We start from the raw sequence: 115,343 nt of genomic DNA on the forward strand, positions 1-115,343 counted from the left end.
CAGGTACGCAGGGAATACCGCATAATGTCGGCATTTGAAATGGACGCTCGGGAAGAGGGAGTACAACAAGGTATACAACAAGGTATCCGGCAAGGCTTTGCAGACGGTTCGTACCGAAAAGCCTTAGAGGATGCAGGCAATTTAAAACAGCTTGGTGTTTCAATTGATATTATCGCTAAAGCGACCGGTCTCAGTAAAGAAGAGGTGGAAGCGATTAATTAATTGGTAATTGTCGGCTTAGGATAGACACCTTATCTGCATACAGATAGGGTGTCTTCTCGTATTTGCAAGATAATCATCCTCATCGTGCTATTTACTTTTTTAGGTCTTTGTGATAAAATTCAAGCTTAAGTGCCTGCGGATAAACCCGCAAATGAGTTAAACCTTATTTACTTTTATGGAGCGTTTTATGAGTAAAAAAGACAAACCTAAAAAAATCTTGTATGCAGTCGATTATAAGCCTAAAAGAAAAAGTCCCTTTCTTTTGGAATTTGCCAACCATCTAAACCGGACAAAACCCGGATCCAAAAGGTCAATTACCTACGATGACCCCGAATACTATGTTATGGAAAACATCGTTACCGACGAAATGGCAAAGGTCGGTATGTTTTTAAAAATCAGAACGCCTCTAAGTGCTCAAGATATATCTCCCCTATGCGGAAAAACCGTAGAGGAAACCGAGCAGATTCTTTGGGATTTGGCCTATGTAGGCTGCTGTATTACCAATACCATTGACGGAGTAAATAAGTACTGGACCGAAATATGGGTTCCCGGCATTATGGAAATGATAAACAACAACAAGGAGCTTACCTCAAAGCATCCTGAAATAACCATAGCCTTCGATGCCTACGGAAAAAAGAAAGGAGAAATAGCTCCCGGTATCTTGCCCATGGGTGTTTCCCCGATGAGGGTTATTCCTATCGAAAGTGCAATCGAAAGCGATACCCATCATGCAAGTTACGAAGAAATTTCTCATTACCTAAACCAGCACACTCTTTTTAGCGTTTCAGATTGTTCTTGCCGAACGGTGCGTGAAAAGATGGGAGAAGGCTGCGGCCATCTAAAAGAAGATATGTGTATCCAGATGGGACACGCCGCCGAGTATTATATAAAGACCGGAAGGGCAAGGCAGATTACGCGTGAAGAAGCCTTTGAGATTATAAAAAGAGCTGAAGAAAACGGGCTCATGCACGATATTCCGAACCTTGACGGAGAGGGTAAAACTCATGCCATCTGTAACTGCTGCGGATGCGGCTGCCTTGCTATCCGAAATGCAATTATGTACAGAAACACGGATTTTTCACGCTCAAATTATATCTCCGTAATTGACGAAGAAAAATGTGTAGCCTGCGGCGAATGTGTAGAAAACTGCCCGACAAATGCCCTAAGGCTGGGACAAAAAATATGCTCTTCAAGGCCGATCCCCGAAGAAAAAACCGTAAAAACTCCCAGAGACCATCGATGGGGGCCTGAAGACTGGAATCCAGATTACCGTACAAACAGACAGGTTGTAGTAAAGACAGGAACCAGCCCCTGTAAGGCAAACTGCCCCGCCCACATAGGAGTTCAAGGTTATATCAAACTTGCAGCTCAGGGAAAATACAGGGAAGCCTTGGAGCTTATAAAACTTGAAAACCCCTTCCCGGCAGTCTGCGGTCATGTATGTCCCCGTTATTGCGAACAAGGTTGCTCAAGGCTGGGGCTTGATGAAGCCGTTGCCGTCGACGATATAAAAAAATTTATAGCAGAGCAGGATCTTAATTCCGAGCACCGCTATGTGCCTAAAAAGAAAAGAGATTATCACGATAAAAAAATCGCCATTATAGGAGGCGGCCCCGCAGGTCTTTCCTGTGCCTATTATCTTGCAATAGATAATTACGATGTAACCGTCTTTGAAAAAGAAAAATCCTTGGGCGGAATGTTAAAATTCGGTATTCCTTCATTTAGGCTCGAAAAAAATGTTCTTGATTCCGAAATAGATGTTTTAAAAGAATTGGGCGTAAACTTTAAAACCGGAGTCGAGGTAGGAAAAGATGTAAGCCTCGATGAACTTAGAGCTCAGGGTTTTAAGGCCTTTTACCTTGCAATCGGTGCTCAAAAAGGAAGGCTTTTGGGCATTGAAGGCGAAGATGCGGCCGGCGTAATTACCGGTGTGGACTTTTTAAGGGAAGAAAACTTAAATGAAACCAAAAGCCTTTCAGGCAAGGTAATCGTTATCGGGGGCGGAAATGTCGCCATTGATGTAGCCAGAATGGCAGTCCGTGCAGGCGGCGAAGAAGTTTCCATGTTCTGTCTTGAAAAAAGAGAAGAAATGCCGGCCCTTCCGGAAGAAATCCATGAAGCCGAAGAAGAAGGTATAAAAATTACAAACTCATGGGGGCCAAAACGCATTCTTGTTAAGGACGGAAAGGTGAGCGGTGTCGAATTTAAAAAATGCGTTTCCGTTTTTGACAAGGACGGAAAGTTCAGCCCAAGCTATGACGAAAACGATACTATAACTGTAGAATGCAGCTTTGTTATAACCTCTGTAGGTCAGGCAATCGATTTAGGTTCTATCTTAGAAGGTTCCGCTTGCGAAATAAACAGAAATCAAACCGTCAAGGCTGACCCCATCACCTACCAAAGTGCTCAAAAAGATATCTTTGTAGGAGGCGATGTATTGACAGGCCCTAAATTTGCCATAGATGCCATCGCCCAAGGAAAAGAAGGGGCTATCTCGATTCACCGCTTTGTACATCCGGGGCAAAGTTTGGTTATGGGAAGAACAAGGCGGGATTATAAACCCCTCGACCGTGAAAATTTGGAGCTTGCAGGCTTTGACAGGCTGCCCCGCCAAAGAGCGGAAGAACCTTCCGGCGAAGAAGGAAAAAAGACATTTAGGGATTTACGCAAAACATTAACCGAAGAACAGGTAAAGGCTGAAACCGAACGCTGCTTAAAATGCGGAGCCGTAAAGGTTGACGAATACATGTGCATAGGCTGCGGAATGTGTACGACCCGCTGCCGTTTCGGAGCTATCAGCTTAAAGCGTGTTTATGATGCTCACCCAAGCACCCTCGAAAAGCTTAAAGGTGTGGTTATAAGAAACATGGTAAAGAGGGAAGGCAAGATTTTGTTTAACAAGATTTTTAAGTCTTCTCCCAAGAATAAATAGAAAACCGGATTTAAGTTTATGCACGAATTAAGTTTGGTCATGGAAGTTGTACGCAGGGTTGATGCAATCGCTAAGTCCAATAATGTCAGCGAGGTCGACACAATAGTTTTACAGATCGGCGAAATTGCAACCGTTGTGCCTCATTTTGTTCAAGCCTGCTATCCTGCTGCCATAGACGGAACATGGATGGCAGATACAAAGCTTAAAATTGAAATGGTAAAGGCTTCAGTCCGATGCAATAATTGTAACAAAGTTTTTGACCCGATAGAATATCACGGCGTATGCCCGGCCTGTTCTTGTGATGAACATGAGATTCTTACAGGACGGGAATTTGTAATAAAAGAAATTGTGTGTTATTAAGTTTTTATTTTTCAAAAGGAAAATATGATGCAAGAGTTTAAGATTATCGAAATTAAAGAAGGTGTTTACGAAACGAATAATGCCCACGCAGAAAAGCTGCGTAAGAAGTTAAAAGAAGAAAAAAAGTTTCTTTTAAATTTGATGTCATCTCCGGGTTCGGGAAAGACGACCTTGCTGAAAGCAAGCATTGAGGCACTAAAAAAAGATTTTAGAATCGGTGTTATGGAAGCCGACCTTGATTCGGCCGTAGATGCCGAAACCATTTCACAAACAGGAGCAAAGGTAATTCAGCTCCATACGGGCGGAATGTGTCACTTGGATGCCGATATGACGGAACAAGGTTTGGAAGCTCTCGGGATTGCCGACCTTGATCTTATCTTCCTTGAAAATATAGGTAACCTGATTTGTCCCGCAGAATTCGATACGGGAGCCTTAAAGAATGTGATGATTTTAAGCGTTCCCGAAGGAGACGATAAGCCCTTAAAATATCCTCCGATGTTTCAAGTTTGCGATGTTCTTTTAATCACAAAAATGGATGCCTCAAGCTTTTTTAATTTTAGTCTTGAAAAATGTACCGAATACGTAAAAAAACTGAATCCCGATATAAAGATTTTTCCCGTTTCCGCATTAAAAGGGGACGGAATGGAAGCTTGGATTGAATGGCTGCGTTCTGCCGTAAAAGGGATTTAAGTTTATCATGTTTTTTGATAAGCGTTTTCTTTTGAAACTTTTTGACTTTATTGTACTTTATATCTATATATGGTATAAATAAATAGGAGAAATGAAAATGAAATATATTAAAACCATTATGCTTGTGTTGATTGCAGGTCTTGCTTTGACGGCATGTGCTCCAAAAGCCGATGTCTTTGTTCAGGCATCGGGAGATGTTGTGCTAACCTTGGATATTCAAACAGGGAAAACAATAGATGCCCTCATCGAAAATGCAGCTCAGTTTACCGAAGAAGAAAAGGCTAAAAGCCCTTCTATCTTTAATACCGAAGAAATAAAACAGCAGCTCGAATCTAAGGGAATCAAAGTTTTAAACATGACTACCAATTCGATAGCGGGTATAAATGCAAAAATAAAAATCATGAATAAGGACATGGATAGTGAAACCTCCTTTGTAAAAACCGATATGAAGGCAGGTCTTTTGTCCTTGAGTATAGGCCCCGACAATATAAAAGAATTTGTAAATTTGCTTTCCGAGGACGACAGGGAATATATGGAACTATTAATGGCCCCGGCTATAACGGGTGAGCCTATAGGAACTGCGGAATATGAAGAGCTTATTAAGGCTGCCTATGGAGACAAGCTGGCCTCTGATCTAAAAAAATCGAAGTTTCATGTTTCTATTACCTGTCCTAAAAAAATTAAAAGCATCAAGATTACTCCTTTCGGCCATTCTTCTAAAGATGGAAATAAGGGAACCGTGGATATTCCCCTTTCCGAATTGCTTTGTGTAAGAGACCCCATCTTCGTTGAGGTCAAATTCTAAGTCAAAGTTAAATTCTAACTTTTTGGAGGTGTTTATGTATTTCGATTATTATTATTTGGTTTTGGTTGTTCCGACTCTGCTGTTGTCATTGTATGCACAATTTAAGGTAAAGTCTGCCTTTTCAAAATACTCCCAAGTGCAGACCATGAGGAAGATATCGGGTAAGGAAGCTGCCGCCCTCCTGCTTAGATCAAATTCGATTTCTAATGTAAGTATCCAAAGGATTGGCGGAAGTTTAAGTGACCACTACGACCCATCTCATAAAGTTTTACGCCTTTCTGAACCAGTATACGATAAGACCTCGATAGCAGCCGTAGGAGTCGCTGCCCACGAAACCGGCCACGCCATTCAGGATAAGGAAAAATACGCACCCTTGGTCTTACGCAGCACTTTGGTGCCGGTTGCAAACATAGGTTCGACTGCAGGCCCTTATTTAGCTCTTGCAGGTATTATCTTTAGAATGAATTTGCTTCTCAACATAGGCATTATTCTTTTTGCCTGTGCTGTTTTATTCTATCTTATAACTCTTCCTGTTGAAATCGACGCTTCAAGGCGTGCCCTAAAAGTCTTGGAACACAATGCCGTTTTAAACCAAGAAGAACTTAAGGTTGCAAAAAAAGTTTTATCGGCTGCCGCCCTAACATACGTGGCCTCAGCCCTTACAGCTATGGCAAACTTATTGCGCTTAATTTTAATTTCGCGGGATAGAAGGTAAGCTTAATTCTTTTGAATAAGAGAAAAATAGATGGGTCCGGCTCCATCCGCCTTATCGGGAAGAAAGCGGAATCCGTATCTTGTCTTTTCGGGGAGAATGGGGCTAAGGCTATCGAGCTTATCTTCAAGCCTTACTTTTTCTTTATACTTTTTTATGAGCTTTTCAATTAAAAAATCGTTTTCTTCATCGGCGAGGGCACAGGTCGAATAAACTAAAAACCCCTTAGGTTTAAGGAGCAAAAAGGCCGCAGATAAAAGAGCCCACTGTCTTTGGCTTAAATTTTTTATGCGGGCTTCTGTCCACTGTTTAAGGTATTTTTCGTTTTGGAGCACATGCCTCTCGGAAGAGCAGGGAGCATCCAGTAAAATTCTATCATAAAGTTCTTGGCCGTAGCGGGGCATTCGGGAAGCATCATAGGAAGAAACCTTTATCCGTTTTCGAGTTTGTTTGCTTAAGTGCTCATCAAGAACCCTTATAAGCCTGTTCCGTCTGTCGGCAGAAAGTTCGTTTGCCTGTATTTCGGCATTCTCTTTAATCCTGCTTAAAAGGACTAAGGTTTTCCCTCCGGGGGCGGCACACATGTCGAGGCAGCTCCCTTCTTCAAGGACGGGCATGGCTCTTGCCGCCTGAATGCTTGCATAATCCAAATAGTAGTTTTGTATGAGGTTTTCGCTGTAGGCTTCAGGCTTCCTTTCTTCTAAAAGGGCAGCTCTTAAGCCCTGCCATCTTTCCCCAAAAATCGAAAGATAATAGCTTTCAAAGCCTTCAGCTCCGCTTAATTTTTGCTTTTTCATAGCCTCTCATTCTAAGAAGTTTTTCCGATAAATCAATCTATAAATCAACCTAGTTCAAACTCAGGATGCTTTGCGTAAAAGTCTTCAGGGATAATATCCATTAAGATTATGTCGTGCATTTTACGGTTACGGATTAGAGCTCCTCTCCTTGCGCCTACTTTTTTAAAGCCAACCTTTTCATAAGCCTTAACAGCTCTTTCATTATAAGAATATACGTTTAAGATTATGTTGTGTAAGTTTAGTTTTTGATAGGCATAGTTTATGAGAAGGCACATAGCCTCGGTACCGTATCCCTTTGACCAGTAGGCCTTGTTACCTATAAAGATACCGAGCTCAGCCGTTCTATTTATATGATTGATACTCATAAGCCCCATACTTCCTATAAGCTCATCGGTCGCTGAATCTACTATTGCGTAATTATGCTCTTTTGAAATCCTATCGATTATAATGCGCTCGGCTTCAAGGCTTATAATCGAAGAAGCAAAGTTAAGATATTCAGACACTTCCTGATCGTTTGCCCAGACAGCATATTTTTCCGCATCTTCAATCCTCATTGGGGCAAGATAACATTTTTTTCCGATAAGTTTTTTGATGTACATAACTTTCCTCGTGTTTTTTTATTGAGAAAAATTATATTTAAAAAAACGGGCATCGTCAAGAGCTTGTTTGATGCTTATTATTATGTTTACCGGTCTTACTTTGTCTTATTTTATTCCGGAATTTTTAAAATGTTTTCCTAATATTTTGGAGCCTATAAGAACTCCTGCAAAGCCCAAGACAAATGTCGCAATTAGGATGATGACTCCGAGGTATCCTGCGCTTGCTGCAATGCTTTGTTCCACCTGAGCTTCATTCATCTGCATTCTTTCAAAGCAGAATTTTTTATAATGCTCTACAAAGAAGAGGACCGGAATAACGCCTCCTGAAGCACTTCCCAAGCATATAAAGCCGCTTGCAATGGCTATCGTATACTTGTTCTTATACTTTGAGGTATTGGCTGCTATGTCGCCCAGCAAGGCTCCGATAAACATACCTATCAGCCATGGAAGATATCCCATTCCCAAAATCAAAACAATCATAATGAGCAAAAGCTGGCTGATCGTAAAGACACCGAATTTGGGAACCTTGATAGCCAAAAACAAATAAATTGTTCCGACGACAAGCCCGGTGATAGCAGGCGAAAAGGCATGTAAAAAGGGATTTATTGCCGCAGTAACAAACCCTATGACCATAAAAACCGCAATATAAACTACGGTCATTATTCCGATAAAAACAAAATCCTTTGTTTTAAATTTGTTTGACTTTTCCATAAAGTCCTCCATAATTTATAAATATGTGGAAAAAATACTTTCCAGTTTTTTATCGTTTTTTTCAAGCCTTGAATCTAAGGCTATTTTTTTATCCTTTAAAAGAATTAACCTGTTGCATATCTTAGAGATAAATTCAAAATCATGGGTTATTATAAGCACTGCAGAAGTTTCGGCTATCTCTTCGATAAGTTCTCCTACCCTGACCATATTTCCGTAATCCAAGCCGCTTGTCGGTTCATCGAGAATTGTAAGCGGGCAGCCTCGAACATAGGTGGCCGCTATTATAAGCCTTTGTTTTTGTCCCATCGAAAGAGAAAAGGGATGCTCATCTTTATAATCGTAAAGGTTGAGCTTCTTTAAGGCTTTTTCTATTTTTTCGTTTACGTTTTCAAGTTGTTTGTTTCCTATCAAGAGCTCTGAAAAAACATCGGCACCGAAAAGCTGATATTCAACATCTTGAAGAACAAAATTTGTGCGGCTCACTCTTTCCTTTTCGTTTAAAATTTTTTCTCCGAATTTAATGCTTCCGGAAGATTGGCGGTAAATACCCGATATGATTTTTGCGAGAGTTGTTTTTCCCGCTCCGTTTTTTCCGGTAAGAGCGGCAATGTCGTTTTTGTAAAGGTCTAAATTAACCGAGTTTAAAATTTCGGTTCCGTCTTTAAACGAAAACGAAATATCCGAAAGGCTGCATATTTTTTCGGCTTCCGTATCGGAGTTAAATTTATTAGGTTCATGGCCGATGGGTTCCGCTTCATTTTCATTTGTAAAAAGATGTAAACTTCTTAAACCTTTAGAATTTAACTCCGTATTTGTAAGGGCTAAAAATTCATCTCGGGTATATTCGTTTTGTATACTTCCTTCATTTATGTAGATAACTCTGTCAAAAAGATCTTTTAGATAATGAAGGCGGTGCTCCGCTATGATTATGGTAAAACCTCTTTGTTTTAAAATTTTTAAAATATCTGCCAAAATGAGGATAGAGTTAAAATCCAGATTGGACGAGGGTTCATCAAGGACTATAATCTTAGGTCTCAAGGTTAAAATCGAGGCAATAGCTATTTTTTGTTTTTGCCCGTTCGAGAGGCTCTCAAGTTTTTCGGTTAAAAGATTTTCGATATGTAAAATGGAACAAACTTCGGCAATCCTTTCTATAATTTCATCGCGGGAAATTCCGTAGTTTTCGCAAGGAAAGCTGAGTTCCGAAATTACGTCATCGGTAAAAAACTGACTCTTGGGAGACTGAAAAACCGAGCCTATATCTTTTGAAATTTTATCTATGCTGAAATTCGAAATATCTTTTTCATTGATAAAAACGGAACCTGAAAATTCTCCTTCGTAAAACCGAGGAATAAGGCCGTTGATGCATTTTGTCAGAGTAGATTTTCCGCAGCCGCTTATGCCGGTAACAAGTAAGAATTCTCCCTTTTTGATATTAAGAGAAGTCTTTTTTAAATTTGCTCTTCCGTCTTTTGAGGATTCATATATAAAAGAAACATCTTTTAATTCTACTGCCGTATTCATTTTATCGTCCTTTAAAAGAGCCTCATAAATACGGAATCGAAGTCGAATATGATTGCGGCACCGACAACAAAAATGGATGATAGGGCAAAGACATAATCGATTATTCCGAATTTGATTTTAAAAAGCTCTGCTGAAGTTTTTGGGGATTCAGCTCCTTTTACGAGGGCTGCAGCAGTCATGTCGTCTGCAAGCGAGGTTGCTCTAAAAAGAACCGGAACGAGGGCGTACTCCAGACTTTGAATCGGATGAAAAAAGATATTTTTTGTTCCTATTTCGATTCCTCTCATTTTCATGCTGTTTGTGATTATGGTCATCTCTTTTTTTATGGTAGGCAAAAAACGTACTGCAACCGTAAAGCCGAGCATTATTCCCTTGGGGAGCTTCATTTTGTTTAGAGAACTTACGAGGCTTTTTGTATCTACCTTGTTAAAAATTACCATTGCAGCCATAAGGAAGGGCAAAAATTTTTGTACACCCATGGCAATAAGCGAAACGGAGTTAATCAAAAACTGTATGGGAAGGCCGGACAGGGCTTTTATCCCAAAAGGAAGAGCGAGTGCTAAAAAGAATATGAAGATATATTTTACTGCCTTTTTATACATCTTAAAAAGGCATACAATGCCCAAAGACACCAAAAAAATAAAAATATTTGCAGAAATAGACGAAGAAACCGTAGTTATGAGTGAAAGCATAATGTTCAAAAACACTATTGTTCTCGGATCCAAGATAGTCCGTTTTTTTGAAGTGTAGACTCTTATTTGCTCTGCCAGAGCTGTAAACTCGTTTGATTTTTCGGTATAAAAGATTCCGCTTTTTATTTCCGAATTTAAGCATATCGTATTGTTAGACATGGGCGACATCTTAACCAAAAATTACAACTTTGTCAATATAGTTTTTCGTCGTCCTAGCCTTGACTATTTTTTTTATTTTCGATATAATGAACCCTAAATTTTATTATATCGCACCGATAGGAAAGGGTGCAGAAGGAGAATCGTTGGCTGAAGTAAAAGGTTTGCGGATAAATGATCAAATCCGCGTGAGAGAGGTTAGGTTAATCGGGGTTAATGGAGAACAAGCTGGTATTGTTCCCACTATTGAGGCTGTAAAAATGGCCGCAGAAGCCGGACTTGACCTTGTTGAAGTTGCGCCTACCGCGAAGCCTCCGGTTTGCAAAATAATAGATTACGGTAAATATCGATTTCAAATGGAGAAAAAGCTCCGTGACTCCAAGAAAAATCAAAAGCAGCAGATGATGAGAGAAATCAGAATGCGGCCTAAGATACACGACCATGATCTTGAGTTTAAATCCTCGCATATTAAAAAATTTCTTGACGGCGGCGATAAAGTAAAGGTAACCGTGCGTTTTTGGGGACGCGAACTTGCTCATACTGAGCTCGGTTATGAAGTTTTAAACAAGGTTTTGGAAAAACTGGGGGGTGAAGAAGCCTGTACCCTCGAGAAAAAACCTGCTATGGAAGGACGGACAATGTCTATGACATTGAGTCCAAAACAAAAAAAATAAGCTTATAATAAATTTTGGAGGTACTTATGCCTAAGATGAAGAGTAAAAGAGCTGCTAAAAAAAGATTTTCTCTTACTGCAAGCGGTAAGGTAAAATACAAGCAGATGAACAAGGGTCATATTATGACTAAAAAATCTCAAAAACGGGTTCGCCGTCTTAAGAAATCGGCCATTCTTTCAGAGGCTGACAGCATGAAGATGCGCAAGCAGCTATTACCCTACGGTTAATTTATTTGAAATAGAAGTCAGGAGTTTATAATGTCAAGATCAACAAGCAGTGATAGAAGAATTACAAGAAGAAAAGCTATATTAAAGCAAGCCAAGGGCTTTAGAGGCCGCCGCGGTACCAACTTTAAGGCTGCCCGCGATGCAGTTCGAAAGGCCTTGCTTCACAGCTATGTAGGACGGAAAGATAAAAAAAGCGATATGAGGCAGATATGGATTACCCGTATCAATGCAGCCGTTAGAGCTGAGGGTATTACCTATTCACGCTTTATAGCCGGAATGAACAAGGCCGGAATCCAATTAAACAGAAAGGCCCTTTCAAACATGGCTATCGAAGATCCTACCGCTTTTAAGGCTGTAGTGGAAGCTTCAAAAAAGGCCTTAGGAGTCTGATATGCTCAATCTCGATCAGGTAAGGCTCCTTGAAAACAAGGTAGAAAGGGCTGTACAGATGATAAAAAGCCTTCATACCGAAAAAGATGCTCTAAAAAAGGAAATTGAAGCTAGAGATAGACGAATTTCCGAGTTGGAGAAGCTTATAATAGTTTTTAAGGATGACCAATCTAAGATCGAGGAAGGAATAATCAACGCACTTAACCAATTAAGTGCGTTTGAAGATGCCTCTTATACAAAAAAACATGAAACGAGGCCTTCTGCCTCTGAATTGGAAACCGCAGCCCCTGTTTCAGCCGGATCTAAACCGGAGCCTTTTTCTACGCCTTCTACTAAAACCTCTTCACAACAAGCTCCCGCTGCAGATCCTGTTTCGGAAGAACCTGTTTCCGATAATCTTCAAAAAGACCTTGATGATGTACTGGGACAATCCTCCGATGCAAGTAAACAGATGGATATATTTTAGGTAAAATGAGCAAAGGACAATTAAATATCGACGTATTGGGAACTTCCTTTGCCATTCAAGCCAATGAAACCGATGAATATCTGAGCCGAATTTACAATCACTATCTAAATGTTTTAGACCAAGTGAAGCAAACTTCTAAGGTTTCCGACCCTTTAAAACTTGCCATTCTTACAGGTATTTTGGTTACCGATGAGCTATACAAGGAAGAATTTTCAGGGCAAAATTCACAAGAGCTTATCCAAAAGGCCTGTGACATGGAAAAATCCGCTATGAGGATGATCGAAAAAATCAATGAGGTAATATGAAAATCTGGGTAGATGCCGACTCGTGCCCTGTAAGAATAAGACAAATTACGGCTAAGGCCGGAGAACGTCTAAAGCTGCCTGTAATCTTTGCGGCAAACAGGGAAATACCGGTACCTAAGGGTGCAAGCATGGTTGTCACCGAAAACACGGAGCAGGCTGCCGACCTATACATAACCGAAAACTCGGTTGAGGGCGATTTGGCTATAACTAGGGATATTCCCTTGGCGAAACTTTTGGTAGATAAGGGGCTTTATGTGATAAATGACAGGGGGACGATTTTTACCCGCGACAACATAAATACCTATCTATCTGCAAGGAATTTTATGTATGAGCTGCAGGCCAACGGCCTCGCTCCCGAAAAAACAAACTCTTTCGGCAAAAAAGAGATTCAAAAATTTTCAAATCTTTTGGACAGCCTTTTAGCTAAGGCCTTAAAACAAAGGCCTCTTGGTTCAAGGTTTTAAGTCCTTATTGTACTTTTAGGGAGAAAATGATATTATAAGCAAATGAAAAATAAATTTATTTTGATGTTCATGCTTTGTCTTATTTTTATAAGCTGTAAACAAGATCCTGATCTTTATTTATATGATGACATGGATAACTTAAAAGACGAGCAAAAAACTCTTATTGAAGTATTAAAAAAGACGGAAAGCAAGGAAATGAGCTTTGCCGTTAAGGATAGAATAGCAAAAAATCTCAAGGTTAAAAAGAAAAATAAACTTTTGATTGTCTTTTTAAGTTCTCTTGTAGAAAACGATCCTGATGACACTTATAAAGGTTATTGGCTTTTAATGCTGGCAAATGAATATATGGAACAAAAAATGAATGAGCCGGCTGCCTATTTTTTTGAAAGGGTTATAAAACTTGATAAGGATATGGAAATTTCGGGTAAGTCGATTCAATATTTAAGTTTAAAAAATTTGATAAATATAACGAATGATCCTAAACGCCTTGTAGAGTACTATTCTCTTTTGCTTTCCAACTTTTATGACAGCATTGATCCTGCTTATTCCTATTTTATGCTTGCACAAAATTACGAAAAGCTAGGAGAATGGAATTTGGCCATTCAAAGCTATTCAAAATTTATAGGTCTCGGCCGTTTTGATTTGATTATCCCGGGCATCCCCGATAATTACGGTTATGCCCGAAAAATCGTAGACTACAGCTCTTCAACAAAGAGCTGGACAATGGAAAGCCTTGATGAGCTTTTGTCCGTTATTAAATCGGCAATTCAGAGGAAGGACTATGATACCTTGGAGCGTTACCGTTCAAAGGTAAACTTTTTTTCTATGGCGTGGAAACAGGAGCTTTCCGATATTTACGGTTCCCCGGATTTTTCTTTAAGAAATTTTATGTACGGAACTTATATAAAAATAGAACCTGAGATTGATCCTTCTTCTACACCGCATGAGGCCTATCTTAAAACTTCGGGCTGGAATCAGTATTCAAGAATATGGTACCTGTATTTTAGAAAGGTAAACTTTCCGGCAGATCCCGAAATTCACGGAAGATGGGAATGGGCAGGTATTTACTACGGAGAAAAAATTTAGTGAAGACTCGGATTTTTTTTATAGTCTTTGTTTTTTTAGGTTTTGATTTAATTCACGCAGCCTCTTTAAATTTTACAAAGGACGAATCCGTAAAACTTAGGCAGCTTAATAAATCGAATCTCTCTTATAACCGCCAAAAATCGCTTCACGGTACGGTTATTGTGTCTTCAAAATATCCTCTAATTGAAAAGTTTAGAAATCAATATCTGAATGAAAACGGTTTAAGGTATTTGGAAGCGATTATGAAAAGGTCGAGCCCTTACCGCAATTTTATTATTGAAGAATTGCGCAGAGAAAATCTCCCTCCCGAACTTTTGTTTTTACCGGTTATAGAGTCGGGGTTTTCGCCTAAGGCTGTGTCAAAATCGGGGGCTGTAGGTATTTGGCAATTTATGCGGAACAGTATAGGCGGCTATGATATTCATATAGATGAATGGATTGATGAAAGGCGGGATCCGTGGAAGACCAGCACTGCAGCAGTAAAAAAACTTAGATGGAATTATAATTATTATAATGACTGGTACTTGGCTCTTGCAGCTTATAATTGCGGGGTAGGGGCTTTGGATAAGGCTATAAAGAAGGCAGGAAGCCGAAACTATTGGTATCTGGCCGAAAAAAAATTCTTAAAGACGGAAACCTCTCTCTATGTTGCCAAATTCTTAGCTATTGCGGAAATTCTTATGAATAGCGAAAAATACGGTATTGATTGGGGAGATGCTCTTGATTATGAAGCCACAGAGATTATCCCGATAAAACGCTCTATTGATGTTATTTTGCTTGCAGAAAAAGTTAAGGCTGATACGGACCTTTTTTCGGCTCTTAATCCTTCTTTGAAATTTAATATTACTCCGCCCAATCTAAAATATAATTTGCGTATTCCCTTGGAATATAAAGAGGCTGTCCAAGATTTGCTTGAAAAAAACACCCTTCTTATAAAATATTACAGTTATAAGATAAGATCCGGCGATACTCTTTATGCCTTGTCAAAACACTATGGCGTAAGCATCAAGTCGATTATGAACTATAATCCCGGCATTAATGCTTCCGCTCTTAAGATAGGGCAGGTACTTAAAATACCGGCTTTAAAAACCGTAAATTCGTATAGGCGTAAAAATGACGATCAAAATGTAGAATTTAAGGATACATATGTAATTAAACAGGGCGACACCTTATGGTCCATAGCCTTAAAATATGATGTCCAAGTCGAAACCCTCGCCGAAAAAAACGGCATAGAGGTAAATTCGGTGCTTTCCTTAGGTCAAAAACTAAAGGTGCCGATAATAAACTGATAAGCGGAGATAAAGCAAATGAATAAATTTTTAAATAAAAACACGGTTTTAAAAAGTGCCAAAGGCTTAAGCGGCTTTTTTTTGTTTTTTTTCCTTTTTAGTTTAGCCCTAAATGCCTATGAGCCTGTCCTTCAATCCTCTTCCGTTCAAAATTGGGAAAAGGGCACAATCGAATCCTTAATAAAACTTGATATGAATAAAAGCGGTTTTTATCTTCCAAGTGATAGGGATGCGGCTTTTAACACAATAGAAAAATACATGCCTTCCCTTTTAAAGGATATTTATCTTTCCGTTATAGTTGACTCTTCCCACCGCTTGGGAAACTATCTTGCCGAAGAAAAAGTAAACTTAAACACCATAAATAAGATAATTGAAAAAGGGAATTATAAAAATCCTCATTTTTCAAATGATATGTCCAATGCCTTGATAAAAACAAGTACTGAACTGCATGAAATTGCAAAGCTGTTTATCAAGCACAATACGCCCTATGTTCCATCGATTCCTCCAAGCACGACTGTCAGCAAGGTGTATACGGGGATTTTAATAGATGCCAGAGGCTTGCTGCCTGTGCACGGAGAATATACAAAGGAAAAACTTCAGCCATGTATTTTTCCGAAAGTTTGGAACACCGATATGTCCACCATATATGAAAAGAACATGGTAGATCCTAAAATTGCAAAAAAAATGGGCATAGTTTTATATTCTTCAACTCTTAATGAAGAGCTGTATAGAGAATATGTAGGTACCGAGCCCTTGCGTATAATAGCGAGAGGCGTTTTCGGCCAAAATAGAACCGATCCGATTATTTCGATGGAGGATAGCAGCCGTATTTTGTCAAGGCCTGAAAACTTAAAACTTTTACAGGAAGGAAAAGTCGTTATCATCTGCGATGAGGATATGCTCCATGTTACAGAGCCCTTTACTCCGCCTGATGAAAACTATTACTTTGCTTATCATGATATTGAACTCTTACTTGAAAAGCATAAAGAAAAAGGGATTACGCTATCAAATCCGAAAAACATATTAAAGATAGTAATGTTTGATATACGGTTTGTGGCTGATATGCCCGATGTCCTTCCTGAAGAGATGGGAAAGATAGATCTAATTGCCGAAGCTCTTTTAAAATTGGGCCCTTATACAAAATTTTTAATTGAAGGTCACACGGCAGACCTTAACAAGCCTGAGGACGAAAAAATTCTTTCGGTTCAAAGGGCGGAAAGAATTGCAGACGAAATTTCAAAAAGGGGAATTGACCGCTCAAGGATAATGACAGCAGGCTATGGAAGCACAAGGCCCGTGGCCCCCAGTAATAATGAGACAAATATGGCAAAAAACCGCCGTGTCGAGATTACGGTAATCCGTGAATAAACGCTTATATTAAGTTAATTTTAAATGATGATACTTTTTTTAATATCGTTTGTTTAGAATGTGTTAAAAATACGGTTTAAATAAAATTTGGAGAATAAAATGACAAAAAAAATTAAGACAAAATCCTATGTTTTTAATTTACTAATTTTAACGGCTGCAATTTCTTTGCTTTTTTCTTGTTCCAGTCTTCCGACTGATGAAACTGTTCCTGCAAATCTTACCCCCATTGAGTTAAACCAAAGGGCGCAAGCAGAACTTGATAACGGTTCTTTAAGAAATGCCCTTGAATATTATAAAATAGTAATAAAACGATACGGCACTGACGCCTCTACCAGAACAGCCGCGGAATATGAGATAGCTCATATCTATATAAGTCAAAAAAAATGGCTTGAAGCCGACGATATGCTTAAAGCTATTATAGATAGATACGAGATGGCCGGAGGGGCGGGGCTTGCACCCAAGTATTTGGTTCTTGCACGAAAGGACTATAAAAGGACTCAAGAGTACATCCAAAAACATAATTTGAGAAAAACAAAGGCAAAATCTGAAGAACAAGTTTAATCGGGCTTATCCTATAGCCTTTTTTCTATCCATTCAAAGATATCGGCCTTAACTTCTTCCTTATTGGTCTCGTTTAAGATTTCATGGCGGGCTCCTTCATAGAGCTTTAAGTTAAGGTCGCTTATACCATTGGCCTTGTAAATATCATATAGCTTTTTTACGCTCTTACCTAGGTTTGAAACAGGATCCCTATCGCCTGAAGTAATGAGGATGGGCAGCTCATTTGGAATCTTTACCATTTCGGTACTCGTGTGTGTTTGTTTTAATCCTTTAATCAGGTCTTGGTAAAAACCTACAGTGCACACAAAGCCGCAAAATTCATCATCAATATATTTTTTTACCTCTTTTTCATCTCTTGAAAGCCAGTCAAAATTTGTTTTGGGGGAATCAACCGTCTTATTATAGGCTCCAAAACTCAGTTTATCCATAAATTTGGAGGTTTTTTTTCTTCCCGAAAAGAGCTTGTTTAAGCCGGCGGCAAGACCTGCGATTTTCAGCATAGGGTTTGGGCCTGCACTTCCTACTAAGATAGCAGCTTTTACGGTTTTTCCGTAGTTTTCTATATAGTTCTGAGTTATAAAAGACCCGAATGAATGGCCGAGTATTATAATCGGAATATCCTGATAAATTTTTTGAATTTCATCATTGATTTCTTTTTGATCTTCTACTACCCGTTTAAAGCCGTCTTTATCTGCAAGATAACCTTTAAGCATTATTTTTCCGCAAGTTTTACCGTGACCTCGGTGGTCCGATGCAAACACCGTAAACCCCTTTGTACAAGCATCTTCGGCAAAGTCTGCATATCTTAAAGCGTGCTCAGCCATTCCGTGGACTATATGAATTACAGCCTTAGGCTTTTTTTTAGGAAGCCATTGATGAACTGCAACAGCCGATCCGTCGCTCATTGTTTGATAAATTGTCTGCATAAATTCTCCCCCATAAAAATAGTATAATCCATAAAAATAAAATTTTCAATAATTTTTTTATAAATTTTATTTTTTGAATAAACGGTAAAATTTCATGTGTTTAAGATGCTGATTGATTTTTTTGCTTTAATATGGTATAAATCATCAGATAAATTTTTATTTATGGGGAAAGTATGGAGCGTATAAAAAATATCTTAAAGGCTATAAAAAATTCTGCAAGTTATAAAAATGAAAATTTTGTTTATTTTTTGGTATCGGTTATTTTGATAGGCGGAATTTTATTTGCTACCAGACAAAAAATTGTCAATTATCCTTATGATTCAATTGAGAATTTTAAGACAATGATAACTGTCATAGAAAAACCTGTAATTATTGAGGGCGAAGGTTCTGAAGGCTTTTTTACTTCAGGAAGAAAAGTTACTTTAAACCCTTATAAAATCGGAAAGTATGAAGTTTCCTATTCATTTTGGAATGAGGTCTATGAGTGGATTCTCAAAGAAAGCGAGCATGAATATCAGTTTCAATCTTTAGGCCAGCCGGGCATCTATATGGGACATTCGGCAAATCCTGAAGAAATGTATGAAATTCCGGAGCTAAAGAAAAAGGCAGAAGAAATGGGAAAGTCCTATAATACGGTAAAGGCCGGAGTTTATCCTGCAACAAAAATGTCGTGGAGTGATGCTATTATTTGGTGTAATGCTTTAAGCGAAAAAGAAGGTCTTGATCCTGTTTATTACTATGACGGAAAAGTTTTGCGTACTGCTTTGGATATTACAAAAAGCGAAAGCCCCGATGTCCGGATGGGAAATAACGGTTACCGCCTTCCGACTGAGGCTGAATGGGAATTCGCTGCCAGAGGCGGAGATATGGAGGCTGCTGATTGGAATTTCGGTTTTGCTGGAACCGATGACATTGAAAAAGCCGGAGAATATACTTGGTATAGAGATAACAGTTCTCTATTTAATATAGGTTCATCAGGGGAAATTATAGATATTCATCCCATAGGTCAAAAAAAGCCTAATAGGTTAGGGCTCTATGATATGTCAGGAAATTGCTGGGAATGGTGTTTTGACAGATATAATAGCAGGCTGCCCGGAGAATTTATAGATCCTATCAATAATATGGGAGCTCGTCCCCGTATTATAAAAAGCGGTTCTGCAAGAAATCCGCCTGCCTTTGCCCGAGTAAAATCCTGGGGCTATGCCACTCCCGTAAATCCGGGATATATTTTGGGTTTTAGATTAGCCCAAACAATTGTAAAAGATAATCAATAATTCCTCGCAATTATAGTTGACATGATTTTAATATATGAATAAAATATTCGGGTTATAATTTTAATTTGGAGAAAAAGTATGAGCTTAGATAAATCAAAGCATGAAAAATATGTTCAAATTCTAAGAGAAGAATTGGTTCCGGCCCTTGGATGCACGGAGCCTATTGCTATTGCCTACACAGCTGCCAATTTACGAAAAATCATGGGCGGTATTCCCGATGAGATTTTAATTGAAAGCAGCGGTAATATCATTAAAAATGCAAAGTCGGTTATTGTACCTAATACCGGCGGAATGAAGGGAATGGAAGCTTCTGCTCTGATAGGTCTTATCGGCGGAAATGCAGATAAGGGTTTGGAAGTATTGGCCGATGTTACCGAAGAGCATGTAAAGCTGGCTCATGAGTATTTAGCCAAGTCATGCACTAAGCTTAAACTAATGGATACGCCTGCAAGCCTTCACATAAGGATTACAGGCAAATTAAACGGAGATACCGGAGTTGCCGAGCTTATTCACCAGCATACAAATATCGTACTCTTAAAAAAGAATGATAAAATTATTTTTGAAAAGCCTTTTAGCCTGGAGTCTGCCGCAGGTGCTTTGACCGATAGAACTTGTTTAAACGTAAAAGATATTTTGGACTTTGCAGATACTGTTCCTGTTGATGAGGTTTCTCCAATCATTATGAGGCAGGTTGAATATAATATGAGAGTTTCAGAGGACGGTTTAAAAACTTCCTACGGTATTGAAACAGGAAAAAATATTTTAAAGTACAACCAGAAGAAGGGTGATGATTTTTCTGTTAAGGTTCAAGCGGAAGGTGAAGTCGCTGCAGCTTCCGACGCCCGTATGTGCGGCTGTTCTTATCCGGTTATTACCAATTCGGGAAGCGGAAATCAGGGCTTAGCAGTTTCGGTGCCCGTAGTTGTATATGCCCGCGAAAATAAGATAAGCGAAGAAAAATTAATCCGCTGTTTGATTGTAAGCAATCTTTTAGCCATTCACCAAAAAACCGGAATAAGCAGACTTTCTGCTTATTGCGGTGCGGTAACTGCCGGAGCTGCTTGTGCTGCCGCAATTACCTATATGAAGGGTGGTTCTTATGAACAGGTATGCGGAACAATAGTAAATACTCTGGGTACCGTATCGGGAATCCTTTGTGACGGAGCCAAGCAGTCCTGTGCCGCCAAAATAGCCTCTGCCTTGGACTCGGCTCTTTTTTCTCACGAGCTTGCTATGGACGGAAACTTCTTTGCAGGAGGTGACGGCATAGTCAAGGATGACATCGAAAAAACCATAGCCGGCATCGGTGTTGTTGCCGCCCAAGGTATGCACAAAACCGACGAAGTCGTGTTACAGGTTATGCTTAAAGACTAATTTTCATTTAGAACATAAAAAATTCTTTTACGGGTATTTCCCCTGTTGTCCGTAAGGGTCAGCTCATGTCTGCCCCTTACAGCCGCCCTTAAGGGCTGAATCTTCATTTGATGATAGGATTTTGTACTTCCTAAATATTCTCCGTCCAAATCCCAGTAGATGACGGCATCGGGATTTTTATGGGCGGCTTCTGCAACCAAGGCTCCAAAAGAGCCGTCAAGTTCTGTCGGAATATAAACCGAGGTTCCGTCTTCGGGAAATAGAATTTCAAACTCGCCTGTATTTGATGCCGTACTTTCGGGAAGCCATTGGGGAAGGCTCTTATACTCCGGATGGCCCTGTTTATAAAAATATTCTGCAGCAGCCGGAAGGACAAACCTGTTTTCTATTTTAGGTAATTCGTTTATGTCGTTTGCCTTAACTTGAAACTTGCCGTCGGGGCTTAAAGATACCTTTTTACAATAAGGACAGGTATTTTGGATATGACTGTTTATAGGTTTTAAAACAGCCTTTGCCGTTTTACAAAATTCTCCTGCGGGGTAGCCTGAGTCTGCACAAGTTTTTATAAATTCAAAATCCTTTAATTCTTTTTCGGGCCAGTCCGATTTTGGCAAGATATTAAAAATTTCAAAGAGGATTGGAGCGGCCAGTTTTGTGCTTGTAATTTCAGGCCTTCCTTCTCCCGAAGCATTCCCGCACCAAACGCCTACGGAATATTTAGGCGTAATGCCTATAGTCCAAGCATCCTTGTTCCCGTAACTTGTTCCGGTCTTCCATGCAATTTTTTGATTTTGTGCATAGAGCTGCCATATAGCTTCTTCTTCGGGCCTGTTCCCTTCGGTCAGCACATCCATTGTTATTCTGCAAGCTCCCGAAGAAAAAGGAAATTTTTCGTCAAGTTTGTTTTGAGCTCTCAGCATCATCTTTCGATAAGTGTTTGTAATTTCGTACAGGTTTATTTCTCCTCCTCCTAAAATCAGGGGAAGCCCGTACTCATCGGCTGAACGGTTAAATGTTGTAAAGCCCGACCTTTTTAAAATATCCAAAAAGGCGGGTATTGTAAATTCACGCAGGGCTCTTATAAACGGAATGTTTAAAGAATAGGAAAGAGCTTTGCGGGCAGGAATCGCTCCCGAATATGTGTAGTTACTGTTTTGAGGTGTGTAGCCTGCAATCTTTGTCGGAATATCTATGAGGAGTTGATCCGGTAAAATCATTCCCGCATCCAGCATTGCTGCAAACAAAAATGGTTTTAATAAGCTCCCCGAACTCCGCCTTGCATGAACCATATCGACATGTTCGTTTTTTGAATTCGGATTTTGAAGCCCCGTGTTTCCTATATAGGCTAAAGTTTCTCCCGTTTCGGTATCTAAAATTAAGACGGCTGTATTGTAAACACCGCTTAAGAAATTTCTTTTAAAATGATGATCGGCAATTTCAAAAACTATTTCCTGTAAAGAATAATCCAAGCTGCTTATATTTTTTTGATTGGGGCTTTTTGTTTTTAAAAACTCAAGGTAATGATAGGCCTTTTGCGGAATGGCCTTAGGTTTATCGGGAACGGGTTCCGCAATGGAAAGAGCATAGGTTTCCTTATCGATTTTTTTTTGTAAAAAAAGATTGTACAAGAGCCTGTCTCTCTTTTCTTTTAAGATTTCGGATTCTTTTCCCGGGCGTACCAAAGAGGGCTGATTGGGAAGGACTGCAAGGCAGGCGGCTTCCGCCCATGTTAAATCTTCAGGCCCCCTTCCGAAATACCGCCATGAGGCGGCTTCGAGGCCTACAACATTTCCGCCGTAGGGTGCATGGGAGGCGTAAATATTCAATATGTCTTTCTTGGAATAAGAAAGCTCCAAAAAAAGAGATAAAAAACTTTCTCTTAGTTTTTGCTTAAAACTTCTTGCCGGATTTTTTTCGGCAAGTCGGGAGGTCTGCATCGTAATTGTAGAGGCTCCCGAAACTATTTTTCCTTTTAAAATATTTTCAACTGCCGCCCTAAAAACCGAAAGAGGATCTATCCCAAAGTGAAAATAAAAATTTTTATCTTCATAGCTTAAAAGTGCTTCCCTATATTTTTCAGGCAGCTTTGAAGTTTGAGGAAATCTCCATTGCCCGTCACTCGCAGCAGATGCACCTAAAAGTTTTCCGTCGGAGCTGTAAAGAGTAAAAGAATAATCAACATTAAAGTCGGGCGTAAAAAAAAGTATTAAAGCTAAAACAATTAAGGAAGAAATAAAAGCCGGCATCGAGGCTCTTAAAATTTTTTTTATCGGCAATTTTTTCGGAAAATCCATTTTTAAGTCTCCGAGCGCCATTATAGCATAAGGTGAGGTTAAGGACAAGCATAACAGCGTTTTGATTATCTACCTGTAGACATAATTTTTTTTATCTTTATAATGTATGTTAAAGTATACAAGTTACGAATATACTTACAAAAATTTAGGAGGAATAAATTGAAACAATCCGATTTTGAAAAGCCGCCTGTTGCGGAAATAAAAGAAACACGTTTTGAAAAGTTTGGGAAAACAAGAATCGATAATTATTATTGGCTAAAAGATAAAACCGATAAAAAAGTTATCGATTACTTAAATGCCGAAAATGCTTATACGGATAAGATAATGGCTTCTTCGAAGGATTTGCAAAAATCTATTTATGATGAAATTGTAGGCCGCATAAAAGAAGATGATGAAACCTATCCTGTTTTTAAAAACGGCTATTATTATTATAACCGTGTCGAAAAGGGAAAGCAATACAGAACCTATTGCAGAAAAAAAGCCTCTCTTAATGCAGCCGAAGAAATCATCTTCGATGTAAACAAAATGGCGGAAGGGAAACAAGCTTTTATTTTCAGTGACTATGTTGTAAGCCCCGACAATAAAAAGGCTTGCTATTTTTATAACGAAACAGGCTCCTTTGCAGAATTTATTTTAAAGATACGCGATTTGGAAACCGGAAAAGATATAGGCTTCAGCTATGACGGAGCCGTTACCGCAGCTTGGGCATCCGACAGTAAAACTCTTTTTTACAGTGCAATCGACAGTACCTTGCGTTCAAGCAAGGTTTTTCGTCAAAAACTTGATGAAGAAAAGGGTTCTCTTGTCTACGAAGAAAAGGATGTAAAATATTCTTGCTATGTGCAGGGCACAAAGACAAAGGAATTTATTTTTATCTCAAGTTCAAGTTCTACCACCTCGGAAGAGCGTTTTATTTATGCCGATAAGCCTGAAGAAGAATTTAAAATCTTCCTTCCCCGCGTTAAGGATACCGAATACTCCGTTTATCCGCACAAGGAAAAGTTTTTTATCCGTTACAAGGACAAACAAAACTTAAACGGCAAAATCTATTCCGCTCCTCGTTCTTCCTATTCCGATAAATCTACATGGAAGGAAGAAAGAGCTCATGACGAAAATGTACGCATTGAGGATGTGTCCGTATTTGAATCCTACCTTGTATTGGAGCTTCGTAAAAACGGCCTCATCGAGATTGAAATTAAATCGTTTAAAAATGGCGAGGTGAAAAATATTTCTTTCCCCGAGCCGGTTTATACGGCTTATTTGGGTGCAAACCCTGAATACTCTTCCGATAAGGTACGCTATATTTACACATCATTAAACCGCCCGAGCAGCGTATACGATTACGATATACTTACGGGAAAATCGGTCTTGTTAAAACAGCAGGAAGTTCCCTCAGGCTTTAATCCCGATGATTACACTGTAGAAAGGCTTTGGGCGACAGCACAGGACGGAGTGAAGGTGCCTATGGCTGCCGTTTACAAAAAAGGTTTGGTAAAGGACGGGTCCGCACCTGCTCTTCTTTATTCTTATGGAAGCTACGGCTCCAGCTCCGATGTTTATTTTAGTGCAAGTGTTTACAGCCTCGTCGAGAGGGGCTTTGTTTATGTTGTTGCTCAAATCAGGGGCGGAAGCGATATGGGAGAAAAGTGGTATGAGGACGGGAAGCTCTTAAAAAAGAAAAATACATTTACCGATTTTATAGCCTGTGCCGAGCACCTGATTTCTCAAAAATACACTTCTTCCGATAAGCTCGCAATCATGGGAGGAAGTGCGGGCGGTCTTCTTATGGGTGCCGTTACAAATATGAGGCCGGATCTTTTCCATTCGGTCGTTGCAGTTGTTCCCTTTATAGATGTCGTTACCACCATGCTCGACGATTCATTACCCCTTACAACGGGCGAATATGAAGAGTGGGGAAACCCGAACGAAGAAGAATATTATAATTACATGCTTTCATATTCTCCCTACGATAATATCGAAGCAAAAAATTATCCGCACATTTTTGTAACGGGCGGCTTAAACGATTCGCAAGTTCTTTTCCATGAGCCTGCAAAATATACGGCAAAGCTGCGTGCAAAGAAAACCGGAGATAATATTCTAATCCTCCGTATGAATATGGATTCCGGACACGGCGGAGCCACAGGCCGCTATGACAAGATTAAGGATATAGCCTTTGAACAAGCCTTTATTCTTAACATGGTAGGAATCAACAAGTAACGATATTAGGGGGAGAAAACACCCCGTTCCCTTACGGGCTTTTCAAGTCAGAGCAGTTTTTTTTCTCCCCCTATACCCCCCTCTTTTGACCTCGAAGCTACGCTGGTTGTACCCGCGCTGTCAAAATGAGCGTCGAGTAACTTTTAATCAGTAAACTCAAACAAAACGCCGTATGTTTTTTTCGGATCGGTATAAACCGATGAACCCGTATCTTCACCGATTAAATCTTTTTCCGATAAAAAGGAACGCACCTTTTCTAATGATTTAACCTTTACTTCAAAACTTATAAACCTGTCATAATCGCTTTTGGTTATTTCGATATTCGGGGATGATTCTATTTCCCAAAAACCTTCTTTAGTTTCTTTGTGAGGAATAAGAAGCTTTCTCCACAAATCGAGGGCTTTGTTATAATCGCTGTATGCTATTTTTACCTTTTCTACATATCGAATTCCTAAGTTTCCTCCGGGTTCTTTTTCCGTTTTTTTGACAGGAATTTGATACTCGCAAAAAAAGACTGTTCCTCCTGTAGATAAATCATTACAGATTAAATTTTTCCAATATTGATTTGAATAAAGATTTGTTTCCTTAAATCCTTTTTCTCTTAGTCTGTCCTGTATATCCGAAACTTTCATTGCGGGTTCAAAGGCCATTCCTATTATTCCCGAAATATCTTCTTCTATTTTAAAGTCGATTGCTTCCAATACACAGTTTCCGAATTCTACGCCTCCGCTTGTAAATTTATCCATGCTGCGGTATGACCATGAGATAGGTAAATCAAATGTATATACGAGCATATTGTATAATTCTTTAGGTTCCTTACAGGTAAGCATAAAATGATCTATCTTTTTAACAAAGATTTCTTGACTTTCTTTTGGAGCACAGGCTGTTAATAATAAGCTTAAACATAAAATCATTAATTTGCTTTTCATCATTTTACCCCAAAGTTTTATAAAAGTTTTAGTTCCCTGTATACTTCATCATTTTTGGCCAAAAGAGTATAATCCCTTATTGTCATGCCGTCCTGTTCTCCGCCTGTAACTTTTTCGTCTAGGCGGGCTCCCTTTGAGATTACATAGTCAAGCATTTTTTTGTCGCCGCCTAAACCAACGGCGTGAACTATCGAAAAATTATAATCCGCTTTAATTAAAACATCTGCTCCTTTTTCGATTAAAAACCAAAATAAATCCTTATAGCCGAATTCGGCTGCTTCCATAACAGCCGTAAAGCCGTCCTTGTCTTGAGTATTAATATCAAAGCCGTTTTGTAAATAAGTTTTTATAAGCTCAATATCATTCTTTTTTGCAGCTTTTATAAATTCGGCTATATTCATACTAATCAAACGCCTTTATTCTTGTGCCGGGGATGACTGCTCTATAAGCATAATCGTACATAGCCTCAACAAAGATTGCCGGTATATAGTATTCTCCTCCGTATGTTACGGTTCCCGTAAACTCAAAGTTCTTTGTGCCGTAACCGTCCAAGGCAAAGTGAGTGTAAATATGAGTATCCTTTAAATCTTGGAAGTCATATAATTGCCTTGTGTTGCGCTTGTCCTCCGAATCCGTATCATCATCGCCTCCGAGCCTTGTGTTTGTAATTTCCCAGCCTGTCGGAATGGGGATTGAAAGGGTAAGGTTTTCAAGGGCTCCTTGAGTCTTATTGTCGACTCTTACCCTCATCTTAAACCTCTGTCCTTTTTTTAAGGCCTCGGGTGAAACTTCTTGATCATCCTCGTTTTGATATACAACCGAAAGTTTTAAGTTTTCTTCGATACGGGTTTCGCTTCCCGGGTTAAGTTTTCCTGCCGTGTTTATAGCAGCGAAGATAGGTGTATTTCCCGTATTCTTAATTTCCATCTTTTTTGCTGTTTCGGTATTTACAGGAATATTATGGAGTTTAGATGTATTGTTCAATTTGTTCTTGATTACATTTCCTTCGGTTACAATCTCATAGTTTGCACTCTTATTTTTGTCGAAGGCGTAGTGAGGGGCTAAGGCTAAAAGAATCCAAGCCGTTTCCTGTGTCGAAAGCCAATCATTGCTTGAAGAAATTTTAGCAAGCTTTGAAATAAGGTTTGTAGTCCTTGCAGTTTCGCCGACAGTGGTGTAAGCATTTAAGATTAAAGCCAAGTCCCTGATATTCGACGAATAGTTTCCGCCCGTGCTTCTATAAACTGTGGTCGGCTCATAGAGCTTTTCGAGCATTGCCTTGGCCGTACTGCTATGGCCTGCAAGACTGTAAGCATTTGCGAGGAAGGCCTTTGATACGGAGTTGAGGTTCTGCTCCATATTTTTTAAACGGTTCATAGCTCCTATTTCCGGTTTACCTGCAAGGGCAAGGGTGTATAGGCGGTAGGCCTGAGTTTCCATGCTGTCCGCATAGGTGCCTGCCCAATTTTTTGCCATGTCGATTTGGTGAGAAAGCCAGCTTTGATAGATGCTGTCATTTACTTCATAGCCGGCCTTTTTTGCTTCGACCATAAAGTGTCCTGCATAGTTTGTAGCCCACGAAGTTTCATATCCGCCGCCCGGCCAATAGCTGAATCCGCCGGACCTAAGCTGATAGTTTATATAGCGGTTTAGGACTGAGTTTACATTGCTCTTTGCCTTGTCGATTTCCGTTTGGTCCAAGGCCGTTATCGTGTTTAGGTATAATTGGGGGAAGGCCTTGGATGTTATCTGTTCGATACAGCCGTAAGGATAACCTAAAAGATAGGCCAGGCGGTTTTCAAGTCCTAGGGCCGGCATTTGAGAAATTTCTACGCTTAAACTCTTTGTTCCGTTTTCGCCTTTTAGCGGAACGGTTTTAGCAAATGTTTTTCCGGCTTCAATATTTATAAGCTCGACTGTAGAGTAGGGTATTCCTCTGGAAAGCACATCTATTTCGGTAAAGGCCTTTGCCGTTTTTGAAATGCCTGAGGCCGAGGCTTCCGCCGTGAATTTTGCGATGCCGCCCTTATCCGTTTTTACCTTAAAGAAAACGGAAGAGTCGGAATTTGCAGGGATACTTAAGTCTTTTGTTTCGCTTATATTTATAGCTCCCTCGCTTTTTAAAACCACCTTTGCTTTTTTTTCGGAAGAAGTTCCGTTAAAGACTGTTACGGGAACCTCTATTGTTTCTCCTATGCCCATTGTACGGGGAAGGGTAGGCATTACTATAAGATCGCTTTTTACCTTTACGGTTTCTTCTTTTATACCGTAGGCTCCGTCCTTTCCTGCAACTGCCATAATACGCAAGGCTCCGATATACTGAGGAAGATCGAATTCGATTGTTTTCTTTTCTTTTGCTTTGATTTCAAAGGGGCCGAAAAAGTAAACAATCGGTTTAAAGCGTTCTGCATTCTTTGAGGTCTTATTGTCTATAAAGCCTCCTCCTCCGACGGAGAGAATCGATTCTATATTGCCGCTGTAGGCCCCGATTACGTACTTATAAACATCCCAAGAGGTAATTTGCGAGGACTCTTTTTTATAAAAGCTGTCCCAAGGATTTCCTGTATGGAAGGCTGTAAGACCTAAGAGTCCTTCGTCTACAACGGCAACCGTAAAGGTCATAGGTCTTCCCTTTTCTTCGCTTACCGTAAACGAAACCTTGCTGTTGGGTTCATAGCTAGGTTCCGCTTGTATCACGGGGCTTAGTCTTGATAATTTGTTTTCAATCATTACAGGGGTTATTCCGTACATTCTTATAGGCAGACTGTTTTTTGTCTGGCTGTGCTCCTGTATTAAACTTACATGGGCGTAGATGTTCGGAGCCATCGAAGGATCAAGTTTTAATTTGTACGAGAAAATTTTTCCCTTGGATTTTATCCATTCCTGTTTTAGAACCTTGCCGTTTTTTTCGAGTGTGATTAGGGCTTTTGCACCCTCGTATCCGGGGAATGTAATTTCGGCAGTATCATCGGCATAGTATTTTGCTTTATCGGTTGTGAGCATGATGATTGAATCGCTTGACTCATCGCTTGTTTTTCGGCTGGCCCATCCTTCCCAGTCAAAATATACTACCTGAGCCGAGCTGTGCCCTCCGTTCGGATCTGAAACCGTAATCAAATACCTGCCCCAATCTCCATTTGAAACCTTCATTTTAAGCTCGGCCTTTCCGCCCTTTGCCGAAATATTCCAGTTTTTTATATGTTGAGTGTACCTTGAATTTGTATAGTTGGCACTTTCTTCATCTGCTTCCCACCACCAATACCATTCCAGCTTATAAAGGTTTACGCTTAAGTTTACGCCTTCTTTTACGGGATTTCCCTCAGGATCCAAAACCGCAAAATATAGGGTTTGGTCCTTATTGGTGTAAAGCATATCCCTATACTCATCATCGCTTTTAGGAATCTGCATTCCGACATAGCGTGAATAGGGCGAATAATCAAAGACCTTGTTTTCCGTAGAAAAGGCCCCTGAAGGCTCATATATTCTTGTTTCAAAAATTGCCTTTAGTTTTCCGGGGGCTTTTGCTTCGGATGAAAGATAAAGATTTATGTCGGCTTTTCCCGAATCATTTAGGGTACCTTCCCAAATTTTGTTTGAGTCTTGTTGTACGCTAAGTTCGGGATTTATAAAATTGTAGTTTTTATAATTTTCAAAAGGAGTCCGGTTTAAAACATAGCGGGCTGAAATTTCGGCCTTTAAGCCGGAAGCTTTTGCCCCATGGAGCCACTCACCTCCGAGCACTGCCTGATTGTAGCCTTCGGAAAAATATTTTGCCTTAGGATCAAGGTTTACGAAAAGACGGTTGGGTACAATGGATTCAACCTTTATGCTCTTAGACCAAGACTTTCCTCCTGCTGTAACTATTGCATACCAAGTACCGGTCTTGTCTTGAACATTGGTTTTTGTATCTATCCTATAAAAACCGTCCACCGAAGAAGTAAAAACCTTAGTATCCGTTTTTTTGCCTAATGGGTCTTCAAGATAGAATTTAACGGGGTAATCTTTTGGGAGGTTTTTTCCCAAATCTTGTAAGATAAATACAAGATGAATATCGTCTCCGGGGCGCCAAACTCCGCGTTCTCCGTAAATATAACCCTTAACTCCTTTTTTTGAAGATTCTCCTTCTACCTGAAAATGACTTGTAGAAAGCACTTCGGAATTAAGGGGGAGCCAGTTTACATCTCCGCTTTTTTCGGCTCTTATAAGGAAGGCATCGTTTTCATTTTTGAGCATTAAAAGCCCGTCGCCGTCGGTTTTGCCCGATTCAAATTCTTTTTGAGCAAAGTTAAATAAACTTATATTTACACCGCTCATAGGTTCGGCAGTCAATAGGTCGGCGGCACTGATGTAAAGTTTTCCTTCCCTGTCTTTTTTTGCCGATAAGCCTATGTTTGAAACCAAAATTCTTTTTATCGCCATACAGTAATTGCTGTATGACGGAAGGTAAAAGGCCGGATGATTCGGGTTTTCTCTGTTCGACCAAAATTTATAACGGTCTTCATCTTCTATATCGGAATTATTCCAATAATCGGTTTCGATGTTTTTAAAGTTTTCTATTTCGCTTATATCCTTGGGGAAGGGAAGGTGTGAAAACTCGTTGGATTTGGAAGATGACTCATACATGCTGTGCTTTTTTGTAAAACTTGCACGAAGTTCGAACATACCGCCGGGGAATTTCTTTATCAGCTTGCTGAGGTCGAGGGAGTGTTGAACCGTTTTATTTTTCATCGAGCTGTTCCATTCAAGGTCAAAGCTCTGCCTCCAGACGGGTTCTCCTACGCGGTTTAGCTCATAATCTCCGTCTATAGTATTTATCTGGAGAAATTGCGTCATGTTCTTATCGTAGATCTGAAAGGCTTCGAGCATAAGTCCGCTGATATTTTTTGTAGAAACAAGGACTGACATTTCCTTTGCAGGAATTATGTTTCCGGCCTTTGTAAAGCGTATTGAGGGTTTTTCCCAAGCAACCGTTATGGAAAAATCGGCTTGGGTTTCAAGTTTTTTTCCTCTTGAGTTTTTTATGCCGGGCAGTACCGATAAGCGTGTATTATCGGGGAAAAGCCCGTTTTGAGAAAAGATTTTAAGCTTATATCCGTCAATGCCGTATCTAAAAGGCATTTCGGGAGACGATTCAAGTTTTATAAAGCCCCTTAAATCTTGTGAAGAGTCCAGCATATCCGAAAAGTTTACCTGTATTTCGCTTCCCGTTTCTTGAGAAAAAGAAGTTACCTGAAAAACCGATAGGGCAGCTACGGTAAAGCTTGCAGAACTTGAGCCCTCTCCGCCGAGAGCTTCCAAATTCCATGATAGGTCCAATTCTTGAACTTGTTTTTTTCTGCTTATTTCTTTTATGCTTATTTTATATTGATTTGAGGCGGCTCCTTGGCTAACCTTTATGGCAGGGTTTGACTTTGAATTCCCCATCTTTAAATCGGCCGTAAGCATTTTTTCTATTGAGGTAAGAGTTTCAGGTATATCGGTTTCGCCGATACCCTCAAATCTAAAAATATTTTCTTTTTTTTCGTCGGGAATTAGTTCCCCCGATATAAGTTTAAACTCAGGATGAGCTATGCTGAATGTAAGGCTGATTCCCTTTTTCTTTTCTGTGTTTTCGAGGAGAAGTCCTACATCCAATTCCAGGTTAAGATCGGTTTTAAAGCTGTAGGCTGATGAGGGGGTAAAGGTAATTTGATTTTTACCCATTATCTTCCATTCTCCGGAAGGCTTAGGCGTTAAAACGCAGGCCTTTTCAAGGTTTTCGGGATGTTTTATTTCTTCCTTAAAAATTACATTGATAGGCTCAAGCCGCTTTAAGGCTCCGTAGCTTATGCTTTCAATATCATCCATTGCATTCTGCAAAGCTTGGTCATTTTTTTTACAACCGGCCATAAAAACCGATGCCGACAAAACAAGAACTAGAGCTGCTAAAAGCTGCTTTGATAATGAGTTTAAACTTTTCATAGAATAATAATAGCACAGAGTCTGAAAATTTTCAATTGAGGAAAACAGAAAAGGTATAATTGATTAGGGGAGGAAAACCCCTTTTACGGAGAAAGGTGTTTTCCTCCCCTATGACCCCTCCTTTCTCCAAAATTCCGCTTAGGGCTCTGCCCTAAGAACCCGCATTGTTAGCAAGGTTTAAGTCGGTTATTTAGTCAAGATAAAAACGGATGATTTAAGTAAATTCAAAAGTATGTTTGAGGAAGAAGTTACGGAATGTGTTATTCAGACTCTTAAAAAATTTCTTTGCGGTCTTTGTGTCTGCAGCGGTTAAATAAAAAAAATTACCATTTCCCAAATTTCTTTTTTCAAAATTTTACTATTTATTCAGCTTAGAACCCTATAATTATGTGAAGACAGGCAAGAATAATTTGCTGTTTTAAGGAGAAGTATAATATGAACGATGAACAAACTATTTTAAACCCAAAAACAGATTGGGTTTTTAAGTTGATGTTTTCCAAAGGCGAAGAAGGCAACAAGGCTCTTATAAGTTTCCTAAACGCCTTTTTGGAAGATTCTTACGGTAAAATCAACAAGGCAGAAATCATAAACACCGAACTTATTCGCGATAGACCTTCGGGAGAAACATACCGCCTCGATTTTTTGATTAAAACCGACAACGGCCTTATTATAGACCTTGAGATGCAGCAGTTTTGGAAAACAAACTATCATCGCAGAAGTCAAATGTACCTCATGCGCCTCGCTTCCCGCTTTTTAAAGACGGAGCCCAAAGAGGACGATTTTTTGTACGCAATAAGTCTTTCCGTTTTTGGCTGCGATGTTCCTAAAAATGCAGAGCTTGTAAGAATGCCTGAAAGCTCGATAATTCAATATCTTTATGTTGAATTAAACGAGCTAATAGTTTATACTATGAAAAAGAGATTGGAAGAGTATAGCTTAAAAGATTTTTGGATAAGATTTTTGGCCAACTATGAAGAAGACAAAAAAAGCGGAATGTTGGAAGAATTGTGTAAATTAGAGGAGGGTATAAAAATGGCAGAAGCAACACTCTTTAGGGTAACTGATGAAGAGAGGCGAATGGCAATAGAACTCTCTGACGAAAAATACCGGATGTATGTAGAAGATGAACGCAGTGCAGCAAGAAGAGAGGGCTCGCATCAAGCAAAAGTTGAAACGGCAAAAAACTTACTTGGGATAGGGTTATCTATAGAAAATATTGCAAAGACAACCGGTTTAAGCCGTGAAGAGATAGAAAAGTTATAATTGGTTAGGGGGAGAGGACAACTTGTTCAGACACAAGTCTAAAACTCTAAGATTAAAAATGTACATGGATGTACATTTTTAATCGCCCCCCTTGCCTTTCTCCTCTAAAAGTGCTATAAAATAAGGACCCAAGTCAGGTTATACGATTATGGAAAGCTTAAAAAAAGCACCTCACATAACTTTATATATTCTTTTCTTTTTTTTGTTCTATCTTTCGAGCGTTAAGCATATAGAAGTTTTGATAGTCTGGGTTTTTATAGTTATTTCAATGATTTTGATTTTTTCGCCTGAAAGGATTAAAAACCTTAAATCGATTCTGGGCGTTTTGCCCTTTGTGATAATGGTTCTGCTTCCCTTCGTAATCAGGGGCTTTTACAATGTTCCTATAGAACAAAGATATTTTTCTGCAAAGCTCATCCTGCGGCTAATGTGTGCGATGATGACGATTTCCTTTATTTCTTCAAAATATTCTTACCTTTACTTGGTCGAAGGCGTTATGAAGCTCGGCCTTCCCAATTTTTTAAATCAAATTATTTCCCTTACCTTTAGATACTTTTTTATGGTAAGAACGGATCTGGACAAGACTGCAAAGGCTATGAGTGCCCGCTGTTTTGACAATGCTCGCACCTTTGCAAAGGTTTCAACCTACGGCGAAATGATAGGTGGCTTTTTTTTGAAGGCGGCGGATCACGGCGACAAGGTTTATAATGCGATGAGAGCACGGGGCTTTACCTCCGAAACCAAATTTAAACCCGAAAAGATTGCCTCGCCCTTTTACATAGGCCTTCTTGTCTTCTTTGCTTTGCTTTTTATAGGCCTCACACTAATAGAAAGATTTATGGAGATTCCATGGCTGTTTTAATAGAAAATTTATCCTACACTTATCCCGATGGAAGGAATGCAATCAAGAATATAAATGCTCATTTTGAAAAAGGAAAGAAGACGGCCGTAGTCGGTCTAAACGGCTCCGGAAAGTCGACCCTCCTTTATCATCTTAACGGAACAATTTTGCCTCAAACGGGAAGGGTGAATATTTTGGGTGAAGAGGTTTCTAAAAAGACCTTAAATTCCGTAAGAAAAAAATCGGGCTTCCTCTTCGATTATCCCGACCATCAGCTTTTTTTGACAAGCGTTTATGAGGACATCGGCTTCGGACTAAAGAATTTGGGTATGGGTAGGGGAGAAATAGAAGCTGCCGTTGACCGTATCCTAAAAAAACTGAATATCGAGCACCTAAAAGATTATTCGCCCTATCAGCTCAGTTTGGGGCAAAAGAAGATATGTGCCATAGCCGGTGTTCTTGTTATGGAGCCTGAAATAATCGTATGCGATGAGCCTTTTTCGGGCCTTGACAGCAAGGTAAAGGCTGCCTTTAAAGCTATCTTGGACGATTTTTCCAAAGAAGGAAAGACGATTATTTTTTCGACCCATGATCAGGATTTTTGTTATGAGTGGGCCGATAATGTTTATGTGATGAACGAGGGAGAGTTGATTGCAGGAGGCGATGCCGTGAGCATTTTTAATAATGCGGAAGTGCTGCAAAGAGCGGGTATAGTTATGCCTAAACTTGCAAGGCTTTTCGGCCATAAAAACCCTGCTCCCCGTTCTGTTGAAGATGCCCTAAATTTATTGTAAATAAAAGGAGTCTTGATAAACAGTTCGGCAGAAATTCCGCCTCACTGTTTATCTTTGATTCAGGAGGAATTTATGCATATATCCGATGGAGGATTATCGACGGCGGTTTGTGCCGTAGGTTATGCGGCAAGTGCGGTAGGAATTGCCTTTGCCGTCAAAGGAACAAAAGAAGAGGATATCCCGAAAATAAGTCTTATGGCGGGAACTTTTTTTGCTATTTCATTGATTATGATTCCGATACCGCCGAGCTCGGTTCATCCGCTCATGTGCGGACTGATAGGAATTATTGTCGGGCGTAGGGCGCCCCTTGCATTTTTTCCCGCCCTGCTGCTGCAAGCCCTTTTATTTCAACACGGCGGGATTACAACCCTCGGAGCTAACACTCTGATGCTTTCTATTTCTTCAATATTATCGGCAATTATTTTTTATAATTGGAAAAGCGATAATGTGCTTTTAAAGGGAATGGTTGTAGGAGCCTTGTCTGTTATCTTTGTGGTTTTGGTTTTATCGGTTCTTCTTATGACGGGCGGAAGTTTTGCAAAAGAAACATTTATAGCTATTTTTGTTTCTCATTCCGTAGTTATGGCGGTCGAGGCTGTAATTACCGGTTTTGCCGTCAAGCTTATGATGAAGGCGAGGCCCGATTGGTTTAAACGGAATTTATAGGAAAATCAATTGTTTTTTAGAAGGTAAAATTATGAAAAAATATACTTTAATTTTATTGTTTTTATTTGTTGTAAGCTTTGCAGCTTTTTCTCATGCAATGTTTTTGGAACTCGTCGAACCTGGAGTTTTTCAGGTTGAGTACGACGGCGGAGGCTTTACCCCCGGAACAAAGGTAACTCTTTATTCCGACGGAGGCTTTGATGTAATTCAAGAAGGCGTTGTAGACGATAAGGGTTTTTACCGCTTTGATCCCTCTCTTAAAGTAATGTCGGCCGAAGCTTCGGATGGGGCAGGCCATGTCGCCTATTGGGAAGCAAGCGAAGAAGAAAGCTCGGATGAAGGCGGAACTGCCGCATCCGCTTCCGGCGATTCTTCCGCAAAATCTAAAAAAATCGGGAAAACCAAAAGACCTAGTAAGCTCCCCACAATTTTAACCGTTTTAAATACCTGTGCCATTATTTTTCTCTTTTTTGAATTTAGAACATTTAAAAAAAAGGTCTTAGATAAAAAAGCTTAAAACAAGTGTCTAAAATATCGCCGCTCATTTTAACTTGAACTTTGCTTATAATGAGCGGCAATAGACTATGTAACTAAAGAATAAAATGCCGCCGGCAAAAAGAAAGACGGGATAAAAAATGCCTATTGCAGCGATGCTGCTGCCGATAAGCATTCCTATCGGAGAAGATATTTGAATCAGCACGGTATTAAAGGCAAAAAATCTTCCTGAGAATTCGGGTTGCACTTTTTTTTGGTAAAGGCTTGTTACATGGACATTAAAAACTCCCATGCTGAAACCTGCCAGCAGGGCGGATAAGCTTATAATACCTCCGAGTAAGATTACATTAAATAAAAAGTTATTTTCTTTTAAAAACCAAAAGTAAAAACCTAAAATCAAAAAAGAAAAAGCCGGTAAAATCAAAGCAAAAAATTTTATATTTTTACCGGAAACTTTTCGAGAAGCAAGGCTGCCCAGTATATTTCCTATTCCTAAGCCGAAAAAAACAATTGTTGAAAGAAGAGCTAAAAAAGATTTTTCATCTTTTAAAAATTTATTTATTACAGAAAAAGCCGACTGCCAATTAAACATAAAAACCGTCTTAAACTGATAGGTCAGTATGTTCGAAAAAATAGGTGTACAAAAAAAGTTTAAGCATGAAGCCAATAATGCAAATCTTAAAAGTTCTTTTTCGCTTAAAACATAGCAGTACCCATCGAAGATTTTTTTTAACTTTGACTCCGTTTTCTTTTGCTCATCTTTCTTTTTAAAATCGTAACGGATAAAAATCTCGGATAGGGCCGATATAAAAAAAGTTAGGGCATTGATTAAAACACAGACCTCACAGCCTAAGAGCATCACAAGCCCTGCCGCAAAGATGACTGCCAGCATCGAAATTAAGCTCTTACTCATTTCCAAAACCGAATTAGCTTTTTTTAAATTTTCTCTATGTATTATTTCGGGTAAAATTGCTCTGCTCGAAGGTTTAAAGATGGACAGGCAAAAACCTTGTACAACACTTATAAAACAAAACAAAAATACCTTTAACTTAAAATCTAAATTTAAAAGAATTAAAAATAGAATAAAAATATTTAAAACAAATTGAGCTGAGTCGCTTAAATATAAAAGCTTTTTTTTGTTAAAGCTGTCTACGATTGAACCCGAAAAAAGAGAAAAAATAATTCTTGAAAATTTGGCAGCAGAATAGACAAGGGCAAAATTTATAGGATTATCTGTTTGAAGGGCGACCCAGATAGAAATAGCTACGCTTCCTATTTCATCGCCTATCAGCGATGTTATTGTGCCGAAATAAATTAAAAATAAATTACGCTTTTCCGTTCTTTTTTGAATTTGCATACAAGTATTTTAACCTTTGAGTACTCACTCTTCAACCCAATTTTCGAGTTTAAGAGTTTTTATCCTTTTAAATTCTTTTGTATTATTCGTTACCAAGGTTCCGTTATTATATAGAACTATTGATGCTATAAGTAAGTCATTAGGCCCGATAAGGGTTCCGCTTTTTTCCAACTTTGAACGGATATCTGCATAGGTGTATGCCGTTTGATCCGAAAAAGGCTCTACTTCAAATTCTTTAAAAAATACTTCAAGCCGTTTTAGATTTTCTTTCTTTTTGCTGCTCTTATATGCTCCCAATAAAAGCTCTGCCTTTACAATTGCAGGAAGCCTTATCTTAGAAGGCGGAATAGATAAAATTTTATTTTTGAGGGATTGATACTTTCCGTTTATAAAATAAATACAGATATTTGTGTCCAAATAATACATTATAGGAACTCCCTAGGGCTGTCATCTTCCCATTTCGGCTGTTCCGGTCTTTTAAAGGTTTTATCGTCTACCGATCCGAAAAGATTTATAAATTCTTTGGAGTAAGAAGGCTCAATTTGAGGAAGAATTTTTTCCAAAACCCAGCCTGAAATGGATTTGTTTGCATTTTTAGCGGCTTTTTCAATTTTTTCAAAATGACTTTCTTTTACATATAAAGATATTTGCGGCATCGCTCCATCCTCCTATAATGAGTATAAAGCTTTTTTATTTATCCGTCAAGTATACTTGCAAGTATACTTGTTATATAAAAATCAGGAATTCAAAATTCCGAGATACCGATTTCGCGGTATTTTAAAGCCGCCGAAGCGTTTTATGTTTTCGGAAGGGATTTGGGCATCTATTAAAATGCCCTTTTTGTTTTCAAAGAAGTCTTGGGCAAAGAGGGCGAAAGCTGTTTTGGAAGCTCCGCTTACCTTGCTGAACATGGATTCGCCTATGAAGACCTCGTTTATATAAAGGCCGTAAAAGCCTCCAGCCAATTCGCCGCCTCTCCATGCTTCTACAGAGTGGGCAAAGCCCAGCTTATGAAGAAGCCTATAAGCTTGAAGCATGTCATCGGTAATCCAAGTTCCTTTTTGCCCCTCTCGTTTGATTAGGGCACAGTTTTCTATAACTTCATCAAAGGCTTCATTTAGGCTTATCCTAAAATCCGTCTTTTTTATTTCTCTTTTTAAGCGGGACGGAATATGAAAAGAAGCCTTGTCGATTACAAACCGCAGAGAGGGAGAAAACCAGATTATCGGGTCTTCTTCGGAAAACCAAGGAAAAAAAGAATGTTTATAGGCCGAAAGAATCATCCCCGGCGAAAGGTTCCCTCCCGATATGACTTCATCATCTTGGGATTTTTGAATATAATCTTCCTCTCCCAAGGCCTTATTAAAATCAAAAAAATCTTCGCTCTCAAGCCAAGGAAAATCCTTTTGACTTCTTTTTAAGAGTATCTTTTTTTCCGTAGAACTTAAAAGCGATAATGAAGAAAAATCGGTCTGCATTTGTTTTTGCTAAAAGGCCGCACCTTTTTATTTTATGTTTAACACCAAATAGGGCTTTTTAAGTTTGTCTCCGATTCGGCATTTTACTGAGCTTCCCTTCTTTGTTTCCCCGAAAAGAATCATATCCGTTAAGGGAGTTACAAATTCGTCCTCGACAAGGCGGGCCGCATTGCGGGCTCCGAATTCTTCCGAATATCCTTTTTCGGCTAAAAGAGGAATAACATCTTCTTCAAGCTCAAGGGAAATTTCTTTTTCGGCAAGCTGGGAGCGTATTTTTTCTACTTCCTTTTTGATGATGAGGCTCATAACCTGCATCGTAAGGGGGCCGAATTTTATGATTGCATCAAGGCGGTTTCTGAATTCGGGCGTAAAGGTCTTTTCAACAGCCTCATCGACAGCCGATTCCGAAATACGCTCTCCTCCGAAACCGATTAAGGGCTTTCCTATATTGGAAGAGCCTGCATTGCTTGTCATAATAAGAATTATATTGTTAAAGGCTGCCTTTCTGCCCTGATTATCGGTAAGGGTAGCATAGTCCATAATCTGTAAGAGAATATTATAGATGTCGGCATGAGCCTTTTCTATCTCGTCCAATAGAAGAACCGCATTAGGGCTTTTTTGCACGGCAGAGGTTAAAAGTCCACCCTCTTCAAAACCTACATAACCGGGGGGAGAACCTATGAGGCGGCTTACCGTGTGCTTCTCCTGATATTCGCTCATATCGAAGCGGAGGAGGGGAATACCCAGCTCTTCTGCAAGGGTCTTAGCAAGCTCGGTTTTGCCTACGCCCGTGGGGCCGACAAACAAAAAGTTTGCAACCGGCTTATCCTTAGAGCGGAAACCGGCTCGGGAACGTTTTACTGCCTTGGTAACGCCCTCGATGGCGGTATCTTGCCCGAAGATTTTTTTTGAAAGAATTTCTTCAAAGTGCCGCAGTTTTTCCGTCTCGTTTACCGAAACCCTTTGTTCCGGAATCTTGGCCGTTTTTGCAACTATCTTATCTATGTCGGAAAGGCTTACCTCCGGCAAAGCTCTTTCTTCAAGGTCTTTTTCATCAGCTTCATTTTCGTTCTTTTCTTTATCGGCTCTTATCTTAATCAGGGCTCCGGCCTCGTCTATAAGGTCTATGGCCTTGTCGGGTAAAAACCTGTCCCTGATATGAATGGCCGAAAGATGGACTGCCGACTCCAAAACCTCATCGCTGTAGTGAACCTTATGAAAATTTTCGTAGCTTTCTCGAAGACCTTTTAGGATTTTAAGGGCTTCTTCTTCATTCGGCTCTTCAATATCTATTTTTTGAAAACGCCTTGCAAGGGCTGCATCCTTTGTAAAATACTTATTGTATTCTTCAAAGGTTGTAGCTCCGATACAGCGAATCTTTCCATTCGCCAAAATCGGTTTTAAAAGATCAGGTGCTTCAATTCCGCCTCCGCCTGAGTTTGCATTTACAATGGTGTGGATTTCATCTATAAAAAGAATAGCATTTTTTTCTTTTGAAATTTCGGATACAATCCGTTTAAGCCTTTCTTCAAAGTCGCCTCTAAATTTTGCTCCGGCCAGCAGATCCGATAGGCTTAAGCTGTAGATATTTGCGTTTTTTAAAAAACAGGGAACCTTATTTGCGGTAATTCTTTGTGCAAGCCCCTCGGTGATGGCCGTTTTTCCGACTCCGGCTCCTCCTACGTGAATGGGATTGTTTTTTTGTTTGCGGCATAAAATCTGAATAGTTCTTTCTATTTCTTCTTCCCTTCCGATGATGGGAGAAAGCCGGCCATTGCGGGCTTTTTCGGTTAAATTTACCGTAAACCTTTCAAGATAAGTTTTTTGTGCCTTATTTTTATCCGTGTTTTTTTCTTCGGCACTATGGCGGGCAGAATCTTTTTTTAAGCCTTGAGCTTCTCGAACATCTTCGGCTTCTTCATAGGCACTTTTATTTTTGCCGTCATCATAGAAGTCAGGGTTGCTGACCAGTTGGAGGAGCCTTAGGCGGTCTATTCCGCTTTGCTTCATAAAAAAAGAACAATGATTTTTTTCTTCATCCATAAGGCTTACTATTATGTCGTTAATCCCGATAACAGGCTTTTCGGCAGCATTGCAGTTTAAAATCGCTCTTTCAAAAACATTTTGCAGGCCTACTGTTTGAATCGGTTCTGTCTGATTGTTTTGTGTCCTTACCGGAATCTTATTTTCAAGGTAGGTGTTTAGGTTATCGTGGATGTAGCCCAGATCCGAACCTGAAAGGGTAAAAAGCTCCAAGGCCTTAGGATTGAACATAATAGCCCACAAGAGGTGTTCCGGAGTAACAAACTCGTGATTTCTTTTTTTAGCGTCTTCAACCGCATCTTGAAAAATGCGTCTTACCGTTATAGTTACCGTAAAATTCATACTTTTTCAACCTTGCATTGCAGCGGAAAATTATTATTTTTTGCCGCTGTTAATACTTGAAAGCATTTTGTTGTTGCTATGTCATATACATAGATACCGACGGAGGCTTGTCCGGTTTTATGAACCTTAAACATCAAAGTTTCGGCCTCTTCCTGTGACTTATTAAATATGGAAATAAGGACGGCCACAACAAAATCCATTGGGGTAAAGTCATCGTTAAGAAGAATGACCCTATAATTTTCCGGTTCTATAAATTTTTCAGATAAAATAGTCCCCTTTTGGGCTTGCTTTTTTAGTTCCATACATATAAAGTACTGTAAAAATCCGTATTTTACAAGCAAATTCTTATTTTTTTTAATAATATTCTTTGATAAAGGCAAGAATTTTGATGAAAAATTTGATATATTTGTAAAAAAAGGAAAAAGAAACTTGATATTTTGACGTAATGTGCTATACTATAATGCGATGAGCTCTAGTAATTCTGAAACAAAAAAAATAAAACCTATCAGTATCGGCAGAAAAAATGCGGTAATGGAAAGGATTTTTGAACTTATATATGAAAAATCATCATTTTTGCTTTTAGGGCATAAGCACGCCGATGAGGATTGTTTCTCCTCGGTTGTTGCTTTCGGCTTATTGTTGCGTAAATTCGGGAAAACCGTAAATATTTTTTTAGAAGATAATGTTCCCGATAATCTTTCTTTTTTTGCGGATATTTGCAGGTACAATTTTATCTCTTTGTTTGTTAATGATGTGACTGAGGTCATAAATCCCGATGTTGTCGTTATTTTGGATACCCCCAAGCCTGATATGATAGCCTCAAATGATGCTATTGAAGTTTTTTTAAAGGATAAAACGCTTCCTAAGGTTGAGATAGATCATCACTTTGCCGCAGATGCGGATTATTCGGGGGATGAGGATTATAGACTTACCTTGAGGGCTTCAAGCACTTGCGAGATAATAGGGCAAATGTGCTTAAAGCTTGAAAAACGCCCTGAGATTCTTAAAAAATACGGTATACATGAGTTATATTCACGCAACATAGTTCTTGCTATGCTCACAGGCATGATTGGAGATGCAAAGATGGGAAACTATCTTTTTAAGCGGCGTGATAAGGCTTTTTATGATTATTTTTCAAAAAAGTTCAATTCTATTCTTCATGAAAAATTTAATGAAGGTTCTCAAAACATAAGTTCCGTAAACGAAATTGTGGATGTAATGGAAAAACTTTCAGATGAAGATGCAAGAATTTATGAATCGGTAATGAAAAACGCTTCTTATGATGGACGCGTCGGTGTTATAATCTTAGATGAAAAACAGTCCGATGCTTTAAGTTCGGGGATTGATTATAATCAGTTTTTGGGAGTTATAAAACGTGCTACAGATAATATAGCCGAAAAAGTTCATGGAGTGGGTATCTCGGCATATTTTGATCCTGTGGAAATCTCCGATAAAATTCAGCTTAGAATAAGGGCTTCCGGAGATGTAAAGGGGATTGATGTAAGACCTATTTTAGGCGAATTCGGTATTGAAGACGGCGGTGGCCATCCCGGTGCCATAGGTTTTAGGTTCCCCAGAACGGAAATCAAAGATCTTCCGGCATATGTGGAAAAAATTTCTAAAAAAATTAAAACCCTTATTCCGAAATGATGCCTCAAAAAATAAACTATGACAGACTGATGCAGGAGACGATAAAAAATTTAGGTTCGAATGACAAGACCTTATTGCTTCATTCCTGCTGTGCTCCTTGCAGCTCTTCCGTTATACTAAAGCTTGCTCCTTTTTTTAAGCTGACTGTTTTCTATTATAATAGCAATATCGATACTTCTGAGGAGTACTCAAAAAGGGCCGAGGAACAAAAACATCTTATTTCCATATACAATGAAGAAAATTTATCATCTCACAAGATAGAAATAATCAAAGAGGCCTATGACCCGCAAGAATTCGATGAGATTTCTCAAGGTTTGGAAGATTGTCCCGAAGGGGGAGAGCGCTGTATGCGTTGTTACCTTTTGCGGCTAAAAAAAACTGCCGAAAGGGCTAAAAAGGACGGTTTTGACTTTTTTACCTCAACCCTCTCGGTGAGTCCCTTAAAAAACGCGGAAAAGCTTAATTCTATCGGTCTTTCCCTTGAAAGTGAAGGCTGCAAATGGCTGCCGAGCGATTTTAAAAAAAGGAACGGCTACCTTGATTCTATAAATTTAAGTAAAAAATACGGTCTTTACAGACAGGACTACTGCGGCTGCAAATACTCAAAGCGATAAAATTTTACTCATTTTATATTCATAAATTCAAGTTTTAGAATTGACTATATACTTAATTCCTGTTATAATAAAAGCAAAGTAATCAATCTATTGACTATAAATATTAGGAGGTCAAAAGTGAAACTTGAATTAGGTATTATCCCCATTAACGACATGAAATTTGGAAACAAAACTGCCGTTAACGGAACATGCCTTGAAGTAAACAAAGCTGAACTTGAGGCTCTTATCAAGGAAGATCCGCTTGTAACCGGTGTTGAATTGCATATCGCAAAGCCCGGCGACAATACCCGAATTATCCCTGTAAAAGATGTTCTTGAACCCCGATGCAAGGTAGAAGGCAGCGGCGTTTGCTTCCCCGGTTTTTTTACCGGCGAAGAGGCTGTTGTTGGAGCAGGTAAAACCCACGTATTGAAGGGTGCTGCTGTAGTTACAACCGGAACCGTTGTAGGTTTCCAGGAAGGTATCATCGACATGAGCGGTCCGGGTGCCGAATATACACCTTTCTCAAAGACCGTAAACCTCGTTGTTGATTGCAAAATCCAAGACGATGTTACCCGTGCTATTAAAGAAAAGGCCTTACGCCTTATGGGCTTAAAAACAGCCCGATACCTCGGAGAAGCTGCTAAAAACGTAAAACCCGCTTCTGTAGAAACCTACGAAACACTTCCCTTCGTAGAGCAGGCTAAACAATATCCCAACCTTCCCAAGGTAGGTTATGTTTACATGCTCCAGAGTCAGGGACTTTTACATGATACCTACTACTACGGTGTCGACGTAAAGCAGATTCTTCCCACCATGATGTACCCCACAGAAGTTATGGACGGTGCAATCGTAAGCGGTAACTGCGTTTCTGCATGCGATAAAAACCCGACCTATGTTCACCAGAACAGCCCCATTATCCATGAACTCTATAAGAGACACGGAAAAGACATCAACTTCATGGGTGTAATTGTTACAAACGAAAACGTTACTCTTGCAGACAAGGAAAGATCTTCTAACCTTTCAGCAAAGTTGGCTCAGATGCTCGGCTGCGATGCAGTTATCGTTTCTAAAGAAGGTTTCGGAAATCCCGATGCCGACTTGATCATGAACTGCCGCAAGATCGAAGAAATGGGTATCAAGACCGTTCTCGTAACCGACGAATATGCCGGTCAAGACGGTGCAAGTCAGTCTCTTGCTGACTCGAACCCCTTAGGAAATGCTGTAGTTTCTAACGGAAACGCAAACGCTGTTGTAAAACTTCCCCCGATGAAGACCATCATCGGAGATGTAAAACAGGCAAATGTTATTGCAGGTGCTTGGGACGGAAGTTTACATGCCGACGGAACAATCGAAGCTGAAATTCAGGTTATTACCGGCGCTACAAACGAGCTCGGATTCTGGAATCTTAGCGCAAGAGGACTATAAGGAGTTAAGCTATGAGTAAAGTAATTGTTCATTATATCAATCAGTTCTTTGCCGGAAAGGGCGGAGAAGACATGGCTGACTACAAACCGGAGGTTATTGACGGAACAGCAGGTCCCGGTACCGGAATTCAAGGTGCTTTAGGAGATGCAGGAAAGATCGTCAAGACCATTATCTGCGGTGATAACTTTTTTAACGAGCACGAAGAAGAAGCTGTTGCATTCGTCAAAAAAGTTCTTACAGATACAAAAGCAGACCTTCTTATCGCCGGTCCCGGATTTAACGCCGGACGATACGGTATGGCTTGCGGTAACGCAGCAAAGGTTGCCTTTGAGCTTGGAATCCCCGCTATTTCTGGTCTCTATGAAGAAAACCCCGGTTATGATGTATTCAAAGCCTTTATGTACACAATCAAGACAGGCAACTCTGCTGTAAGCATGAGAGAAGCTGTTCCTGCTATCGGAGCTTTGGCTAAAAAACTTTTAAAAGGCGAACAAATTTGCTGCCCCGAAAAAGAAGGTCTCTTACCCAGAGGCGTACGCCAAAACTACTTTGCAGAAGAAAGAGGTGCAAAGAGAGCTGTTGACATGCTCATCAAGAAGATTAAGGGTGAAGCATTCGTAACCGAATATCCGATGCCCGTATTCGACAGAGTACCTCCTCAGCCTCCCGTTAAGGATATCACCAAGGCAAAGATTGCATTGGTAACCTCAGGCGGTGTTGTACCCAAGGGTAACCCCGACCACATTGAAGCTTCAAACGCTTCACACTACGGCGAATATTCAATCGCAGGTATGGCCGCTCTTTCATCAAAAGACAGCGAAACAGCTCACGGCGGATATGACCCGACCTATTGTAACGCAAACCCCAACCGAGTTCTTCCGGTAGATGTTTTGCGTGATCTCGAAAAAGAGGGAAAGATCGGAAAGCTTCATGACAAGTACTATACAACGGTAGGAAACGGTACCGCTGTAAAGCGTGCAAAGAAATTTGCCGAAGAAATTGTTCAAAAACTTGTAAAAGATGGAGTGCAGGCTGTAATTCTTACCTCTACGTGAGGCACATGTACTCGTTGCGGTGCAACGATGGTTAAAGAAATCGAGAGATTCCTCCCGGTAGTACATATTGCAACTGTTGTTCCTATCTCAAAGACTGTTGGTGCTAACAGAATTGTTCCGGCTGTAGCTATTCCTCACCCGCTCGGTGATCCTAAAATGAACGACGCAGATGAGAAAAAACTCCGCCGATCACTTGTTGAAAAAGCATTAAAAGCTCTTGAAACACCTATTTCAGAGCAAACCGTTTTTTAATTTAGCTTTTTAAACTAAAGCCCCCAAGCTTATAAGGCAAGGGGGCTTTTTTTTATGGCTGGTTTTTCCGCTCTTGTAGACAAATTTCAGCTTTTAGTGTATCATCTTAAAATACTTTTTTTCGAGGGAAAAGATGGATTATATTGAAAGTCTTTTTAATAAGAATTTTTTGGAATATGCAAGTTATGTTATCCGCGACAGGGCCATACCCGACCTTGAGGACGGTTTAAAGCCGGTTCAAAGGAGAATTCTACATTCTCTTTTTGAGATGGATGACGGCAAATTTCACAAGGTAGCGAACGTTATCGGGCACTGTATGAAGTACCATCCCCACGGAGATGCTTCCATAGGAAACGCCCTCGTGGTTCTTGCTTCAAAAGAGCTTTTTATAGATACCCAAGGAAACTTCGGGAACATTTTTACCGGAGATGAAGCTTCCGCTCCTCGATACATAGAGTGCAGGGTAAACGAATTTGCAAAAACCATCTTCTATAATCCCCACATAACCGATTATACCGTTTCGTATGACGGAAGAAACAAGGAGCCCTTAGTTTTTAGGGCCAAGCTTCCCGTAATCCTCGCTATAGGGGCAGAGGGAATTGCCGTAGGTATGTCCACAAAGATTTTGCCTCATAATATCCTCGAAATAATTGAGGCCGAAAAAGCCTTTTTAAGCGGAAAATCCTTTGCTCTTTTCCCCGACTTTCCTACGGGAGGATTGATAGATGTTTCTGAATATGAAGACGGCTTAGGCAAAGTCTTAGTCAGGGCTAAGCTCGACACCTCCGACGAAAAAAGGATAGTAATAAGGGAGCTCCCCTTCGGAAGCACCACCGAAAGCATGATTAACTCTATCGAGGCCGCTTCAAAGGCCGGAAAGGTTAAGATTTCGGAAATAAGCGACTATACGGGCGAAAATGTCGAGATTGAGTTAAAGCTCCCCAGAGGGGTTTACTCGGCAGATGTGGTAGATGCCCTCTATGCTTTTACCGAATGCGAGCAGTCGATTCCCTGCAATCTTTTGGTTATAAAGGACAATCTTCCGGTTCAAATTACCGTAACCGATATAATAAAATATCATGCCAAGCAGCTGATGCAGATTTTAAAAGACGAGCTCGAATACGAAAGGGCTATGCTTACCGAACGTCTGCACATGCGCACCCTTGAGCGTATTTTTATCGAAGAACGCATATACAAAAAGATAGAAACTATGAAGACGGCAGAGGGCGTAATCAATGCAGTTATCAAGGGCTTTGTTCCCTTTAAAAAGGAATTAATCCGCGATGTAACCGAAGATGATGTCGATAAATTGCTTAAAATCCCCATCCGCCGCATATCTCTTTACGATATAAACAAAAACCGTGAAGAGGTCAGGGAGATAAATAACCGCTTAAAGGAAATTGCAAAGCTCTTAAAGAATTTAAAGGGCTATGCTATTTCGGTTTTGGACGGAATTGCGGCAAAGCTTCCGGCAGAGGAATTTAAGCGCAAGACCGAGATTACGGGCTTTACAAAGGTTGACGTAAAAGAGGCCGTAACAAGGGATACAGCCCTCCGCTATGATGAAGAAACGGGCTATCTCGGCACCTCCGTTACCACAGGAAAGGAGATTTTACGGGTCAGCCCCTATGACCGCATCTTTGTCTTGAGGAAGAGCGGAGTCTACACCGTAATGGATGTGCCCGACCGAGTCTTTGTCGATACGGGAATGTGGTATTGCGGCTTTGCCGAAAAAGAAGAGCTTTCTAAGGTGCTTTTTACCGTAATTTACCGCGACTCCAAGACAAAGTATGCCTATATAAAGAGGGCAAGGGTAGAAGGCTACATTCTAAACAGGGATTACCTTTTTGCTCCCGACAACACCGAGGTGCTTTTTGCAAGTACTAAGCTTAAATTTTCTTTTAAGCTGAACTATGCACCTAAACCGAGAGTAAAAAAGATAGAAGAAGAATTTAAGGCCGATTCCTTCGCCGAAAAGGGCTTAAAGGCCCAAGGCGTACGCCTTTCGGTACGAGAGGTTCTTTCTGCCGAAGAACTGTCTGAAAAAAAATCATTGATTAAAAAGGCTCAAGAAAAAAAGGCCGAAACAAAAAAGACGGTTAAAAAGGAAAGCCCTGCAAAGGAAAAAAAAGAAGCCGCAAAGAAGGCTAAGCCTGAAAAAACGTCCAAGACCGTCAAAAACGAGAAGACTTCCGGGGCTCAAAAGACTTCAAAGACAGGAAAGAAAAAAGTATCCGATAAATAAGGAGGCTTTTAATCGAGGAACAAGATTTTCTTGATTTCTTCTAAGAGCCGGAGCTGCTGTTCGGCTCTGGCTATGCCTTCTATTGCAGGGTCATAGCGTTTGTCTATCGTTAAAATTTCTTTCCAAAGTTCTATAGCTTTTTCGTAGTTTTTATTATTGTACTCTTTTAAGGCCTGAACATAGAGTTTTTTTACGGTGCTAAGTTTTTCATCTCTTTTATCCTGTCCTAAAAGAAGTTTTACTCCGATGCTGATGCGGCTGATATTTGTAACCTGGCTGGATAGATCCAGAGTATAATTTGCGGAAATTTGAACGTCCGAGAGGTTTACTTCTCCACCCAAGGTAAATCGAGGATTTCCTCCCTTAATGCCTAAACCTGTTAGAAGATTAAAATATTTTGTAATTGAAAACATAAATCCTAAACTGCCATAAGGCAGGCCGGAATTTTTTATGTTTACAATATTTATTCCCTGATTCACATCTATTCCGAATAAAAAGAAATTTACGGGCCTATATGCAAAGCCTAGAGAAATATATGAAGGAGGAATGTCTCCTTTTATGGGGGGACCGAAGTTTTTTAAACTAAGCCCGAAATAAAAATTAGGCTCATCACTGTAAAAGATTTTTGTAACATTGGCCCTTATCATAATTCCAAAATCGCCAAGAACGGCATATCCGTTTTGTTGTGAAGCATTTTTATATTGGGGTGTAGGGTTGTCCGGATCCGCCGCCTCTCCCTGCCCTGAAAATGGAGGCATGGATCTTATGCCGGTTTTTATACTTCCCCCTACTGTTAAACCCTTAAAATCGTATCCTGCAAAAAAATTATAGGCTATATTTGCGGTTAAAAAAGTTTCGCTGTAATAGCCTGATGCTTTTTTTTGCCCCAAGGGGCCGTATTCGGTAAAGGGAATGTAGAAGCACCTTAATGAAGTTCCCCAGCCCAGATGATTTTTCCTTTGGGTATAGCCTAGCGTTTCGAGTTTGGAATCTGCTATCCAGCTGTTATGCAGAACATTTAGCTCGGTTTCTTTTAAAAGGGCACTCGCAGCAGGGTTTGCATCGAAAAAACTTATATCGTTTGAAAGAGCCGTAAAAGTGCCCCCAAGACCTTCAAAGCGGCCTCCTGAGGGAATTAAAAGGGAGCGAAAAGCTGTTTCTCCTTCAAATCTTTGTGTAAATATATCAAAAATTGATGATACTCCCGAGTAAAAATTGGAAATATCTGCACAAAAAAGGCCTGTTTTTGAAAAAATGAGAAAAATACTTATGCAAACGGCTTGAAAAATTCTCTTCATATTTATACTATTATAAATGAATTTCGGCTTTTTTTTAAGTAGTTTTTAGAGATTTTTATTAAAAAAAAGTATAAAAAGCCGAAAATTGATATAGGAGTTTTTTATATAGATGACTTTTTTAAGTGCATCGAATTAAGGTTTGGTAAGTTGGATAAAAAACGGTTTTTTATAAGTCTTTTTATATGTTTTCTCTCTATTTCTGCCTTTTCAAAAGGGTCTGCCGAAGAAGATTATGCAACGGCTAGAAGTCTTTTGGAAGAGTCAAAAAATACTGCAGCCTTACAGGATATAATTAATGTTATTGAAAACAAGCCTGAATCTATGGAGAGCGGAATAAGTCTGGCCAGAAAAACAATGAAAAATCAGGCCGAATTTCAAAAAACCTTCCATGAACTTATAGAACTTTTAAGAGTAGATCCTAACAATAACTTAAAAAGAATTGCGATAATAAACAAGATGGAAATTTTGGAATCCGATATGGATCCGGATCTTAGGGCTTTTTTAGACAAGGTAAAAATATCCTCATTCTATGCTATTTACCGTATAAAGTTTAATGATTTGATGAGTGAGGGTATCAAACTTATAGAAGAAAAGAAATATAATGATGCCGCCAAGACCTTTATTCAAGGTTTTTCAATGTATGACGGGGAGGCAATGAATGGAGATAAAAATGCTCAAATAAGCGGCATTTTGAAAAAAGAATTTGATTCGGTTAAATCCGATGAAAAAAAATACGAAGATGCTTATGCCGAATTTATTTCGGATGTGAATAAATATAGGAATAAAATTTTTTCATCATCCTTATCCTCTCTTGAAAACGAATTAAATGCTTTGAAGAATTCTTCTTCTCGGCTTAGAAATATTACCGGTTCATTAATAAGATCGGGTGCTTCGTTAAAACAGGTTTATTTAAATGAAAGGAAAAAAAATGTTGAGACCGAAGAAAGCATATTGCCCTTTGCTTACCGTTTAACTATCGGACGGGATTCGGCAAAAGGATATGAAGGCGTTGAAGGAGCTATGGAAGCGGGAGTGCATGAGCCGCTTTATTCTTTGGCCGATAGTCATTGGCAGGAAATTAAAAAACTATGGTTTGAATCTTGCGATACATTCGATTTTGAAAACGATATATCTATCGATAAAAATCTCTCTCTAATTGATTTTCATTTAAAAAGCTTGACGGAGATTTATTCCGTTATTAATACACGTTCCGGTTCAAGATTTGGAAAGACAGTTGATTCTCAAGATAAAAAAAGGAACTCTTTAGCCGAGCTTAATAAAATCATGGATTCTACAAAAAAATATTACAGCCGGTTTTTGGCTATAAGAGAAAAAATACAGCCTATTTCATCTTCTTATACCGGAAGTTCCGATGAATTGCGTAATTCTGAAAATCCTAAAATTAAAACTTTAAAGGCTGAGATTCAAGAATTGGAATCTATGATGGTTTCCGTAAAAAAATTATCCGAATCTTTAATACCCTACAGTGCAAACGATCTCGCCAAAGAACAGGAAGCTTTAGAAGCTAAAAACAGTTTATTGTTAAGTAACTTGGATAAGGCCAGGCTTATATGTTATGAGGGGCTTGCAATCATAAATAATAGGTCAGGTAAAGAGGCTTTTGCCGAGACAAAACAAAGATATGACAGCTTTACGAATAATAAACAAAAGACCGATAAGATCTCTCCGGCAGAAACCAGACAAGAACTTTTAAGCTTAAAAGAGATTGTAAAATTAGATCTGCGTATTTTGAATAATTTTATTAAAAATACCGATCTTTCGGTATCCGAATCGAGTAAGGTTTTTGCAGAAAATAAAAACGGTATTGAAAAAACAATTGCAGCTCTTAAAGATTTTTCCGCTAGTATAGACTCTGATTTGGCATTGACGGAATCTGCTATTTTAAAAATACGGTTAGCAAAAAATGAAGCCGACTTAAGGTTTGAAGAAGCAAAGAGAAATTTAGCATCCGGTAATTTTTCTGCAGCAAGGCGAAGCATAGAACTTTCGCGAACAAGAACGAATGATGCCTTATTGCTTGAAGAAGATGCAGAATACAGAAGCCTTACGGATAAAAGACTCGGAGATCTTGGTAAAGAAATTAATGATACGGAAAACGCCGTAGTTGTTAAGGATGTCCGTGCATATTTGGAAAAGGCAAAAAAAGAGTACTTTAATACCGAGTTTATAAAAGCTGAAGAAACTTTGAATACGGCACGCAGCCGCTGGGCTGTAACCAATATTGAACCGAACGAAGAGGTTGAAAACTGGCTGGCAATTGTAAATACCGCAGGAACTTTAAAAACAGGAAGATCCATTCCGCCTTCGGCTCCCCTATATCCGCAAATGATACAGCTTTTAAATAATGCCAATCAACTTTATTTGGAAGCAGAGAAAAAAATAAAGGTCGGGCAGAGGAGTGCTGCCTTAAATAATTTAAATCAAGCTAAAGATAATATACGGCAGGTATTATTGATATTTCCGTATAACGAGATTGCAGGACAATTAAATTTAAAAATCGATAAGCTGATAGATCCTGCAAACTTTAACGAGCAATTCAAGCGGAAAGTTCAAACTATAAGAGCCGAGTACAAGCGTAATTCTCAAAAATCGTATAGCGAATTATTGGATTTGTATAGCATAGATAAAAACTTTTCGGGACTTGCAGCCTTAAAAGATGAAATTGAAATTTACTTAGGGCTTAAACAGCCTCCTCCCAATCTTAAAGCAATCGCCGAGTCTGCTAATCTTACTAAGTCGGCTCAGGCAATATATACAGCCGGTGATAGAGCTTCATTCCCGATTGCTTTGCAGCAATTGGATTCGGCTATTAAACTTAATCCGCAAAATAATAATGCGATACAATTAAAGGACTCAATTCAAATGGCTATGGGAGGTGCTGCAGTTATTGTACTTTCTGCTGCCGATGAGGCAAAATATCAGCAAGCCGTTTCCGAATTACAAAAGGGAAATAAGGTTATAGCAGCTGCATTGGTTGAACAGCTTATGCAAAGTCCGAATGCAAAAAGATCTGCAAAGGTTAGAGAATTAAAAAAGAGGATAGATGCATCACTATGATTAACGGGAAAAAACATATGAAAAAAATCTTAATTATATTTTTAATGTTCTTATTTTTTATAAGTTTTTTATCGGCAAAAGAATTTTATTGGGAAAATCCTTCCGTTATAAGCGGCCGAAACGGATACTTTTTAAAGTCCGCTTCAAATGCAAATATCTCCGCATCTGTCTGGGAAGAAGTCGTTAAGTCCTCCGATACTGAAGGATTGATATATATTTCAACAGGCGTATATGTAAATAACAAATGGACAATAAATGAAAGAATCATTCCGCCTATTCCTTATACGGCCGATATTCCGTCAATTGTTTCTATCGCAGTTGGAAATGATGACAGTATTTTAATTGCATTGGTAAAAAACCGTAATACTATTACGATTTTAAAAAGTACCGATTACGGTAAAACATATACGGTTAAAAATATTGTCACAGAAATATACGATTTGCTTTCTCCTCAACTATCAGTTGCTTCAAACGGCAAGTATCTTATGTTTGTTTCTCACGGTGCAGATGAAAAGTTTTCTATATTCTATTCTTCATCTGAAGACGGCCTTAATTGGCCGGCTTTTTCGGAGTTTAACTTTGCAAAAAAAATGGATAGAATTTTTCTTCCGGCGCATACGGCTTCATCAAAAAACGATGTCTTGGTTTTTCAAGCCTTGGATAAAAGCGGAGATAGACGTACTTATCAGCTTTTTTCTTCGTTTTCCTCCGATGGATGTTCCTCCTGGTCGGAACCTGTAAGGATAACGGATAATTTTGATTTTAATAATCAAAGACCTAATCTCTTATATATTAATTCGGAAAAATCTATTTTCATTGTTTGGGAGCAATCATCTTACCGCAGCGAAAAGAATTCTCCTGCCTATGCCGTTTTAGATAGCAAAGGAAAACTTGCTTCTCCAATTGAAATACTGCCGTCCGGAAATGGAACGATGTTTAGCCCCAGGATTATAGCTTATAATAATAAGCCTCTTATTACTTGGTCAGAAACTTATGATGGTAAATCATCTATTTTAATTGCAAGAAAAGAAGATTCAATTTGGAAAACAGACTCTGTTGCATCCATTACCGGCTCCTTGCTTTTTGTAAATCCTTTTTTTGTAGACGGTAATCTTCATATAGTTTGGCAGGAAGGAGTACGCGCGGCAAAAATAATGCATATCGAACCTGACCATGAGGTAGCAAAAGCTCAGCTTCAGCCTTTGAATTTTGATTCAAAGACTTCAGAGGGAAGACAAAAAATTACAATGAAGATTAAATTTCCCAATGACTCATCAGGTATAGCCGGTTATTCGTATGAATGGTCAAAGGATGTTCCTCCCGAATCTGTAGCCCCTGTGATTAAAAAATTAAAAGACGAAACCGTTTTGGTGTATGAGCCTGAAGAAGACGGCTTGTGGTATTTGGGTGTTAGAGTTTGCGATTATGCCGGAAACTGGTCGGAGGTGACTACGATTTCTTATGAGAGAGATATAGTTCCTCCCGCAGCTCCTATATTTGATTTATTGGCCTTAGATAAAAAAGGTTTTGTAAAATCGAATACGTTTGATATTAAATGGAATCCACCCGATTTGGATATAAACGGAAAACCTGAAACGGCTATAAACGGTTATATATGGAATCTTTCATATTTAGGTACAGTAGATAAATTTCTTTCATACCTAAAAACGGCAGGGTCTGCCTTTATAGATGATGATGTCGTGCAAAAAGTTTTGTCCGATAATTTAGATGTTGAATTAAATACATCAAAAATAAGTTCCGTTTCAAATAAAAGAGAATTTAAAAATTATGAAAACGGTCTTTATGCTTTAACCGTTTCTGCCGTAGACGCTTTTGGAAATATCGGTGCTCCGGCAGTAAAGTATTTTGCTTTAAATAAATATATTCCGTATACTTATGTTGCAGATATAAATGCAATGCAAGCGCTGGATGGATCTATCTCTCTTTCTCTGGTAGGTAAGGGCTTTGCTGCCGGAGGCGAAGTAACTTCGATCTATGTTGATGCTGACGGACTTCCTCCTTATGATCTAACTATAGAAAAAAAAGATTTTTCTGTTCTTAGTGATAAACTTATATCGAATATAAAAATAAATTATCTGGATCCCGGAAAATACTATGTGGGATTAATGCACTCAGGACGAGGAGTTTACTTTGCCCAAAAAACCATATCTTTTGATGATATAGGAAATATTAAGCTGGGTGATTATGGAAAGGTCTATAAATATAATTGGCTTCTTTCGGCTATGGATTCCGATTTTTCGGATTATTTTTTAATTATTTGTTTTACAATATTTATTTTACTTATTATGACTCTTTCAATAACGGGAGTTATTTATTCCGTAAAAGAAGCTATAAAAATAAAGTATGAGGTAACTGTTTTATTGCGAGGAGGTGCTATGTCATTTGGAAAAGAAAAAAAACTGTCTGCATTAAAAGTTAGAGGCGGCGGATTAAGGTTAAAGTTTATGATGTTTACAATGACTTTGATAATATCGGTTATTTTAACCTTGGCTCTTCCCTTGGGTTTTCGATTTTCGGAAACACAGGAAAGATTATTGGCAGAAGGTTTGGCTTCAAATACTCAGGTTTTGCTTGAAAGTTTGAGTTCCGGTGCTAAAGCTTATCTTCCTTCAAAAAATGTATTGGAGCTGGGCTTTTTACCTTCTCAAGTCTCTGCGCTTAAAGAAGCAAGTTTTGCAACGATAACCGGTGTTCACATTGATAATAAAAAAGTAGGTTATAATTTTGTTTGGGCTTCCAATGATGAAGATATTCTTTCTAAAATAGATACTCCCGATTTTGTTGTAGGCAAATCCGAGTTGTTATTGCCCCAATTGGAAAATGTGTATAAAAAACTTGATGAAATTGATAAGGAAGCAAGAGATAGTGTAGGCGAAATTTCAGATGAAATCCAATCTTTGACAGATATGACCATGTTAATTGCTTTGAATACCGATTTGAAATCGGTAGAACGCAGAAACGAAATTCAGTCGGCTATTAATCAAATGGAAACAAAACTTAGTTCCGAACTTAACGGATTGAGTATAAAGGGATCCGGTTCTTATCCCGAATTTAATTCAAAAAAACTTTCAAGGGATATTACAAGCTATCTCTTTTATAAGCCCATTCTTTACAGACAGACAGGAGGGCAATCTAATTTTGTTCAAGGTATGGTTTATATTCAGGTTTCTACACAGAGTTTGATTGAACAAATTGATGAAGCAACAACAGCACTGCGTAAAGTTATATTATTAATTTCATTGGGTGCTCTTTCAGCAGGTTTAGTCGGTGCTTATATTTTGTCTTCGATTATTACGGCTCCTATAAAAAAACTTGTGAGACATGTTGCAATGATTGCCGCTACCGAAGATAAGGAGCTCCTTGCAGGTAAGGATGTTAAGCTTAGAACAAAGGATGAGATAGGTGTTTTAGGAACAACCATAAATGAAATGACAAACGGTCTTGTTGAGGCTGCTGCTGCTTCAAAGGATTTGACAATGGGTAAAGAAATTCAAAAAATGTTTTTACCCCTCGATTTAGATGAAGCAGGAAGAAAACTTACGTCAGGAAAGACTGTAGACGATAATGTAGAATTCTTCGGTTATTATGAAGGTGCCCGCGGTGTATCGGGAGACTATTTTGATTATATAAAATTGGACGATAGATACTATGCAATTATAAAGTGCGATGTTGCAGGTAAGGGAGTTCCTGCCGCTCTTATAATGGTCGAGGTCGCAACTCTTTTCTTAGACTATTTTAGAGACTGGAGCTATAAAAAACAGGGACTAAAAATAGATCAGGTTGTATCACGAATAAACGATCTACTGGAATCCAGAGGTTTTAAGGGCCGTTTTGCAGCCTTTACCCTTTGTATTATGGATTCGATAAGCGGTAATGTTCATTTTTGTAATGCAGGTGATAATGTTATCAATATTTATGATGCCGCCTTAAAAAAAATGAAAGAAGTTATCTTGACCGAAGTTTCTGCAGCAGGAGTTTTCCCGACTTTTATGATAGATATGAAAGGCGGGTTTAAGGTTGAAACCGTTAAGTTAAATTCCGGAGATGTTCTGTTCCTCTACACTGACGGTATTGAAGAAGCCAAACGCTTGTTTAGGAATTCCAAACTGGAGCCTATTTTATGTGAAGAACCCGGACTTGAAAAAGATGCCGAACATGAAACTCATAGTGTCGGTCAGGATGGAGAAGAGTTGGGTAAGCCCCGCGTATGCAAGATTATCGAAAGTATCTTTGCCCGAAGTTCTTTTAGCTTAAAAAAATGGCATAACCCGATTGAAAATGAACAATTCGATTTTGATTTTACAAACCTTGAGGGAACAATTGAGGATGCGGTTATAGGCCTTGTTTCAGTCGAAAAAATATTCCGAATGTATCAGGATCCTAAAGCAACCGAAAGAGATATGGTTCAGGTAGATAAAAAAATAGATTTATTTTTAAATAAACATTTTAGGCAATATCAAACTTATTGCGGAAACCGTGTGCCCAACACAAGTTATAACGAGTATCTTTATTATACAAATGTACGTGAAGATCAGCAATATGACGATTTAACTATTTTGGGAATTAAGAAGAAATAAGACTATGCTCAAAGTACAAAACTTAAGTAAATATTACGGAAGCAAAAAAACTCAGGTTGTAGGTTGTAAAAATATTTCGTTTGAATTAAAAACCGGTGAGATAACTTCGCTTTTAGGCTTAAACGGTGCGGGTAAAAGCAGTATCATAAACTGTATTTCAGGTTATTATACACCGGATGAAGGAGATGCTTTTATAGATTCACACTCCATATTAACCGATGGACTTGAAGCAAAAAAACTTTTAGGTATTCTATATGAACAAAATCCTCTTTATTCGAATATGACGGTCTATGATTTTTTATATTTCGCCGGTCAAATGCACGGAATAGAAAAAGATAAATTGGATGCTGCTTTAAATGAGGTAATCGATTTTTGCGAAATAGATGAAGTAAAAAATCATTTAATTAAAAGTTTGTCCAAGGGGTTTAAGCAGCGTGTAGGCTTAGCTCAAGCTGTTTTACATAATCCTCCGTTGATTATTTTGGATGAGCCCGCTTCAGGTTTTGATTCGGTACAGGTAAAAGATTTTGAAAAGAAAATATTGCATATTGCAAAAGAAAAAACAATTTTGATATGTACACATGATTTAAGGCAGGCTGCGGAGCTTTGCTCCAATCATATTTTGCTTAATAAGGGAGAAATAATAGCCGTTGGTAATCTTTTAGAAATAAAAGAACAGCTGGAGACGGAAGGCTGCGACTTTGATTCTGAAATAAATTATACCGTATTGGAAAAAGCCTTTGAATTTTTTGCAGGGATAAACAAAAATGAATTTAGAAAAAACGAATAAAAATCTTATTTTTTTTATTGCAAAAAAAGAATTTAGGATGATGTATAAAAGTTCATCTTTTTATGCTGCCTCTCTTTTTTTTCTGGCCGGTGCGGCTATTGCCTTTATCGGTTCCGATTCGTGGTTTAATGCAGGTTTGTCGGATCTAAAAAACTTTTTTTTAAATATGCCTCTTTTATTTTGTGTTGTAATTCCGATGCTGACGATGAGTTCGTGGAGTGATGAAAAAAAACAATTTACCGATAAGTTTTTGTTTTCTCTGCCTGTTTCTATCCGATATATTGTGCTGGGAAAATATTTAAGCCTTATTTTAATATGGTCTATTATGCTTGCATTAAGCTTGGTAATACCGCTTTCAGTTTTTTCGTTAGTTTATTTCGATTCCGGTTCTTTTTTTGTTTCTTATATTTCTATTTTTTTATTCGGTGCGGGTATTATTTCTATTTCTCTTGGGCTTTCGGCAGTAAGCGGTAAACCTGAAATTAATTTTTTGCTTTCGTTTTTGACGGTTTTATTTTTCACAATTATTTATCCTTTGACAAGAAATTTAAATTTTCCTTTATTGCTGAATGAGATTATCTCTTATCTTTCTTTTAGTCCCCATTTTGAATCGGCTGCACGGGGACTTTGTGATTCACGCGACCTTATTTTCTATTTAATTTTAGTTGTCTTAGGAATTGAACTGAATGTTTTTATTTTAACACAACAAAGGAATGTAAGATGAAAAAAGAATATAAGTTTCAATTTTTGCTTTTTGTTTTGATGCTCATTTTAATTTCTCTTGTCTCTTCAAAAATATATTTTAGACTTGATACTACAAAAGAAAAAAATTACACCCTGTCAAATTATACCAAAGAATTATTGACGAATCTTGAAAGCTCTGTAAAGGTAACTTGGTTTAAAAGTTCAAATGTAGATAGTTTTTTTCCTTCATTAAAATACTTAAACGATATGCTTTCGGAGTACAAATTATATTCCAAGGGTGATTTTAATGTTGTACTAAAAGATACCGCAAGCCTTTCATCGGATGCCATAAACAAGATAGGGTTGATTCCCCGTGAAATAGAAGCTCAAGACAATTCCGTAAAGATAATCCATAAGCTGTACTCCGGTCTTATGATAGAATATATGGGGCAAACAAGAATTATACCCTTTATTGATGATATTGATACCTTAGAGTATGACCTTGCAAGGTTTATTTTAAGTATGAGGTCTGATGCTTTAGGAGATACCCAAGCAGGAACGGTTTTTCTTATTGCGGATCCTGCCTTGCTTGAAACCGATTATTCTTATGTCATTCCTTGGCTTGAATATGCAGGTTTTAATGTTTTACCTTTGGAATTGCCTGTCAGTAATATACCTGCCGAATTTCCTCTTTTGGTTATAGGTTCGGATTATATAGATTATTCTTCTGCTACTGCGATAGATATGTTTTTACAAAAAGAGGGTAGAGCTGTTTTTTTTGTTTCAGGAAACAAGGTTGATGTAAAAGGTTCTTGGAAAGCGAAGCCTAAGGTAAAAGATTTTTTATTGGATGTGCTTTCTCATCACGGCTTTTATATAAATGCCGATATGGCCTTGGATTTAATAAATAACTTCCGCATTACAATGGCTCAAGTTGATAATAAAGGTACAAAACTAATTAATTATCCTTTTTGGATTCAGTTTCCTCTAAGCGGTATTAACCGAGACCATCCGATATTTGCAGCTTACCGGCCTTTGATTTCTTTTTGGCCTTCTTCAATCGATTTGGATTTAAATAAAAACACCGAGCTTGTTCCCTATGTACTTACAGGTCAAAACTCCTTGACGCTTTTTGATTCTTACAGCACCGATCCTCTTGAAAATCATTTTAAAAAATTTGAAGATGCGCCTTTTAAACCTTCAGTAATTGTTGCAGGGCAAACAAAGCCTTCCCGTATCTTGGTTATAAGCGATGAGTATATGATAAGCAGGGCAATCGATTACACCGGTTCCACATACAATATGGATTTTATGGTAAACTGTTTGGAGTATGTTTCTTTAAAAGATAATCTTCTTTTGTTAAAAAATAAAAAACATTCTCCTCCTCCATTTAAGCAATTTGAAGATAGAGAAAAAATGACAAACCTTGTATTTAGGGCAAGATTAATTTCTATCATACTTCTTCCTCTTTCCGTTTTTATTTTGGGTCTTTACATGTTTATAAAACAAAGGAGATCAAGGTGAAAAACTTTTTTAAGTTAAAAAAATATACTCAAGCTTTGATTTTTGCAAATATTTTTTTTCTCTTAAGTTTGATTTTTGTAAGTATTCCAAAAAATGAAGCAAATGTTTTTAACACTTCACTTGTATCAAGGCAAAATATAGAGAACATAGATGAAATTGTTTTTACTATTCCCGATAATTCCCTTCCTCCTCGTTTTAACGAGTTAAGGCTTATCAAAAAAAAAGATAAATTTATTTTGAGTACTCAATCGGGGGAATATAAGGTTCAGCCGGCCTTAATAGAAAGACTTTTTTCCGTTTTAAGTACTAAACAAAATTTTAGGTTTGTAAGCGATGACATAAAACAATATATTAATTTCGGCTTGGATGAAGATCATGCTGCCCGTCTACAGCTATTGCGTTCCGATAAGACCATAATGGGCGATTTTGTTTTCGGAAAAAACGATACGCTGGGTATAAACCGCTATGTCCGGATAGATGCCCGCACAAAAATTTTTATTATGCCCGATGTCCTAGCTTCTTTTTTAACCGTAAAACCTAACTTCTGGCTCGACCTGCAAATTTATAAATACAAATTTGAAAATAAATCAATTCAGATTATCGAAAGAAACAAACAGCTTATCTCTCGTTCAGATAAACATAAAGAAAAATTCGACGAGTTGGAAACATTTTTAAAACAATTTTCATGTATAGATATTTTTCCTGCATTTCCGATTACCAATTCGGAAACTCAAGAGCTTAATTTAATTTTGGGTACCGGAGAAAAAATAGAGATTTTTTTTACGCCGATGGAAAGCGGCGATTTTATTTTGTTTGATTCCGCTTCTAATAATTCCTATGTCATAAGCGGATACACAAAACGCCGCATCGATTCCATCTTGGATTCTATTTTTGAAGATTTTAAAAACTGACGCTGTTAATTGCAGTATCGTTTAGAAGTTTTTCGATATTGTTTATACAAAGCTCCAAATAGTTTTCAGGCACCGGTGCTTTTTTCCAAGGATGGGTTAAGGCACTGGAGCTGTTTATTCTTATAAGGGCTAAATTGCAGCCGGAATTTTTAAGAACTTCCATTATCGTTTTTGCATCTCCTCCTTGGGAGCCGACTCCCGGAATCAGCATGGGAACTTCTCCCGCTTGGGCGTAAATGCCTGAAATTATTTTTAGATCTTCCATTCCCGTAGCTCCGACAACGGCTCCCGTTCCCGGAAATTCCTTTGCATAAAAAGCAATCTTTTTTGCAACCTCGATATAAAGCTCCGAATTATTTTTACACTCAGAATCGGTTTTAAGGTTTTGAAAATCCTTTGCTCCGGGATTACTTGTCCGGTTTAAAATATAAGCTCCCTTATCCAAATACTTTTCCGAAATAAAGGGAAGAATAGAATCGCTTCCCATGTAGGGACTGACCGTTACCGCATCCGCCTTCCAGCCGTCGAAGGCTTCGATAGCATAGTTAAGACTGGAGCGGGCAATATCTCCCCGCTTTGAATCGAGGATTACAGGAATACCGGGGAAGTGTTTTTCGATTAGGGATAAAATTTCTGCAAGGCTTTCGGAACCCGAAAAATCTTTTTCCCTGGGTTTATCAAGGGCCGAATAGTAACCTATATTCGGTTTAAAAGCTGCGGGAACCAAATTCTTTTCCTGCATCTTATTGAAAAGCTCTTTAAAAAAGCTTACAAGATTATCCTTTACCGTTCCCGTTTTATTCGGAACAGCTTCAAAAATAGGGTCTAAGCCCATACATGCACAGTTATTCGTTTTTTTTGCCGAAGTTTTTAATAAGTCGATGTAGTTCATATTGGCGTTAAGTTTAGCCTAAAACGGAAGATGTGTCAATTATCGTTAAGCTATAGATTTTTTTTTGCTTATTTATTATATTTATTAGATTATGTTAATTACTTTTAAAGAATTGGGACTTGACGATATAGTCCTGCAAGCAGTTGAAGCCAAAGGTTTTGAAGAACCTACTCCTATTCAGGTTTTGGCTATTCCCCGCCTTCTTTCGGGAGAAGCAAATGTTATCGCTAAGGCTCGGACAGGAACGGGAAAGACGGCAGCCTTCGGCCTTCCTCTTGTGCAGGAGCTGCGTTCAAATACCGGAAAGGTGAGAGCCCTTATTTTGGTTCCTACCAGAGAGCTGGCCGTTCAAGTTGCCGGCGAACTTGAATCTTTTAGAATCGAAGAATATCCCCGTATCGCAACCGTTTACGGAGGAGCTGCGATAGGCCCTCAACTTAGAAGCCTAAAAACCGGCGTCGAAATCATTGTAGGAACACCCGGCCGCATAATGGATCATCTTGAGCGGGGCTCCCTAAAAATCGAAGATATAGAATATTTTATTTTGGATGAAGCCGATGAGATGCTTAACATGGGCTTTATCGAAGACATAGAAAACATATTTTCAAAGGCAAATCCTGAAGCCCGTGTTTTAATGTTTTCGGCGACAATGCCCAAGCAGATACTGAGCATAGCTTCAGACTTTATGGGCGACTATGAAATTGTCGAAGAAGAACCTCAAGAAGAAAGAGCATCTTTAACGGAACAATTTTTTTGGGTTGTAAGGGAAGGGGATAAAACCGAAGCCCTTGTCCGGCTTATAGATACAAGCCCTAACTTTTACGGCCTCGTATTTTGCCAAACAAAGATCGATGCCGATGATGTTGCAAAAGAACTTGACGAAAGGCACTACGAAGCTGCCGCCCTCCACGGAGATATTCCTCAAAGTCAAAGGGAAAAAATATTGGAACGCTTTAGATCAAAAAAGACCCGCATTCTTGTTGCAACCGATGTTGCCGCAAGGGGTATAGACATCGAGGGTATTTCCCATGTTGTAAATTATGCAATTCCTTATGACGGGCCGACCTATACCCACCGTATAGGAAGAACGGGCAGGGCAGGAGCGGCAGGAGTTGCCGTCAGCTTTGTACGCCCTAATGAGGTAAAAAGAATCGAGTACCTGCGCAAACATGCCCGCGGAGAATTAAAAGAAGGCAAAATTCCTTCAATCGAACAAGTCATCGAAATCAAGCGTACCCGTATCTTAAAAGAAACGGCTGCCCAAATCGAAAAACGCATTAGCGAAGAAAAACCCGAACAGGGCTTTGCAGCCTTTGCAAATAAACTCACGGAATACGGAGATGCTCAAACCGTTCTCTCCTTTATTCTTCAAATGCAGTACGGCTCGTTTTTATCGCCTGCTCATTATAAAACAATCAAGCCTGTGCGTTCCGAAGGGAGGGCGCGAAAATCGGATGAGGATTCTTTGCGTCTTTATATAGGTGTGGGCCGAAAAGACGGCATCACAAAGCGAAAACTTGCCGAAATGCTAAGCCGGCTTCTTTCAATCCCCGAACGGCTTGTAGATGATATAGAGGTTATGGATAAGTTTTCCCTTGCTACTATGCCTAAAAATGCTGCAAATGATGCTCTGCGCCTCTGTAAAAAGAAAAGAGGGCTGCCTCATATGCATATTGATGTAAAAAGTGAGGCTCCGGCTAATTACGGTTCTATCGGCAAGGGTAAAAGAGGACAAAAACGGAAAAGCGGAACGCAAAGAAAAAAAGAAGGTTTAAGCTCTGCTTCAAAGTATAAGCGTAAATAGTTTTAATTGACAAGTTTTAATTTTGCCTTGACAATATTCTATTCTATGCGGTATAATCTAGGGTACAGGAGTTATTTTTATGAATGTTATAAAAGGAATTGTGCGGGATAAAAACAAACAGCCTGTCAGTCATGCTAAAGTTGCCCTCTTAACGGAAAGGTTTGAAGTTATAATCAGCGGTGAAGCTGATGAATCAGGCCGTTTTCGTTTGGAAGCTGATGCTAAAAAATATCCTTATTTTATCGCTTCAAAAGGTTTTAATGAAAAATTTCTTGACTTTTGGGGTTGTAATATAGATTTAAGGAAAGACCTTGAGATAAATCCTATTCTTGGTAAAATAGAAATTTTTAGTTTGATATTTTTCCCTTCCCTCGATGCAGATAATTGTATGATGCTTTATTTTAGGCCCATGAGTTTAAAACAGCTTGTAGGCAAGGAAAAAGTCATTGCACCTGAACTAAGCACCGATGATATAACCGTTTCCGTCAATGGGGACTTTTACGAAATTATTACAATGAGGGTTATAAGCGAAACGATTAATAAAGGAGTTGAACCTATAAGGGCCTATGCTTTAAAAATAAGCTTGGACGGAATTGAATTTGACGGGAAAAATAAACTTGAAATAAGCATTATAAAAGATGACGGTTATGGCGAAGCCATTTTATTTTTCTAAATCTAGGTTTTTAAATAAGATTGGTTTATGATAGATTCCCATGTTCATCTTAGAGACGGCCTTTTATCCGATAAGGAAACTATAGCCCATGCCTTGGCCTTGGCCTGCCCCGCAGGTTTTACGGCCTTTTTTGATATGCCGAATACCAATCCTCCCCTTACAAATGCAGAGGCTGTTTTGGAGCGTTTTGCCCTTGCGGAAAAATCTATAAAGCAGGCCGGCGTATCCGCTTTTTACGGTATTTACGGCGGCCTTACTTCAGATATTTCTCAGATAGAAAAAATGGTTTTATTCTATAAAGAATACTTTCCTAAAATAGTAGGCTTTAAGATGTTTGCAGGCCATTCCACCGGAAACATGGGCATAGTTGAAAAAGAAGATCAAAGAAAGGTCTATGCCGCTCTTAAAAAATTCGATTACAGGGGCATTCTTGCCGTTCATTGCGAAAAAGAAAGCCTTATGAATAATTCCATCTTCGATATTGAAAATCCTATCACTCACAGCCTTGCCCGGCCTCCTATTGCCGAAACGGAATCCATAAAGGATCAGATTGAGCTTATGCAAAGCGAGGACTTTAAGGGACATCTTCATGTCTGTCACATAAGCACAAAAGAAGGAATAAGGCTTGTTGCCGAGGCAAAAAAAAGCGGGCTTAGTATTTCGTGCGGGGCTACGGCTCATCATGCCCTCTTAAATATTGATTCTTATAAAAAGTCCGGTATCTTTGTAAAAATGAACCCTCCCTTACGTGAAAAAGAGGAACAGGAAGCTGTTTTTAATGCCCTCATTTCAGGCGGGATTGACTGGATTGAAAGCGACCACGCTCCGCACACATATGAAGATAAGAAAAAAGGCGCTTCCGGTATTCCGGGCTTTGCCGGTTCTCTGATTCTCTTAAAAGAACTGCGCAAGGCAGGCTGCTCCGAAAAAAGACTGGACGAACTTTGCGGTAAGGCCGTAAACCGTGTTTTTAAACTTGATTTGCCTTATAAAGTCCCCTCAAACACCAAAATTGAAGCCTCCCTCCCAAGTTTAAGATCCGGCTACCCCTTCGATGCCTTTGAATTTTTTGGTATTTCCAAATTTTCTTTTTAAATTTTATTGTTACCTTGACTATATGTACAATAGCATATATACTATAAATTACAAGGTAGTTAGAAATGATTTTTGAATGGGATGAGATCAAAAATGAAAATAATATAAAAAAGCATGACGGTATTTCATTCAAAATAGCTGCTCGCGTGTTTCTTGATAGTAAGCGTATAGAAAAATATGATGAGCAGCATTCAACCCTTGAAGAACAGCGTTGGAATGCGATTGGGCTTGTTGAAGATGTGCTTTTTGTTGTGTTTACGGAAAGAAAAAATGATATAATTAGGCTTATATCAGCACGGAAAGCAAATCAGGAGGAAATAAATGAATACTATAGTAACTATGACATTAGATGATTTAAAGAAAACTCCGCTTACCGAAGAAGAAAAACAAACTATCCGAAAGGCAAAGTCTATACCTACTGATGACTGCCCCAAACAATCTAAAGAGGAGCTTGCTAAATTCAGGCCATGGTATGAAGTACATCAAAAAAGTGAAACTAGTATTAAAATAGATGCTGATGTATTGGAATGGTTTAAAGCTCAAGGTAAAGGCTATAAAACAAAAATCAATTCTGTTTTACGCTCTTATGCGTTCGGTTAAATTCGAAGTTTTACAATTTTCCCCATATTCTTTCTCAATTTTGCTTGGTATTTTAAGTTTTTTGATGTATAATGGAAGAGCAATTATATTCAAGATTCGGCCTTTATTATAGGAGGTTTTTTATGAAGAAGACGTTATTTTTTATGTTGATGATACTTGTTTTGATGGTGTCATCCTGTAATTTATTTTTAAAAGAAGAATATGGCGAGCTTATTTTAAGCTTTGACGGAAGCCTTCCCGACGGAGCCAGAGCTTTGGATTCCAAAGGTCTTCCCGTTCTTTCGTCTTCGCCTATGAAAATCAATATAATCAGAGAGAATGGCTATACAATAACAAGAGAATTAGGAGCCGAAGAACCCAAGTCTCTGGTTGAGCTTGTTCCTGTCGGCGAAAAAATCGGCATAAAAGTCATTTTAATCAGTGATCTTGCCGAATGGTCAGGCTATGCCGAGCACATCGTTACGGCAGGACCCAATAAGGTTGCCGTAAAGCTGTCTAAAACGCTGAAAGTTGCCGCCAATCTGCTGTTCTCTATTACCGGGAAGGATTTTTCAGGGAGCAATATCGTATCCTTAAGCACGCAAAACGGTAAAAAACTGCTCGATGGAATTCTTATCGGCAAAAAACCGGTAACGGCACGGGACAAAATCGGCAGAATATATGTGCTGTATGAAGATACTTCTTCTACTCATCTTAAACGCTTTGATGTAGAGGGAAATGAGGATGCCGGATTTGGAGGACATCTTACTACTGCACTGACAGCTGCCGGTATTACTATCGGTAATATTGATAATATCGCGATTGATATAGACGATAATTATATCTTTTTGTTTAAACAAAATACCGTCTATTGCTTCAAGGAGAAAGAAGACCATTCGTTTAAATCTTTTAGCAGTGCTTCATTCCCGAGTGCGCCGGCATCAAGTGCTAGTGCCGTTGCGGTATATGATGATGTACTGTTTGCTGTGTATGATCAGACTTTGTTTGCCTGTGAGTTTGAATTTACAAATCCTCCTCTGCCACCGACTTTACAATTTACATCGACTATACCAGCGAGTCAGAACTTGGATAAACTTCGATCGGATTCCGCCTTCGGAAATGATCTTCCCGATTGTACCGGTCTTTTTGCCGACGATGACGGCGTGTACTGTCTGCTTACTCAGCAGAAAGAGGAAGCAGGAAAAAAGTACGCGCTTGGGCAGCTCGTTCGCTATGAATATTCCGGCAGTACGCTTACCAAGAAAAATATGGCAGGACTTCATTCTAAAGCCGGAACTTCGGAGCCCTCCCTTGCTTTTGAAGGCGGTTCTTTCTCCAATCCCATCGGCTTTATCGGCTATGACGAAGAAAATATCTACATAGCGGATGACGGCTTCGGTATTCAGTATAAAAACGAAAACTGGCATTTCATGAACAATCAAAACTGCATCGCCGCATTCAACCGTGAAACCGATAGTCTGTCTTTCAGCGACTCTGGTGCAACATGGTACGAGGAAAAACCGGAATACAAGCTCCCCAATACAAAGATACTGCTGTGGGAGAAGCAAAGTCCTACCATGGCTCTTTCCCCCATGAACTATTGGATAAGTACAGACGGAACGGAAGCATTTTCAGGGACGAATAAGCTTTTTGAATATAGCTCCAGTCCTATTGAAAAGCCTACCGATGTTTTCTGCTATGACCAAGACGGCAACCTGTATATACTGTGGCAAGACGGTTTGAATGACTACAAGGTTAGACGGTTTGCGCTGAAAGAAGACGGTACATATAATAAGCCGGGTGTAGATTTGACTTTAACATCACATACTGTTTCTGCGATTGCGGTAGATATTTCCAATGGGCAGAACATTCTCTATTATGCATATAAGGATGGTACTAATGGACATATACAAAAAAAGAGCTGGACTTTAGGTGATCCGTTCAGTAGTGCGACATCGATTACGGGGTATGATGTGACGTTTATTGCGTCTGATACTTCCGTTACCGCGCTTGCTGCAAATAAGGACGGGCTGTTTGTCGGCGTAAAAGAAACGTATCAACACGACGGTATTGATAAATATCGGCTGAAGATAAAAAAATACAAAAAAAGCAGCGCGAGTTTTGACAGTGAACTTACCCTTGTCGATAATGCTCCTGAGTACACAGATTCCTCAGGTAATCCGATTGACTACGGATCCTTTACGGACAATATCCGCATCCAATACGGTGAAGCAATTAATGACCTGAAGGTTTTTGACGGTGTACTGTACGCTCTTTCGTCGAAGTCGCGCGAAACACAGAATAAGGATGAGTTCGCTTATTACACGGATGCTTTTAAAAACAGCGGCGTACTGTATAAAATCGGCAGCACTAACGGTACTTTGTCCGGAAATGCTGTTGTATTAGCAAAAAAAGATTGGAACGATACAACCAAAATCGGCTACGGTTTTTACCGCTTTATTGCCGTAAAATACGACGAAGCCGAACGGATTAAGCTTATTATTGCTTCGGACGGTGCATGGGGTAAAGGCGGAATGCCGCTCGGCAGTTCGCCCGATGTATTGAAGAATACCGACAAGGTATTGGAGTACGATTTGAAAGGCAGCTTGCAAGCTGAAAGCAATTCGGGCGGCAGCTTTTCTAAAAAGTTAAAGCTCGGATCCGGCTTTGAGTGGCAGTAAAATAGTAAAATGAATTTTATTTTTTGTACCGCGCGCTGTCGGCGTACGGTACGGCAAAAGCCGCTCGTCAGCCTCTGCGTTCCCGTGTACGGGACGGAGGGGCTTATCGGGCGGTTTTTAGACAGTATTTTGGCGCAAAAAGATGCACCGCTTTTTGAAACCATCGTTGTAAACGACGGCAGCCCCGGCACAAAAGAACTGCGGGGTATTGTTAAAACATATACAAAGCGGTTTAAGGAGCGGGGACTGCCGCTCGTGTTTTTGGAACACAGTAAAAGCCTCGGTACGCTCGAAGCGCGCCGTACCGCAGTAAACGCCGCATCAGGGGAATACCTAGCCTTTGCCGACCCTGATGATGAACTGCCGCCTAATGCTCTCCGTATATTGTACGATGCAGCCGCTACTTCGGGTGCCGATATTGTACACGGCAAGGCTGCGGTGTGCGGTATGGAAGATGAGCCTGATGCGCGCAGCGCCTCTTTTGCTCAAAAAGCGCAAAGCGTATACGAGGGCGTTTTAACGGGCGGCGAAATACTCCGTAAGTTTATTGTTGAACACTCATACAGCAGTTTCGTATGGGGCAAGCTTTTTAAAACCGACCTTGTTCAAAAAGCGTACAGCGAAATTCCGTTTACCTACTGTACAATGGCGGAAGATATGCTTCTCTATTTTTTTACAGCCTTATATGCCGATAAATACATAGGCATACCCGATACCGTGTACAATTACCGTATCAATACGGGCCTTACTTCCCGCCGCCAAATCACCGATCTTGCCGCCTGGCAAAAAGTGTGTTCGGCTTCTTCGGTATTTACGATCCTTTTTTCCTACTTGAATGACCATCCCGCTGTAGGCAGCGATATACGCGAAGCGGTACGGGATTTAGGCCGTGCTCACTATGCCGATAACCTCAAGCAGCTGGAAATCTGCGTAGTTCCTTCATTCCAGGAAGAAGCTCGGGCGATGCTGGAAGAATGGTGGGGAATGCATAATTAAAAACTATGGAATGAGCTCACCGTTTGACACTTGTCCTTTGACAATTTTTTCATTTATGTGCTATAATATACTTTATGGAGAAAAATTATTGGAAGATAGGTGTATTGATTATCATTTTTTTAGGGCTGGTAGGTGCGGGAACACTTGCGATTTATCAAAAACTGAAACTCCCAGCGGGACAATCTTCGGGAAGTCCTGTAGGACACCCTACCGGAGAGCAGGTGGAGCTTTCTAAAACGGAAACTGCCGAGCTTGAAAAACCTAAACAGGAGATCGAAAACACGGAACCTAAAAAAGAACTTAAAAAGGAAGAGCCTAAAAGGGTTGTACCTACAAAAACGCCCGGGAAGGAAGTACTTAAAAAGGCGGCACCTAAAATGATAGAACCTAAAAAAGTATCTAAGGCAAAAGAGAATGAAGTTTCGGCTAAACCTTCAATGGGAATCTCCCTTGCAGACAGGGATAAAAAAACTTTTAACTGGTCCTTAGGGCTCTTGGCCGAGGCAAATATGAATTCGCCTGACGGTTATGCGATGGGCACGGGACTTTACACCCTTTTTATGCTTCCTTTAAAACTCAAAATAGGGCACCTATCCTTGGGAGCAAAGGCTCTTTATTCCAATGACTTTAAAAAACATCATATTTTTGATGCCGCCCTCTTATTCCGTTGGAACTTTTATGATTTTTCAAAGATAAAAGAACGGGATTCGGGCTTTTTTATCCAATTGGAAGGCGGTGCCGTTTTCGGCCTAAAAGAAAGTGAGCCTTCAAAACTTTTTATGTATGCCCTCGGCGAAGCCGCATTCGGTTACCGCTTTACAATAAACAACTTTTTTATCGAACCCTATCTAAGAGGCGGCTATCCCGTAATCTGGGCAATAGGAATCAGCGGAGGATTTAGAATATGAAAAAAATTTTTGCTTTATTTTTGGCGATACTTTTTGTATCGGTTTCTGCTTGTAAAAACCCGTTTTTTAAAAACATGCTGGACAAGGATTCGGGGAGTGAAGGGACCGGAAATTGGAATTCTCAAAGTTACGATTTTGTTCTTGTCACACCTCCTGCAAACGGCATCGTAGGCGTTGACCCTGACTACCCCTTACCCGGAACTGGCGAACATTGGAAAGGTGTATTTATTAAAGACCGAAAGGTAAAATTAAGCCCCTACAAGCTGGGCAAGACAGAGGTAACCTATGAGCTATGGTATAGTGTACTCAAATGGAATACTGATAATGGTAAGGGATACGTCTTTGCCAATCAGGGAAAAGAAGGCAGTCACGGAATAGACGGAGCCGCCCCTACAGGAAACAAAAATCATCCTGTAATTATGATAAGCTGGCGGGACTGTATAGTGTGGTGTAATGCGTATACGGAAATGAAGATGGGTAAAGATGAATGTGTATACCGCAAAAGCAAAACCGATACTACCGTATTAAAAAACGCAACGGTAGCAGCTGATTGTGATTCAGCCTATGCCGATATGGAGAAAAAAGGTTTTAGACTTCCTACGGAAGCCGAGTGGGAATATGCTGCCCGCCGGCAAAATGACAACACAAATGCGACAGACTACGGCGAAGGTGGTAGTAATGTATGGCTGACTAAGCTAAACAGTGCAAGCGGAGCCAAAGATAAATGGGATACGGATGAAACAGGAGAGGTTGCATGGTATAATGGTAATTCAGGCAGCAAAACTCATCCTGTAGGAGAAAAATGGAAGAATGCACTTGGTTTACACGATATGAGCGGGAATGTCTGGGAATGGTGTTTTGATAGGTATGATAATAACCCTGCATCAAACGATGCTGCTTATGAGCAAGGCGGTATTGTTACCGATCCTCAGGGTGCCGCGTCAGGCTCTTTCCGTGTTTTGCGCGGCGGCAGCTGGGGCAGCATCGCGAGCCTCTGCTCTGTGGGCCTGCGGTACGACGGCGGTCCTGGCGGCAGGAACCTCAATCTTGGCTTCCGCTTGGCTTGCCGGCCTTAGAGTCGATGAAAAATGTACATCCGTGTACATTTTTCATCTTAGAGTTTTAGACTTGCGTCTAAAACTCTTGGAAGTTTGGAACCACCGCCGTCCATGGCGGTAAAGCGGTGAAACCGAACAGGCAAAATTAAAATTTATTGAATTTGTTGTAGTTGAATCTCAATTAAAGATTAAACTAAAAATTTGATAACAATGCGGGTTCTTAGGGGCGGAGCCCCTAAGCGGTTCTTTTGAAGATAGGAGGGGTCATAGGGGAGGCAACAACCAACGAAGTTTCTAGGTCAAGAAATCTTTTATCCGAAAAAGTGTCTTTCCTCCCCTAATTGATGATGAGGAGGTGAGGAAGATGTTAGCAAAAAGTTCTGAAATGATGGCAAAAGCCAATGCAACAATAGAAGTAATGGAAATGAGCCCAAAAGAGAAGTGGCTTTATGAAAACCGCATGAAATATGAACATGACAAGGCCTCTTGGAAACATGTGGGTTATCAAGAAGGTATCGAACAAGGAATTGAACAAGGCTCTTACCAAAAAGCTCTCGAAACGGCAAAGCTGATGCGTATGCACAATTACCCGATTGCCGAAATTTGTACAATGACCGGTCTTACAAAAGAAGAAGTAGAAGCGATTAATTAATTGACATTCGCCTTTTTAATACATCAAATACTTTTTCCTCATCTTTAAAAACTTCTTTTCGTCTTTTTCGATAAATTTAAAGTAGTCATCTAAGGAAAGACTCATCGAGCTTAGCTTGTTTGTTCCGGTTAACAAATTGAGGCCGCAGAGTTCGACAGGGTAGTTATTTATCTTAAAATTATTGGGATACATTTCCCTTATTGTGTACAGCACCGCAATTGCACTTTTTACGGGCAAGAATTTGTTTTTATCCCTTACGATAATTTGAACCCCTTCGCATAGCTCCTCCTTATAAACCGAAATGGCCGGTGTAAAATAGGCGGGCTTAAAAAAGACTCCCTCAAGTTTGAGGGCATTTAGAGCTTCTGCTAGAGCCTCGGCATCTATATAGGGGGCTCCTATGTATTTAAAGGGCATGGTTGTTCCTCTTCCTACCGAAATATTTACCCCTTCAAAGATACAAAAGCCGGAATAAACTAAGGCCGTATCGGCCGTAGGAATATTCGGCGAAGGCGGCACCCACAGTAAATTAAGGTCTTCAAAATAGTCTTCACGCTTCCAGCCCTGCATGGGGACTATTTTTAAATTACAGCCTATCTTAAATTCTTTATTGAACATTAAGGCTAATTCTCCCACTGTCATTCCGTGCCTTTGGACAATCGGAAAATAGCCCGTAAAGGATTTAAATTCCTCTTCCAAAATATTCCCTTCAACATTTATGCCGTTTATGGGATTGGGCCTGTCAAACACAACAAAGGTTTTTCCGTCACGGGCACATGCTTCCATGGCATAGGCCATTGTGTAAATATATGTGTAAAACCTTGCCCCTACATCCTGAATATCGAAGCATAAAACATCTATGTGTTGAAGCATCTCTTTTGTGGGCCGCTTTGTTTTTCCGTAAAGGCTGTAAACGGTAAGGCCGGTTTTTTTATCTACCGTGTTGGAAATACCGGCTCCCTCCCTCGCATTTCCCCTTATTCCGTGTTCCGGAGAAAAAAGAGCTTTAAGATTCGTCTTTTCGTATAAGATTTCGATGCTTGATCTTCCTGAAGAGTCTATACCTGTTTGATTGGTAATCAATCCAATTCTTTTTCCTTTAAAAAGATTAAAAAATTCGTCTGCGCGTTCAATTCCCGTCTTAAAATCAGACTCGTCCGGCTTTCCATTGGCAAAGCTAATGATTGCAAGACTAAAAAAGCAAAATAGAAAAAACATCTTTTTCATTTTGATTGACCTTCAGCTTGTTTTTTTGCCAAGCTTTTCTTTGAGTTCCTTGATTGAATTTCCGCAAGTATTGCCGTAGCTTTTTCGTTTTTTAAAAACTTCCTCAATATTGCAGATTGCTTTGATTGTTCTTTTATGCTTTCCATTATGGCTGTCAAGTCCTTGCGGGATCCTTCGTTGTCATAAATTTCAGGAATCATATTTATAAGTTCGTTTCTGCCTACCGCAAGTTCTATAAGCATTTGGTCCAGCATAGCATTATCATAGTTTTTAAATGCGGAATAAATAAGCGTTGTAACGGCTCCATAGTTTTTTGCAAGATAAAAATCGCCCTCATATTTTCCGCGCAAGTTTCTTCCGAAAAGGGCGGGGGTGTTTTTTGCGCTTGTAAAGATTATGATTATTAAATCTTCTTTAGGGTCAATTAGTGTCAGTGTTCCCGTCCAGCCTGTGTGTCCTATTGTGTCCGCACTTGCAAGCTGCGAGAAAGCCCAAGCGTAGCTGTTATTAAGCCCCTGCCTCCTCCAGCCTAAGCCTGCCTGCGAAAAAAAATTCCCCTGACTGGTAAATAAATTTAAAACGCTCGAATCGAATAGTTTGATATTTCCATATCCTCCTCCGTTCAGCATTACCTGAGCCAGTACTGCTATACTTTCGGCATTTGCAAAAAGCCCGGCATGACCGCTTACCTGATCCATTGCATTGTAGGCCTCAGGGTCATGTACCGTCCCGTGAACAGTCATGTATTTTATGTCTTTAAATTTTTCGTCCTTTGTTCTTTTGACGGCCCGTATTTCGGTTGCGGTAATATCCTCTTTTGTAAATCCTTTTTTTAATGGCTCATAGCAAATCGAAGATAGATTTAAGGGCTTATAAAGATTTTCTTCCGTATACTTATCTAAGGGAAGGCCTGTTACTTTTTCTATAATCAAACCTAATAGCATATAATCTATATCGGAATATAAGACCTCAGTACGCGGAGAATATATTAAGGACGTGTTGCAAATCAGCTCTAAAACAATTTCCTTATTTTGTCTTTTATCGGTTTTCTTTTTTTGTGTTATTTTTTTGTTCACATAATATTGTGCCCCTGCCGGGAAACCTGCCTGATGCTTTAATAAGTCTTCAACCGTAATTTCACTCTTTCCCTTAAAAAGAGCTTTTTTTTTGTCCTTAAAATCAGGAAAAAAATCTTGTACCTTATCATAGATTGAAATCTTTTCTTCCGATATAAGTTTTTGTAAGGCGAAATTTACCGTATACATTTTGGTATTGCTGGCTAGATCAAAAAGAGTTTCTTTTGTGATAGGCTTTTTGTTTTTTTGCATCAGGGGTTCTCCAAAATCATCTACGGTGCTGATATAGCCGTAGGCCGAGTTTTTTATCATCCTTCCGTTCTTTACCACTACAAGCTGAACCGATGGAAAACCGTTTGCTGTTTGCGCCTTCATAATGTCATCTATTATTTGAAAGGCTCTATAATTTACGTTATTTAATTTTTCCGTTTTTTCGATAATGGAAGGGTAGGGGATTTTTACCGATAAGGTGTAGGGTTTCGAAAAGCCATTATCATCTTTTTCTGCTTCAATGTTTGTAATAAGTAAGTTATTGGTACCGTTTATTACCTCATCTCCGATATAAATTTGAGTGTATTTATTTTTACAGATTTTTTTTGTATCGATTCTTTTTCCGTTTAAGTATAAGAAAAAATTCTTTACATTTTCGGTATAAAAATAAACATAGCCCTGTCCCGTATAAGCCTTAAAAGGGATAAAACCGTTTGGTAAAATTGAAGGATCATATTTTTCTTTTTCCGGAGGGAAGCTTACATCCGTCTGAAAGCCTGAAAAGCCGCCTTCGGTTTCTTCCGATTTATAAATGTCTGCGTCTGCCGGATCGGTCTTTATCTTTGATATTTGAGCCGAGCGGCATGACAATATTAAACCTGCTAAAAAAATGCACAAAAACTTTTTCATTCGGTTATTGTATCATAAAATTTAAAAATAGAAAAGAAGAGAAATTTCTTCTTGCACATCAAGGGATTATCGTATATAATGAATTCGGAGGTAATTTATGTCACAATTTAAAATGCAAAAAGCGAGTGCCGAAATTCTGGATAAATTGATAAAGCCTGTTTCATCGATTACCGGCTCTCATCATGAGGGCTTTTTACTGACTGCAGGATGCGGAACTGAGCGTGAACAATGGAATACAATGACTGCAGGTTGGGGATCTATAGGCTTTTTATGGAATAAACTGACTGCTACCGTTTATGTAAGACCTACCAGATATACTTCCGAATTTATCGATAAAGAAGATTATATAACTCTTTCTTTTTTTGATGGAGATGATCCATGGGCTAAGGATACGCTGGCTTTTTGCGGCTCCGTTTCGGGACGAGATGCCGATAAGGCAAGGGAAACCGGCTTAAAGCCCGTGATGCTTGATGACGGTGTTATAGCTTTTGAGCAGGCTAAGGTTGTGCTTTCATGCCGTAAACTCTATCGAAGCGAATTCGATATGGATTTATTTGTGGACCCGCAGATTATTATAGATTCATATCCAAAAAAAGATTTTCATTATGTTTATATTTGCGAGATAGTTTCTGTTTATACAAAATAAAGTTATTCGGTGCGGGTTTAACGGCCTATAATGGATATATTTGCACCGAACCATTTTTTACTCGTTTTTTCTAAAAAATCGGTTTTAGCCATCTCTTCCAGAGTCGATTCGACTGCATTCTTCAGGGCAATGTCGTTTTTTCGAAAGGCTATAACATATTCTTCATAAGCTATAGCTTCATCCAGCACTCGATAAGAGCCTTTTCTTGTTTGTATTAGGTTGTTAATTGAAAGAAGGTCGTATACTACACATTCTACCTCATCCTTTTCAAGAGCATTTATAGCTTCTTGAGTATTCTGAAACACAAGTGTGTTTTTAAATACTCCGTGAGTAGATTCGGCTTTTTTTAAACTTTCCTGTATAAATGATGAGGAGGTAATACCTATTTTCTTTTCCCTTATGTCTTGAATGGAATAATAAGGCGACTTATCCTTTACAACCAATATTATAGCACTCTTTATATAAGGTGAGGTAAGAGAATAAACTACATCACTTTCCTTACTGTATACAAAGGCACTCCATATACAGTCGATTTCTCCATCCTTAAGTAAACTTTCTCTTTGATCCCACTTAATTACTTTAAAAATCGGCTTTATCTTCATCCGATTACACAGCTCTTGCGCTACTTCAATGTCATAGCCCTCCATTTTTGTCGTAAAAAGGTTTAGAACGGAAAAAGGAGGATGGTCATCTCTTATACCTATTATTAATTCTTTTTTTACAAGAATTTTTGCAAGAGAAATATCGTTTTCTTTTTTTGGGATACGTACGGCCTTGGGTTTACAAGATACCATAACTAATACCGTAAATAAAAAGAGAAAACTAAGTTTAAAAATATGATTGGAATTTTTTTTCATAATAAATATTCCTTATTTACTTTCCAAAAATCAGTAAATCTTTACTGAACCATTTCCTTGAAATCTTTTCAAGAACGCCTTTTTTCTCTAAGATGTATAAAACTCTTTCTATTTCCGCTTTTAAAGCCTTATTTCCTTTTTTAAATGCATATACATAGGAGTCTAAGGCTATAGCCTGCTCAACAAGACTGTACACACCAGGCTCTTTATTTAAGTATTCTGCCATTAGTGAAATATCTCCGACACAGGCATCTATTCCAAGGGTTTTTAAGTCTCCCAAAATTTGAGGAATATTCTCATATGAATCATTTAGTGAATGGATTTGACTCATTATATCGGGATTATTTTTAATCAATTCCGCCCCTAAACTTCCTTTTTGTCCCCCTATCTTCTTACCCTTTAGATCTGCCATAGTTCGAATATTCCTTGATCTCAGAGTTAAAATAACTACGGCATTGCGTAAATATGCTTGTGAAAGCTCATAGGCCTCATTTCTCTCATCCGAATAAGAGAAACCTGATGCAATACAGTCGATGGCTCCGGTATTTATCAACTCATTTACTTCGGTGGGAACTATAGTGCGGAATTCTGCCTTGATATTCATTATGTCTGCTATTTCTTCGAAGACATCAATATCAAAGCCTATTATTTCGTTTTTGTTATTATAAAAACATATGGGCGGATTATATGCATTTACCCCTACAATGATTTTAGATCTTACAAGAACTTCGGCCAATGAAACGTCATTCGAAGATATTTCATTGATTTCATTTTTTTTGCATGAAAATATCAAGCTGAACAGCAAGATTACCGCAAAAAAAACTGCCTTTGAGTTTAATTTATTACGCATAAAACTAATATATCACAGTATCCGTAAATTGTAAAGAACGGAGAAAAGCTTGTTTTTTCATTATTGAAACTTTTATCAAAAAATGATAGAGTATAAGTTAGGAGATATGATAAACAGGAGAAATTTGTGAACGATAAGATTGCCATTATCGGAGCAGGCTCTTGGGGAACGGCCGTGGCCTGTTCGCTAGGAAAAAACGGACACAGGGTTGTGCTTTGGAGCCATACTGCAGGCGTTGCCGATTCGATAAATACGGAACACATAAATGTAAAATATTTGCCTAAGCATAAATTGCCTAAAACCGTTTCCGCTTCTACGGATATGGAAGAGGTCTGTAAGGATGCTTCCTTTATATTTTTGGCAAGTCCTTCGCTCTATTTGACCTCAGCAGTTGAAGAACTTCTTAAATTTGCTCCTTTTAGCCATGATGATGGTGCAATGCCTTATCCTACAATAGCGGTGCTGACAAAGGGCTTTATCCCCGATGAAAACGGAGAGCCTCAGTTTATAATAGACGTTTTGGAAAAAATGCTGCCCGATTTTTATAAAAATCACTTGGTTTATGTAGCAGGGCCCAGCCATGGGGAGGAGGTGGCCGAAGGTAAGCTTACCGGCCTCATAGCAGCATCTCAAAATCCTATGTGTTCTATCCGCTGCCGAGAGATTTTAAGATCGAGAAGTTTACTTGTGTATTCCAGCTTGGATATAATCGGAGTGCAGGTTTGTGCGGCCGCAAAAAACGTTGTAGCTGTTGCCTTCGGTGTCTTGGATGCTTTAACCGTAACCTCGGATATTTTCGGCGACAATACCGAATCCCTCCTTTTGGCTGCCGGCCTAAACGAGATTCAGACTATAGGCAGGGCTATGGGGGCAACTCATCCAGAAACCTTTACATCGATTTCCGGAGTAGGCGACCTTGACGTAACCTGCCGAAGTAAGTACGGAAGAAACCGCCGTTTCGGTAACGAGATTATCACAAAAAAGATTCTCCTTTCTTTTGAAAATTTGGATGATCTTATTAAAAATATCGATAAGATAGGCTACTTGCCTGAAGGCGTTGTCGCCTGTAAATACCTGAACATTCTGGCAGAAAAGCGTAATTTAAAGCTGCCTATCTGTTCCGGTCTTTATAAAATCTTAAACAAGGAATTAAAACCTCTTGACTTGATAGAAAACTTATTACAGGGAGATACAAAATAATGCTCGAAAATATTACCGAAAAATTCAGCGGGATAATGCGCTCTTTGAGCGGTAAGTCTAAAATTACCGAAAAAAATATTGAAGATACAATCGAAGAAATAAAAACAGCCCTTTTGGATGCCGACGTAAACTTGCGTGTTGTACGCCGTTTTATAAATGCTACGGCAGAAGAGGCCAAGGGAGAAAGGGTTTTAAAGTCCGTCGATCCCGGGCAGCAGTTTACAAAGATTGTATACGATAAGATGACCTCCTTTTTGGGGGACGAAAAAAAAGCCCTCGATCTAAGGGGGCCTGACACCCAATCTGTAATCCTCTTTTTAGGTCTCCAAGGCTCGGGAAAGACAACCAGTGCCGCAAAATTGGCCTTAAAGCTTAAAAACGAAGGCAGAAAGCCCTTGCTGGTTGCCTGCGACCTTGTCCGCCCTGCCGCCGTAGAGCAGCTTTCCGTTTTAGGCGGAAACATCAGCGTGCCCGTTTACAAAGAAGAAACGAAAGATGCGGTAAAGGTCGCAAAAAATGCTTTGGCCTTTGCAAAAAAGAACTTTTATGACACGGTAATAGTCGATACGGCGGGACGTCTCCAAATCGATGAAGACATGATGAAGGAAATCGTCAATATTAAATCTGCCGTAAAACCTATGGAAACCATTCTTGTTGCAGATTCAATGACGGGTCAAAGTGCCGTTGATGTTGCAAAGGAATTTGACGAGCAGGTAGGGCTTTCAGGCTTAATCCTTACAAAATTCGATTCCGACACCAGAGGCGGTGCGGCTCTTTCCTTAAAGACCATAACAGGTAAGCCCATTTTTTACATAGGAACAGGCGAAAAGCTCGAAGACCTTGAGCCATTTTATCCCGACCGCATTGCAAGCCGTATCTTGGGTATGGGAGACATTGTTTCTCTTGTCGAAAAGGCCCAAGCTCTTTATGACGAAGAAGAGGCGGAAAAGCTTCAAAAAAAGATGCAAAGCGAAAGTTTCAGCCTTGCCGATATGCTCATGCAGTTGGAGCAGGCCGAAAAGATGGGGCCTTTAGAGTCAATGCTCGATATGATTCCCGGGCTTTCAGGCCAAATAGATAAAGATAAGCTGGACCTTTCTCTTTTAAAACGCCAAAAGGCCATAATTCAATCGATGACCTTAAAGGAGAGGGATAATTTCCGTATCATCGGACCGCCTCGCCGTAAACGTATTGCAAAGGGCTCAGGAACCTCTGTGGGCGATGTAAACAAGCTTTTAAAGCAATTTGAAAAGACCCGTCAAATGATGAGGAAGGTGTCAAAAAACAAGGGGCTGCAAGCTAAAATGATGTCCGGCGGACTTTTCGGATAATTTTCCGTATTAAAATTAAAAGGCCTTGAAGCGTTAAGCTCAAGGCCTTTTTAGATGCTCACAGTTTGTTTTTGTGTTTTAAGGATGCATCTTTTTTTCTGATTTTGCCTGGCAGTGGATACATTTTAAAGCATAGGGCAGGGCCTTTAGTCTGTCTTCGGGTATCTGCTCTTTGCAGGTAATACATTTTCCGTACTTTCCCTCTCTTATCCTTTCCAATGCAGAATCAATCTTTTGCAGCTTTTTTACATTATTTTCTCCGATAAATTCGAGCATGTCTCTATCGGTACTATATGATGCCAGATCTGCAAAGTCTTTGGGAATGCTGTTTGCTAAGGTTTCTGCATACTCTTCATCGTTTTTCCGCAATGAAGCGAGTATTTCTTCCCTCTCTTTTAGCAAATATTCTTTCATTTCCTCAATAAACTTCTTTTTCATACACATCTCCTAGTTGACAATTTTTTTAATAGACTTTAGAATTATACGACTAAATCAAGCAAAAAGCAAACGTTTTTCTTGAATTTATTTATTTTTTTGGAGGTCCTGTGGCTAAGGAAGAAGCAATTGAAGTTGAAGGTATTGTTAAGGAGTCTCTTCCCAATACTATGTTTAGGGTTGAGTTAAAAAACGGTCATGTTATTTTGGCTCATTTATCCGGAAAGATGCGCAAACACTACATTAAAATTGTACCGGGAGATACGGTAAAAGTTGCCCTATCCCCCTATGACTTGACAAGGGGCCGAATTATCTTCAGAGAAAGATAAACGCTTATCTTAAAGATAAGCTCTAATCGAATATCGCCATATAGCCTTTCCTTATGCGGAGGACTCCCTCCGTAACAATGGATAAGGCTAGGAGAAACCCAAAAATTCCTAAAAAGATAATACTCTTAAACAGCAGGAGACCTACTATGGTCAGTATTATGCCGCGTATAAGTATCCTGAAGGCCTCACTTCTGCTAATCTTTTCTCTTTTTTTTGCATTTTCACTTCGGATATTTCTCCAATTTTTCCACCAATTAGAGCTGAAAATGTCGTCTCCAAAGGGATTTGTGTCTTGACCGTAAGTATAGGTCCTGCCTGATGAGCTAAATGGGCTTGACATGCTGAGATCGTAGTCTCTTCTCTTTTGCGGATCGGAGAGCACGGAATAAGCCTCGCTTATACGCTTAAATTTTTCTTCGGCTGTCTTGCTATCCGGATTTTTGTCGGGATGATACTTCATGGCCAAGGCCCTATATGCCTGTTTAATTTGGTCTTCATCAGCATTATTCGATACATTCAGTATACTGTAATAATTTTCCATTAGCCGATTACCGTTCCTTTAAAATCTTTACCGTTGAGAATATTTTCCAAATTCTCAATATCTTTTCCGGCAGCACATATGACCCTTATGCCTGCTTTTTGAGCTCTTTGGCTGGCTATGGGGTCAAAGGGGGTGTTTTTTCCGGGAACCCATTCCGTTCCGACTATTTTTATAAAATCTTCCCAAGATATTGAATCTATAGGCCTTGCTTCAGGATTCTTTTTAGGATCATCGGTATAGACTTTGGCAATGTTTGAAAGATTTACTACCAAATTTCCCGAAAATCTTTCTGCAAGGACTACGGCATCATTATCCGTAGAAAAGCCGGGTTTCCAGCCTGCTGCAACCAGTATTTGACCGCCGAACATATCTACTGTTGTCGGGTCGTAAACGACAGGGTTGGGGCAAAGATCTTCAAAAACAGCCTTTACAAGCTGGGCGTTGAGCCTTGTTGCCATTATTCCTATCCAATCCGCTTCATCATTTTTGGCAGGCGCCTTTCTTAAGTCACAAACTTTCCTATATGCATTTTGATAATCTCTGGCAGGAGCACCGCCCCCGATTACCATAATAATTTTTCGTGATGAATCTTGCAAAAGCCAATTTCTGATAGTTTTTGAAAATTTATCTAAAAAATCGAAATCCGGTTTATCCGGGGCTACTATAGAGCCTCCTACCGACAAAACAGTTACCATACTATCCCTCCTCAAGGATAATTATCAGTGTATTAACAACTATACATAAAAAAAAGTTTCTTAAAAATTTCAGTTAAATGCATTATATCGAATTCCGAGGCTCCTGCGGAGGATAAAAGTTCAATAAAAAATGTCTCGTTTATTTTTTTCCCTCCTTTTTTAAATAGTCCTAAGCCCGAAAGGTAGTTGCATATCTGTTCCGAGTTTTCTTGAATCATTTTCATTGAAGCTCTTTGTAGGTAAATGTTTTTTTCTATGCTTGGATTATCCTTTTCTGTCAGCGGATTATTTTTTTCCGCTATATACAGGGAGTAGCAAAGAATAAGCACGGCATGGGAAAGATTATAGGAGCCGAAGTCTTCTTCAGCAGGAATATTAACGGAAAAAGAGCATATATTAAGCTCTTCATCTATAAGGCCGGTGCGTTCATTTCCAAAAACGAGGCCTAATCTGCCTCCGTAGAATTTTTTTAAATCACGACAGAGGTCTTCGGGGCTCATGCCCAGATCTTTACGTTTATGGCCTGTACGCCTGCTGGTTCCTATTAAAACAGAACAATCCGACGCGGCTTCTTTTAGGCCCTCGATGGTAGGAGGATAAAAATGAGCATTTTTCCATACATGGGAGGCGTGAAGGGCCAGTTTTAAGACTTCCGTTTCATCGTAATCCTCCTTGGTTCCCGTAATTCTTAAATCGCTAAAACCGGTATTTGCCATAACTCTGCATACGGCTCCTATGTTTGCACTTGTTTCCGGCCGGCAAAGAATAATTGTTTTTTCAAAGTTCATTTTTGTATATTGCCGTCATTCAATCCTTATGTCAAGAGAAATTAAAAAAAAATCTTAAAATTTGCAAAAATACGCTACAAACCTATAAATATTAGCCGATATTGTAACTGTAAAAGGATTTTTTTGTTCTTGTTTAGTGTTTTTTGATTTATTAAAAGTACAAGTTACAGAAAAATAAATTTTTTTTGTTTTTATATTTGACTTTTTTTTAAATAAAGAGTATAATCAAGTTTGGATATACTGGATTATTTCTTTATTTTGAAAATAAATTGGGAGAATTATGAGTAATAACAGTGTTATAGCCGGCTTTGATGATGAAAAAGATGACAGCTTAAAGATCCGGCTTCAAAGAGTAGATGGACTTGATAAATGCGTAGTTGTTTTTTTGAACGGCTACATTGATACCTATAACTCTGCGTTTTTTCAAAAACGTATTGCAAAAATTATAGACAGCGGTTTTATTCAGATTGTATTTAACTGTGCCGCTTTAAATTACGTTTCATCTACCGGTATAGGTTCATTTACAGCCTTTTTAAAAACCGTAAAACCAAGAGGCGGAGATATAGTTTTATTGGATATTCAGCCTAAGGTATATGAAATATTTCAGCTTTTAGGCTTTTCACAATTTTTTAATATTAAGGATGCTTTGTCTGATGCAGTGTCGTTTTTTCAAAGTTCAAGTACTACTGCAAATACCAAAGTATTTCCCAAAATATTTGCCTGTCCCATATGTTCAAAGAAACTCAAGGCTACTAAGGCCGGACGTTTTAGATGTTCGGAATGTAAAACTATATTGGCTATCGATAATAATGCTCAGGTATTTTTGGGCTAAATTTTATTCCTACTTAAAAAGTAATTGCAGTTTATATAGGCGGTTTTCCCTGACCAAGTTTATAAACTGCAATAGATGTTTTCAAGCTTATCTTTATATTTCTAAAGCTATTTTTATCTTATAAACGAATTAACCGAGAGGGGTGAGCCTATCCATATGCCTTCGGCTCCGAGGTACTCCTTTTTCTTGCCTTTGATCAAAAATTGAACGGAACTTACCGTGGAAAATTCGCATGCCGTAAAAACTATTTGTTCAAGCTGAGCTTGATAGGCTTCAATACCGTATCTGTTAAATTGAAAGTCTTCGCTTATATTTACTTCTGCAACCCCGTTTTTTACCTCAATCGATAAAAGCTTCGTATCGGGAGGAATAAAGGAGCGGAAGCCTTGTTTTGCTTCTTCCGTTGTGGGGCCTTGAAGAAGGCTGTTTATGGCATCGGTTAAAGGCGAGTCCGTTTTTTCAAGCTGTCTCATAACCGGCTTTCTTACCAATTTACCGTCCGAATCTATTTTAACCAGATAAATTTTAGAGCTCCGTTTTTCGGATGCTTTTTCGTTTTTTTGCTCAAGTTTAGCCACATCTTTTTTAGATTCATCTTTATTTTTGCTTTCAGAGTTTTTTTTGACGGTTTGAGTTTCCGTTTTTGTCTTTTTTTCGGTTGAGTTTTGAGAACTTGTCTTTTTTTCTTCTTTAGGTTTATCCTCAGCTGTAGTTTTTTGCGGTTCCGAATTTTTTTTGACCGTTTTTTGAACTTGTTCAGCCGGTTTTTCCGGCTCAGCTTCGGCTTTTCCTTCGGAAGAATTTTCCTCATCTTTTTCTGCCGCTCTGATTTTTTCTATTTCGTTTTGAATGCCTTCAAGGTCTACTTCATTTTGCTTTTCTTCTTGCGTTTCTTTTTTTTGAAATATGCTTATTGCATTTGTTTTTTCAAAAACACGGGCAATATTGTCTTTGTTGATAAAAAAGAGCAGGGCTATCAATAAAATAAAAGCAAGCCAAAAAAAACAGCCTAAAGATGTATTTTTCTTTCCCATAATCACCATATAATAATATATTTTAGAAAAAAATACTACACTTTTTATAAAAAAGTATATACATAATGTTAAAAAAATTGTATAATCGTAAAATATGATAATAGCGATTGATGGACCTGCAGGCTCAGGCAAAAGTACTCTTGCAAAGATGCTTGCTGAACACTTGAACATTACATTTATGAATACGGGTAGTTTTTATAGGGCCTTGGCTCTGGCTGTACTGCGTTCTTTCGGAGGCGGAAATGACGGAAGCGGCGGACAAACTCCCGATCTTTCGGATGAAAAAAAATGGACTTCATTTGCAGAAAAGACGGAACTTTTTTATATAAACGGCTCCATGTTTTTAGGTAATGAAAATGTTGAGGCTTATCTTCGAAGCGATGCTGTAGAATCCATTGTCGCACCTCTTTCAGCTATAGTTCCTATAAGGCACATATTAAATAAGAAAATTCGTGAAGAAGCCGCTAAAACCGGAGCTGTTTGCGAAGGCAGGGATATGACAACCGTTGTTTTTCCTAATGCCGATATTAAGTTTTACCTTGATGCTTCTGTAGAGGCCAGGGCAAAAAGGCGCTTTGATCAGGGAACAAGCAATCTTTCGCCGGAAGAAATAAAAAAAACGATTCTCGAAAGAGATGAGGTGGATAAAAACAAAAAAGAAGGGAGCTTAAAAGTGGCTCCTGATGCCGTGTATTTGGATACATCGGACTTAAATATAAATGAAGTTTATGAAAAAATGCTGGCAGAGGTGTCGGCAATAATATCGGCATCAAAGTCGGAAAATATCAATAATAAAGGGTTATCTATGGAAAAGATGGAAGTGGTAAAGGATGTTGAAAAAGACTCCAACGGAAACATCCAAGCACAATTACAAGAGGAGTACTTAAATAATTTTGAGGCTCCTGAGGCGGGGACAATTAAAGAAGGTTATGTTGTTGCTGTAAACAACGGAACCGTTTTTGTCGATGTAGGCGGTAAATCCGAGGGACATATTCCTTTGGATGAGTTTGATGAAGAACCTAAGGTAAACGATAAGGTAAATGTACTTATCGAAAAAACCGAAAGCTCAAACGGTCATTTATCCGTATCAAAACTCAAGGCCGATAGGCTTATTCTTCAAAAGGAGTTTAAACAGGCTTATGCCGATAAGACTCCGATTGATGGTACTATCGCAAAGCAGGTTAGGGCCGGCTATGAGGTAAAGCTTGGCGGCGGATTGACTGCTTTTTTACCTTTGAGTCAGGCAGATGTATCCAGAGTTGAAAAGCCTGAAACCTTGGTAGGCGTAAAGTCTAAATTCTACATTGAAAAATTAAGCTTTAATTCACGCTCAGGTGAAAATATTGTTGTAAACAGGCGTAAGTACATGGAAGGGCGTACCGAAAAAGAAAGAGACGCCTTTTTTCAAAATACAAAGATAGGCGACACCGTAAAGGGAACGGTTAAGAGCTTTACCAGTTTCGGTGCCTTTATCGATTTGGGCGGTTTTGACGGCCTCTTACATATCAATGATATGAGCTGGGGCCATGTAACCCGTCCTAAGGACTTCGTAAAGAAGGGCGAGGAAATAGAGCTTAAGGTAATCCGCCTTGATCCGGAGAACAAGAGAATAAACCTCTCATTAAAGCATTTTACTCAGGATCCTTGGCTTCAATTTGAAGAGAAGTTCCATGTTGACGATATCGTTACCGGAACGGTTACAAAGACTACAGACTTCGGCGCCTTTATTGAATTGGATGAAGGAATCGAAGGTTTGGCCCATATCAGCGAATTCAGCTGGGTTAAAAAGATTAATAAGCCTGAAGATATATTAAAGCCCGGAGATAAGGTAACATGTATGATTCTCGGCTACGATATTCAGGCCGGAAGAGTTTCTTTGGGTCTAAAACAGGTTACGGACAACCCGTGGGATACGATTGAAGAGCGTTACCCTGTAGGAACCCGCTTAACCCGAAAGGTCGTTAAAATTACAAATGCAGGCGCCTTTATTTCTCTTGAAGAAGGTATTGACGGATTTTTACATGCAGACGATATTTCTTGGATTAAACGCGTAAAACATCCCGGAAGCGAGCTTGAAGTAGATCAAGAAATCGAGGTTATCGTTATCGAGTGCGATGCCGAATCAAGAAGAATCCGTTTAGGTATTAAACAGCTTACCGATGATCCTTGGGAAAAATTCGGAGCCGCTTATAAGGTCGGTTCTATTGTTGAAGGCGAAGTTTCCTCAATCACCGACTTCGGTGTATTTGTGAAGGTTCCAGGGGATATCGAAGGCTTAATCCACAAACAAAATTTGGTTGAGTCCAGAGATGAAACACCTGAAGAAGCTCTTGCAAAATATGCTGTAGGGGATAAGATCAAAGCTGTAGTAATCGAAATAAATCCGAGAAACAAAAAAACCGCTTTCTCAATTAAAGATTTTAAGCGAAAACAACAGCAGGAAGAAATTTCTCAGTACATGTCAACAGAACAAGAAGATGATGATTCATCTTATACTCTTGGAGACCTTTTAAAGAATAAACCGGAGTAAATCCGTTCGTCTTATGAGTACGGTTGAGAGCATTAAAAGAGAGAAGCTTAATACTCTTATAAACACAAGCTTGCTGATAAACTCAAATTATTCCGATTTGAGTGTTCTTTTGGAAAAGATTGTAGAATCGGCAATGGATGTTGTAGAAGGGGACGCCGCATCTCTTTTGATGCTTGAGCCGGATGGTGAAAGACTTAGGTTTGAAATTGCAATAGGGCCTAAGGGGATTGAAGCAAAAAAGATGGTACTTGACTTGGACGGTATTGCCGGCTGGGTTATAAAATACAATCGCAGTGTTATCATAAACGATGTATTAAGCGATCCCCGCTTCGATCCCACCGTACAGAAGGTTACAGGTTACAAAAATCGTAATATGATTGCAGTCCCCATGCGTATTAAGGATGAATGTATCGGGGTGATTGAAGTCTTAAACAAGAGAGAAGAAAAAGATTTTGATGCAGACGATTTAAACGTATTGGAGCTTTTTGCTACACAGACGGCTATAGCCTATCAAAATGCAAAGCATTATGAGAAGTCTCGGGAAGAAATTATTTGCCTTCAAGATCAGCTGGAGCAGGATAGAGGCTACCATACTTTTATTGCAAAAAGCAAGGTAATGAATGAAAAGCTTGAGCTATGCCGTAATATAGCGGTTTCCGATGCCTCCGTACTTATATTGGGCGAGAGCGGCGTTGGAAAAGAGCTTATTGCCGAACAGCTTCACCTGAATTCGAGGCGTGTTAATAATCCCTTTATCAGGGTGAACTGTGCTGCCTTACCCGAAGGCTTGCTTGAAAGCGAGCTTTTCGGCCATGTAAGAGGGGCCTTTACGGATGCAATTTCGGATAGAAAGGGCCGGTTTGAACTGGCCGATAAGGGAACTATTTTTTTAGATGAAATAGGCGATATCCCTTTAACCTTGCAGACAAAGCTTTTGAGGGTTTTGCAGGAAATGGCCTTTGAAAGGGTAGGTTCAAATAAAACTCTTACGGTTGATACCAGAATTATTGCAGCTACAAATAAAAATATAGAGGAACTTGTAAGACAGGGCAAATTCAGATCGGATCTTTATTACCGCTTAAACGTCTTGCCGATATATATTCCGCCTCTTAGAAATAGGAAGGATGATATTCAGGAGCTTGCCCATTTCTTTTTAAAGAAGTTCAGCAAAGAGGTAAAAAAGCCGTTTTTAGGTTTTTCGCCTGATGCGGAAAAACTTATAAATGCTTATTCTTGGCCGGGAAATATTCGGGAGCTTGAAAATGCCGTTGAGAGGGCCTGTGTTTTGGGTAAGCCGCCGTATATCGAGGAAAAGGATTTGCTTTTAAAATTTGAATCCTCCTCTTTTGAACCTGAGGTTAATTATTCGAATCCGGATTTAAAATCGGCCGTAAATGATTTTAAAAAATCTTTTATTGTCAAAATTTTAAATGAATATAAATGGAATCAAACAGCTGCTGCCGAAAAACTCGGAATACAGCGTACATATTTATCGAGATTGATAAAAGAGCTCGAGATTAAGGAGATATAAAATGGTTTTGGAAGAAAATAAAGATTTGGCACAGAAAATCAACGATTTTTTAGCCCAATATAGAAAAATAGTGCTTGGCATTGTGGTTTGTATTCTGGTTGCCGTTGCCGGTATTATTGTTTGGTTTGTAATCGGTGAAAATTCCAAGAAAACTTCGGTAACAAGCGTTGAGAAAGTTATTTATGAGCTTGAAGACTTTAAACGGGAAGATCGGGCTAAAAATCCTTCATCTGAAGATGACGCTGCGGATAACGAAAGAACCGTTTCTGCAGCTGTAAAAGAAGCTGAGGACAAGGCTATTGAAGAATTAAAAACCCTTGGTTCAAAATATTCTTCTTCCTATGCGGGCTTTAGGGCAAATACTACGATAGCCGAAATTTATTTTCAGCGAAAAATGTATGAAGATGCTTTAAAATTCTATGAACTTGCAGCAAAAACCGTAAAAAATTCTTATGTCGAAGGAGTTGCTTCTTTTAATGCCGCAGCATGTGCCGATGAGTTAGGAGATAAAGAGAAAGCCCTCGCTTATTATGACAGAGCTTCAAAGGTTGAAAATTTTCCGCTGATTCCCAGAGCGCTTTTTAATACGGGCCGTCTGTATGAAGCCTTGTCAAAAAAAGAAGACGCCATCCTTTCTTATAACAGGCTTTTGGAAAAATACCCTCAAAATGAATGGGCTCTTCTTGCAAAATCCCGTATAATTGTTCTTACAGGAAACGATAAGCAGTAAGTTATTTAAGGATAAATTCGGTAATGCCGGTTTATCCTTAACAGAGGTCATATGCTTGGGAAAAAACTATTATGTTTATTAAGTATTTTTATTTTTTTCTCCTGCGGTATAGACGATATTGTTTATTTGGAGCCTCCAAAATTAACTCATAGTCCTACAGGACACACTGATCCCGCTCTGATGTATTTTGAATTTGAAACCTCAGATAAAGATAATTGGGCTATTTCCCAACTATTTTTTAAAGGTTTTGAAGTGTATTACCGTATTTATGAATCGGAAACCGATTGTAAAAATCTGATAAAAAATATAGTGCAGTACAATGAGTCAAATCCTGCCAACTCCGTTAATTACCTTTTGTCATCTTGTAACTATAAGCTGTTAACATATCAGGGGCATTCCTATCAAGATAGACCTATTGTTTTAGCTCCGGGTGCCAGCCCCGCTAATGATCGCCTTGTAAAATTCCGTCTTGAGACTGTTAACTCCTTTTCTAATTATTTTGAGATATCTGGATTGCCCCCGCGTAAGGTCTTACGTCAATTTACTGAAGAGTTTACTGCAGCAAAGAGCGGGGATTATGATGTACAATCTTCAAGTAATCCTTCTACTACTTCATTTTATGTTGCAGCCTTTGCTGCAACTTACGGCTTAGATAAAAGCTTTAGGCCGCTTTACAGCAGTCTTATTTCATTGGGTTATGTTGAAATAAAAAAGAATACATAGTTTTTGTAAATGCTTGCAATTATAAATATGATATGGTAAAATATAGCATACGAGGCACTTGATGAAAATATTGAAGCTTTTCGTTTTTTGTATTGTTTATTTGCTTATAAGTTCATGTAATCGAAGTGTATCTGAAGGTAATTCCGGTAAGTATGATATCGATAAAGTTTTAAATAAAAGTGAGCCTATTACTATAAATATTTGGCATTATTATGGTGCCACTCAAAAAGAAAAATTTGACAATCTTATAGATAATTTTAATGCTTCCGAGGGGGCAAAATACGGGGTTTATGTAAGGAGTATCAGAAAAGCTGGAAATGCAAGCGAAATATCTTCATTCTTAGCAGATGCACTTTCTCAAAAACTTGGAGCAGATGAAATCCCCGATATTTTTTCGGCCTATCCCGATACGGCCTATGATTTCAACCAACAAGATCTTTTGTTGGATTTAGCCGATTTTTTACCGAAAAAGAAAAAGACGAATATGTAAAAAGTTTTTTATATTCCTCCGGTTTTGGAGTAAAAGACGAAATAAAACTTTTTCCCGTTGCAAAGGCTACCGAGGTTTTTGTTTTAAATAAGACTGCATGGACACCTTTTGCAGAAGCCATGGGTGTTTCTTACCGCGATTTAATTACATGGGAAGGCCTGGTAAAGGTTGCAGAATTATATTATAAGTGGACCGACTCATTAACTGCAGAACCTAATGACGGTAAGCCTTTTTTTGGGCGGGATGCCTTGAGTAACTATATTTTAGTCGGTACTTATGAACTCGGCAACAGTATTTTCAATGTATTGGAAAACGGTGATGTTGAGTTTGTCTTGGATAAGAAAACCTTGCGTACCTGTTGGGATAATTATTATGTTCCGTTTGTCAAAGGTTTTTTTACTGCAAAGGGCAGGTTTAGGGCTGATGATTTAAAAACCGGAGACATCATTTCCTGTGTAACTTCAACTTCATCCGCAATATATTTGCCGGCTAAGGTTATGGATTCTGCGGGTAATTCTACTTTTATTGACTTAGATGTCTTACCCATTCCTCATTTTAGAAATGCAAAGCGAAAAACCATTGTTCAGCAGGGAGCCGGTATGGCTGTACTAAAAAGCGATATAAAGCGAGAGACCGCAGCTGTTCTATTTTTAAAATGGTTTACCGAGATGCAAAAATATTCCGAATTTGCAGTTTCTACAGGCTATCTGCCTGTCAAGAAAAAAGAACTTGAAACCGAATCCCTGACAGCGGCTTTTTGCACTGACGATACCTGTATTTTACCTGTAATGCAGGATGCTCTTAAGATAAGTATGGAAACAATGAAATCCTTAGACCTTTATTTTCAGCCGGCTTTTAAGAATTCGGATAAGGCAAGGAATATTCTTGCAGATCTACTTCAAGAAAGGGCAAAAAGAGACAGGGCTAAGGTACTTGAAAAGATTCAGGCCGGAAAAACTCATAAAGAAGCTGTAAATGAGTTTCTTAGCGATAATGTTTTTGAGGAGTGGTTAAAAGAACTTGAAAAACGGTTATTTGATTTAAAATAGTTGGAGTTATAATGAAAAAAAGTAAAGATACTCGAAGATATTCTACTTCCATTTTGTCACGCCTTTTGGTTCCTATGCTTTTTGTATTTGTTCTTCAGGCTGCGGTAATGATGGCTATGTTTTTGAATTCCGATATCCTTAAAAAATCCGGCGATAATGCTTATGGAGTTTTAAGTGAAAAGGTTTTAAACCGCAAAATGCTGATCGAAAATGAAATGTCCAATAGGTGGACAAGAATTACGGATTTGCATGAAAAAGTTTTGAAGGTAATCCGGGCAGAATTGTCCCGTAATAATATTGAGCTTTATCAGCTTGCAGATAATCATGACTTGCAAAACAGTATTCTCGATACACTTCTGCCTCAGCTTATATATACCATAAGACGGAACTATGTTACGGGTGTCTTTTTGGTTATTGATGCGCCAAGTCCTATTGCAAAAAAAGACGAATTTTTTTATCCCGGCTTATATGTCAGAAATGAAGACCCTTCTTCATATTCTTTAAGTAATGAGGATCTAGTTATATCGAAAGGTCCGTCAGAGGTTGTGCAAAATCATAATATTGCCTTAGGAGTTGATTGGTCTCCTTTCTTTACTATTTCGCCTAACAGCCGGGATATTTTTTATAAATATTTTAATGCGCCTATTGCTGCCGCTCTAGAATATCCTAATGAACCTGCTAAAAATCTTGCTTTTTGGAATACTTTATTTAGACCGGATACTTTAAGTGATGAGGTGATTACATACTCCATTCCGATAAAGGATGAAAAAGGGAAAATTTACGGGGTCCTAGGTATAGATCTTTCGGCAAGATATATTCAGAGCTTTTTAGACTTCGATGAGCTTGATATTTATAAAAAGGGAATGTATTGTATAGCCTTCCATGATGTAGATAAGAATGCCGGTACTTTTTTGCCTATAGTTTTTAACAGCATTGCAAGTAATTTGAATGCCGGCCATATTCCTGCCTTTGAGGTTGAACAAACCGACTATAAAAATGTTTATACCATCGATAAGGGCTCAATATTTACGGAGAGATATTGTTTGGCCATAGAACCCTTTCATCTTTATCAACGTAACGGAATGTACGAAAATCAAGAATGGGTGTTGATAGGTCTGGCTCCCGAGGCAAGTGTACTTTCATTTTCGGTAACATTAAAGAAAATATTTTGGCAGTCTGTTCTTGTATCGGGTTTTTTGTTTTTAGCCGGTTCTTACTTGTCTAGTAAGCATATTTCCAATATGTTTACAAAGGTTGTACTAAAGCTTCAAAACAGTGATCCCAAAAAGATGCTGAGTATCGAAAAAATGAATATAACGGAAATAGATACTCTACTTGTTGCAATAGAAAAATTAAGTGCCAGTGTTTTTAATGCGGCTTCACGGGTTTCTACGATTATAGAAAAGCTTCAGGTTCCTATAGGCGTTTTTGAGCACAATATCTTGATGGGGACCGTTTTTTGCAACTCGATTTGGTTTAAATTATTTAATATTCAAAAATATTCAGGCGATTCCGTTTTGAATACGGACGAGTTTTATAAATTGTTGGATCATTATGAGTATTATATAAATACAAAGGATGATACAAAAACCATCTATGCTATACCTACAGGGGAACATGGAAAGGTACGCTGGATTAGGTTTATGCAGACGAAGGAAAACGACAAAATCTTAGGTATAGCACTCGATATTACAAAGGAAGTTGAAGACCGCAAAAAACTTGAACTTCAAATGAATTATGATGAACTTACCGGCCTTTATAATAGAGCGGCTTTTGACAGAAAGATAACCGAAGTATTTAAGCAAAAACATTTAGGTATCTGTGCCCTTGTTATGTGGGATCTTGATAACCTAAAATATTTAAACGATTCTTTCGGACATGCTTATGGAGATACTCATCTTATGGCATTTGGAAAAAAGCTTGCCATGCTGCAACAAGAGCGCTGTCTTGTTTGCAGGCGCTCAGGGGATGAGTTTTATAGCTTCTTTTACACCTTTTCGACATCCGATGAAATTAAACTTATTTTGACCGCTTTTTGGAAGGATATACAGGAGACTCCTATAACTCTCCCTAATGGAGAGACGTCAAAGCTCCGAGTCTCGGCCGGCTTGGCTTGGTATCCTTACGATGCAGATAATCAGGCAGATTTAGTCCGATATGCCGATTTTGCAATGTATGACGTAAAACATTCGTTTAAGGGCTCTTTACACGAATTTAATTTGGATGTTTATAAAAAGAATTATATAATGATCCATGGTACAGAGGCTCTTAATCAGATGCTTGACAGAAATCTTATAGAATATGCCTTGCAGCCGATTGTTACTTCCGGTACCGGAGATATTTACGGGTATGAAATGCTGATGCGTTCTTCAGCTCCTGAATTTAAAAGCCCTGAGGATATATTGCGTCTTGCTAAGGCCCAGTCAAAGCTGCATAAACTTGAAGAGCTTACTTTTTTTGGAGCAATGGATACCTTTGTTAAAAAGATAGAAAGAGGAGAAATATCTAAAGATACGAAGATATTTTTAAATACTATAAGCTCTCAAGTTTTATCGGATGCCAAATTCTTCGAATTTGAGGAAAAATTTAAGCCTTATCTTTCAAATATTGTTTTGGAAATTACGGAATCCGAGCCTCTTAATACAAACTTTTATGATCTAAAAAACGAAAGAATCCGCAATTGGAATGCAATGGTTGCAATTGACGACTTCGGAAGTGGTTATAGTAACGAGTCATCTCTTTTATTCTTATCGCCTAATTTGGTAAAGATAGATATGTCCATAGTAAGGGATGTCCATAAGAGTCTTGATAAGCAAAATGTATTGGAAAACCTTGTTTCTTATGCAAAGAAAAGAGATATAATAATATTGGCCGAAGGTGTTGAAACAATAGATGAGATAGACGTATTGCTGCGGTTCGGTGTAGACTTGTTCCAAGGTTACTTTTTTGCAAAGCCGTCTTTTGATATTACTCCCATACCCGAAGAAAGAATACAGGAGTTAAACAGGGTTTTCTCTTTGTATTAGAACCGATTGGATCTTGTTGCTGTGGATCCTAGCTGACCGCAGGCTCCTCCTATGCTTTGACCTCTTTTTTGCCGTGTGCTTATATTTAAGCCGGCCTTCTTTAGATAAGTCTCAAAAGTACGGACTTCCGTTTCAGATGGAGTTTTAAAATTCAAGCCTTCTACAGGATTCCAAGGTATTAAATTTATAAAGCACTCAAGACCTTTTGCAAATTCTATGACCTCTTGAGCTGCCTTTTTATCGGTATTAAGTCCCTTCATAAGGGCAAGCTCTAAGGTTACCCTCTTATTTGATTTTGAATTAAAGTATTTTATTGCTCGCTTTAATTCGTCAAGGCTGTTTGTTTTATTGATAGGCATAAGTTCTGATCTTAATGTTTCGTCAGCAGTTGTCAATGATACGGCGAGGCGTACTTCAGGCCCCTTATCTGCCATCTCATAGATTCCATTGCATAGGCCTGAGGTTGAAATTGTTATGCGCCTTTTGGAAAGATTTCTTCCTTTAGGATGAGCAAGAATGTTTATTGCCTTATCTATTTCAGGTAAATTCAACATGGGCTCTCCCATCCCCATAAAGACTATATTATCCAAACTTCCTGCTTCTCTTTCCAAATGTAAAAATTGTTCTACGATTTCTGAAGCCGAAAGATTTCTTAAAAAGCCTATCTGTCCGGTCTTACAAAAAGCGCATTTCATCGGGCAGCCTGCCTGACATGAAACACAGGCTGTTTTTCTTTTTGCTTTATCTGTCAGTAATACGGTTTCTATGACTGAGCCGTCATAAAGCTCTACAGCCAGTTTAATTGTACCGTCCTTGTCCTTTAATGCTTCTTTTATTTTTGTCGAAAACAGAGAAAAATCGTTTTTTAGTTTAGAGCGCATATCAAATGACAGATTTGTCATTTCATCAAAGCTGTTTACTCCCGAAGCTATCCAATGAAAAATTTGTTGGGCTCTGAATTTTTCTTTTAGACCGCAAAAGCTTTGAATTTCTTCAGGAAACATTCCCGAAAGAGCTGTTTTATACTTTTTAATGGTCATTTTTTGTCAGCTCAAACAGGAGATCTGAAACCGTTTGATTTTTAATTCCAAGTTTTTGGAAATCTATTAAAGTTTCTATAGCTTTTTGCTTTTCCTTTTTTTCTATATAGCACTGGGCAAGTTCAAGATATACCCTATAATTTGTATCTCCGGTATCTTTAAGATGGGTTAGGGTAGTAATAGCCTGATCGTATTTTTGCTGCAGCTTGCACAATATTGCAAGGCCTAGCATTGCGTACGAATCAAAGTCTATATCAAGAGCCTTTTGATAGCTTTCCTTTGCTTTTTCAAAGTCATTCATGCTGCGGTAGGCATCGCCTATTCGCGTTAAAATGACCTTGTTGTTAGGATCAAGTTCAAGTATTTTTTTCCAGTATACTATGGAGTTATATTGCTGGTTTAAACCTCTGTAACAGTCAGCCAAACCGAAGAGGCCGTAAAAATTATCGGGTGAGCGTTCAAGGGCTCTTTCAAAATAATATACACCTCGGTCAAAGAGCTTCATTTTTCGGTAACAGTTTCCAATAGATGTCAAGATACGTATATCTACCAATTCTCCGCTCGATTCCATTACCTTTTCCCAGTATACGAGGGCTTCCCGATATTTTTTAAAGTCGTAATTTAGGTGACCCAAGCCTATTAAGGCGTAAGCATTTTTCGGGGATTTTTCCAACACTTTTTGATAAAGCTTTTCTGCCTTTTCAAATTCCTTGGTCTTTCGGTAGGCGTCGGCAACTCGGGTTAATACCGTGATATTTTTATCATCAAACTTAAGGTATTCTTCCCAGATAGCTATGGCCCTTGGAAATTGGTTCATTGACTTGTAGCAGTCTGCAAGACCGAAAAGAGCATAGTTATTGCTGGGATGATGTTCAAGGCATTGTTTGTAAAATTTTATTGCTTCATTGAATTTATTGTTTTTACGCTCTGCATCACCTAAGCCTACCAGCGCATAATTATTTGTGGGATCCAGTTCCAATATTTTTTTAAAAACATTGATCGCTTCAGTAATACTGTTGCCTTTTAAAAGGGAGTAGGCCTGCTTTGAAAGTTCGGATATTTCTACCTGTTTTGAATCCTCCGGGCTGAATATCTCATCGCTAAAGGGTGGACTATTTATAAAATCAGATTCCTCAATGTCAGGAATCTCTTCATCTAATTTGTTTTCGAAACTTTTTGTAGTCTCACCGGGATTGTCCATATTGGCTAACTTTTTTTCATGTTTGATGTCTGACATTAATCCTCCATAAATGCGTGTACGTACATCTAAAATTAATTAAACGATGCAAATTTTAAATAAGCATACGTATAATTTCTGCTAACTTATCCAGCAAAATACCTTCTTTATTGGTATTATGAGCCAGATGATAAAATTTTAATGCTTTTAGGTGTTCATTTCGGTTTGCGTAGTAGTCGCCTATTCTTACAAGGCCGTCCGAATAGCCGGTTGTAATAAAAATCCTTTCTGCAGCAGCTATGTCCTTTTTATTATAAAGTTCATTACCTCGAAGGTTTAGTTTTGCCTTTTGTTCTGCAGTCAAGGTTTTAACGGGCAATTCGCTTGTTTTTATAAAGCCTTCTTTAATTTCTTGCAATATTCTTCCCTTTAAATATACTTATATAAATATTTAAATTTCGTATTGTACGACTATAAAAATAGTAAGCATTGATAAATCTTAAACAGCATTAATTGCAAAATGTTACATCAAAAACCTATTCCAATGGGAAGGCAAAGCATAACAAATCAATATAAAGCCGATCTTACTTGTATAATCGACCCTAGGATATTATACACTAATTTTTGATTTAATCCAATAACTAATGGAAGAAAAGTATAACCAAAGAGTAGAATTGGGTCTGCTCTTTGGTTATTCGGAAAATTTATTTTTAAATATTATTCATCAAAATCATCATAATCCAAGTCATCATCGTCATCATCATATTCAAAGTCATCATCGTCAAAGTCGTCGTCATCATCAAAATCGTCAAAGTCATCGTCAAAATCATCATCAAAGTCATCATCGAAATCGTCGTCATCGAAGTCATCATTGTAAGAATCACTAAAAATTAAGACATTATCGAATTTTTCCAATTCAAGATTTTCAAGCATAAACAACCCCTTGTACTACTATTGGTTTACATCTATATTATTATAATAGATGAGAGCTCGTATTTTTGTCAACTAGATAATATCAAATTCTTGTCTTTTTTATATAATTTATTGCCGGATTTTGTATACTATTAGGCCGGAGCGACCTGTTTCAAAAAATCTTTGTTCTTCCCATGCAGAAATTATAATATCTTTTCTTATTACGAAGTATGTATAAATAAATCCTTCGGGGAGTACCGGCAGGGCGGTTTCCACCCATTCTTGAGTTTCCGGATCTGTGTAAAAAAGCCGGCCGGTTTCTAAAAGAACGGCTTTAAGGGGTTTTTGATCGTTTTCAGGTGTAAATTCGCATACCGAGGCCGTAATTTCAAAGTCTCCTGCATATGAGGTATTTGAATTTCGGTAAAAAATTACCTGCTTTGTTTTTAAATCTTCCGAAAACATCTCCGCTTTTACGTTTTTTTCAGTCATTTTGAAAATTTTACCTATGCCGCTCTCATCTCGAAAGAGGGTAACAGGAGAAGATGCATTAATAAATTCTTCTTGACTTATTACGGAAAAGTTTTCTTTTAATAAGTCTTCAAAAGAAGGAAAGGAAAAATAATCAAATTCTACACGGCCCTCTTGTTCCGTTTTAAAAGCCGCAAACCATTTTTTATTGAATTCCAGAGCTGAAAGCTGTGAAATATTTTTAAGTTTAAAGTGTTCGGGCCGGATAAGGCTTAAAAGGTCTCCGTTTACGCTATTATAACGTAAGAGGCTTGAAGGGCTTTCATCCTGAAGAATGGAGGAAAAGATGGTGTTTGTATATAACCTTATAAGGCTTCCAAGGTCGGTCTTATAAAAGCCTTCAGCCGTTTTTGTATAAAATTCGTTTTTGATTTCTATTTTAGGCTCTTCTTCAATGGAAAATGCAGGTAAAATCCCTGCCTTATTTACAAGAAAGAGGGGAGGATCATACATCAGCCCTAAGCCCGACACTCTTACAGCCTCTGTCCACGGCCTAAAGCCTTGCTCGGGAACTTTTTCGGGAGAATCCGTTTGCTTTAAGCATGGACTTTCCGATTCTTCATCTTGAGTAAAATAATACCAGACTGTGCTTATCGGTTTGGGTTCCGCTTCTGTTTTTTCTGTTGAAGAGGCTGTTTCAGGTTCGGCCTCTTTGTTTGCACAAGAGGCAAATAAGAGGACCGAAGCCAGAAGCACAGGAAAAACCCGTACTTTAAATAAATTATGCAAGAGCGATTACTTCTATTTCGACGAGGGCGTCTTTAGGAAGGCGGGCAACCTGTACTGCAGATCTTGAAGGATGGTTTGATGAACCGAAGATTTCTGCATATACCTCGTTCATTGCAGCAAAGTTATTCATATCGCTTAAAAAAACGGTGGTTTTGATTACCTTGTCGATGCTTGTCCCGGCTTGTTCCAAAATTGCTTTTACGTTAAGTAATGACTGGCGTGTCTGAGCTTTAATCCCTTCGGGGAAGGCTCCCGTAGCAGGATCCAAGGGGATTTGTCCCGATGTAAATACAAAACCGTTTGCCTTAATTCCCTGAGAATAGGGGCCGATGGCTGAAGGTGCCTTGTTTGTTGCGATAATTTCTTTCATTTAAAACTCCTTAAAAATAAAATTTTATGCGTTTATTTTACTCGTTTAAGGCCTCATAGTCAAGGATAGGATTAGCAGCCTGCTGATGCAAGCTGCATAAAGTTAAAATAGGCTGATAACTATTTCCATGTGAACCGTCCGCCTGTGTGGTTAAGCTCTTTTGAAAATTGCGCATCCGTATCCTTAGTTTTTTCGTATTGCCATTGGGATGAGCCGCTGCTTTTGTTGAAAAACACCAGTTTGTTTAGCTGGGTACATTTTGGCGATTGGCTTGAATTACCCTTATAGCCGTCGGAGGCTATTACCATCTGATTATCGTCTGTCTTGATAAAGCGGTAAGGGGCGTAGTCCTCCTTCAATGCATTTATAGCTCCGGATGGCCAAAGATTTGTCAGGGTCGAAGTTTGTATATTACCGCTTAAACTTTCCAGCTTTAATAAGCTTCCTCCTACCGATACCTTTGTTGTGCTTGTACTATCCAATCTTCCCTTATATTGGGCTGCTAAAATATATAAGGCTCCGTCTTTAATGTACATGTCGTTAATAAAATTTGGAGCAAGGTCATCGGCATTACCCGGATTTGTATGATATCCTAAGGCTGTAAGAGCATATTTTTGATTATTGGGTGGTTGAGATAAATCTACATATTTCCATATGGAGAGAGCTACATTTGTTCCAAGAGAGTTTTCTATTGCTACAAATAAGCCATCAGGGCTTACAGCCATTGCCATTACAGAGTGTCCTGCAGACAATATTGTGTAGCTGTCATTGTGTGAGCCGGAATTAAAACCCGCTGTTTTTGTCCATGAATTTTTTTCCATTGGGGTATTAATATTATTGTTATTATAGCTATAAATCAAATACCCTGTGCTATTATTGGATGTATCGACTGCTATAGCTATTGGCGTTTGATTTTGATTGAGCTTAGTACTTGAGTCATAATATAACTGCTGTTCGGGAGGTGAGCTTGTATTAAAACTGCCGTCAGAATTTTTTGTGTATTGCCTTACCTTATAGGTTAACCCTACTTTCCATACCACATATAAGTTGCCGTCCTTATCAAAGGAACATACATCAAGGGGATAAGTAGTTCCGGAACCTGTTATCAGAGGTGTTTTGCCCGATATATTTGGATCTTCATCTGTAACTTCATAAAAATTATAACCTGCTGTTCCGTTTTTGGTCCATATTATCATCTTTCCCGGTGAAGGAGGTGTCGGCGGAGCTGCTTCCTGTTTTTCTTCAAACCAAGTGTGGTCTGTAGGCTCGAAGCTTAAAGAGCCTGAGACTGTGTTAAGGCTTGCAATCCTGTTTTTATTTTTTTCTACTTCTGCATGTGATGTTCCGGTTTGTAATTTATATCCGTCATCGGCTACATAGATTGTTTCGCCTTCAAAGCCTATTATTTTTGCGGCACCGTAAAAGTTTGAAGCTTCGTCAATATTGGCAATATTCTCCGTTCCTGCGGTAAGGGATTGCGAAAAGCCTAATTTTCTTGCCGGCACTAAATTTCCCTCATCGTTGTATGTATATTCTAAAATTCCGCCTAAGGAATAGGCCCCATTTATTAAATCGTTTGAAAATGCAGAAAAAAGCACATAGAGCTTGTTCTTGTTTACAAAAATATCTCCGGATTTAAAGTTGCCGGCAGGAATATAACTTGAATTTATTTTAACCAGATTCGCAAATAAATCTAAACTTGGTATTGAAGTCCCCGATATTTCTGTCCCGTTAAAATTATAAGAGTGTAATTTATTGTTATTATCGATGATAAAGCTGAATTTATCATAAATAGCCATCCGGCTGATCTTATCGCCTGCCGGATTTTGAAAATTTGAAGGGATTACTATATTTGTTTTGGTTGTACCGTCAGTTTTGTAAAGATTATTTCCTGTGCTTTGTTTATCCAAAATATAGATATCTCCGGTTGACCTATCGGAAAATATTTCGACCTCATCTCCTGTCAGGCTTGATGTGAGCGAACTATGATTGTAGGCTGTATCTTCCGCTCCTTCACTTGTAAAGCGTTTTATTTTCCATTGTGAAGAATCTTTATAAATAAAGTATAGCCTCCCCTTAGAGTCTCGGGCAAAGCCGGGAGTGCCGCTTATCGGCGTCGAAGCATTTATGCTGATATCGGAACTATTTTCAAATCTGAGTTTATGGCTTACTGAGCTTCCTGAGTGTCCTATTGAAAATGCTATTTTTTTATTACCGGAAGCTATTTTGTTTAGCTTCAACATGATATTATTCGTGCCTTGAGTAATGGTATGATTTACGGAAGTCTCCCATGAGGCTGAGACCACCGATAAACGAACCCTTATTTTTAGTTTTTCTCCTATAGGAAAGTTTTCAGAAAAAAACTTAGGGGTTCCTGCTTCAAATTTTTTTTCGATTATTCCGCTTGTTTCCCCTATTATTTGCAAATAAAGTTCCGAGGATGCAATTTCGGGAAGACCGTTGCTTCCTATAGTCCTTGAAGACGATCCTTCAAGATCGATTACAAGCTCTCCATATTCTTCTTGCATAAAAAAATTACAAGAACTAAAACATAAAAAAATAAACAGGATTAAAGACGGTAGTTTTTTCATATGCCCCTCTATAAAGTTAAAAAATCAATATTTCGTAAAAATTTATAGATTCATTTTACATTAAAATGTAATAAAAAACAAGCCGAGGTTAAGTTCGCTTTATCCGTTTAAAAAGTTCGGTGCGGTCGATTATAAAATAGAGGGGGCGGCCGTGGGGGCAGAGCGGTTCAGGGAGGGCGAAGGTTTTAACCGCTATATTGTATGCAGAAACAGGGTCGATGATGTCTCCGTCTTTGCAGGCGGCACGGCAGGCAGATCTTGCAAGGATGTGGTGCATGAGTCCCGAAGGATCCTTACCTGCACCTGCAAGGTCTTCTTTTAAGTCCTTTTCCGTGCCCTGCCATCTTATGGGAACCGCCCTTATAATCCAAAGCCCTTTTTTGTCTTCACTTATATTAAAGCCCGCTTTTTGAAGCTCATGGAGGTTTAGTCTTATGATTTCATCGTCTTTTTCGGATTCCGTTTCAATGCGGTAAGGAATTAAAAGCTCCTGCGAGGGGCCGAGGCTTTTTTTTAAGCCTTCAAAGAGGATACGCTCGTGGGCAGCATGTTGGTCTATTATATAGAGGGCATTGTTTTTTTCGACAGCGATAAAGGTGCCACAAAATTGGCCTAAAAATTTAAAGTCGGATTTTGGGAGGTCTTGCGGCACAGCTGAGGTCTCATAAGCAGCAGCCGACAGTCTATGCTGTGCGGCCGAGGCTCCATAATCGGCTTGCGATATTTCCTGAAAAGCTGTCGAGGTTTCAATCTGCTTTATCGGAGATGACGGCCAATAGGTTTTTGTGCTGTTCTGCCGATAGTCGAAGGTATTGCTCTCTAGATATTTTTTTGTGCCGGCCGGATTATAGCTTTGGTTTAAATCGGCAGCTTCATATTCAGTTTTTTCAAAATCAAAGCCTCGCGTATATTCAGGCTGATAGCTTTCCTTTAAAAGATCGGAAACCGTTTTTTGCTTGTAAAAGGAGCTTATGGTTGAGCTTAGGCAGTGATGAATTTCTTTATAGTCTTCGAATTTTGCTTCTTTTTTTGCAGGATGAATATTGAAGTCGACTCTTTCCGGATCTACATTTAAAAACACAAAGGCTGCGGGAAATCCTCCATTGGGAAAATAGCCTTCCGAGGCATAGCAAACAGCTTGAACAAGGCCGTACTCGTTTATTCGCCTTCCGTTTACAAAGATGTAGATATTCCGCTTATCTGAGTGGACAACTGCGGGGCTTCCTAAAACTGCTTTAAAAGAAAAGCCGTCTCCTTCTTGGTTTATTTCATAAAAAAGCTCTTCAGGTTCTTTAAGGCTCATGGCTGTAAGGCATCTTTCTTTTAAAGAAGAATGGGCCGGAAGAATTAGCTTATTTATTCCGTCCGCTATATAACGCATTTCGATATTGTAGTGGGGGAGGGCTTTTTCGACAAAGGTCTGACGGCATTGGGCCGCCTCATATTGGGGACGTTTTAAAAATTTTTTTCGGGCAGGGAAGTTTTCAAAAAGATTTTTAACTTCGACTGTTGTGCCCTTATTTAGGCGGGCAGGCAAAATCTTTCCTAAGGAAAGTTTCCAAGCTGCGGGGCCTTCTCTGGTGGAGGTAATTTCGAGGGAGCTTACAGCCTGCACCGATGAAAGGGCTTCACCTCTAAAGCCCAAGCTCCGTAAGTGAAGGAGGTCTTCAGCCTCTTCTATTTTGCTTGTGGAATGGGTATGGGTACAAAGTTCCAAGTCTTCCCTTGTCATTCCGCAGCCGTCATCGCTCACCCTGATTGAACTTATTCCGCCTTCTTCAATTTCTACTATAATTTGAGAGGCTCCCGCATCTATCGAGTTATCCAATAGTTCCCGCACAACAGAGGCCGGCCGCTCGATAACTTCTCCGGCGGCTATTTTGCTTGCGGTTTCTTTTGATAAGAGCTTTACGGGCTTGTATTCTCTCATGCGGGCTTCCTTTAAACGTTTTCCGTTACCGTAAACAGGTCGAGTTCCGGCTCTTCTTCAGGCAGTACGGGCTGGTTTAATAAGACTTCAATCTTTCCTTCCATTTTTTCTATATCTTTTTCGAGCCCCTTGGCAAGCTTTATGCCTTCTTCAAAGAGGGAAAGAGCCTTTTCCAAAGGAATATCGGAGGAGCGTATGTCATCGCTTATCTTTTCAAGTTTTTCCAGTCTTTCTTCAAATTTTTTCATAGACAAATACTATCCTTTTTTTTGATGAGGGTCAAGTCTTCTTTACGAATTCCGATACCGGCGGATAAGCGAAAGAATATCATTGAAATTGTTTATGCATTTTGATATTAGGTGCTACATATTAATGTTGTAACTTTTTTCATTTATGCCTTGATTAAAATAAAAAAATGATGTATGTTCGTTGCAACATTTTGTGAGAGGTTGCTGACATTGGTGCCCTTAATTATTTTAAAGGAAGGCGATAAGGCCTCCGTGCTTAAATTTGACGGAACGGGGGCCGAATTTTCCCGCCTTCGCAGTCTTGGAATAGATATAAATACGGAAATAACCGTTGTTACTTCTCAGGCCGATAAAAAAGGGCCTATTTTGCTTTTGGTAAACGGTTCAAAATATGCGGTAGACTATAATCTTGCTTCTAAAATTTTGGTGCGTTTATAGCTGAGATTGGAGATTAAAATGACTCTTGATGAATTGGAACAGGGAAAAAAAGGAATTATAGAAGATCTTGAAATAAGCGGAATGACTTTGCAAAGGCTTATAAGTCTTGGGTTTACTCCCGGAGCTGAACTTTCGGTTGTAAGAAAGGCCCCGCTTTTAGATCCCTTTGACATTTCCATCTGCGGTTCGCTTGTAGCTGTCCGCAAGGATGAAGCTAAAAAAATCATTGTAAAAGAAGTTTAGAATATGAAAAAAGAAAAAATAAATATTGCTTTTGCCGGTCAGCCTAACTCCGGTAAGTCAACCCTATTTAACATGATGACGGGAGCTCATCAACATGTTGCAAACTATCCGGGTATCACCGTCGAGAAAAAAACGGGAGAGTATTTTGCTCTTGACCAATCGGTTTTTATTACCGACTTGCCGGGTACTTACAGCCTTACTTCCTATTCACCGGAAGAAAGGGTAACCCGTAATTTTATCCTCCGTGAAAAGCCTGAGCTTTTGGTAAACATTGCCGATGCCTCAAATTTGGAAAGACATCTTTATCTGACATTCCAGCTTTTGGAAATGAACTGTCCTATTGTTATGTACTTAAACAAGATGGATTCTGCAAAAAATGCAGGCTTACAAATCGATGTCGATAAAGTTTCTTCTCTCTTGGGTATTCCGATAATAGCCGGCTCGGCCAAGAAAAAAGAAAAGATAAACGAATTAAAAGAGCTTATTTCAAAAACGGCTGAAAGCTCCGAACCGCAAAAACCCTTTACACTTACCTACGGTAAGGATATGGAATCCTATTTGGAAAAAATTGTCGAAAAATTAAAGGCTTCTGCAAAGGACGAATTTTTTTCTATTCCCTTAAGATGGCTTGCAATCAAGCTTTGCGAAAAGGACTCCGCAGTTATCGAAGAAGAGGGTAAAAATTTTACAAACTTTGATTCCATTTTAACTTTTATAAAAGAAATTGAAGCCGAGCACAAGGAAAAACATAAGCACAGCTTTGAAATAGAAATAGCTCTTGCCCGCTCCGCTGCGGCAAAAAAAATTGTTGAAGCTGCGGTTTCAAAAAAAGAGCTTGAACAAAAAGCCGTCGAGTCCTTAAATATTAAAAGAAAGATTACCGAGACCATTGCCGCCCTTATTCTTTGTTTTGTAACCTATGAGATTTTGGATTCCCTCTTTTTGCTTTTGCCGATTCCTATCGTTGCAAATAACATTCTACGCTTGATTCTTAGCTTAGCCGGAGCTTTTGCCTTTACGGGAGGAGCTGCCCTTATCTATACTAAAGGCGGTTCAGGCAGTATAAATTCAACCGACAGAATCGACAAAGTGCTTTGCCACAAGGTTTACGGTCTTTTGATTTTGGTTGAGCTTGTTTTAGTCTTTTATTGGATAACGGTAGTTTTGGGTTATAAGATGACCGACAAGGTTTTCCCGATATTTAAATTTGTCAGAACAATAGTTTCTCAGCTTATTTATCCTGAAGGACTTATAAACGAGGGGCCTTTAAGAGGTTTGTTTTTAAGCGGGATAATTGATGGGGCAATAATGATTTTAAACTATGTCCCAATCTTTTTCTGCTTGTTTGCCCTCATTGCCTTTTTGGAAGATGTCGGCTACATGGCCCGCCTTGCCTTTATCATGGATAGAATTTTACGCAAGTTCGGTTTACACGGACAGTCAACCCTCCCTATGATTCTATCGGGCGTTATAATGGGAGGTTGCGTCGTTCCCGGTGTTATGTCCACAAGGACAATCAGAGATGATAAGTCAAGATTGGTAACGATTCTTATCCTGCCCCTTCTTAACTGTATGGCAAAGATTCCTTTTTATGTTTTAATTACGGGAATATTTTTTACAAGCTACCAATGGATAGTTCTAGGCGGAATTTCGTTTTTTACATTGATAGTTGCCCTGATTGTTGCAAAATATTTCAGCCTCTATGTTGTTCACGGCAAACCAGAGCCCTTTGTACTTGAGCTTCCGGCTTATAATATGCCGACCCTTAGAGGTGTTTTAACACGCACCTTTGAACGCTTATGGAGCTTTATAAAAAAAGTTGCAACGACTGTAGTTGCCGTTTCAGTTATAATCTGGGCAGGTGTAAATTTTCCTTCTTTGAGCTCTGAAAAAACTGCTCAATATGAAGCAAGAAAAGCAGCTTACATTCAGGACTTTGCAGGAAAATTAAACAATTCCTATTCCCAATATTTTGCTTCCGAAAAGGGCTTTATAGAATATCAGCGTTTAACCGAAAAGCTTTATTTGTATGATGCCATAAATTGGTTCGGCGGAGCTAAGAGCATGGAAAAGAATGTAAACAGATTGTTTTTACAAAATCCCGAAATGACAAAAATAGCCTTAAAAGGAAAAATTGAACTCGACAGCAATATAGGTGCTTTTAAAAATTATTTTGATATGTATTCTTCCGCAAAAAAAGATTTTGATAAGGCATACAATGATGCTCAAGAATTTCAAAAGCCTATTTTAAAGGCTTCATTTTATGCTTATTGGCAAAAGCTGAATCCTTACTTCTTCGCCCTTGTCAGAACCGGAAAAGTGAAAATTTCAGGCACAGCTGTAATCGATTCCGAAGCCGCTGCCGCTGCAAAGGCTATACGCCCTGCAAGTGCAGACCTAAAGCTTATCTCAGTACAATTGCGTAAAGAAACTTTGGAGAACTCCGTTTTGGGATATTTGGGAAAGGCAATGGAACCCGTTACAAAATATGCGGGCTTCGATTGGAAGGTAAATATCGCAATTCTAGGTTCCTTTGCCGCAAAGGAAGCTCTTGTTTCGACCTTGGGTACCATTTACAGTGTTGAGTCTTCAAGCGAGGATTCGGGTAAAGTTTTGGAAGCCCGTATTCAGGATAAGGAAACGGGATTGACCCCATTAGACGGTCTTACCATTATGATTTTGATAGCCCTCTTTCCACCCTGTATTGCTACCGTTATGGCAACAAAGACCGAGACACAGAGTGTGGGTTGGACACTGTTCAGTGTTATGTATCCCGTGGTCTTGAGTTCGTTGGTTGCCGTCCTGGTTTTCCAGCTGGGAAGACTGTTCGGCTTTTGATTGTAAGAGAAATTTAAGGAAAGCCTCTAAAAGACTGAAGCTTTTAGAGGTTCACATTTAGGATTATAAATTTATGGGAGTTTATAGATGAAAAAAATATTTATCGTATTTGTTTTAATGATGTGTTCTATTATGCTTTTTGCACATTCGCCCCTTTTGACCGTTGAAGATAACGGAGACGGAACTATCTATGTTCAAGGCGGATTTTCAAATGGAGCTTCGGCTGCCGGTGTTAAACTTTATCTTACCGATAAGGCTTCAGGGCAAAAAATCTGGGAAGGAGAATTCCCCGATGTAGGCGAACTCAACCTGCCTATCCCGAATGTTCCTTATACTGTAACCTTTGATGCAGGGCCGGGCCATATTATCGTAAAAGACGGTCCCGAACCCGAAGGCGGTTTCGGCAGTCAGGCTGCTTCTTCTGAAGCCGCAGGAGAAAACGAGTCAGCCGGAGATGCTGCTCAGGCTCAAAAGCCCGTTGCTGTCTCCGGTTCTGCAGGTTGGGTGCCTATGGATACCGTTTCGGCAATGCCTAGTGTCGGTCCTTCGTTTACGGCAATCTTGGCCCTTGTACTTGCCGTAATAAATTCGATACTGATTGTCTTCCTCTTTAAAAAACAAAAAAGGTAGGTGTAAAAAGTGAAAAAGCTATTTTTTTCCGTATTGCTATGCTGGACGGCTTTGAGCCTTTTTGCTCACTTTCAAATTATTTATACTCCGGCTTCAATAATCGAAGCTTCAAATAACAAGGTAGATTTTATAATTTCTTTTACCCATCCCTTTGATTCAGGCCTTACTATGGACATAGGTAAAAATGAAGCAGGCGAAATAAAAGGATTAAAGGAATTTTATTCCATCCATAAAGAAAACAAGACCGACTTAATGCCCTTTTTAAAAAAGGGGGAATTTGAATCTGCGGAAAACAAGGCCTTTGCATATACCTTTGAATTTGATAAAGAGGCAGGTTTTAGGGGAGGCGGAGACTGGGTCTTGGTTGCCGTTCCTCATCCGTATTTTGAAGCAGCCGATGACGGATATATTCAGCAGATAACTAAGGTCTTTATCAACAAGGCCGGACTTTCGACCGATTGGCAGTCAAGGGTTGCCGAAGGTTATCCCGAAATTTTGCCTTTGGTAAAGCCCTACGATATTTGGGAGGGCGGTGTGATCCGTGCCCTTGTTTTGGACTCCGATGGAAAACCCGTGCCTTATGCTCAGGTTGAATTTGAAAACATGAACTACGATGTGGATATGGCAAACAAGAAATTTACCGGAGAACCTAAGCTGCAAAAAGCGGGCGCCGGAATGATAATGGCCGATAATACCGGCGTTTTCGAGTTTATTCCTCCTTGTCCGGGATATTGGGGCTTTGCCGCCCTTAGAGTAGGGAAGGAAAAGGAATTCGGAGGAAAAGAACTTTCTCAAGATGCCGTTATTTGGTTTGAGGTCAGCAAGATTGAAGATGCGGCCGAACAGGCTGATAGCATAAAACAAGCCGATATATCTTCTTCTGACGGAGAGCCTTCTGAAAGAGCAAAACCCAAGGAAGGATTTTCGCCTGCGGCCCTGATAATAGTAATCTTGCTTTTTGTGGTTATGTTCGCTTGGCCTCCTATCTTTAAAAAGATTTCGGATAAGGCTGAAAATAAGTAGGATAGTAAATAAATAACAAATCCCCATTGGTGTCCCGTTGGGGGCTTGCTTTTTTTTTGGAAATATTTATAATTACCCGAAGGTTATAGACAAATAAGGTTCTTAAATTAATTTTTAAGATTAAAAGGGAAACCGGTGAAAAACCGGCACAGTCCCCGCTACTGTAATTGAGTTTGTTTATCATAATGCATCTATGTATTGGAAGCATAAGCCACTGTTAATATGGGAAGGCGATAAACTTTAAATCATAAGTCAGGAGACCTGCCTATTTGTATTACGAAATCCTTCGGAGGGAAGGAAAATCGGAAAACTCATTATTGTACAACTCTATTTTATTGTCAGCTTTTTCTATAAGCGGAGCTGATGTCTTGCGTTTTTCGTGTTTTCTTTATTTAATCTCCGATTTATTTTTAATTAAAAGTTTGCTGTTCCGTCTTTGGGGGCTTGCTTTTTTTTTAAGAATAAGATAGATTGTAAGTGCTGATTTACATTTGGATTTGAAAAAAAAGATTTTTCCGTGAGTTTAAAGCAAGACTTTTGGTCCTATCTTTTTTTGAACTTAAGATTATGAGTCTTTAGACTAAAATATTTGTAGGAGAGTTTTTTATGAAAAAGCGTACAGGAATAGTTTTATTTTTATTCTTGGTATCTATGGCTTCATTTGCACACTTCCAAATGATTTATACCCCGACCTCAAGAGTTGAAGGCAACTCTGTTGATTTTAAGATTGTTTTTACACATCCTGCAGAATCAGGACATGCAATGGATGTCGGTAAAAACGAGGCCGGAGAAATCAAAGGTTTTGAAAAATTCTTTTCCGTGCACAAGGAAAAGATTCAGGATCTTCTTCCCTCATTAAAGAAAACAGAGTTTACAACTTCAGAAAATACGGCTTCAGCCTATGACCTTACCTTAAATAAGGATAACGGTTTTAGAGGAGGCGGAGACTGGGCTCTTATTGCTGTTCCTCATCCTTACTATGAAGGTGCTGAAGATAAGTATATCCAGCAGATTACCAAGGTCTTTATCAATAAGGCAGGTCTTGATACGGACTGGAGTGCAAGATGTGCCGAAGGTTATCCCGAAATCATGCCATTGGTAAAGCCTTACGATGTTTGGGTAGGCGGACTTTTCAGAGGTACTGTTGTAGACTCAAAAGGCAAGCCTGTTCCCAATGCGGAAATTGAAGTTGAATATATCAACTTTGATGTAAACATGAAAAAAAGCAAATTTGAGAAGAAGGCAAAAACCAAAAATGCTGCTGCCGTTATTTTAGCAGATGAAAACGGAAACTTCTCCTTTGTCCCTCATAAGGCCGGATACTGGGGTTTTGCTGCCCTCGGTGCAGGTAATGTAAAAGAATTTGCCGGTAAAGAACTTTCACAGGATGCCGTACTTTGGATTGAAGCAGTGCCTGTAAAATAAGGATTGCCTTATGACATTGGGAATGGTTTTGACTATTTCGATAGTTGCAGGTGTGATTCTCTTACTCATCCGTAAATATTACAGGATATTTAAGGGTAAGGCTTCGGCCTGCAACTGCGGAGAAAAAAATATCAATCCTAAGAGCGGCTGCGGTTGCGGATGCTGCGGCTGTTCTGCGGAACATAAAAAAGGCTAGTTTCTTTTTACTTTAAGTCAAGAATTGTTTCTTGTTTAAATAAAAAGTTAGCTAATATAACTTATATTAACTTAAAGGAGTTTAATTATGGTTAATAAAAGAATGGGTGCAAAGATTGCACTTATACTGGTTACACTCGCAGTTATTTTTACTGCCTGTAAAACAATGCCTGCTGCAAAAGATAATAAGCTTGCAGCCGGAATGGAGTTGGCCGCCTGGAAGGGCGAGTGGGTTTCAGCAGATATCATAAAAAACAGCCCGTCTTTAAAAGCAGCTTATAAAAAAACAGCTGCAGATATGCGCTTTTATACACCAGAAGGCCTTGAAGCTGCTGCCTTGGACATGTACAAAACACCGGCGGTAAAGGCAAAGTTTGACGGTACAAACACTGTTCTTTTTACATATTTGGATAAAGACGGTAAAGAAATACAAATTTCAGTCAAATACAAGTACTTGGGACAAAAAGCTGACGGTGAGTATCCCGATTCTATGTGGGAGACTTTTGAGGCTGTAGAAGATAAGCTTGATAATGCAAACTTTAAGTATTTTATATCAATGCCTCCTCATGCTCATGGTGACGGACCAAAGCACTGGCATGCCCGTTTTGGAAGATACGGTATTGACAACCTTGTAACCGGTGCAGGAAGATGGCCTACGTACTATTCTTCATCTACACCTGAAGCTGAGCTTGTTAAGATGTTTGAATCTTCAATCCCGAATATGCCTAAATGGAATCCTGTTTCTCCCTTTGAATCCTATGCCAAGTACGGCAAATGGATCAACTCTTTATCTATTTTTGAAAATACAAGTAAAGAAGTTGAAGCTGCCTATGCAAAGGTTATAAAAGAATTTGCAGGCAAAAATCCCAATGGCGGAGATTTTACAAAGGCTGAAATTATTGCCGAATTACAAAAAGGAAATAAATCCGTTAAAGATTATTCCCACATGGAATTTATTGTAAAAGACGGAAAAAATGAACTTGTTTTCTATAAAGGAAATAAAGAAATCTTTAGATCAAGCTATGTTCGTGTTGGTGCAAGTCCTTCAAAGCCGTATATGACGATGAAGGCTGAAAGAAAAGATGCCGGTATGTTTTCTTTGATTTCATTTGTAGTTGTACACGGTAAAGCTCCGATGCTGCATTTCCACTTGTGGTACGGTAATAACGAAAAAGAAATTGAAGAGTTTGAAGGAACACCTACTTGTTACAGGACAGCTCTTACAGACGCTGAAATTGCAGCAGCTGTAGAGAAATCTGCAAGAACTCTTTTAGAAAGATTAACAAAGGCTAAAAAATAATTTTTTTTGGGAACCTATTTTTAGGTTCCCAATTTTTATTAAGTTTATCAATATTTGATAATACCTTATTTTGACATAAGGAGGTTACTATGTCTACGAAAAATTTCGGTGCAAAACTTGTATTAGTTTTGATGGTTCTTGCGGTTACTTTTACTGCATGTAAGTCGATGCCTAACACAATCGGAGGCATGAAAATTGAACCCGGTAAAGAACTTGCCGCATGGAAAGGTGAATGGGTTTCGCTGGATTCCGCAAAAAATGATCCTTCTTTAAATCCTGTATACAAAGAAGCGGCCGCCAAAATGGAAAACTATACCGTTGAAGGTTTCAAATTGGCTGTTGAAGGAATGTATAGAACATCATTTTCAAAGATAAAATTTGACGGAACAAACACTGTTGTGTTTACCGTAAAAGATGCTGATGGAAAAGAAAAAGAAATTTCTTCCGAGTATGTTTACAAGGGAAAGGTGCCTGTTATAGGTTATGACGGATATTACTGGGAAACTTTTGAAGCCGTAAAAAATGTACGCGGCCTTACTATGGCAAAATATATTATCTGTTTTCCTCCGCATCAAGATTCCGAAGGGGGGCTGCTCCATTGGCATGTAAGAACAGGCGGATCCGGTATTGACGCATTGGTAAAAGCAGATCCTATGTGGTGGCCTACCTATGTGTCTGCTTCAATGACAAAAGAAGAACTTGTAAAGAATTTTAAAGATACCATAGGAGCTGTTGCGGGCATGTTCCCAAAATCTCCCTTTGAGCCTTATGCAAAAGAAGGAAAATGGATGAATAGCTCTTTAATTTATGACAACACAAGTGCTGAGGTTAATGCCGCTTATAACAAAATCATTAAAGAATTTGCCGGTAAAAATCCTAAGGGCGGAGATTTTACAAAAGCTGAAATTATTGCCGAAATGAAAAAAGTATACGGCACGACAGATCTTTATACTCATATCGAATTTGTTACCGAAGACGGTAAGAACGAATTTGTAGTCTATAAGGACGGAAAAGAAATTCATCGAGCTGCTTATAAGAGAACTGCTGAAAATGCCTCCAAGCCCGGATTGCTTGCTGTGGTAACTGATAAAAAAGATGCAGGAATGTTTAAGACAATTTCTCTTACGAGTGCAGGAGGAAATCCTTTACATTTCCATTTTTGGTATGGTATGAATGATGCCGATTTTTCCAAAATTAAAGAGAAGCCTACATGTATACCTGCAAATACACCAAACAAAATGATTGCAGAGAGAGTTGAAAAATCTTGCCGCAAGATTTTAAAAGGTATTGTTGAAAAATAATTGTATTGAGACTTTTTATAGGAGAGAATAAAAATGAAAAAAAGAACAGCTATCTTTATTTGTTTTTTAGTATTGGGAGCAGCTCTTTTGTTTGCTCATGCCCCGATATTGCACTGTTATGATAACGGTGACGGAACTTTTACCTGTGAGGGCGGTTTTACCGACGGTTCATCTGCTGAAGGTGTAGAAATTCGAATCGAAAATCCTAAGGAAAAAGATGCAAAAAAGAAGGTTATAATTAAGACCAAGCTTGATAAAAATGGCGAGATAACAATTAAGTACGCCGATATCAAGGTAAAAGACTTTTTAATTATCTTTGATGCAGGTCCCGGCCATGTGGTAAAGGTAAAATCAAGCGATATCGAAAAATAAGATTTACTTGATTTTTTTTAAAAAAGGGACTTTGTTTTTTACACTGTCCCTTACAATAAACCTCATTTTTTTTCGTTTAAAAGAACATCGGCACTGTGCCAGCTTAAAGTTGCACATTTTATACGTGCCGGCATTTCGGCAAAATATTCCAAGATTTGAGCATCTTCCAATTCTTCCTTTTCTTCTTCCGAAATTTCTTTTCCGTTCATCATCTTAAAAAATATTTCTACCTTGCGTTTTCCTTCTTCGGCATTTTTTCCTTTTATAAGTTCAATCAGCATATTTGTAGAAGCCGTAGAAATGGCGCAGCCCCTTCCTAAAAAGGAAGCATCTTCTATGATTCCGTTTTTTTCCCGGATAAGCAGGGTAAGGTCATCACCGCATGAAGGATTATGTCCTCTTTCTATCTTTACTCCTTCGCCGGAAAGTTCGCGGCAGTTTTCTTTTTTTCGGGAGTATTCTAAAATCATTTCCTGATAAATCGTATCTATGTCCATTTATG

102 protein-coding genes, 2 pseudogenes and 1 riboswitch (1 of these 105 running past the window's edge) are annotated in these 115,343 nt (G+C 39.0%); of the genes and pseudogenes, 67 read left to right on the top strand and 37 right to left on the bottom strand.

Annotated elements, in window-relative coordinates; translation table 11 throughout:
• The 6 genes and pseudogenes from HYB91_RS02815 to HYB91_RS02840 all read left to right on the top strand — a co-directional run.
• Positions 1 to 222: pseudogene (locus HYB91_RS02815) on the top strand (Rpn family recombination-promoting nuclease/putative transposase) (its annotated part extends 336 nt beyond the left edge of the window); the annotation flags it as partial.
• Positions 223 to 409: 187 nt separating this feature from the next.
• Complete coding sequence (locus HYB91_RS02820; protein WP_002675610.1) at positions 410 to 3,154, top strand: FAD-dependent oxidoreductase; 2,745 nt, start codon at positions 410 to 412, stop codon at positions 3,152 to 3,154.
• A gap of 18 nt (positions 3,155 to 3,172) precedes the next feature.
• Positions 3,173 to 3,514, top strand: coding sequence for a hydrogenase maturation nickel metallochaperone HypA/HybF (locus HYB91_RS02825; protein ID WP_002675609.1), 342 nt, complete (start codon positions 3,173 to 3,175; stop codon positions 3,512 to 3,514).
• 27 nt (positions 3,515 to 3,541) lie between these two features.
• Entirely contained in the window at positions 3,542 to 4,204 is a 663-nt protein-coding gene (gene hypB, locus HYB91_RS02830) for a hydrogenase nickel incorporation protein HypB (RefSeq protein WP_002675608.1), read from the top strand.
• 97 nt (positions 4,205 to 4,301) lie between these two features.
• Complete coding sequence (locus HYB91_RS02835) at positions 4,302 to 5,009, top strand: hypothetical protein (protein WP_002675607.1); 708 nt, start codon at positions 4,302 to 4,304, stop codon at positions 5,007 to 5,009.
• A 34-nt stretch (positions 5,010 to 5,043) separates the two neighbouring features.
• Complete coding sequence (locus HYB91_RS02840; protein ID WP_002675606.1) at positions 5,044 to 5,724, top strand: zinc metallopeptidase; 681 nt, start codon at positions 5,044 to 5,046, stop codon at positions 5,722 to 5,724.
• A 2-nt stretch (positions 5,725 to 5,726) separates the two neighbouring features.
• Here the strand turns inward: HYB91_RS02840 and HYB91_RS02845 are convergent, their stop codons facing one another.
• From HYB91_RS02845 to HYB91_RS02865, 5 genes are all read right to left on the bottom strand, one after another.
• Complete coding sequence (locus HYB91_RS02845; RefSeq protein WP_002675605.1) at positions 5,727 to 6,518, bottom strand: class I SAM-dependent methyltransferase; 792 nt, start codon at positions 6,516 to 6,518, stop codon at positions 5,727 to 5,729.
• A 44-nt stretch (positions 6,519 to 6,562) separates the two neighbouring features.
• Positions 6,563 to 7,117 (bottom strand): GNAT family N-acetyltransferase, encoded by a 555-nt coding sequence (locus HYB91_RS02850; protein ID WP_002675603.1) that lies wholly within the window; start codon positions 7,115 to 7,117, stop codon positions 6,563 to 6,565.
• A 105-nt stretch (positions 7,118 to 7,222) separates the two neighbouring features.
• Positions 7,223 to 7,828 (bottom strand): MptD family putative ECF transporter S component, encoded by a 606-nt coding sequence (locus HYB91_RS02855; RefSeq protein ID WP_002668121.1) that lies wholly within the window; start codon positions 7,826 to 7,828, stop codon positions 7,223 to 7,225.
• A gap of 15 nt (positions 7,829 to 7,843) precedes the next feature.
• A complete protein-coding gene (locus HYB91_RS02860) occupies positions 7,844 to 9,352 on the bottom strand; it encodes an ABC transporter ATP-binding protein (RefSeq protein ID WP_253719615.1) in 1,509 nt (502 codons plus the stop codon).
• Positions 9,353 to 9,363: 11 nt separating this feature from the next.
• Entirely contained in the window at positions 9,364 to 10,212 is an 849-nt protein-coding gene (locus HYB91_RS02865) for an energy-coupling factor transporter transmembrane component T (protein ID WP_253701052.1), read from the bottom strand.
• A gap of 77 nt (positions 10,213 to 10,289) precedes the next feature.
• On the opposite strand from HYB91_RS02865, the gene infC reads away from it, so the two are divergent.
• The 10 genes from infC to HYB91_RS02915 all read left to right on the top strand — a co-directional run bounded on the left by infC (position 10,290) and on the right by HYB91_RS02915 (position 17,030).
• Positions 10,290 to 10,874, top strand: coding sequence for a translation initiation factor IF-3 (gene infC / locus HYB91_RS02870; RefSeq protein WP_253719617.1), 585 nt, complete (start codon positions 10,290 to 10,292; stop codon positions 10,872 to 10,874).
• 26 nt (positions 10,875 to 10,900) lie between these two features.
• Positions 10,901 to 11,101 (top strand): 50S ribosomal protein L35, encoded by a 201-nt coding sequence (rpmI, locus tag HYB91_RS02875; protein WP_002668131.1) that lies wholly within the window; start codon positions 10,901 to 10,903, stop codon positions 11,099 to 11,101.
• 30 nt (positions 11,102 to 11,131) lie between these two features.
• The gene (rplT, locus tag HYB91_RS02880; protein WP_002668132.1) at positions 11,132 to 11,491 is read left to right on the top strand and encodes a 50S ribosomal protein L20; all 360 of its coding nucleotides are present in this window, start codon (positions 11,132 to 11,134) and stop codon (positions 11,489 to 11,491) included.
• Between the two features lies 1 nt (position 11,492).
• On the top strand, positions 11,493 to 11,957 hold the full coding sequence (locus tag HYB91_RS02885; RefSeq protein ID WP_253719618.1) for a cell division protein ZapB: 465 nt from the start codon (positions 11,493 to 11,495) through the stop codon (positions 11,955 to 11,957).
• Between the two features lie 5 nt (positions 11,958 to 11,962).
• Positions 11,963 to 12,262: a cell division protein ZapA gene (gene zapA, locus HYB91_RS02890; protein WP_002668137.1), complete on the top strand. Its 300-nt coding sequence runs from the start codon at positions 11,963 to 11,965 to the stop codon at positions 12,260 to 12,262.
• Entirely contained in the window at positions 12,259 to 12,726 is a 468-nt protein-coding gene (locus tag HYB91_RS02895) for a YaiI/YqxD family protein (RefSeq protein ID WP_253719619.1), read from the top strand. The genes zapA and HYB91_RS02895 overlap by 4 nt, the downstream gene beginning before the upstream one ends.
• A 42-nt stretch (positions 12,727 to 12,768) precedes the next feature.
• Entirely contained in the window at positions 12,769 to 13,812 is a 1,044-nt protein-coding gene (locus HYB91_RS02900; protein WP_002668143.1) for a tetratricopeptide repeat protein, read from the top strand.
• Positions 13,812 to 15,101, top strand: a complete 1,290-nt coding sequence (locus HYB91_RS02905; protein WP_253703083.1) for a lytic transglycosylase domain-containing protein — start codon at positions 13,812 to 13,814, stop codon at positions 15,099 to 15,101. The genes HYB91_RS02900 and HYB91_RS02905 overlap by 1 nt, the downstream gene beginning before the upstream one ends.
• Before the next feature lie 18 nt (positions 15,102 to 15,119).
• Positions 15,120 to 16,469: an OmpA family protein gene (locus HYB91_RS02910; RefSeq protein WP_253719620.1), complete on the top strand. Its 1,350-nt coding sequence runs from the start codon at positions 15,120 to 15,122 to the stop codon at positions 16,467 to 16,469.
• Between the two features lie 99 nt (positions 16,470 to 16,568).
• Positions 16,569 to 17,030, top strand: coding sequence for an outer membrane protein assembly factor BamD (locus tag HYB91_RS02915; protein ID WP_002674554.1), 462 nt, complete (start codon positions 16,569 to 16,571; stop codon positions 17,028 to 17,030).
• Positions 17,031 to 17,041: 11 nt separating this feature from the next.
• Here HYB91_RS02915 and HYB91_RS02920 read toward each other — a convergent pair whose 3' ends face one another.
• Entirely contained in the window at positions 17,042 to 17,956 is a 915-nt protein-coding gene (locus tag HYB91_RS02920) for an alpha/beta hydrolase (RefSeq protein WP_002675594.1), read from the bottom strand.
• A 173-nt stretch (positions 17,957 to 18,129) separates the two neighbouring features.
• Here HYB91_RS02920 and HYB91_RS02925 point away from each other — a divergent pair, with 173 nt between their 5' ends.
• A complete protein-coding gene (locus HYB91_RS02925) occupies positions 18,130 to 19,230 on the top strand; it encodes a formylglycine-generating enzyme family protein (RefSeq protein WP_002675593.1) in 1,101 nt (366 codons plus the stop codon).
• A gap of 78 nt (positions 19,231 to 19,308) precedes the next feature.
• Positions 19,309 to 20,604 (top strand): L-cysteine desulfidase family protein, encoded by a 1,296-nt coding sequence (locus tag HYB91_RS02930; RefSeq protein WP_253719621.1) that lies wholly within the window; start codon positions 19,309 to 19,311, stop codon positions 20,602 to 20,604.
• Here HYB91_RS02930 and pbpC read toward each other — a convergent pair.
• Positions 20,601 to 22,898: a penicillin-binding protein 1C gene (gene pbpC, locus HYB91_RS02935; protein WP_002675591.1), complete on the bottom strand. Its 2,298-nt coding sequence runs from the start codon at positions 22,896 to 22,898 to the stop codon at positions 20,601 to 20,603. The two genes, HYB91_RS02930 and pbpC, sit on opposite strands and share 4 nt — an antisense overlap.
• Positions 22,899 to 23,057: 159 nt before the next feature.
• Between pbpC and HYB91_RS02940 the strand changes: the two genes are divergently transcribed.
• Positions 23,058 to 25,115, top strand: coding sequence for a S9 family peptidase (locus HYB91_RS02940; protein WP_002675590.1), 2,058 nt, complete (start codon positions 23,058 to 23,060; stop codon positions 25,113 to 25,115).
• 143 nt (positions 25,116 to 25,258) lie between these two features.
• Here the strand turns inward: HYB91_RS02940 and HYB91_RS02945 are convergent, their stop codons facing one another.
• Genes HYB91_RS02945 through HYB91_RS02955 form a run of 3 tightly spaced genes read right to left on the bottom strand, consistent with a single transcriptional unit; the run spans position 25,259 to position 32,005 of the window.
• A complete protein-coding gene (locus tag HYB91_RS02945; RefSeq protein ID WP_044909937.1) occupies positions 25,259 to 26,044 on the bottom strand; it encodes a hypothetical protein in 786 nt (261 codons plus the stop codon).
• A gap of 17 nt (positions 26,045 to 26,061) precedes the next feature.
• On the bottom strand, positions 26,062 to 26,445 hold the full coding sequence (locus HYB91_RS02950) for an ankyrin repeat domain-containing protein (RefSeq protein ID WP_002675588.1): 384 nt from the start codon (positions 26,443 to 26,445) through the stop codon (positions 26,062 to 26,064).
• Position 26,446: 1 nt separating this feature from the next.
• Positions 26,447 to 32,005 carry an alpha-2-macroglobulin family protein gene (locus tag HYB91_RS02955; RefSeq protein ID WP_002675587.1) on the bottom strand — a complete coding sequence of 1,853 codons (5,559 nt, stop codon included), beginning with the start codon at positions 32,003 to 32,005 and terminating at the stop codon, positions 26,447 to 26,449.
• 435 nt (positions 32,006 to 32,440) lie between these two features.
• Between HYB91_RS02955 and HYB91_RS02960 the strand changes: the two genes are divergently transcribed.
• The 5 genes from HYB91_RS02960 to HYB91_RS02980 all read left to right on the top strand — a co-directional run bounded on the left by HYB91_RS02960 (position 32,441) and on the right by HYB91_RS02980 (position 36,086).
• Complete coding sequence (locus tag HYB91_RS02960) at positions 32,441 to 33,268, top strand: PD-(D/E)XK nuclease family transposase (RefSeq protein WP_002675586.1); 828 nt, start codon at positions 32,441 to 32,443, stop codon at positions 33,266 to 33,268.
• A 148-nt stretch (positions 33,269 to 33,416) separates the two neighbouring features.
• Complete coding sequence (locus HYB91_RS02965) at positions 33,417 to 34,130, top strand: energy-coupling factor transporter transmembrane component T family protein (RefSeq protein ID WP_002675585.1); 714 nt, start codon at positions 33,417 to 33,419, stop codon at positions 34,128 to 34,130.
• Positions 34,118 to 34,903, top strand: coding sequence for an energy-coupling factor ABC transporter ATP-binding protein (locus HYB91_RS02970; protein ID WP_002675584.1), 786 nt, complete (start codon positions 34,118 to 34,120; stop codon positions 34,901 to 34,903). Before HYB91_RS02965 ends, HYB91_RS02970 begins: the two co-directional genes overlap by 13 nt.
• A 72-nt stretch (positions 34,904 to 34,975) precedes the next feature.
• Positions 34,976 to 35,569, top strand: a complete 594-nt coding sequence (locus HYB91_RS02975) for a CbiM family transporter (RefSeq protein WP_002668179.1) — start codon at positions 34,976 to 34,978, stop codon at positions 35,567 to 35,569.
• A 31-nt stretch (positions 35,570 to 35,600) separates the two neighbouring features.
• The gene (locus HYB91_RS02980; protein WP_002675583.1) at positions 35,601 to 36,086 is read left to right on the top strand and encodes a hypothetical protein; all 486 of its coding nucleotides are present in this window, start codon (positions 35,601 to 35,603) and stop codon (positions 36,084 to 36,086) included.
• 45 nt (positions 36,087 to 36,131) lie between these two features.
• Here the strand turns inward: HYB91_RS02980 and HYB91_RS02985 are convergent, their stop codons facing one another.
• The 6 genes from HYB91_RS02985 to HYB91_RS03010 all read right to left on the bottom strand — a co-directional run bounded on the left by HYB91_RS02985 (position 36,132) and on the right by HYB91_RS03010 (position 41,586).
• Positions 36,132 to 37,421 (bottom strand): MFS transporter, encoded by a 1,290-nt coding sequence (locus HYB91_RS02985; protein WP_253719622.1) that lies wholly within the window; start codon positions 37,419 to 37,421, stop codon positions 36,132 to 36,134.
• A gap of 24 nt (positions 37,422 to 37,445) precedes the next feature.
• Positions 37,446 to 37,847: a type II toxin-antitoxin system tRNA(fMet)-specific endonuclease VapC gene (locus HYB91_RS02990; protein WP_253719623.1), complete on the bottom strand. Its 402-nt coding sequence runs from the start codon at positions 37,845 to 37,847 to the stop codon at positions 37,446 to 37,448.
• On the bottom strand, positions 37,847 to 38,077 hold the full coding sequence (locus HYB91_RS02995) for a hypothetical protein (RefSeq protein ID WP_002668190.1): 231 nt from the start codon (positions 38,075 to 38,077) through the stop codon (positions 37,847 to 37,849). Before HYB91_RS02995 ends, HYB91_RS02990 begins: the two co-directional genes overlap by 1 nt.
• 81 nt (positions 38,078 to 38,158) lie before the next feature.
• On the bottom strand, positions 38,159 to 38,899 hold the full coding sequence (gene aat / locus HYB91_RS03000; protein ID WP_253719624.1) for a leucyl/phenylalanyl-tRNA--protein transferase: 741 nt from the start codon (positions 38,897 to 38,899) through the stop codon (positions 38,159 to 38,161).
• A gap of 27 nt (positions 38,900 to 38,926) precedes the next feature.
• A complete protein-coding gene (gene clpA, locus HYB91_RS03005; RefSeq protein ID WP_253719625.1) occupies positions 38,927 to 41,284 on the bottom strand; it encodes an ATP-dependent Clp protease ATP-binding subunit ClpA in 2,358 nt (785 codons plus the stop codon).
• Complete coding sequence (locus HYB91_RS03010) at positions 41,281 to 41,586, bottom strand: ATP-dependent Clp protease adaptor ClpS (RefSeq protein ID WP_002674581.1); 306 nt, start codon at positions 41,584 to 41,586, stop codon at positions 41,281 to 41,283. Before HYB91_RS03010 ends, clpA begins: the two co-directional genes overlap by 4 nt.
• A gap of 163 nt (positions 41,587 to 41,749) precedes the next feature.
• Here HYB91_RS03010 and HYB91_RS03015 point away from each other — a divergent pair, with 163 nt between their 5' ends.
• From HYB91_RS03015 to HYB91_RS03035, 5 genes are all read left to right on the top strand, one after another.
• Positions 41,750 to 42,934, top strand: a complete 1,185-nt coding sequence (locus HYB91_RS03015) for a DHH family phosphoesterase (protein ID WP_253719626.1) — start codon at positions 41,750 to 41,752, stop codon at positions 42,932 to 42,934.
• Positions 42,931 to 43,548 (top strand): epoxyqueuosine reductase QueH, encoded by a 618-nt coding sequence (locus HYB91_RS03020; protein WP_253719627.1) that lies wholly within the window; start codon positions 42,931 to 42,933, stop codon positions 43,546 to 43,548. Before HYB91_RS03015 ends, HYB91_RS03020 begins: the two co-directional genes overlap by 4 nt.
• A 117-nt stretch (positions 43,549 to 43,665) precedes the next feature.
• A complete protein-coding gene (locus HYB91_RS03025; RefSeq protein WP_253719628.1) occupies positions 43,666 to 44,955 on the top strand; it encodes a glycine/sarcosine/betaine reductase component B subunit in 1,290 nt (429 codons plus the stop codon).
• An 11-nt stretch (positions 44,956 to 44,966) separates the two neighbouring features.
• Positions 44,967 to 46,262 carry a glycine reductase complex selenoprotein B gene (grdB, locus tag HYB91_RS03030; protein ID WP_010957155.1) on the top strand — a complete coding sequence of 432 codons (1,296 nt, stop codon included), beginning with the start codon at positions 44,967 to 44,969 and terminating at the stop codon, positions 46,260 to 46,262.
• A 133-nt stretch (positions 46,263 to 46,395) separates the two neighbouring features.
• Positions 46,396 to 48,507 carry a DNA topoisomerase IV subunit A gene (locus tag HYB91_RS03035; protein WP_002675574.1) on the top strand — a complete coding sequence of 704 codons (2,112 nt, stop codon included), beginning with the start codon at positions 46,396 to 46,398 and terminating at the stop codon, positions 48,505 to 48,507.
• Between the two features lie 8 nt (positions 48,508 to 48,515).
• On the opposite strand, the gene HYB91_RS03040 is transcribed toward HYB91_RS03035, so the two are convergent.
• Positions 48,516 to 49,805, bottom strand: coding sequence for a UPF0164 family protein (locus tag HYB91_RS03040; RefSeq protein WP_002675573.1), 1,290 nt, complete (start codon positions 49,803 to 49,805; stop codon positions 48,516 to 48,518).
• A gap of 147 nt (positions 49,806 to 49,952) precedes the next feature.
• Between HYB91_RS03040 and HYB91_RS03045 the strand changes: the two genes are divergently transcribed.
• From HYB91_RS03045 to HYB91_RS03070, 6 genes are read left to right on the top strand one after another with little or no spacing between them, the layout of a single operon-like run.
• A complete protein-coding gene (locus HYB91_RS03045) occupies positions 49,953 to 52,883 on the top strand; it encodes a hypothetical protein (protein ID WP_002675572.1) in 2,931 nt (976 codons plus the stop codon).
• Positions 52,880 to 57,481, top strand: coding sequence for a SpoIIE family protein phosphatase (locus HYB91_RS03050; RefSeq protein WP_371922093.1), 4,602 nt, complete (start codon positions 52,880 to 52,882; stop codon positions 57,479 to 57,481). The genes HYB91_RS03045 and HYB91_RS03050 overlap by 4 nt, the downstream gene beginning before the upstream one ends.
• A gap of 4 nt (positions 57,482 to 57,485) precedes the next feature.
• Positions 57,486 to 58,271 carry an ABC transporter ATP-binding protein gene (locus HYB91_RS03055; RefSeq protein WP_002675570.1) on the top strand — a complete coding sequence of 262 codons (786 nt, stop codon included), beginning with the start codon at positions 57,486 to 57,488 and terminating at the stop codon, positions 58,269 to 58,271.
• Positions 58,249 to 58,995, top strand: coding sequence for an ABC transporter permease (locus tag HYB91_RS03060; protein ID WP_002675569.1), 747 nt, complete (start codon positions 58,249 to 58,251; stop codon positions 58,993 to 58,995). Before HYB91_RS03055 ends, HYB91_RS03060 begins: the two co-directional genes overlap by 23 nt.
• A complete protein-coding gene (locus tag HYB91_RS03065) occupies positions 58,992 to 60,479 on the top strand; it encodes a GldG family protein (RefSeq protein ID WP_002675568.1) in 1,488 nt (495 codons plus the stop codon). Before HYB91_RS03060 ends, HYB91_RS03065 begins: the two co-directional genes overlap by 4 nt.
• Entirely contained in the window at positions 60,476 to 61,390 is a 915-nt protein-coding gene (locus HYB91_RS03070; protein ID WP_002675567.1) for a DUF4340 domain-containing protein, read from the top strand. Before HYB91_RS03065 ends, HYB91_RS03070 begins: the two co-directional genes overlap by 4 nt.
• Here the strand turns inward: HYB91_RS03070 and pyrF are convergent.
• Complete coding sequence (gene pyrF / locus HYB91_RS03075; protein WP_002675566.1) at positions 61,380 to 62,282, bottom strand: orotidine-5'-phosphate decarboxylase; 903 nt, start codon at positions 62,280 to 62,282, stop codon at positions 61,380 to 61,382. The two genes, HYB91_RS03070 and pyrF, sit on opposite strands and share 11 nt — an antisense overlap.
• Before the next feature lie 91 nt (positions 62,283 to 62,373).
• Between pyrF and HYB91_RS03080 the strand changes: the two genes are divergently transcribed.
• The 10 genes and pseudogenes from HYB91_RS03080 to HYB91_RS03125 form a co-directional block, all read left to right on the top strand.
• Positions 62,374 to 64,086 carry a DEAD/DEAH box helicase gene (locus HYB91_RS03080; protein ID WP_002675565.1) on the top strand — a complete coding sequence of 571 codons (1,713 nt, stop codon included), beginning with the start codon at positions 62,374 to 62,376 and terminating at the stop codon, positions 64,084 to 64,086.
• Positions 64,087 to 64,165: 79 nt separating this feature from the next.
• Positions 64,166 to 64,759 (top strand): carboxypeptidase-like regulatory domain-containing protein, encoded by a 594-nt coding sequence (locus HYB91_RS03085; RefSeq protein ID WP_002675564.1) that lies wholly within the window; start codon positions 64,166 to 64,168, stop codon positions 64,757 to 64,759.
• 27 nt (positions 64,760 to 64,786) lie between these two features.
• The gene (locus tag HYB91_RS03090) at positions 64,787 to 65,854 is read left to right on the top strand and encodes a dihydroorotase (protein WP_002675563.1); all 1,068 of its coding nucleotides are present in this window, start codon (positions 64,787 to 64,789) and stop codon (positions 65,852 to 65,854) included.
• 65 nt (positions 65,855 to 65,919) lie between these two features.
• A complete protein-coding gene (locus HYB91_RS03095) occupies positions 65,920 to 66,207 on the top strand; it encodes a BrnT family toxin (RefSeq protein ID WP_002675562.1) in 288 nt (95 codons plus the stop codon).
• Positions 66,176 to 66,454 carry a BrnA antitoxin family protein gene (locus tag HYB91_RS03100; protein WP_002675561.1) on the top strand — a complete coding sequence of 93 codons (279 nt, stop codon included), beginning with the start codon at positions 66,176 to 66,178 and terminating at the stop codon, positions 66,452 to 66,454. Before HYB91_RS03095 ends, HYB91_RS03100 begins: the two co-directional genes overlap by 32 nt.
• A 122-nt stretch (positions 66,455 to 66,576) precedes the next feature.
• Complete coding sequence (locus tag HYB91_RS03105) at positions 66,577 to 69,114, top strand: hypothetical protein (RefSeq protein ID WP_002675560.1); 2,538 nt, start codon at positions 66,577 to 66,579, stop codon at positions 69,112 to 69,114.
• A 9-nt stretch (positions 69,115 to 69,123) separates the two neighbouring features.
• The gene (locus tag HYB91_RS03110) at positions 69,124 to 70,110 is read left to right on the top strand and encodes a glycosyltransferase family 2 protein (RefSeq protein WP_002675559.1); all 987 of its coding nucleotides are present in this window, start codon (positions 69,124 to 69,126) and stop codon (positions 70,108 to 70,110) included.
• 74 nt (positions 70,111 to 70,184) lie between these two features.
• Positions 70,185 to 71,018 carry a hypothetical protein gene (locus tag HYB91_RS03115; RefSeq protein ID WP_253719630.1) on the top strand — a complete coding sequence of 278 codons (834 nt, stop codon included), beginning with the start codon at positions 70,185 to 70,187 and terminating at the stop codon, positions 71,016 to 71,018.
• Positions 71,015 to 72,094, top strand: coding sequence for a formylglycine-generating enzyme family protein (locus tag HYB91_RS03120; RefSeq protein ID WP_002675557.1), 1,080 nt, complete (start codon positions 71,015 to 71,017; stop codon positions 72,092 to 72,094). The genes HYB91_RS03115 and HYB91_RS03120 overlap by 4 nt, the downstream gene beginning before the upstream one ends.
• 325 nt (positions 72,095 to 72,419) lie before the next feature.
• A pseudogene (locus HYB91_RS03125) lies at positions 72,420 to 72,728 on the top strand (PD-(D/E)XK nuclease family transposase); the annotation flags it as partial.
• A 15-nt stretch (positions 72,729 to 72,743) separates the two neighbouring features.
• Here HYB91_RS03125 and HYB91_RS03130 read toward each other — a convergent pair.
• Positions 72,744 to 73,955, bottom strand: a complete 1,212-nt coding sequence (locus HYB91_RS03130; RefSeq protein WP_002675555.1) for an exo-beta-N-acetylmuramidase NamZ family protein — start codon at positions 73,953 to 73,955, stop codon at positions 72,744 to 72,746.
• The gene (pbp4b, locus tag HYB91_RS03135) at positions 73,952 to 75,931 is read right to left on the bottom strand and encodes a penicillin binding protein PBP4B (protein ID WP_002675554.1); all 1,980 of its coding nucleotides are present in this window, start codon (positions 75,929 to 75,931) and stop codon (positions 73,952 to 73,954) included. The genes HYB91_RS03130 and pbp4b overlap by 4 nt, the downstream gene beginning before the upstream one ends.
• Before the next feature lie 97 nt (positions 75,932 to 76,028).
• Between pbp4b and HYB91_RS03140 the strand changes: the two genes are divergently transcribed.
• On the top strand, positions 76,029 to 76,577 hold the full coding sequence (locus tag HYB91_RS03140) for a hypothetical protein (protein WP_002675553.1): 549 nt from the start codon (positions 76,029 to 76,031) through the stop codon (positions 76,575 to 76,577).
• A gap of 17 nt (positions 76,578 to 76,594) precedes the next feature.
• Here the strand turns inward: HYB91_RS03140 and HYB91_RS03145 are convergent, their stop codons facing one another.
• Together HYB91_RS03145 and HYB91_RS03150 are read right to left on the bottom strand one after the other, a co-directional pair.
• On the bottom strand, positions 76,595 to 77,434 hold the full coding sequence (locus HYB91_RS03145; RefSeq protein WP_002675552.1) for a substrate-binding periplasmic protein: 840 nt from the start codon (positions 77,432 to 77,434) through the stop codon (positions 76,595 to 76,597).
• A 16-nt stretch (positions 77,435 to 77,450) separates the two neighbouring features.
• Positions 77,451 to 78,284, bottom strand: a complete 834-nt coding sequence (locus HYB91_RS03150) for an ABC transporter substrate-binding protein (RefSeq protein WP_002675551.1) — start codon at positions 78,282 to 78,284, stop codon at positions 77,451 to 77,453.
• Between the two features lie 126 nt (positions 78,285 to 78,410).
• Here HYB91_RS03150 and HYB91_RS03155 point away from each other — a divergent pair, with 126 nt between their 5' ends.
• Both HYB91_RS03155 and ffh read left to right on the top strand, forming a co-directional pair.
• Positions 78,411 to 79,484 (top strand): NAD(P)H-dependent glycerol-3-phosphate dehydrogenase, encoded by a 1,074-nt coding sequence (locus HYB91_RS03155; RefSeq protein WP_002675550.1) that lies wholly within the window; start codon positions 78,411 to 78,413, stop codon positions 79,482 to 79,484.
• Positions 79,484 to 80,815 (top strand): signal recognition particle protein, encoded by a 1,332-nt coding sequence (ffh, locus tag HYB91_RS03160; protein ID WP_002674655.1) that lies wholly within the window; start codon positions 79,484 to 79,486, stop codon positions 80,813 to 80,815. Before HYB91_RS03155 ends, ffh begins: the two co-directional genes overlap by 1 nt.
• Positions 80,816 to 80,893: 78 nt before the next feature.
• Here the strand turns inward: ffh and HYB91_RS03165 are convergent, their stop codons facing one another.
• The gene (locus tag HYB91_RS03165; protein ID WP_002668254.1) at positions 80,894 to 81,253 is read right to left on the bottom strand and encodes a TraR/DksA family transcriptional regulator; all 360 of its coding nucleotides are present in this window, start codon (positions 81,251 to 81,253) and stop codon (positions 80,894 to 80,896) included.
• A 107-nt stretch (positions 81,254 to 81,360) separates the two neighbouring features.
• Here HYB91_RS03165 and infA point away from each other — a divergent pair, with 107 nt between their 5' ends.
• On the top strand, positions 81,361 to 81,579 hold the full coding sequence (gene infA / locus HYB91_RS03170) for a translation initiation factor IF-1 (RefSeq protein ID WP_002668257.1): 219 nt from the start codon (positions 81,361 to 81,363) through the stop codon (positions 81,577 to 81,579).
• 22 nt (positions 81,580 to 81,601) lie between these two features.
• Here the strand turns inward: infA and HYB91_RS03175 are convergent, their stop codons facing one another.
• Genes HYB91_RS03175 through HYB91_RS03185 form a run of 3 tightly spaced genes read right to left on the bottom strand, consistent with a single transcriptional unit; the run spans position 81,602 to position 83,603 of the window.
• Positions 81,602 to 82,120 carry a J domain-containing protein gene (locus HYB91_RS03175; RefSeq protein ID WP_002675548.1) on the bottom strand — a complete coding sequence of 173 codons (519 nt, stop codon included), beginning with the start codon at positions 82,118 to 82,120 and terminating at the stop codon, positions 81,602 to 81,604.
• A complete protein-coding gene (pyrH, locus tag HYB91_RS03180; RefSeq protein ID WP_002675546.1) occupies positions 82,120 to 82,815 on the bottom strand; it encodes a UMP kinase in 696 nt (231 codons plus the stop codon). The genes HYB91_RS03175 and pyrH overlap by 1 nt, the downstream gene beginning before the upstream one ends.
• Positions 82,816 to 82,847: 32 nt before the next feature.
• Positions 82,848 to 83,603 (bottom strand): RNA methyltransferase, encoded by a 756-nt coding sequence (locus HYB91_RS03185; RefSeq protein ID WP_002675534.1) that lies wholly within the window; start codon positions 83,601 to 83,603, stop codon positions 82,848 to 82,850.
• A 280-nt stretch (positions 83,604 to 83,883) separates the two neighbouring features.
• Between HYB91_RS03185 and HYB91_RS03190 the strand changes: the two genes are divergently transcribed.
• Complete coding sequence (locus tag HYB91_RS03190) at positions 83,884 to 84,435, top strand: STAS domain-containing protein (protein ID WP_002668265.1); 552 nt, start codon at positions 83,884 to 83,886, stop codon at positions 84,433 to 84,435.
• Between the two features lie 113 nt (positions 84,436 to 84,548).
• Here the strand turns inward: HYB91_RS03190 and HYB91_RS03195 are convergent, their stop codons facing one another.
• Positions 84,549 to 85,469, bottom strand: a complete 921-nt coding sequence (locus tag HYB91_RS03195; protein WP_002675533.1) for a GerMN domain-containing protein — start codon at positions 85,467 to 85,469, stop codon at positions 84,549 to 84,551.
• 94 nt (positions 85,470 to 85,563) lie between these two features.
• Here HYB91_RS03195 and HYB91_RS03200 point away from each other — a divergent pair, with 94 nt between their 5' ends.
• The 7 genes from HYB91_RS03200 to HYB91_RS03230 all read left to right on the top strand — a co-directional run bounded on the left by HYB91_RS03200 (position 85,564) and on the right by HYB91_RS03230 (position 95,548).
• The gene (locus HYB91_RS03200) at positions 85,564 to 87,999 is read left to right on the top strand and encodes a bifunctional cytidylate kinase/30S ribosomal protein S1 (RefSeq protein ID WP_002674659.1); all 2,436 of its coding nucleotides are present in this window, start codon (positions 85,564 to 85,566) and stop codon (positions 87,997 to 87,999) included.
• A gap of 13 nt (positions 88,000 to 88,012) precedes the next feature.
• On the top strand, positions 88,013 to 89,530 hold the full coding sequence (locus tag HYB91_RS03205; protein WP_002674660.1) for a sigma-54 interaction domain-containing protein: 1,518 nt from the start codon (positions 88,013 to 88,015) through the stop codon (positions 89,528 to 89,530).
• A 1-nt stretch (position 89,531) separates the two neighbouring features.
• Positions 89,532 to 90,260: a tetratricopeptide repeat protein gene (locus HYB91_RS03210; RefSeq protein WP_253719631.1), complete on the top strand. Its 729-nt coding sequence runs from the start codon at positions 89,532 to 89,534 to the stop codon at positions 90,258 to 90,260.
• Positions 90,261 to 90,311: 51 nt separating this feature from the next.
• On the top strand, positions 90,312 to 90,983 hold the full coding sequence (locus HYB91_RS03215) for a hypothetical protein (protein ID WP_002675522.1): 672 nt from the start codon (positions 90,312 to 90,314) through the stop codon (positions 90,981 to 90,983).
• Between the two features lie 61 nt (positions 90,984 to 91,044).
• Positions 91,045 to 91,473 carry a hypothetical protein gene (locus HYB91_RS03220; protein WP_002675521.1) on the top strand — a complete coding sequence of 143 codons (429 nt, stop codon included), beginning with the start codon at positions 91,045 to 91,047 and terminating at the stop codon, positions 91,471 to 91,473.
• Positions 91,474 to 91,514: 41 nt separating this feature from the next.
• A complete protein-coding gene (locus HYB91_RS03225) occupies positions 91,515 to 92,522 on the top strand; it encodes an extracellular solute-binding protein (RefSeq protein WP_252508207.1) in 1,008 nt (335 codons plus the stop codon).
• 11 nt (positions 92,523 to 92,533) lie between these two features.
• Positions 92,534 to 95,548 carry an EAL domain-containing protein gene (locus HYB91_RS03230; protein WP_002675519.1) on the top strand — a complete coding sequence of 1,005 codons (3,015 nt, stop codon included), beginning with the start codon at positions 92,534 to 92,536 and terminating at the stop codon, positions 95,546 to 95,548.
• On the opposite strand, the gene rlmN is transcribed toward HYB91_RS03230, so the two are convergent.
• The 9 genes from rlmN to xseB all read right to left on the bottom strand — a co-directional run bounded on the left by rlmN (position 95,545) and on the right by xseB (position 105,076).
• Positions 95,545 to 96,588 carry a dual-specificity RNA methyltransferase RlmN gene (gene rlmN, locus HYB91_RS03235; RefSeq protein ID WP_002675518.1) on the bottom strand — a complete coding sequence of 348 codons (1,044 nt, stop codon included), beginning with the start codon at positions 96,586 to 96,588 and terminating at the stop codon, positions 95,545 to 95,547. The two genes, HYB91_RS03230 and rlmN, sit on opposite strands and share 4 nt — an antisense overlap.
• A complete protein-coding gene (locus HYB91_RS03240) occupies positions 96,578 to 97,825 on the bottom strand; it encodes a tetratricopeptide repeat protein (protein ID WP_002675517.1) in 1,248 nt (415 codons plus the stop codon). The genes rlmN and HYB91_RS03240 overlap by 11 nt, the downstream gene beginning before the upstream one ends.
• Before the next feature lie 55 nt (positions 97,826 to 97,880).
• Complete coding sequence (locus HYB91_RS03245; protein WP_002668283.1) at positions 97,881 to 98,183, bottom strand: hypothetical protein; 303 nt, start codon at positions 98,181 to 98,183, stop codon at positions 97,881 to 97,883.
• Positions 98,184 to 98,482: 299 nt separating this feature from the next.
• Positions 98,483 to 98,698, bottom strand: coding sequence for a hypothetical protein (locus HYB91_RS03250; protein ID WP_253719632.1), 216 nt, complete (start codon positions 98,696 to 98,698; stop codon positions 98,483 to 98,485).
• Between the two features lie 108 nt (positions 98,699 to 98,806).
• Positions 98,807 to 99,904 carry a DUF8086 family protein gene (locus HYB91_RS03255; protein WP_002675511.1) on the bottom strand — a complete coding sequence of 366 codons (1,098 nt, stop codon included), beginning with the start codon at positions 99,902 to 99,904 and terminating at the stop codon, positions 98,807 to 98,809.
• 25 nt (positions 99,905 to 99,929) lie between these two features.
• The gene (locus HYB91_RS03260) at positions 99,930 to 100,307 is read right to left on the bottom strand and encodes a RidA family protein (RefSeq protein ID WP_002668289.1); all 378 of its coding nucleotides are present in this window, start codon (positions 100,305 to 100,307) and stop codon (positions 99,930 to 99,932) included.
• A gap of 119 nt (positions 100,308 to 100,426) precedes the next feature.
• A complete protein-coding gene (locus HYB91_RS03265; RefSeq protein ID WP_002675509.1) occupies positions 100,427 to 102,898 on the bottom strand; it encodes a hypothetical protein in 2,472 nt (823 codons plus the stop codon).
• Positions 102,899 to 102,986: 88 nt separating this feature from the next.
• Positions 102,987 to 104,828 (bottom strand): DNA mismatch repair endonuclease MutL, encoded by a 1,842-nt coding sequence (gene mutL, locus HYB91_RS03270; protein WP_002675506.1) that lies wholly within the window; start codon positions 104,826 to 104,828, stop codon positions 102,987 to 102,989.
• Positions 104,829 to 104,839: 11 nt separating this feature from the next.
• Positions 104,840 to 105,076: an exodeoxyribonuclease VII small subunit gene (gene xseB, locus HYB91_RS03275; RefSeq protein WP_002668301.1), complete on the bottom strand. Its 237-nt coding sequence runs from the start codon at positions 105,074 to 105,076 to the stop codon at positions 104,840 to 104,842.
• A 174-nt stretch (positions 105,077 to 105,250) separates the two neighbouring features.
• Here xseB and HYB91_RS03280 point away from each other — a divergent pair, with 174 nt between their 5' ends.
• From HYB91_RS03280 to HYB91_RS03325, 10 genes are all read left to right on the top strand, one after another.
• Complete coding sequence (locus HYB91_RS03280) at positions 105,251 to 105,514, top strand: FeoA family protein (RefSeq protein ID WP_002668303.1); 264 nt, start codon at positions 105,251 to 105,253, stop codon at positions 105,512 to 105,514.
• Between the two features lie 18 nt (positions 105,515 to 105,532).
• A complete protein-coding gene (locus HYB91_RS03285) occupies positions 105,533 to 105,757 on the top strand; it encodes a FeoA family protein (RefSeq protein WP_002668304.1) in 225 nt (74 codons plus the stop codon).
• A gap of 3 nt (positions 105,758 to 105,760) precedes the next feature.
• Positions 105,761 to 108,595, top strand: a complete 2,835-nt coding sequence (feoB, locus tag HYB91_RS03290; protein ID WP_002675503.1) for a ferrous iron transport protein B — start codon at positions 105,761 to 105,763, stop codon at positions 108,593 to 108,595.
• Between the two features lie 87 nt (positions 108,596 to 108,682).
• Complete coding sequence (locus HYB91_RS03295; RefSeq protein ID WP_002675501.1) at positions 108,683 to 109,225, top strand: hypothetical protein; 543 nt, start codon at positions 108,683 to 108,685, stop codon at positions 109,223 to 109,225.
• 9 nt (positions 109,226 to 109,234) lie between these two features.
• The gene (locus HYB91_RS03300; protein WP_002675499.1) at positions 109,235 to 110,248 is read left to right on the top strand and encodes a DUF4198 domain-containing protein; all 1,014 of its coding nucleotides are present in this window, start codon (positions 109,235 to 109,237) and stop codon (positions 110,246 to 110,248) included.
• A 79-nt stretch (positions 110,249 to 110,327) separates the two neighbouring features.
• Positions 110,328 to 110,532, top strand: a riboswitch (cobalamin riboswitch).
• Positions 110,533 to 110,854: 322 nt separating this feature from the next.
• Positions 110,855 to 111,673: a DUF4198 domain-containing protein gene (locus HYB91_RS03305; RefSeq protein WP_002675497.1), complete on the top strand. Its 819-nt coding sequence runs from the start codon at positions 110,855 to 110,857 to the stop codon at positions 111,671 to 111,673.
• A 10-nt stretch (positions 111,674 to 111,683) separates the two neighbouring features.
• Complete coding sequence (locus HYB91_RS03310; RefSeq protein ID WP_002674680.1) at positions 111,684 to 111,869, top strand: hypothetical protein; 186 nt, start codon at positions 111,684 to 111,686, stop codon at positions 111,867 to 111,869.
• A gap of 87 nt (positions 111,870 to 111,956) precedes the next feature.
• Positions 111,957 to 113,168: a ZinT/AdcA family metal-binding protein gene (locus HYB91_RS03315; RefSeq protein ID WP_002675495.1), complete on the top strand. Its 1,212-nt coding sequence runs from the start codon at positions 111,957 to 111,959 to the stop codon at positions 113,166 to 113,168.
• 89 nt (positions 113,169 to 113,257) lie between these two features.
• Positions 113,258 to 114,469 carry a ZinT/AdcA family metal-binding protein gene (locus tag HYB91_RS03320; protein ID WP_002675493.1) on the top strand — a complete coding sequence of 404 codons (1,212 nt, stop codon included), beginning with the start codon at positions 113,258 to 113,260 and terminating at the stop codon, positions 114,467 to 114,469.
• Between the two features lie 33 nt (positions 114,470 to 114,502).
• Positions 114,503 to 114,841, top strand: a complete 339-nt coding sequence (locus HYB91_RS03325) for a hypothetical protein (RefSeq protein ID WP_002674683.1) — start codon at positions 114,503 to 114,505, stop codon at positions 114,839 to 114,841.
• A gap of 62 nt (positions 114,842 to 114,903) precedes the next feature.
• Here HYB91_RS03325 and sufU read toward each other — a convergent pair whose 3' ends face one another.
• Complete coding sequence (sufU, locus tag HYB91_RS03330; RefSeq protein ID WP_002675492.1) at positions 114,904 to 115,338, bottom strand: Fe-S cluster assembly sulfur transfer protein SufU; 435 nt, start codon at positions 115,336 to 115,338, stop codon at positions 114,904 to 114,906.
• Positions 115,339 to 115,343: the final 5 nt, after the last annotated feature.

This window comes from Treponema sp. B152 (assembly GCF_024181665.1).
Classification (GTDB): domain Bacteria; phylum Spirochaetota; class Spirochaetia; order Treponematales; family Treponemataceae; genus Treponema_B; species Treponema_B denticola.

Excerpts from the sequence above, each read along its gene's own strand:
- HYB91_RS02845 (WP_002675605.1), bottom strand. The coding sequence starts at position 6,518 with ATGAAAAAGCAAAAATTAAGCGGAGCTGAAGGCTTTGAAAGCTATTAT.
- HYB91_RS03065 (WP_002675568.1), top strand. The coding sequence starts at position 58,992 with ATGAAAAAAGAATATAAGTTTCAATTTTTGCTTTTTGTTTTGATGCTC.
- feoB (WP_002675503.1), top strand. The coding sequence starts at position 105,761 with ATGAAAAAAGAAAAAATAAATATTGCTTTTGCCGGTCAGCCTAACTCC.
- HYB91_RS03085 (WP_002675564.1), top strand. The coding sequence starts at position 64,166 with ATGAATGTTATAAAAGGAATTGTGCGGGATAAAAACAAACAGCCTGTC.
- HYB91_RS03265 (WP_002675509.1), bottom strand. The coding sequence starts at position 102,898 with ATGAAAAAACTACCGTCTTTAATCCTGTTTATTTTTTTATGTTTTAGT.
- HYB91_RS02920 (WP_002675594.1), bottom strand. The coding sequence starts at position 17,956 with ATGCAGACAATTTATCAAACAATGAGCGACGGATCGGCTGTTGCAGTT.
- HYB91_RS03310 (WP_002674680.1), top strand. The coding sequence starts at position 111,684 with ATGACATTGGGAATGGTTTTGACTATTTCGATAGTTGCAGGTGTGATT.
- HYB91_RS03305 (WP_002675497.1), top strand. The coding sequence starts at position 110,855 with ATGAAAAAGCGTACAGGAATAGTTTTATTTTTATTCTTGGTATCTATG.
- HYB91_RS02965 (WP_002675585.1), top strand. The coding sequence starts at position 33,417 with ATGGAAAGCTTAAAAAAAGCACCTCACATAACTTTATATATTCTTTTC.
- HYB91_RS02820 (WP_002675610.1), top strand. The coding sequence starts at position 410 with ATGAGTAAAAAAGACAAACCTAAAAAAATCTTGTATGCAGTCGATTAT.
- HYB91_RS03190 (WP_002668265.1), top strand. The coding sequence starts at position 83,884 with ATGAGTAATAACAGTGTTATAGCCGGCTTTGATGATGAAAAAGATGAC.
- HYB91_RS02860 (WP_253719615.1), bottom strand. The coding sequence starts at position 9,352 with ATGAATACGGCAGTAGAATTAAAAGATGTTTCTTTTATATATGAATCC.
- HYB91_RS02995 (WP_002668190.1), bottom strand. The coding sequence starts at position 38,077 with ATGCCGCAAATATCTTTATATGTAAAAGAAAGTCATTTTGAAAAAATT.
- HYB91_RS03145 (WP_002675552.1), bottom strand. The coding sequence starts at position 77,434 with ATGAAAAAAAATTCCAATCATATTTTTAAACTTAGTTTTCTCTTTTTA.
- sufU (WP_002675492.1), bottom strand. The coding sequence starts at position 115,338 with ATGGACATAGATACGATTTATCAGGAAATGATTTTAGAATACTCCCGA.
- HYB91_RS03140 (WP_002675553.1), top strand. The coding sequence starts at position 76,029 with ATGTCACAATTTAAAATGCAAAAAGCGAGTGCCGAAATTCTGGATAAA.
- HYB91_RS02945 (WP_044909937.1), bottom strand. The coding sequence starts at position 26,044 with ATGAAAAGCAAATTAATGATTTTATGTTTAAGCTTATTATTAACAGCC.
- HYB91_RS02960 (WP_002675586.1), top strand. The coding sequence starts at position 32,441 with ATGAACGATGAACAAACTATTTTAAACCCAAAAACAGATTGGGTTTTT.
- HYB91_RS03060 (WP_002675569.1), top strand. The coding sequence starts at position 58,249 with ATGAATTTAGAAAAAACGAATAAAAATCTTATTTTTTTTATTGCAAAA.
- xseB (WP_002668301.1), bottom strand. The coding sequence starts at position 105,076 with ATGAAAAAATTTGAAGAAAGACTGGAAAAACTTGAAAAGATAAGCGAT.
- HYB91_RS03165 (WP_002668254.1), bottom strand. The coding sequence starts at position 81,253 with ATGAAAAAGAAGTTTATTGAGGAAATGAAAGAATATTTGCTAAAAGAG.
- HYB91_RS03260 (WP_002668289.1), bottom strand. The coding sequence starts at position 100,307 with ATGAAAGAAATTATCGCAACAAACAAGGCACCTTCAGCCATCGGCCCC.
- ffh (WP_002674655.1), top strand. The coding sequence starts at position 79,484 with ATGCTCGAAAATATTACCGAAAAATTCAGCGGGATAATGCGCTCTTTG.
- infC (WP_253719617.1), top strand. The coding sequence starts at position 10,290 with ATGAACCCTAAATTTTATTATATCGCACCGATAGGAAAGGGTGCAGAA.
- pyrF (WP_002675566.1), bottom strand. The coding sequence starts at position 62,282 with ATGAACTACATCGACTTATTAAAAACTTCGGCAAAAAAAACGAATAAC.
- HYB91_RS02915 (WP_002674554.1), top strand. The coding sequence starts at position 16,569 with ATGACAAAAAAAATTAAGACAAAATCCTATGTTTTTAATTTACTAATT.
- HYB91_RS03285 (WP_002668304.1), top strand. The coding sequence starts at position 105,533 with ATGACTCTTGATGAATTGGAACAGGGAAAAAAAGGAATTATAGAAGAT.
- HYB91_RS03100 (WP_002675561.1), top strand. The coding sequence starts at position 66,176 with ATGAATACTATAGTAACTATGACATTAGATGATTTAAAGAAAACTCCG.
- HYB91_RS02990 (WP_253719623.1), bottom strand. The coding sequence starts at position 37,847 with ATGTATTATTTGGACACAAATATCTGTATTTATTTTATAAACGGAAAG.
- HYB91_RS03010 (WP_002674581.1), bottom strand. The coding sequence starts at position 41,586 with ATGGAACTAAAAAAGCAAGCCCAAAAGGGGACTATTTTATCTGAAAAA.
- HYB91_RS02900 (WP_002668143.1), top strand. The coding sequence starts at position 12,769 with ATGAAAAATAAATTTATTTTGATGTTCATGCTTTGTCTTATTTTTATA.
- HYB91_RS02850 (WP_002675603.1), bottom strand. The coding sequence starts at position 7,117 with ATGTACATCAAAAAACTTATCGGAAAAAAATGTTATCTTGCCCCAATG.
- HYB91_RS03250 (WP_253719632.1), bottom strand. The coding sequence starts at position 98,698 with ATGCTTGAAAATCTTGAATTGGAAAAATTCGATAATGTCTTAATTTTT.
- HYB91_RS03220 (WP_002675521.1), top strand. The coding sequence starts at position 91,045 with ATGAAAATATTGAAGCTTTTCGTTTTTTGTATTGTTTATTTGCTTATA.
- HYB91_RS03315 (WP_002675495.1), top strand. The coding sequence starts at position 111,957 with ATGGTTAATAAAAGAATGGGTGCAAAGATTGCACTTATACTGGTTACA.
- HYB91_RS02855 (WP_002668121.1), bottom strand. The coding sequence starts at position 7,828 with ATGGAAAAGTCAAACAAATTTAAAACAAAGGATTTTGTTTTTATCGGA.
- HYB91_RS02885 (WP_253719618.1), top strand. The coding sequence starts at position 11,493 with ATGCTCAATCTCGATCAGGTAAGGCTCCTTGAAAACAAGGTAGAAAGG.
- HYB91_RS02950 (WP_002675588.1), bottom strand. The coding sequence starts at position 26,445 with ATGAATATAGCCGAATTTATAAAAGCTGCAAAAAAGAATGATATTGAG.
- zapA (WP_002668137.1), top strand. The coding sequence starts at position 11,963 with ATGAGCAAAGGACAATTAAATATCGACGTATTGGGAACTTCCTTTGCC.
- HYB91_RS02930 (WP_253719621.1), top strand. The coding sequence starts at position 19,309 with ATGAGCTTAGATAAATCAAAGCATGAAAAATATGTTCAAATTCTAAGA.
- HYB91_RS03200 (WP_002674659.1), top strand. The coding sequence starts at position 85,564 with ATGATAATAGCGATTGATGGACCTGCAGGCTCAGGCAAAAGTACTCTT.
- rplT (WP_002668132.1), top strand. The coding sequence starts at position 11,132 with ATGTCAAGATCAACAAGCAGTGATAGAAGAATTACAAGAAGAAAAGCT.
- HYB91_RS02970 (WP_002675584.1), top strand. The coding sequence starts at position 34,118 with ATGGCTGTTTTAATAGAAAATTTATCCTACACTTATCCCGATGGAAGG.
- HYB91_RS03130 (WP_002675555.1), bottom strand. The coding sequence starts at position 73,955 with ATGAAAAAGATGTTTTTTCTATTTTGCTTTTTTAGTCTTGCAATCATT.
- HYB91_RS03110 (WP_002675559.1), top strand. The coding sequence starts at position 69,124 with ATGAATTTTATTTTTTGTACCGCGCGCTGTCGGCGTACGGTACGGCAA.
- HYB91_RS03210 (WP_253719631.1), top strand. The coding sequence starts at position 89,532 with ATGGTTTTGGAAGAAAATAAAGATTTGGCACAGAAAATCAACGATTTT.
- HYB91_RS03320 (WP_002675493.1), top strand. The coding sequence starts at position 113,258 with ATGTCTACGAAAAATTTCGGTGCAAAACTTGTATTAGTTTTGATGGTT.
- HYB91_RS03150 (WP_002675551.1), bottom strand. The coding sequence starts at position 78,284 with ATGCGTAATAAATTAAACTCAAAGGCAGTTTTTTTTGCGGTAATCTTG.
- rpmI (WP_002668131.1), top strand. The coding sequence starts at position 10,901 with ATGCCTAAGATGAAGAGTAAAAGAGCTGCTAAAAAAAGATTTTCTCTT.
- HYB91_RS02985 (WP_253719622.1), bottom strand. The coding sequence starts at position 37,421 with ATGCAAATTCAAAAAAGAACGGAAAAGCGTAATTTATTTTTAATTTAT.
- pbpC (WP_002675591.1), bottom strand. The coding sequence starts at position 22,898 with ATGGATTTTCCGAAAAAATTGCCGATAAAAAAAATTTTAAGAGCCTCG.
- mutL (WP_002675506.1), bottom strand. The coding sequence starts at position 104,828 with ATGAGAGAATACAAGCCCGTAAAGCTCTTATCAAAAGAAACCGCAAGC.
- HYB91_RS02895 (WP_253719619.1), top strand. The coding sequence starts at position 12,259 with ATGAAAATCTGGGTAGATGCCGACTCGTGCCCTGTAAGAATAAGACAA.
- pbp4b (WP_002675554.1), bottom strand. The coding sequence starts at position 75,931 with ATGAAAAAGTTTTTGTGCATTTTTTTAGCAGGTTTAATATTGTCATGC.
- HYB91_RS03050 (WP_371922093.1), top strand. The coding sequence starts at position 52,880 with ATGATTAACGGGAAAAAACATATGAAAAAAATCTTAATTATATTTTTA.
- HYB91_RS03230 (WP_002675519.1), top strand. The coding sequence starts at position 92,534 with ATGAAAAAAAGTAAAGATACTCGAAGATATTCTACTTCCATTTTGTCA.
- HYB91_RS03035 (WP_002675574.1), top strand. The coding sequence starts at position 46,396 with ATGGATTATATTGAAAGTCTTTTTAATAAGAATTTTTTGGAATATGCA.
- HYB91_RS02955 (WP_002675587.1), bottom strand. The coding sequence starts at position 32,005 with ATGAAAAGTTTAAACTCATTATCAAAGCAGCTTTTAGCAGCTCTAGTT.
- HYB91_RS03120 (WP_002675557.1), top strand. The coding sequence starts at position 71,015 with ATGAAAAAAATTTTTGCTTTATTTTTGGCGATACTTTTTGTATCGGTT.
- HYB91_RS02925 (WP_002675593.1), top strand. The coding sequence starts at position 18,130 with ATGGAGCGTATAAAAAATATCTTAAAGGCTATAAAAAATTCTGCAAGT.
- HYB91_RS03020 (WP_253719627.1), top strand. The coding sequence starts at position 42,931 with ATGATGCCTCAAAAAATAAACTATGACAGACTGATGCAGGAGACGATA.
- HYB91_RS02980 (WP_002675583.1), top strand. The coding sequence starts at position 35,601 with ATGAAAAAATATACTTTAATTTTATTGTTTTTATTTGTTGTAAGCTTT.
- HYB91_RS02825 (WP_002675609.1), top strand. The coding sequence starts at position 3,173 with ATGCACGAATTAAGTTTGGTCATGGAAGTTGTACGCAGGGTTGATGCA.
- HYB91_RS03240 (WP_002675517.1), bottom strand. The coding sequence starts at position 97,825 with ATGTCAGACATCAAACATGAAAAAAAGTTAGCCAATATGGACAATCCC.
- clpA (WP_253719625.1), bottom strand. The coding sequence starts at position 41,284 with ATGAATTTTACGGTAACTATAACGGTAAGACGCATTTTTCAAGATGCG.
- HYB91_RS03055 (WP_002675570.1), top strand. The coding sequence starts at position 57,486 with ATGCTCAAAGTACAAAACTTAAGTAAATATTACGGAAGCAAAAAAACT.
- HYB91_RS03215 (WP_002675522.1), top strand. The coding sequence starts at position 90,312 with ATGCTTGGGAAAAAACTATTATGTTTATTAAGTATTTTTATTTTTTTC.
- HYB91_RS03175 (WP_002675548.1), bottom strand. The coding sequence starts at position 82,120 with ATGGAAAATTATTACAGTATACTGAATGTATCGAATAATGCTGATGAA.
- rlmN (WP_002675518.1), bottom strand. The coding sequence starts at position 96,588 with ATGACCATTAAAAAGTATAAAACAGCTCTTTCGGGAATGTTTCCTGAA.
- HYB91_RS02840 (WP_002675606.1), top strand. The coding sequence starts at position 5,044 with ATGTATTTCGATTATTATTATTTGGTTTTGGTTGTTCCGACTCTGCTG.
- HYB91_RS03090 (WP_002675563.1), top strand. The coding sequence starts at position 64,787 with ATGATAGATTCCCATGTTCATCTTAGAGACGGCCTTTTATCCGATAAG.
- HYB91_RS03205 (WP_002674660.1), top strand. The coding sequence starts at position 88,013 with ATGAGTACGGTTGAGAGCATTAAAAGAGAGAAGCTTAATACTCTTATA.
- HYB91_RS03295 (WP_002675501.1), top strand. The coding sequence starts at position 108,683 with ATGAAAAAAATATTTATCGTATTTGTTTTAATGATGTGTTCTATTATG.
- HYB91_RS03115 (WP_253719630.1), top strand. The coding sequence starts at position 70,185 with ATGGAGAAAAATTATTGGAAGATAGGTGTATTGATTATCATTTTTTTA.
- HYB91_RS03015 (WP_253719626.1), top strand. The coding sequence starts at position 41,750 with ATGAGCTCTAGTAATTCTGAAACAAAAAAAATAAAACCTATCAGTATC.
- HYB91_RS03195 (WP_002675533.1), bottom strand. The coding sequence starts at position 85,469 with ATGGGAAAGAAAAATACATCTTTAGGCTGTTTTTTTTGGCTTGCTTTT.
- HYB91_RS02835 (WP_002675607.1), top strand. The coding sequence starts at position 4,302 with ATGAAATATATTAAAACCATTATGCTTGTGTTGATTGCAGGTCTTGCT.
- hypB (WP_002675608.1), top strand. The coding sequence starts at position 3,542 with ATGCAAGAGTTTAAGATTATCGAAATTAAAGAAGGTGTTTACGAAACG.
- HYB91_RS03280 (WP_002668303.1), top strand. The coding sequence starts at position 105,251 with ATGTTCGTTGCAACATTTTGTGAGAGGTTGCTGACATTGGTGCCCTTA.
- HYB91_RS03185 (WP_002675534.1), bottom strand. The coding sequence starts at position 83,603 with ATGAACTTTGAAAAAACAATTATTCTTTGCCGGCCGGAAACAAGTGCA.
- HYB91_RS03105 (WP_002675560.1), top strand. The coding sequence starts at position 66,577 with ATGAAGAAGACGTTATTTTTTATGTTGATGATACTTGTTTTGATGGTG.
- HYB91_RS03040 (WP_002675573.1), bottom strand. The coding sequence starts at position 49,805 with ATGAAGAGAATTTTTCAAGCCGTTTGCATAAGTATTTTTCTCATTTTT.
- HYB91_RS02910 (WP_253719620.1), top strand. The coding sequence starts at position 15,120 with ATGAATAAATTTTTAAATAAAAACACGGTTTTAAAAAGTGCCAAAGGC.
- HYB91_RS02975 (WP_002668179.1), top strand. The coding sequence starts at position 34,976 with ATGCATATATCCGATGGAGGATTATCGACGGCGGTTTGTGCCGTAGGT.
- HYB91_RS03325 (WP_002674683.1), top strand. The coding sequence starts at position 114,503 with ATGAAAAAAAGAACAGCTATCTTTATTTGTTTTTTAGTATTGGGAGCA.
- HYB91_RS02865 (WP_253701052.1), bottom strand. The coding sequence starts at position 10,212 with ATGTCGCCCATGTCTAACAATACGATATGCTTAAATTCGGAAATAAAA.
- aat (WP_253719624.1), bottom strand. The coding sequence starts at position 38,899 with ATGCAGACCGATTTTTCTTCATTATCGCTTTTAAGTTCTACGGAAAAA.
- HYB91_RS03080 (WP_002675565.1), top strand. The coding sequence starts at position 62,374 with ATGTTAATTACTTTTAAAGAATTGGGACTTGACGATATAGTCCTGCAA.
- pyrH (WP_002675546.1), bottom strand. The coding sequence starts at position 82,815 with ATGGTAACTGTTTTGTCGGTAGGAGGCTCTATAGTAGCCCCGGATAAA.
- HYB91_RS03095 (WP_002675562.1), top strand. The coding sequence starts at position 65,920 with ATGATTTTTGAATGGGATGAGATCAAAAATGAAAATAATATAAAAAAG.